The sequence below is a fragment of the Pseudoroseomonas sp. WGS1072 genome, from assembly GCF_049340465.1.
GTDB lineage: Bacteria > Pseudomonadota > Alphaproteobacteria > Acetobacterales > Acetobacteraceae > Pseudoroseomonas.
In genome coordinates this window covers 2,096,397-2,208,693 of record NZ_JBMPSU010000001.1, presented here as the reverse complement: position 1 = coordinate 2,208,693, position 112,297 = coordinate 2,096,397, and the positions used below count along the sequence as shown (strand labels likewise).

Below are 112,297 nucleotides of genomic sequence, written 5' to 3'. Positions count from 1 at the left end.
ACGCCGATGTCGCCGCCGCCGGCATCGACCCGCTGGCGCACTGGCTGGCGCATGGCCAGGCCGAGGGCCGTGCCGCCACGCCGGCCATCGGCGCCGCGGTGCGGGACGGCTTCGATGCCGAGTACTACCTGCTGGCCAATCCGGATGTCGGGCGCGCCGGGGCCGATCCGGGGGCGCATTACGCGGCCCATGGCTGGCACGAGGGCCGCGACCCGGATGGCTGGTTCGACACGGCGGGCTATCTGGCGCGCTACGCCGATGTCGCCGCCGCCGGCATCGAGCCGCTGGCGCACTACATCCAGTTCGGCTGGCGCGAGGGGCGCGACCCGTCCGCCCTCTTCGACACGCGCGGCTACCTGGCGGCGAATCCGGACGTCGCGGCGGCCGGCATCAACCCCCTGCAGCATTTCCTGACGGCCGGCGCGCTGGAGGGCCGCGCCGCGGCGGGGGACGGGGTCTGGGCCTGAGCGGGGTCAGGAGCGCGGCCGGCGGGCGGAAGCCCGGCCGCGCCACCCGGACGGCAGCTTCCCCTTGCCGGCTCGCGGGCCGCTGCCTATTGCTGGGCGCTCAGGCTGGCACGACAGAGGAAACCCCATGGCCGAGGCGACGCAGCAGATCGATTTCGTTCCGGTGAAGGCCGAGGACATCCTGGCCGAGCGCACCCGGGGCTGGGACATGTTCGTCCTGGCCACCAAATGGGGCATCGGCGTCGTGATCGTGATCCTGGTCGGGCTCTGGCTCTTCGCCGGCTGAGGCCGGCGCGCCGGAAGGCGCCGCCCCGGTGGAGACAGGGCGGCGCCCCCCGCACGGGAGGCGCCGCCCTGCGCGTCCGCGCCGCGGCGGCGGGATCGCCCCGCCGCCACGGGGTTCAGCCGACGATCTCGGTACCGGCGAAGAAGAAGGACACCTCGCGCGCGGCGGCCTCGGCGCCGTCCGAGCCATGCACCGAATTCGCCTCGATGCTCTCGGCGAATTCCTTGCGGATGGTGCCCTCGGCCGCGTTGGCGGGGTTGGTCGCGCCCATGATCTCGCGGTTGGCGGCGATCGCGTTCTCGCCCTCCAGCACCTGCACCACCACCGGGCCCGAGGTCATGAAGGAGACCAAGTCCTTGTAGAACGGCCGCGCCTTGTGCTCGGCGTAGAAGGCGCCGGCCTGGGCCTCGGAGAGCTGGATGCGCTTCTGCGCGACGATGCGCAGGCCCTTCTCCTCGAACTTGGCGTTGATCCGGCCGGTCAGGTTGCGGCGGGTGGCATCCGGCTTGATGATGGACAGGGTGCGCTCGACGGCCATGGGGTGACTCCCTTTGATGGCGTGCAGATGCGCCGCCCGATAGGCGGCCCGGCGCCGCAAGGCAAGGGGCGATGGCATGACAGCCCCGCACCCCGCCGGGCAACCCCGGCTCCGCCCCAGCTTTAATCGCCCGCCGGCCCGGGAGGGCTTGAGGAGAAACCATGACGCGCCGAACCACCTCGCTGATCGTCCTGGGCGGGCTGCTGCTGCTGCTTCTCTGGCTGGTGCCGGAGGTGCCGCTGCTGATCTTCGCCGCAGCGCTGATCGCCATCTTCCTCCATGCCGGGGCGCAGCTGCTGCGGCGGGTGGTGCCGGTGCTGCCGCACGGGCCCGGCGTGCTGATCTTCATCCTGCTGCTGCTGCTGGTCGGGGCGGGGCTCGGCATGCTGGCGGCCCAGCCCATCGCCGACCAGCTCAACCAGCTCTGGCAGGAGGTGCCGGCGGCCGCGGACCGCCTGGCCGCGACGCTGCGCCGCTACAGCTGGGGGCAGGAGCTGCTCACCCGCCTGCAGCCGGAGAACATGAGCCTGCCCTCCGGCGGCGGCAGTTCCGCCTTCTCGGCGCTGAACACCACCTTCGGCGCCCTGGCCAATATCGTGCTGGTGCTCTTCCTCGGGCTGTACTTCGCCCTCGACCCGGCGCTCTACCGGCGCGGCATCGAGCTGATGGTCACCCCCTCGCTCCGCCCGAAGGCCCGCAGCGTCGCCGAGGAGGCGGCCGTGACGCTGCGCAACTGGCTGGGCGCGCAGATGATCTCGATGGCGGTGGTGGGCGTGCTGACCGGCCTCGGCCTCTGGTTCATCGGCGTGCCGCTGGCCCCGGTGCTGGGGCTGATCGCGGCAGTGCTCGCCTTCATCCCGACGGTCGGGCCGGTGCTGGCGGCGATCCCGGCGGTGCTGCTCGGCTTCGCCGACGGGTTCAGCGGCGTGCTCAGCGTCATCGCCGTCTATCTCGTCGTGCAGTCGGTCGAGAGCTACCTGGTCACGCCCTATGTCCAGAAGACCCATGTCAACCTGCCGGAGGCGGCGACCATCATCGCCCTCTTCGCCTTCGGCCTGCTCTACGGCTTCCTCGGCATGATGCTGGCGACGCCGATGGCGGCGGTGCTGCTGATGCTGGTCCGTCGCCTCTATGTCGAGGACTATCTGGAGCACGAGCCCCCGGAGGAGGCGCCCATCGCCCAGCCGGTGCTGATCCGCCGCCCCTGAGGCCGCCCTACCCGGCCAGCGCCAGCGGCTCCGCCATCGCCACGGTGCCGCTCGGCCCATCCGGCCCCAGCAGGGCATAGCGCCGCGCCAGCTCGGCCGTGGCGCGCAGCCCCGCCGGCCCCGGCAGCGACACCGGCCGGATGCCGTTGACCTTGATGCCCAGCCCCTTCAGCCGGGCCGCCTCGGCCCGCGTCAGGGCCTCCAGCGCCGCCTTGGAGGCCAGGTAGGCGGGCGCCCCGCCGCCCGGCGCGGCCAGCAAGTTGACGACACAGGGTGCTTCGGAACGGGTCAGCAGGGGCAGCATCGCCTCCGTCACCGCCGCCGCGCCGGTGGCGTTGACGGCGAAGCTCCGCTCGAAGCGCTCGCGCGGCAGCAGGTCGTCACGCGCGTCCAGCGCCACCTCGGCGGCATTCACCAGGATGTCCAGCCGGCCGTATTCCCGCCGCACCAGCTCGCGCAGCGCGGCGATCGACCAGTCGTCCGTGACATCGAGATGCACCGGCTCCATCCAGGCCCCCTCCGGCCGCGCCGCCGCCGCGGCGTGGCCGCGCTCGCGGCTGCGGCAGCCGAGCAGGATCTGCACCCCGGCCTGGGCCAGCGCGCTGGCAATGGCCAGGCCAGGGCCGCGATGGGCCCCGGTGACGAGGGCGAGGCGCCTGTCCTGACACGTCCTGTCCTGGCGCGTCCTGTCCTGTCGCATGCGATTCTCGGGCTCCACTTCCGGCTCCCGCCGCCGGAGCGCGGCGCGGAGGGCCCGCGCCGGCGGGCCGGCTCCCGAGATAGGACCTCAACCCAGGTTGAGGTCAAGGGCACGTCCGGCCGGCTTCAGCCTCCCCGCGTTCCCGGGGCCTTGCCCTCCCGCCGGCTGCCGCGCAGCACCAGGTAGCCGGCGGTGCCCGCCACCAGCGAGCCGGCCAGGATGCCGAACTTCACCCGGTCCTGCAGCGCCGGATCCTCGAAGGCCAGCAGGCCGATGAACAGGCTCATGGTGAAGCCGATGCCGCAAAGCAGCGCGGTGCCGAGCATCTGCCCCCAGCTCGCCGCCGCCGGCAGGTCCGCCAGGCGCAGCCGCACCATCAGCACCACGGCGCCGAACACGCCGACCAGCTTGCCCAGCACCAGCCCGCCGGCCACGCCCAGCGTCAGCGGCTCCCAGAGCACGGACAGTTCCACCCCCGCGAAGGAGACGCCGGCATTGGCGAAGCCGAAGATCGGCACGATGACGAAGGCGACCGGCCGCTGCAGCACATGCTCCAGCCGGTGCAGCGGCGAGGCCGCCGGCGCCGCTTCCGGCGTGCCGGGGGTCAGGCGGATCGGGATGGTCAGCGCCAGCAGCACGCCGGCCACCGTGGCGTGCACGCCGGAGCGCAGCACCAGCAGCCAGAGCAGCGCGCCGAGAAGCAGATAGGGCAGAAGCCGCAGCACGCCGGCGCGGTTCATCAGCACCAGGGCCGCCAGCACCGCCGCCGCCCCCAGCAGGTCGGGCAGCGAGACATCGCCGGTGTAGAACAGCGCGATCACCAGCACGGCGCCGAGATCGTCGATGATGGCGAGTGCCGCCAGGAAGACCTTCAGCGAGATCGGCACGCGCGGGCCGAGCAGCGAGAGCACGCCGAGGGCGAAGGCGATGTCCGTCGCGGTCGGGACGGCCCAGCCGTGCAGCGCCTGCGGATCGGCATGGTTGAAGGCCACGTAGATCAGCGCCGGCACCACCATGCCGCCCAGCGCGGCGACGCCCGGCAGGATGCGGCGGCTCCAGGTCGAGAGCTGGCCGTCCAGCATCTCGCGCTTGATCTCCAGCCCGACCATCAGGAAGAAGACGGCCATCAGCGCGTCGTTGATCCAGTGCAGCAGGCTGAGCGGCCCGAGATAGCTGTGCAGCGCGGTGAAGTAGGCGCCGGCCAGCGGCGAGTTGGCGGTGGCGATGGCGAGCAAGGCCACCACCATCAGCACCAGCCCGCCCGAGGCCTCGCTATCGAGAAAGCTGCGGAAGGCGGTGTTGATGCGTCCCGTGAAACCGGTCGAAGCCATGCGGAAACGTCCTCCTGGCAGGGTGTTTGTCAGGTCTCCGTTCCGTGCTGATCCCAGGCCGCACGCAGCACACGGCAAGGGAAGAGGAGGGTGTGTACATCTCTCGCCGCGAACAGGCCAGGGGGCGTCCTAGCCTGTTGATTCCCGCGCCTCTTCACTCTCCCTCCCGATTTCCCCCGGCCGGGTTCCGCTCTAAGCTGCCCGGCGGATGGCAGCAGGGATGGATGCGCGATGACACTGGCGATGAGCTGGGAGGAATGGGCTGGCCAGGACGGGCTCGGCCTGGCGGCGCTGGTGCGCCAGGGGAAGCTGACCCCCGCCGAGCTGGCGGCCCAGGCCGCGGCCGGCATCGCCCGCGTCGATCCCGCCCTCTCCGGCGTGGTCGAGGTGTTCGAGGACGCGGTGGCCGACCCGCTGCGGGACGGCACCGACCCCGACGGCCCCTTCGCCGGCCTGCCCTGGCTGATGAAGGATCTCGGCCCGACGGTGAAGGGCCGCCTTCAGGAGATGGGCTCGCGGCTGATGCGCGGCCACCGCGCCACGGCCGATGCCTGGCTGACGCAGAAGATCCGCGCCGCCGGGCTCAACATCATCGGCCGCACCACCACGCCCGAATTCGGCTGCTGCTCCTCGGCCGAGAACCCGGCCGTCTACGTCACCCGCAACCCCTGGGACACGGGCTTCACCACCAACGGCTCCTCCGCCGGCACGGCGGCCATGGTGGCCGCCGGGGTGCTGCCGCTGAGCCACGCGACCGATGGCGGCGGCTCGATCCGCATCCCGGCCGGGGCCTGCGGCAACCTCGGGCTGAAGGTCTCGCGCGGGGTCTTCTCCATCGCCCCCGGCGCCTCGGACCTCACGGGCCTGGTCTCCATCCAGGGCTGCCAGAGCCGCACGGTGCGCGACACGGCGGCCTTCGTCGATGCCTGCCGCGGCGGCGCGCCCGGCGAGTTCATGCCGTACTGGACGCCGGACGAGGCCTATACGACCCTCATCCGGCGTGACCCGCGGCAGCTGCGCATCGCCCTCTCGCACGAATGGGGCGACTACCGCGCGGCCCCGCATTTCGTCGCCGAGCTGGAGCGCGCGGGGCGGCTGCTGGAGAGCCTCGGCCACCATGTCGAATGGGCGCTGCCGACGATCGACTTCCGCGCCGCCTTCGCCGCGCAGACCGATTGCTACATCAGCAATTTCGCGCAGACGGTGAACAACCTGATCGCGCCGCTGGGCCATGCCCGCCCACCGGCGGATCTGGTGGAGCCGATGAACATCCGCATCTGGGAGGCCGGGCTCGGCTTCTCCTTCACCGAGCGGGCGCGGATGCAGGCGGTCTTCAACGCCACCTCGCGCGGCTTCGGCGCCTTCTTCGAGGACTGGGACATCCTGCTGACCCCGGTGACCGCCCTGCCGACACCCGTGATCGGCACGACGGAGTACCTGACGCTCAGCGACAATCCGGACGTGCGCGACTGGTTCGCCAACCTCTGGCGCAACTTTGCCTATACGCCGCTTTGCAACCTGGCCGGCATTCCCGCCCTCTCCATGCCGCTCGGCTGGCAGGAGAGCGGCCTGCCGCTTGGCATCCAGGCGATCGGCGGCCAGGCGAAGGACGGGCTGCTGCTGCAACTCGCGGCGCAGATCGAGCGCGCTCTCGGGGGCCGGTGGAACGATGGCCGCCGCCCGGCCGTGCATGTGGCGGCGGGATAGGGCGCCGCCCCGCCAGTTCCACCGCAAGCCGCGGAGTGCGGCGCGCCCCGCTCCGCCCCAGTCTGCCGGCTCCTCTCCATGGAGCCGGCCCGATGCCCGAACCCCTGCCCGCCGCCTTCCGCCGTCTCGCCGCCTCCAACCTCGCCGCCCAGGCGGCCGAGCAGGTCGCCCTCGCCGCCGCGCCGCTGCTGGCCGTGCTGGCGCTGGGCGCCGGGGCGGCCGGGGCGGGCTGGCTGCAGGCGGCGCAGACCCTGCCCTTCCTGCTGCTCTCCCTGCCCGCCGGCCTGCTGGCCGACAGCACCTCCCGCCGCCGGCTGATGCTGGGCGCCGAGCTGCTGCGCGCGGCCAGCCTGCTGGGGATCCTGGCCCTGCTGCTCGGCGGCGGGCTGTCCCTGCCCTGGCTGGCGGCGCTGGGCTTCCTCGGCGCCACCGGCACCGTGGCCTACAGCGTCGCCGCGCCGGCCCTGCTGCCGGCGCTGGTCGCGCGCGGGCGTTTGGCCGAGGCCAACCGCTGGCTGGAACTGGCGCGCAGCACGGCCTTCGCCGCCGGGCCGGCCCTGGGCGGAGCGCTGCTCGGCGGCCTCGGCGGCGCGGCGGCCTTCGCCCTCGCCGCCGGCCTGTCCCTGCTGGCGGCGCGGCTGCTGGCCGGCCTGCCCGATCCCGCCCCTGCTCCTGCCCCGCGCCGCACCGCGCTCGCCGGGCTGCGGGAGGGGGCGGGCTTCGTCCTCGGCCATCCCCTGCTGCGCCCCGTGCTGGTCACGGCGGTGGTCTTCAACACCGCCTGGTTCCTGCTGCTGGCCGTCTATGCCGCCTATGCGGTGGAGCGCCTCGGCCTCTCGGCGGCCGGCACCGGCGTCACCCTGGGCCTCTACGGCGCCGGGATGGTGGCCGGGGCGGCGCTGGCGCCGCCGCTGCTGCGCCGCCTGCCCTTCGGCCGGCTGGTCGCGGCCGGCCCCTGCGCCGGGCTGCTGGCGGCGCTGCTGATGCTGGCGAGCCTCGGCGCGCCGCACAGCGCGCCAGGGGCCGCGCTGGCCGGGGCCAGCCTCTTCCTCTTCGGCGCCGGGCCGATCCTCTGGACCATCGCCACCACCACGCTGCGCCAGGCGGTGACGCCGGACCGCCTGCTCGGCCGCGTCTCGGCGGTGGTGATGACCGCGACCTTCGGGGCCAGGCCGCTGGGCGCGGCGCTCGGGGCCCTGCTCGCCGCGCGCCTCGGCGTCGAGGCCTGCCTGGCCGCCGCCGCCCTGGGCTTCCTGGTCCAGGCCCTGGTCATCGCCGCCTCGCCGGTGCCCCGCCTGACGCGCCTCCCCGCCGCCGTCACGGGCTGAGGGGGCAGCCTGACCGCTGCGGGATCAGGAACGGGTGTATGGTTTCGTATTGCTACTAAAAGTTGAGTCTCCTATCCTTTCAGCAATCATTTTTTCATTCCGGAAGTCCGCCTGGCGGGCGCCCGGGCCTGGCCCCGCCGTGAAGGACACAGCCCATGACATTCAACCCGCTCGAGGCGCTGGACTGGGGCATCAAGGCGCCGGGAAGCTGGATCACCTACAGCTTCACGGCCGGCGGCCAGCCCATCTCCGCGAACGATCCGTCGCAGCTGACCGTCGCTTGGAACGACTACGAGAAGGGTCAGGTGCGGCAGGCCCTCGAGACCTTCTCCCGCATCACCAACCTGCGCTTCGGCGAGGTCGCGTTGGATGAGGACGGCGAACCCGAGGCCGAGCCCATGCTGGTGCTCAACCTTCTGGACATGAACGATCCGGCCCTGCTCGGCTCCTGCGAACCGCTCGGACGGTCGGAGCCGGCCCAGGCGCGGTTCAACGTCGGGGGCGACAGCTGGTCGCGCGGGCCGGGTGGCGACCTCGATGTGGGCGGCGACGGCTTCCAGACGCTGATCCACGAGTTCGGCCACGGGCTGGGCCTGTCGCACCCGCACGACACCGGCCTGAACGGCGATTCCCCGATCTTTCCCGGCGTCGTCGATCCCTTCGGCCGGCGCGGCTATGGCGAGCACGACCTGAACCAGGGCGTCTGGACCATGATGTCCTACGTCGCCGGCTGGCCGACCGGGCCCGACGGCACCTCCGGGACCAGCGCCTGGGGCGAGGCGATGGCGCCGATGGCCTTCGACATCGCGGTGCTGCAGGCGAAGTACGGCGCCAACCTCGCCTGGGCCACGGGCGACGATGTCTACGAACTGGCCGACGCGGATGGCCCCGGCACCGGCTATGCCGCGATCTGGGATGCCGGCGGGGTGGACACGATCCGCTACAGCGGCGCGCGCGACGCGGTGATCGACCTCAACGCGGCCACGCTGCTCTGGGCGCCGGGCGGCGCCGGCCAGGTCTCCTATGCCGCGGGCGTCCATGGCGGCCTGACCATCGCCCATGGCGTCGTCATCGAGAACGCGGCGGGCGGCGCGGGCGACGACATCCTGCGCGGCAACGCGGCGGACAACATCCTCGCCGGCGGTCTGGGCGACGACGTGCTGGAGGGCGGCGCCGGGCGCGACACCGCCGCCTACGGCGTCACCCTCGCCGCGCAGAGCCAGGCCTGGGGAATGGAGGGCGGCGCCTATGTCCTGGCCGGCGCGGAGGGGCGGGACCTGCTGCGCGGCATCGAGGTCTTCGCCTTCGCCGACGGCAGCCTGGCCCTCGACGACGGCACGATCCTGGTCGACGACCTGCTCTACGCCATCGCCAATCCCGATGTCTGGGCGGCGGGGCTGGATGCCGAGGCGCATTACGGCGCCGCCGGCTGGCGCGAGGGGCGCGACCCCAACCTCCTCTTCTCGACGCGCGGCTACCTGGCGGCCAATCCGGATGTCGACGCCGCCGGCGTGAACCCGCTGGAGCACTACGCCGAGCAGGGCTGGCGCGAGGGCCGCGCCACGGGGCCGCAGTTCGACGGCGCCCTCTATCTCGCGCGCAACGCCGATGTGCGGGCGGCCGGGGTGAACCCGCTGGAGCACTACCTCGCCCATGGCGCGGCCGAGGGGCGGGCGATCTTCGCCGCCGTCGGCGCCGACATCGAGGCGGGCTTCGACGCCACCTTCTACCTCCTCGCCAATCCGGACGTGGCGGCCGCCGGCGTGGCGGCGCGGGCGCACTGGCAGGGCTTCGGCGCGCGGGAGGGGCGCGACCCGAACGGCTGGTTCGACACCGGCGCCTATCTCGCGGCGAATGCGGATGTGGCGCTGGCCGGCCTCGACCCCTGGCCCATTACCACGACTGGGGCTGGCGCGAAGGCCGCGCCGCCGGGCCGCGCTTCGACACGGCGGCCTATCTGGCGGCCCACGCCGATGTCGCCGCGGCCGGCATCGACCCGCTGCAGCACTTCCTCGCCTTCGGCATCCATGAGGGGCGCGACGCCCCGCCGGTCGCATGAGGCCGCCGCCCGGCCCCGGTCACGCCCCCGGCCCCGCCCGCTTCATCGCCCGCTCGGGGGGCCGGTCCCGGCCGCTGCGCTGCCTGCACACGGACCCGGACGGGCTCTCGATCGTCATGTTCCACGAGGGCGCCTTCCTGCAGTGGCCCGGCCTGCTGCGCAGCGGCCTGCTCGACAGCCGCACGCATCTTCTCTTCACCTTCTCCTGGAACCAGGGCGCCGGGCAGTTGCGGACCCTGCGCGGGCGGCTGGAGCAGGCGGTGGCCGGGGCGGGGGCCGATCCCGCCCTGGCGCGCGACCAGGTCACGCTGCTGATGAATTCCGAGCGGGAGGTCGCCGATGCGCGCGCCGCCTTCCCGGGCTTCCGCGTCCTGCATTTCAACAACGCCGCCCTGCTGGACGAGGAGAGCATCCGCATCCTGCCCACGCCGCGGCTCTACCGCGCCGTGCTCAACAGCAAGCCACTGGCCTTCAAGCGGCATGACCTGTCGCGCCTGGTCGGCGGCACGCTCTTCATCACCTATGACGTGAACGAGCCAGACCACGGCCGCACCGCCCGCGTCGTCCTGGAGGATTGCGGGCCGGCCGGGATCGTCCGCAACCAGCCGCCGGAGCGGGTGGTGGCGTTGCTGAACAGCAGCGAGGTGGGGCTGATCCTCTCCGCCGCGGAGGGCGCCTGCTACGCCTCGCTGGAGTATCTCCTCTGCGGCCTGCCGGTGGTCAGCACCCCCTCCCTCGGCGGGCGCGACGCCTTCTACGACGCGGCCAACGCGATCATCGTCGAGCCGAAGGCGGAGGCGGTGCGCGACGGGGTGGCGCTGGCGCTGCGCCAGCTGCGCGAGGGGGAGATGGACCGCGAGGCGATCCGCCGGGAGGCGGTGGCGCGGATGGCCGGCTTCCGCCGCGTCCTCGCCGGCGAGGTGGCGCGCATCCTGGAGGGGCATGGCCGGCGGGTGCCGGACGGCATGGCCTGGCTGACCGACCTGCTGCGCCGGGACAGCAAGCTGCGCGAGCACCGCAATTTCTGGGTGCAGGAGGTCGAGGCGGCCTGACGCCCGGCGGGATCCGTCATCCGCCTGTCACATCGCCATGGTAAGGCAGGCGCCCCTGGGGCCGCGCCTGGCGGCCCCATCCCCCGACCCGCTCCGGCGGACAGGAGCATGGCATGGTGGAACAGCGCCCGAAACTCGCCCGCACGGTGATCGACCCCAGCGTCCGGCTGCGCGAGGCCGGGATCGGTCGCTGCTGCGAGATCCTGCGGGACAGCCAGATCGAATACGCCACCCTCGGCGACTACAGCTATCTCGGCGAGGATTGCATGGTGTCGGATGCGGCCATCGGGCGCTTCTGCGCCATCGCCGCCCGGGTGCGGATCGGCGCGCCGAACCACCCGATGGACCGGCCCTCGCTGCACCGCTTCACCTATTGCCCGGAATACTACGACGCCGGCGCGGCGCGGGACCGCGCCTTCTTCGCCGACCGCCGCGCCGCCCGCGTCACCATCGGCCACGATGTCTGGATCGGCCATGGCGTGACGGTGCTGCCCGGCGTCACGGTGGGGGATGGCGCGGTGCTGGCGGCGGGCGCCGTGGTCAGCCGGGACGTGGCGCCCTATTCGGTGGTCGGCGGCGTGCCGGCGCGGCGCATCCGCGACCGCTTCCCCGCCGGGATCGCCGCCCGGCTGCGCCGCATCGCCTGGTGGGACTGGCCTTTCGAGACCATCCTGTCGCGCCTGCCGGAGTTCCAGAGCGGCGACATCGCCGCCTTCTGCGACCGCTGGGACCCCGCTCCCGCCTCCACCCCCGCCGCCGCCCTGGCCGCCGGCGGCTGAACCCGGGCGCGGCGGCGCCTCAGCCGCCGAACTGCCGCTCCATGCCGCGCTCGACCTTCTCCAGATCCACGCTCCACTCGTGGGTGATCGGGTTGATGCGCTCCAGATGCAGGGCATGCGCGTGGCCGCGCAGGCGCGAGATGCGGGCGAAGTTGTAGCGCAACGACATGCTGCCGGCGCTCGCCGGCACCAGCTCCAGCACGGTACAGGTGTCCGGCTTGGCCAGCAGATGCGACAGGCCGGCGCCATGCGGCGCGACGATGCGCCGCGCCCCGGCGAAGAGCGCGACCTGCGCGGCGAGGCTCATGCCGGAGAGCTCGACGGCGGTGAACCCCGCCCGTTCCACCCGTTCGATCAGCGCCGCCTCGTTCAGCAGCCGACGCCGCCCGGCATCGCGGCGGGAGATGTAGAAGTCGGCGGGCGTCTCCCCGGGCATCTCCCGCCGGGCGGCCGCGTTGATGCGCCGGAAGCCCGCCTCGTAGGCCCCCCAGTGGCGATAATTCAGCATCCGCCGGTCGCCGACATGCAGCCGCCCGACCCGCAGGGCGTCCCCCACCCGCAACCGCGGCGCCTCGCTGCCCAGCAGCGCCAGGGAAGCCTCGTGATAGGATGGCGCCAGGTCGCTCAGCAGCAGGGACGGGGCTTCCGCCGCATCCCCGAGCGTCCAGAACAGGGAGGGCAGCCATTCGCAGAGCCAGTGGAACAGCCCGGATTCCTCCATGGCCAGCACGCCGCTCCCGACCTCCGGCGCCTGCCGCGCCGCCGCCAGGCTGGCCTCGGGAAGGGGGCGATTGCCGGAGAGGATCACCTCGCCCCCCTCGCGCCAGACCTGGCCATGCCGGTTCACCAGCACATCCTCGTGCACCGCCACCTGCGGCCGGATGTCGCGCCGCAGGGCGGCCTCGAAGGCGTCCCGCACCGCTTCCAGTTCGGCCACCGCGGCAGGCGGGGCAGCCTCGTGGTGCAGCAGCGGCGGCGGCCCGGGCTCGGGCATGCGCGGTGGCGCGCCTCCCGTGTCCCAGGTCAGCACCCGGTCCGGCCCCACCGAGAGCGCCGCACCGGCCAGGCGCCGCCGCAGGATGCCGGCTGCCAGGCGCAGGCCGCGCTCCCGCGCGCTCGCCTCGATCAGTGCCAGGACCTGCGCCAGCCCGCTCCGGTGCGGCGCGGAGTCCAGGAGCGCCCGGCAGGAGAGCAGCAGCCCCCAGGCCGCTCCCGCCTCGCCCGACATGGCAAGATGCCGGCCGATGGCCAGGGCGATATGCGGCGGCAGCTCCACCCCCACCGAGCGCCGCAGCACCTCGTCCAGCAGCGCCCCGGAGCGGGCTTCGGTCGCGGTGACGGCGGCATAGAGCACCGTCCGCGGCCGCCAGGGCCGATCCGTGGTGGCGAGGAGGGCGATCCGCAATTCCTCCCAGCCGCCGGCCTCGGCCAACACCTTCGCCCGCCGCTCGAAAGCCAGGGGGTCGAAGCTGGAGGCTCCCGTGGCCTTCTCAACCAGTCCTGGCGATTCTGCGTTCAACTTCGCCTCCACCTTGCATGACGCCATGCTACCTCGAATTGTACCGGCAGCCAGCGGGACGAGTTTCTAGCGATAGGTCAGAACGTAGTGGATGGTGAAGTTGAAGGTGGTGCTGTCGCCTTCCATCTCGGGCGTGAAGCGCGGTGCCTGGCCGTCGCGGAAGATCGCCGTGGCACCCATGTCGAGCCAGCGTGAGCCGGAGCGGCTGATCATCCTGAGGCCGGTCACGCGGCCATCCCGCGCCACCGTCACCTGCAGCGTCACCGGGCCGGATTCCCCGGCCATCGCGGCCTGCGGCGGATAGAAGCCGCGGCTGCGGACCCAGGCCAGCAGTTCCTGCTGCCAGTTGCGGCTGGCCCGCGTGCCGGCGACATGGCTCACCGTGGCGTTGTTGGTGGCCAGCGGCCCGGCCGGGCCCAGCGGCCGCTGCGGCACCGGCCCGATCGCCGTGTCGATGGCCCCCGGCCGCCCTGGCGGCTGGGCCCGGCGCGGCGCCAGGGCGGGCGGGCGGCCGAGCATCACCGTGCCCTGGAAGGGCGAGGCCGGGGCCTGCGGCGGGCGTTGCGGCGGCGCCTGGGGCGAGGGGGGCGGCGGCGGCCGCAGGGTGAAGGGCGTCGGCCGTGCCAGCAGCGCCTCCGGGCGCAGTTCCGGCGGCAGGTCGAGCGGCGGCGCGGGCCGCGCCTGCGCCACCGGGGGCGCGGGCTCGGGTGGCGCCTCCTGGGCCGGCGGTTCGGGCGGCGCGGGCTCGGGGGGCACCTCGGCCACCGTGGGGGCGGGCGGCGGCGGCGCGGGCTCGGCCTCGGCTGCCGGGGCGGGCGGCTCGGGAGGCAGCACCTCCACCGCCTGCGGGTCGGGGGGGGCCAGCGGCGTCGGCACGGCCGGGGGAGGCTCGGCGGGGGCGCTCGGCTGCTCCGCCACGGTCTCGCCGGGCGGCGGCTCGCCCGGCACCGGCTCGAAGACCACCGCGACCTCCCGCTCCGGTGCCGGGGGCGGCAGTTCCTCGCGCTCCAGGCCGAACAGCAGGACGGCGACCAGCCCGGCATGCAGCAGCAGCGAGACCAGCAGGCCCGGCCCCAGGCGAGGCAGACCACGCCGGGGCAGACCGCGCCGGCGCGGTCCGGCGGGCGGGCGGGCGGCGGTCAGCTCCATGCGCGGGGATCGGGGAGGAACGGCAGCAGCAAGGGGTCGGGCGATCCTGTCAGCCACGCCGGCACCGGGCGCGCGGGCGGACCCTAGAGCAAATCCGGCCGGGCCGGAACGCCCGGGGCCGGGCCGCGGCCGGACTGAAACACGGCGTCACGCCGGCAGGGGCCGCCGTGGCAGGCCCCGGGTCCAATGCCATGGCGGTTGCGGCCCATCCATGGCTAAGCTGCCCGGGTCAATCAGGGGCGAGCCGATGCAGCCGCCCCGGACCTGGGAGAACCACCGAGAATGACGCGACGTCCGATGCTGGCGGCGCTGCTGGGCCTCTGCGCCCTGGCCGCGCCCCTCCACCCCGCCCTGGCCTTCCCGGACCGGCCGATCAGCCTCGTCACCGGCTATGCCCCCGGCGGCTCCACCGATATCGCGGCCCGCCTGCTGGCCGACCGGCTCGGCCACACCCTGGCCGGCCCCTCGGGCGAGCCGGCGCGCGTGGTGGTGGAGAACCGCCCCGGCGCCGCCGGCGTCGTCGCCAGCGAATGGCTCCGCCGGCAGTCGCCGGACGGCTACACCATCATGCTGGTCGAATCCGGCTCGCACGGCATCGCCCCCTCCGCCCTGGTCGGCGGGACGCGCTACGACCCGGTGAAGGACTTCACCCAGCTCGCCGTGCTCGGCACCGGGCCGCTCGTCGTCATCGCCAACAACGACTTCCCGCCGCGCGACGCGAAAAGCCTGCTCGCCACCCTGCGCGAGGCGAAGCCCGAGAGCATCACCTACGCCTCCTCCGGCGTCGGCACGCCGAACCACCTGACCTCGGAGATGCTGGCGATCACCCTCGGCACGCGCTTCGTCCACGTGCCCTACCGCAGCGGCGGGCAGCAGGTGCAGGCGATCCACCAGGGCCAGGGGCAATGGGGCGTCGCGGTGCTGGCCTCGGCCGCCGGGCAGATCCGCGGCGGGCTGGTGCGGCCGCTGGCGCTGACCTCGCCGGAGCGCTTCCCCACCTTCCCCGAGATCCCGACGCTCGCCGAGAGCGGCCTGCCGGGCTTCGACCTGCAGACCTGGAACGTCATCCTCGGCCCGCCCGACATGCCGGCGGCGGTCGCCGGGCGGCTGAACCAGGCCATCAACGCCGCGCTGGCGGAGGAGGAGTTCCGCAACCGCCTGATCGACAACGGCGTTGCGCCCTGGCGGCAGGCGAACGGCCTGGCCGAGGCCCGCGCCTTCCTGGTGCGGGAGGTGGCGAAGTTCCAGGAGGTGGTGAAGCGGACCGGCGTCCGGCTGGAGCAATAGGGTCCGGCGCTCCCCTGGCGTTGTCCCCTGGCGTCTCCCCTGGCCCCCTCGCCCGGAGGCAGCCATGCGGCGGCCGGGGGAACAGCCCGCTTCCGCCGCCCGGCCCCGATGCTCTAAACCCGCCGCATGACCGTCCTCGCCATCCGTGACCTGACCATCCGCATCGCCGGCCGCCCGCTGCTGGAGGGCGCCGGGCTGATGGTCGATCCCGGCCGCAAGATCGGCCTGGTCGGCCGCAACGGCGCCGGCAAGTCCACGCTGCTGCGCGCCATCACCGGCGAGCTGCAGCCCGATGGCGGCGAGATCCGCCTCGCCGCCCGGGCCCGCATGACGCATGTGGCGCAGGAGGCGCCGGGCGGGTCGCGGAGCCTGCTGGAGACCGTGCTCGCCGCCGACACCGAGCGCGCGGACCTGCTCGCGGCCCTGGAGAACGAGGCGGACGGCGCCCGGCTGGCCGAGATCCATGAGCGGCTGATCGCCATCCGCGCCGACAGCGCGCCCTCGCGCGCCGCCATCGTGCTCTCCGGCCTCGGCTTCGACGCCGCCGCCCAGGCGCGCGCCGTGGGCGAGTTCTCGGGCGGCTGGCGGATGCGCGTGGCGCTGGCCCAGGCGCTGTTCCTGGAGCCCGACCTGCTGCTGCTGGACGAGCCGACCAACCACCTCGACCTCGAGGCCACGATCTGGCTGGAGGGGTGGCTGGCGCGCTTCCCCGGCGCCGCCATCGTCGTCAGCCACGACCGCGGCCTGTTGCAGCGCTGCGTCGATTCCATCGCCCATCTCGACCGGCAGACGATCACCCTCTACCCCGGCGGCTTCGACAACTTCGTCCGCATCCGCACCGAGCGCGCCGCGCAGCTCGCCGCCCAGGCCGAGAAGGTGGCGGCGCAGCGCGCCCACATGCAGTCCTTCGTCGACCGCTTCCGCGCCAAGGCCACCAAGGCCCGCCAGGCGCAGTCGCGCCTCAAGGCGCTGGAGAAGCTGCCCGCGATCGAGACGGTGGTGGAGGACGCGCCCACCCGCTTCGCCTTCCCCGAGCCCTCCGAGCTGTCGCCGCCGATCCTCGGCCTCGAGGGCGTCGCCATCGGCTATGACGGCCGGCCGGTGCTGCGCGGGCTGAACCTGCGGCTCGACCAGGAGGATCGGGTGGCGCTGCTCGGCGCCAATGGCAACGGCAAGTCCACGCTCGCGAAGCTGCTGGCCGGCCGGCTGGCGCCGATCGCGGGCGAGGTGCGGCGCGACCGGCGCCTGAAGGTCGGCTACTTCGCCCAGCACCAGTCGGAGGAGCTGGACCTCGCCGGCACGCCGCTCAGCCACATGCAGGCGGCGCTGGGGATGCAGGCGAGCGAGACCCAGTGCCGCGCCCAGCTCGCCCGCTTCGGCCTCGATGCCGAGCGGGCGACGACCCGGATCGGCGCGCTCTCCGGCGGCGAGAAGGCGCGGCTGCTGCTGGCGCTCTGCACCCGCGAGGCGCCGCACCTGCTGATCCTCGACGAGCCGACCAACCACCTCGACATCGACGCGCGCGACGCGCTGGTGAAGGCGCTGGCCGGCTTCGGCGGCGCCGTGGTGCTGATCACCCACGACCCGGACATGGTGACGCTGGCGGCCGACCGGCTCTGGCTGGTGGCCGATGGCGGCGTCGCGCCCTTCGAGGGCGACCTCGACGACTACCGCGCGCATCTGGCGGAGCAGGCCCGGGCCGCGCGCCAGGGCGGCGCCGCCGAGCCCGCCGCCACGCGGCGCGACGAGCGGCGCGAGCGGGCCGAGAACCGCCAGGCCCTGGCGCCGCTGCGCCAGCGTGTCACCCGGATCGAGGCGGAGATGGCGAAGCTGCAGAAGGAGGCGGCGCTGCTGGAGAAGAAGCTCGGCGACCCCGCCACCTATGCCCGCTTCAGGGCCGAGGACATCGCCTGGGCCACGCAGCGCCAGGGCGCCATCGCCAAGCAGGTCGCGGCGCTGGAGGAGGAGTGGCTGGAGCTGCAGGAGAAGCTGGAGGCGGCGTGACGGCGCGCCTCAGTCCGCCTTCCGCAATTCGCCCAGGCGCACCGGCCCGTCCTCGCCGCTGAACACCGGCTCGCCGCCGGAGGCCTGCTGCACGCCGCTGATGCGCCGCCCGCCCGTGTCGTAGGCCTCGACGCGTCCCGCGCGCTCGATGAGCAGGCGCTTCCGGTCGGGGAAGACCGCATAGCGCAGCCCGTCCTGGCCGCCGCTGCTCGCGGGCTGCCCCAGCGCCTCGGGCCACCAGGCCTCGCTCCGCATGGGCTTCATCGGCTCCATCGGCTTCATGGGTTCCATCGGCTTCATCGGCTTCATCGGTTCCATGACCGGCCTCCTCTCGGGTGTGTTCGGGCTCGCCGGGTCAACGCGCGGGGTGGCGGAAGGTCACGGGCTTGACGCCGGGCGCGCGGCGCGCGACCTCGGGGGCAAGAGCGCAACCGGAACGTCCTGCCATGCAACGCCGCCATCTCCTCGCCCTCGGCCCCGCCGCCCTCGCCCTGACGCCCGGCGCCGCCCGCGCCCAGGGGGCCGCCACCGGCCTGGCCAGCCGGCCCGCCCCGGGCAGTCCGCTGCGCATCATCGTGCCGGCCCCGCCGGGCGGCTCCACCGACATCCTGGCCCGCGCGCTGGTGGACAAGGCGCAGGCCACGCTGAACCGGCCCGTCGTGGTGGAGAACCGCGCCGGGGCCGGCGGCATCATCGGCACCGAGGCCGCCGCCCGCGCGGCGCCGGATGGCGACACGATCGTGCTCGGCCACAACCAGACCCATGCCGGCAACCAGGCGATGATGGCCCGCCTGCCCTATCACGTGGTCGACAGCTTCACGACCGTCTGCAAGCTGGCCACCGTGCACCACGCCCTGGTGGTGCCGGCCGGCGCGCCCGACCGGGACCTGGCCGGGCTCATCGCCCGCGGCCGGCGCGGGCGCCTGACCTACGCCTCCTCCCAGGCGGGCTCGGCCAGCCATGTCATCGCCGAGACGCTGGTGCGGCGCGAGGGCATGGAGGCGACCCACGTCCCCTATCGCGGCGCCGCCCCGGCGGCGACCGACACCGTCGCCGGCATCGTGGATTTCTACGTCGCCACCTTTCCCTCGGTCTCCGGCCTGGTGCGGGACGGGCGGCTGCGGGCGCTGGAGATCGGCGCCCCCGCCCGGCTGGCCGACTTCCCCGATGTGCCGACCGCGGCCGAGGCCGGCGCGCCCTTCCTCGCCGTCGATGCCTGGTTCGGCTTCTTCGCTCCCGCCGGGACGCCGGGCGAGGCGGTCGGCAGCATCGCCCGCGCCATGCTGGCCGCCCTGGCCGAGCCCGAGGTGGAGGCCCGGCTGCAGACGGCGGGCTTCACCGCCGACCCACTGCTGCCCGCCCCCTTCGCCGAGTTCCAGCACGCCGAGGTGAAGCGATGGGCCGAGATGATCCGCCTGACCGGCGTGACCATGGAGGGCTGAGCCGCGGCTCCTTCCCGCCGGGGCGGTGGCGGCGGGCGCCACCCCCTGCTATAGGCGGGCCTTTCACCGCCAGCCCCCCGACCGGCGGATTAGAGGATTCCCGTGACCATGGCGCGACGCCGGCAACTCTATGAAGGTAAGGCCAAGGTCCTGTTCGAGGGCCCGGAGCCCGGCACGCTGGTGCAGTACTTCAAGGACGACGCCACCTCCGGCAACGGCACCAAGAAGGGCGTCATCACCGGCAAGGGCGTGCTGAACAACCGCATCAGCGAATACCTGATGACCCGGCTGGGCGAGATCGGCGTGCCGACCCACTTCATCCGCCGCCTGAACATGCGCGAGCAGCTGATCCGCGAGGTCGAGATGATCCCGCTGGAGGTGGTGGTGCGCAATGTCGCCGCCGGCAGCCTGTCGCAGCGCCTCGGCCTGCAGGAGGGCACCCGCCTGCCGCGCTCGATCATCGAGTACTATTACAAGAGCGAGGGGCTGAACCGCCCCATGGTGTCCGAGGAACACATCACCTGCTTCGGCTGGGCCGCCACCCAGGACCTCGACGACATGGTCGCGCTGACGCTGCGCATCAACGATTTCCTCTCCGGCCTCTTCCTCGGCACCGGCATCGCCCTGATCGACCTCAAGCTGGAATTCGGCCGGCTCTACGAGAATGACGAGCTGCGCATCGTGCTCGCCGACGAGATCAGCCCCGACAACTGCCGCCTGTGGGACGCCCGCACCGGCGAGAAGATGGACAAGGACCGCTTCCGCCGCGATCTCGGCAAGGTCGAGGAAGGCTATCAGGAAGTGGCCCGCCGCCTCGGCATCCTGCCCGAGGCGGGCGTGCGCGACATGAAGGGACCGGAGGTCATGCAGTGAAGGCGATCGTGACAGTCATGCCCAGGGCCGGCGTGCTCGACCCCGAGGGCAAGGCCATCGGCCACGCCCTCGGCACGCTGGGCTTCGGTGGCGTGGGCGAGGTGCGCACCGGCAAGATCATCGAGCTCGACCTGAGCGAGACCGACCCCGCCCGCGCCCGGGCCCAGGCCGAGGACATGGCCCGCCGCCTGCTGGCCAATACCGTCATCGAGAGCTTCCGCGTCGAGCTCGCCTGAGCCGGCGGGAGCGGCGCACCGATGATCAAGGCCTCCCTGCTGCTGATGCTGCTGCTCACCGTGCTGATCGGCATGGGGCTGCGCTGGCGGCAGGCCCGGGCCCCGCAGGTCGCCGCCGGGCAGGCCCGCCACGGCCGCCGCCGCGACCCTGGCCTGCTGGCCCGCTCCAAGGCCCGCATCGACCTCTGGGTGACCGCCGCGGCCATCGCCTCCGGCGTCACCATCCTGATCATGGGCGGGCTGCACTGGATCCGCGTCGCCCTGCAGTAGCCCGCCCCCGCAACCCCGCCCCCTCCCGCTCAAGGCCGCCGCCATGAACGCCGTCATCCTCCTCTTCCCCGGCACCAACCGCGAGCGCGACATGGCCATCGCGCTGGAGAAGGCCACGGGCCGCCGGCCCACCATCCTCTTCCACGCCGAGACCAGCCTGCCCGCCGGCACCGACCTCGTCGTGCTTCCCGGCGGCTTCTCCCACGGCGATTATCTGCGCTGCGGCGCCATGGCCGCCCGCTCCCCCATCATGCCCGCCGTCGCCGCCTTCGCCGCCCAGGGCGGCCATATCCTGGGCGTCTGCAACGGCTTCCAGATCCTGACCGAGGCGCAGCTCCTGCCCGGCGCGCTGCTGCGCAACGCCGCGCTCCGCTTCCTCTCGATGGACTGCATGCTCCGCGTCGAGACCAGCGCCAGCCCCTTCACCGGCCGCTGGCAGAAGGGCGCCACCTTCCGCGCCCCGATGGCGCATGGCGACGGCAACTACTTCGCCGATGACGCCACCCTTGAGGCGCTGGAGAAGGAGGACCGCGTCGCCTTCCGCTACGTGGACGAGGCCGGCGCGCCGACCGAGGCCGCCAACCGCAACGGCGCCCGCAACAACATCGCCGGCATCCTCAGCGAGAACCGGCGCATCCTCGGCATGATGCCGCATCCCGAGGACCTGGTGGACCCGCTGATGGGCGGCATTGATGGCCTGCCGCTCTTCGAGAGCATCGCGGACGCCTTCGCGCGGGCCTGAACTCCGGGGCCCTGGCCGGCGGCACCCCCCTGCCGCCGGCCCGCCCCCCTACTCCTCCTCACCCGCCGCGTCATCCTCCCGCGCCATCACCTCGAAGGCGGCGACCACGTGGCGCAGGTTCACCGTGGCCAGTGGCCGCCCCGGCGGCCCCGTCACATACGGTCCGGGCATCGCGACATCCGGCGCCGGCCCCTCCACCAGCTCCACATCCAGCAACGCCTCCCCGGCCCGCGCCGCCAGATGCACCGCATCGATCCTGCGGATCAGCATGGTTTGCCCGGTCGTCAGCAGCAGCCCGAAGATCCAGGCATCGGCCATCATGCGCCCGGCGAACCAGGCCGGCATGACCTCGCCCAGGCGAAGGTCGTCCGGACTGTCGATGGTTGTCCAGCTATAGGTCATGAACAACCTTAACGGGCAGTTTCCGGCGAAACAATCCTTCCCTTCGTCGAAGACGCGGACAGGGACGCCCAACCTCGGCCGCCGCCCGGCGTTTCCGCCAGAGCCCACTCTCGCGGAGCCGCCCGATGACCGATACGCCCCCCGCCTCCCGCCGCGACCTCGTCCGCGGCCTCGCCGCCACCGGCCTGGCCGCCGGCACCCTGGCCGCCGCGCCGGCCCGCGCCCAGGCGCCGCCGGCGACCACCCCCGCCCCGACCGGCCCCGCCCTTCTGGCCGACCCGCGCGGGCGCTTCCCGAAGCCGCCCTTCAAGGTGCAGTCCCAACCCTGGCCGGCCCTGCAATCGAGGATGGACCCGATCCCCGATTGCGGCGAAACCTCCTACCGCGGCAGCAACCGCCTCGCCGGCCGCCGCGCCCTGATCACCGGCGGCGATTCCGGTATCGGCCGCGCCGCCGCCATCGCCTATGCCCGCGAGGGCGCCGATGTCGCCATCAACTATCTCGACGCCGAGCAGTCGGACGCCGAGGATGTCGCCCGCCACATCCGCGAGGCCGGGCGCAAGGCCGTGCTGATCCCCGGCGACCTGCGCGAGCAGGCCTTCTGCGCCCGCCTGGTGGATCAGGCCCGGGAGCAGCTCGGCGGCCTCGACATCCTGGTCAGCAACGCCGCCTATCAGCACGCGCAGACCAGGCTGGCCGATATCTCCGCCGAGCAGCTCGACCAGACGATGAAGACCAATGTCTATGCCATGTTCTGGCTGACCCAGGCGGCCCTGCCGCATCTGCCGCCCGGCGCCGCCATCATCGTCACCAGCTCGGTGAACGCCGATCGCCCCTCGGAGAACATCATCGACTATGCCTGCACCAAGGCCGCCAACGAGGCCTTCGTCCGGGCCCTGGCGAAGCAGGTCATCGCCCAGGGCATCCGCGTCAACGGCGTCGCCCCCGGCCCCTTCTGGACCCCGCTCCAGGTCGGCGGCGGCCAGACGGAGGAGGGCCTGCGGACCTTCGGCACCACGACGCCCCTGGGCCGCCCCGGTCAGCCGGTGGAACTGGCCTCGGTCTATGTCGAGCTGGCGGCGGCCACATCGAGCTACACGACGGGGCAGATCTATGGGCAGACGGGCGGGGTGGGGTGGCCGTGAGCGGACGGCCCCGGAAGGGTAGTGGCGACGACCCCGGAGGACTGCGGGCGCGCCGGCACCGCGCGGCCTGCAGCGCGGTGCCGGCCTCCTTGATCTGGGCGGCCATGCGCCGGGCCTCCTCGCGGATGAAGGCCGCGAACTCCTGACGCGTCTCCGCCCGGGACCGCGCGCCAAGCCGGGTGAACCGCTCGACGATGGCGGGGTCGGACAGGACGGCGGAGAGGCTCTCGCTCTGCCGGCCCAGGATCGGGCCGGGCATGCCGGCCGGCGCGAAGATGCCCTGCCACTCCTGACTGGAATAGCCTTGCACCGTGCCGCTGATGGGCGGGATGCCGGACAGCATCTCGAGCGGCTCGGTTCCGCCGTGGGCGATGACGCGCAGGTCGTTCTGCCGGTGCAGCGGAATGGCGGTGGTCGCCGTGGCGAATGTCATGACGATGCGGCCTGAGCGCAGATCGTTCCGCGATGCCGGCGCGTCCTTGTACGGAACATGGCCGATGCGGGTTCCGGCCATCCTGTCGAGGATCCCAAGTGCGAGATGCTGGGACGAGCCGACGCCGGTGCTGGAGCAATCGAGGCCGCCCGGATCGGCCAGGATCGGGCCTCTACAGGTCGGTCCCGGGACCATGTGCGAGAATTCGATGACGCGCTCGCCATGGAGCGGCAGGGTCCTGTCCACGCGCGGATCTCCCGCGCGCCGGCGGTGCGTCCCGTGGCCTCCGGCGGCTCGCGCCCGTCGGCGCAGCGGAAGCCCTTCTCGGTGCCGACATCGGGCAAATGGCCGTGGATCGGCTCCCCCTCCCGACTCGGAGCGGCCTACGGCGGCGGCGACGCTCTCGCCGGCGTCCGGGCGGCCGGCCACGCCATCTCGCTCGGCGAGTGTGACCCGGAAGCCGCCGCCGTCATGGAGGCCGCTGCGGCACTGACCAGAACCCTTGGCGGGCGCCAGCCGCCGGCCGGGACCGGACACCATCCAGGGAGAACGAACGTTGAAGCATGACAGCCCGCCCCGGTGCGTCGCGACGCGCGTCTGAGGGCCCATGCCTCGATGCCGCCGGCAATCTGCACCTCGTGGACGTGCCGCATGGAGGATCTTCCGCATGACGCCGCAGAAGAAGTGCTCGGTCATCGCCGAACATGACGGCGGACCCAATGGCCTCGCCCTGCACCCGGATGGCGACCGGCTGATCATCACCGAAGACTAGCAGGGCCTGCTCAGCCTCGATCTGCGCGGGGGCAGGCCTCGAGCATGTCGCGTCCGTGATGGCCGGCACCGTGGTGCTGCAGGCGGTCCGGCTGCTCACCCGCCCGCTCCGTCACCTCCTGCCGGACATGAACCGACCCGCGGGCGTCGTCCAAGGCGTGGCGGGCGGGAAGCCGCCCTCCGTCAGCCAGGGTGGCGAGAGAACCTTACTCCGCCGCTCGCGCATCATGCCGGCCGTTCCGCTCAGGCCATGAAGTCGCGCCGGATGGCTTCGCCTTGCTCGTCAAGCCCCGGCACGCGCCCCGCCTTCTCAAAGCGCAGCATGGGTAAGGTCGGCATGGAGCAGCTTTGCCCATTGCCCAGATCGACCTCCAACCGCGTCAGAGCCTGATGGTTCACGAGATCGGACACCGGGGAAACCTGCGCCCAGGCCAGTTGATGCGCTTCCAGCCGCGACACCATCTCGGCGCGCGTCTGGGCAGCGAAGATCCGGCGATCTCGGCGGTCAGCGCCTCGCGGTTGATCACGCGGGAGGGGTTGTCCGCGAAGCGCGGGTCGGCGATCAGATCCGGCCGTTGGATCACGCCAGCACAGAACCGGCGCCACTCCGCAGGATTCTGCACGACAATGACAAGACCGCCGTCGCTGCATTCCACGACATGGTAGGGAAAGATGGAGGCATGCGAGAGGCCCATGCGTGGCGTGACGCGCGCCCCCTGATCGTAATGCAGAAAGGGCACGGCCATCCACTCGGCCAGCGTGTCGAGCATTGCGATCTCGATGGCTTGGCCGCGCCCGGTGCGCTCGCGCTCATACAGGGCCTGAAGGATGGCGGCGTGGGCGTTCATCCCGCTGCCGATGTCGCCGATCGAAACGCCGACCTTGACCGCCTCCTCAGGCGTTCCGGTCACGCTGCACAATCCGCTCTCGGCCTGCACCGGCATGTCATAAGCGCGTTTCTCCCGCGCCGCCGTGCTCTGCCGATAGCCGACGATGTCGAGGGCAATGAGGCGAGGATACCGGCGCACCAGATCGCGCAAGCCAATGCCGAGCCGGACCGTGGCGCTAGGCGCGAGGTTCTGCACAAAGACATCCGCCTTCGCGATCATGCGCTCCGCCAGCGCAAGATCGTCCTTGCCCTTCAGATCGAGGGCGATGCTCTCCTTGCCGCGGTTCAGCCAGGCGAAGTAGGCACTGACACCTCTGACGGCCTTGTCGTAGGGGCGCGCCGTGTCGCCTTCCTCGCGTTCGATCTTGATGACGCGCGCGCCGGCATCGGCGAGACGCATGGTGCACATGGGAGCCGCGACGGCCTGCTCCAGTGCGACGACCAGAAGCCCTCCCAATGGAGCAGGCATGGATCCGCCCCCATCGCCATCGCCGTGCGCAGCTGCTCCTGCGCCTGCGCCGGTCCCACGGAGACCGCGACGATCTCCGTCACCGCGCCCTTCTCCCTGAGACGCACCGCCTCCTCGACCGCGATCTCGTCGAAGGGGTTCATCGACATCTTCACGTTCGCCGTCTCGACGCCCGTGCCGTCCGCCTTCACGCGGACCTTCACATTGTAATCCACCACCCGCTTGACGGGGACGAGGAGCTTCATCGCCTGACCGTGTCCTCTACCGGCACGACGCTCGGCCGCGTGCCACACGCGACATCGCGCCGGCCTGTCACTGTGCTTCCCGTTCTGGAAAGAACCGACGCCACGACCTGCTGGCTCTCCTTCCGGCGTCAGTAGCTCCTGGGCATGCCGAGGACATGCTCGCCGAGATAGGAGAGGATGAGGTTGGTGCTGATCGGCGCCACCTGATAGAGCCGCGTCTCGCGGAACTTCCGCTCCACATCATACTCCTCGGCGAAGCCGAAGCCGCCATGCGTCTGCACGCAGGCCTCGCCCGCCGCCCAGCTCGCCTCGGCGGCAAGCATCTTGCCCATGTTCGCCTCCTCGCCGGGATTGACCCCGGCCTCGAACTTGGCGAGACCCTTGTGCACGATGGCCTCCGCCGCGCGCATCTGCGCATAGGCCTTGGCGATCGGGAACTGCACGCCCTGGTTCTGCCCGATCGGCCGCCCGAACAGCACCCGCTCCTTCGCGTAGCCCACGGCCTTCTCGATGAACCACTTGGCGTCGCCGATGCATTCGCTGGCGATCAGCAGCCGCTCCGCGTTCATCCCGTCCAGGATGTAGCGGAAGCCGCGGCCCTCGACACCCACCAGGTTCTCCGCCGGAACCTCCATGTTGTCGAAGAACACCTCGCAGGAATTGTGGTTCATCATCGTGCGGATCGGCCGGATGGTCAGACCCTTGCCCAGCACCGTCCGCATGTCGACGATGAAGGTCGACAGCCCCTCCGTCTTCTTCGCCACCTGATCGCGCGGCGTCGTGCGCGCCAGCAGCAGCATCAGGTCCGAATGCTCGGCCCGGCTGGTCCAGATCTTCTGGCCGTTGACGATGTATCTGTCACCCTCGCGCCGCGCGAAGGTGCGCAGCGCGGTGGTGTCGGTCCCGCTGGTCGGCTCGGTCACGCCGAAGGCCTGCAGCCGCAACTCGCCCGACGCGATCTTCGGCAGGTACTCCTGCTTCTGGCGGTCGTTGCCGTGCCGCAGGATGGTGCCCATGATGTACATCTGCGCGTGGCAGGCGGCACCGTTGCAGCCCTGCCGCTGCACCTCCTCGAGGATCGCCGCCGCCGCCGAGAGCGGCAGGCCCGAGCCGCCGAACTCCTCCGGGATCAGCGCGGCCAGCCAGCCCGCCTCCGTCAGCGCCTGCACGAACTCCGTCGGATAACCACGCACCTCGTCCAGCTTGCGCCAGTACTCCCCAGGAAAGCGCGCGCACAGCTTCGCCACCTCCTGCCGGATCTCAGCATGCAGATCATCGGGATTCTGAGCGAAGTCCATTGGAATGCCTCCCCCTGGATCGCGTCGCGACCCCGTCTTCGGGCATAGATTGACCGTGGACCTCGCATAAACAATCCACAATAGTTTTCGACCACCTATGCCGGTTTGCTATCGCTCCTCTGTAGCTCGCCCTGCCAGACGCCCTCGCTGATCATGGCGGCCACCTCATCCCGCAGGATCAGCTCGAAGCGCTGCACGGCGAGGGACGCGGCCCGCCCCGTCGGCCGCGCGACGACCAGCCTGCGGGAGAGCTGCGGGTCGCTCACCGGCACCGCCGCCAGCAGCCCGTCGCTGACCTCCTGGTGCACCGACGGCATGGGCAGCACCGTCGCGCCAAGCCCGCGCGCCACCAGGGCCTTCAGCACCTGCAGCGCATCGGCCTCCACCGGAATGCTGAGGCTGACACCCTTGCGGCGCGCCTCATGCTCGATCAGCAGCCGCAGCCCGTGCTGCGGGCCGGGCAGGATCAGGTTCCGCGACGCCAGTTCCCTGAAGGTGATGGTCGCCTTCTCCGGCCTCTGCCTGGCCAAGGTCACGAAATGCAGCTTCTCGACCAGCAGTGGCGCGTAGCGGATATTGCCGCCCTGTTCCGAGCCGTAGATGACCGCGATGTCGATCTCGCCACTGTGCAGCCATTCCAGAAGATAGCCGCTGAAGGCCGTGGCGACACGCAGGCGGACATCGGGATAGAGCTGCAGGGAACGCTCGACCAGGCGCGTCGCCAGCACATCGCCCACGGTGGGCGGCACGCCCAGCACCACCTGCCCGCGCACCGCCCCCGCCTCCTGGCTGAGATCGGAGCGGGTCTCCTCGATCTGCCGCAGGATGCTGCCGGCCCGGATCTTCAGCAGCTCACCCGCTCGGGTCAGGACCATGCCGCGCCCGTGACGGGTGAAGAGGGTGACACGAAGTTCCTCTTCCAGCATGCGGATCTGCCGGCTCAGCGCCGGCTGCACGATCCGCAGGCGATCCGAGGCCTTGCTGAGGCTGCCGAGTTCCGCGACCTGGATGAAGGTGTTGAGTTGCTTGAGGTCCATTCGCTATCTAATTCTGGCATAGCGCCTTGAGCAACATTCTAATTCCGTCACGCTCCGGCCGGGCCTAAGCCAGTGCCATACCGGACTCGTGGCGGAGAAAGATCCCAAGAGATGGTGGATAGCCCAGCACTGCCGACGCAGGGGTGGCAACGCGACGTCTTCGACGTCCTGAAGGCCGCCAACGTCAGGCATATCGTCTATGTCCCCGATGCCGGGCACTCAACCGCCATCCGCTTGGCCGAGGCCGATGAGGAGATCCGCTCCGTCGTGCTGACGACGGAGGAGGAAGGCATCGGCTATCTGGCGGGCGCCTGGCTCGGCGGCGAGCGCGGCGCGCTGCTGATGCAGTCGAGCGGCGTCGGCAACTGCATCAACACCCTGGCGCTGCAGACCTGCACGCGCTTTCCGCTGTTGATGGTCGTCACCATGCGGGGCGACTGGGCCGAGTTCAACCAGTGGCAGAACCCCATGGGACAGGCCACCGAGGCCTCGTTGAAGCTGATGGGCGTCCTGACCTGGCGCGCCGATGATCCCAAGGATGTCGCGCCGCTGCTGCGTGGCGCCGCGACCATGGCGTTCGATGGTGATTCGGCCTGCGCGGTGCTGCTGGGGCAGCGGCTGATCGGCGAGAAGGAGTGGGTGAAGTGAGCGCGGGTGGCACTCTCGACAGGCGCCTTGTCGTCGCGGATCTGCTGAAGGATCGTGACCGCCTGATGGTCGTCACCGGCCTCGGCTCGCCCTCCTACGATGTGATGGCCGCGGGCGACCATGACCTGAACTTCTATCTCTGGGCCGCGATGGGCAGCGCCGCGATGGTCGGCCTCGGCCTGGCGCAGGCGCAGCCGGATCGCCCCGTCCTGGTCGTGACGGGCGATGGCGAGCAGCTGATGGGTTTCGGCGCCCTGGCGACGATCGCGCTGCGCAAGCCGCGCAACCTCAGCATCGTCATTCTCGACAACGGCCATTTCGGCGAGACCGGCATGCAGCCGAGCCATGCCGGCCAGGGAATCGAGTTCGCCCGCGTGGCCGAGGCCATGGGCTACCCGAAGGTCGATGTGGTCACCGAGTTGCAGGGAGTAGAGCCGCTCCGCCGGCGCGTGCATGCCTGCGAGAGCCTGAACCTCTCCGTGGTGAAGATCTCGGCCGTGAACATGCCTCGCGCCCTGCCACCGCGCGATGGCGTGTATGTCAAGAACCGCTTCCGCCTCGTGCTGGGCCACAAGCCCGCGTGACCTCGGCGGACGGCCAGTCGCTATCCCCCTGAGTGGCCCTGGGCGTCCCACCTTCTGCGGGGGCGCCCGCTGGCGTTGTGGACCCGCGGGTCCGAGCAGAGGCCACCGGGGCATTGCGTCCGGCGGCGGAGACAGGAAAGAGAGAAGGATGCAGGGTGTGACGCGCTTCCGGAACACTGTGAACGGCCAGCCGCGCGGTGGGGACCAGTGGATCGCGTCCCTGAACCCGTTCGACGGCGAGGCCTGGGCCGAGATTCCCCGCGGCACGGCCGCCGATGCCGACGAGGCGGTGACGGCGGCCCACAAGGCCTTCAGCAGCGGCCCCTGGCCCGCGATGACGGCGACGGCGCGCGGCAAGCTGCTGCGGCGCTTCGGCGATCTCATCCTGCGCGATGCGGAGAAGCTCGCCGCCATCGAGGTCCGTGACAACGGCAAGCTCTATGCCGAGATGCTGGGCCAGCTCCGCTACATTCCGGAATGGTTCCACTACTTCGGCGGGCTGGCCGACAAGATCGAGGGCGGCGTGCTGCCCATGGACAAGCCAGAGATGTTCGCCTTCACCAAGCCCGAGCCGCTTGGCGTCGTGGTCGCCATCACGCCCTGGAATTCGCCGCTGCTGCTGCTGGCCTGGAAGCTGGCGCCGGCGCTGGCGGCCGGCTGCACCGTGGTGATCAAGCCCTCCGAATTTACCTCCTGCTCCACGCTGGCGCTGATGGAGCTGGTGGCGGAGGCGGGATTCCCGCCGGGTGTGGTCAACACCGTCACCGGCTATGGCTCGGAGATCGGTACCGCGCTCTCGGAGCACCCGCTGGTCGCCAAGCTCGCCTTCACCGGTGGCGACGCGACCGGCACGGCGGTCTATTCCTCGGCGGCCAAGGGGCTGAAGCACGTCACGCTGGAGTTGGGCGGCAAGTCGCCGAACATCATCTTCGATGACGCCAGGCTGGAGGACGCGGTCAAGGGCGCGATTTCCGGCATCTTCGCGGCCTCCGGCCAGACCTGCATCGCCGGCTCGCGCCTGCTGGTGCAGCGCTCGGTCTATGAGGAGGTGGCGCAGAGGGTCACGGCCTTCGCCGGCACGGCGCAGATGGGCGACCCGATGCTGGACACCACGCAGGTCGGCCCCATCACCACCGTCCCGCAGCGCGACAAGGTCCTGTCCTATATCGACATGGCCCGGCAGGAAGGCGCGCGCTGCCTGCTCGGCGGCGGCAGGCCCTCGCGCCCGGATCTGGCGAGGGGCTGGTTCGTCGAACCCACCATCTTCGCCGATGTGGACAACAGCATGCGCATCGCGCGGGAGGAGGTCTTCGGCCCGGTGCTGTCCATCATCCCCTTCGAGGATGAGGACCACGCCGTCGAGATCGCCAATGACACCATCTACGGCCTGGCCGCGGGTGTCTGGACCGGCAGCACGCGCCGTGCCTTCCTGATGGCCGACAAGCTGCAGGCGGGCACGGTCTGGGTGAACACCTACCGCGCGGTCAGCTTCATGGCGCCGTTCGGCGGCTACAAGAAGAGCGGCATCGGGCGGGAGAGCGGCCAGGCCGCCATCCGGGAATACCTGCAGACCAAGACGGTCTGGATCAACCTCGCCGAGGGTGTCTCCAACCCCTTCGTGCTGCGCTGAGAAAAGGCCGCGCCGGATCACGTCCGGCGCGGTCATGACGTCCGGAATCGCCAAAAAACAAGGGAGGATCGGCCATGCGGCGCCGTACCGCGTTTCAGCTCGCCGTAGCGCTCGCTGCGACACGCCCCAGCCTCGGGCGCGCGGCCACCACGCCCTGGCCAACCCAGCCGGTGCGGCTCGTCTGCCCCTTCGCCGCGGGCGGGCCGACCGATGTGGCCGCCCGTCTGCTGGCCGAGGGCCTCTCCTCGCAACTGTCCCAGCGTGTCCTGATCGAGAACCGCACCGGCTCCGGTGTCCTGGTCGGAACCGAGGCGGTGGCCAAGGGACCGGGTGATAGCCACACCATGCTCTACAGCACCATTGCCCATGCGGTGCTGAGGCCGCTCTTTCCCAATCTCAGCTTCGACCCCGTCGCCGATTTCCAGCCGGTGGCGCTGGTCGGCACGGTGCCCATGCTGCTGATGATCAACAACGCGGTCCCGGCGCAGAACCTGCAGGAGCTGATCAAGCTGTTCCGTGACCGCCCCGGGGACTACAACTACGGCAGCTCCGGCGCGGGCGGCGCCGTGCATCTGGCGACGGAGTTGTTCCTGCAGCAGGCCGGCCAGCTGAAGGTCAACCATATCCCCTATCGTGGCGCCGCGCCGGCCATGCCGGATCTCCTGAACGGCAATCTCACCATGTTCCTGAACGTGGCGTCGGACGGCATCGCCAGCGTGCAGCGCGGGCAGACCCGGGCCCTGGCCGTCAGCTCCGGCCGGCGCCTGCCGCAACTTCCCGACGTGCCGACCTTCGCCGAGGCGGGGCTGCCGGGTTACGAAGCCTACACCTGGCACATGGTCTTCGCGCCCGCCGGCACGCCTTCGGATGTGGTGACGCAGCTCAACGGCGCCGTAAACGCGGCGTTGCGGGTGCCGGCCCTGCAACAGAGGCTGGCCGATCTCTCGGTCGAGCCAAGGCTCGACAGCACCCCGGACACGGCCGCGGCCTGGCTTGCCTCCGAGATGGCGAAATGGGAGCCGCTGGTGCGCGCCGCCGGCATCACCGCGCAGTAGGGCGGCCGTCGCGGCGGCACCATCCTGAACGGGGGCCCTACAATCCGGCCGGTGCTCCACCGGGCAGGGGGCGACGGTTCAGCAACTCGCGCAGGCTTTCCTCGAACCAGCCATCGACGATGCCGCGGGCGGTGGAGCGCAACGCCTGCGTCTCCACCCGCGGCATCCTCTGACGATGATCGGGCGGTCCGCCCATCTGCCATTTCCGGATGCGGATATTCCAGCCCGCATCCTCTCCCTCGCGCAGGATCAGGCGGTAGCCGCGGTAGAACTCGATCGTCAGAAGCTCCGCACTTTCCATGGCACCGATCCTGGCTTGGCATGCCGGCCTGCCGTGGCACGATCCGCGTGGAGTTCCGGGAACCCGCGGCCCGCGCGCCAAGGCGTCCTTCCGGCCCGTTCGTCCCGGCCGAGGCTCCGCTGGAGCCGGAGGCCGGGCGTTGCTGATGACGCCCCGTGTGGCACGCGGTCGCATCATGCTCGACCGCCAGATCGATCATCCACCAGGCGCCGACATCACGAAATTCGAATTTCGTTCGATCAGCCATGCCGGATTTCGCAGGCTTTCCCGCGGCGGTCCATTCCACGCGCATCCCGGCCTTCCGCACCACCTCCTGCCGGCGTTGACTGTCCCGCCGTAGGAACTTTCCGAATTCCTCCGGGGAGGCTCCTGTCTGGATCTCCGTGCCGTCATCCTCAGACAGCGCCGCAAGCCAGGTTGGGCAAGGGCCTTCGTCAGCGCGGCATGCAGGTTCGCGGCCCGGCGGGACGCTGACCGCCGTCATTGCCGGCCCGGAGGGGGGGGAGGATCAGGCGAATGGCGGCGTCATGGCCGGCTTGCTTGGCCGCCCGCCCGGAGGAGGGTTCTCCGAGGCGGGCCTGAGCGGCTCCGCCCCCGGTCCCCCGGGCGGCCCCGCCGGGCAGCGGAGGCGCCCTGGCCGCCGCGCCACGGGCGCCCATGCGCGCAACGGGGGCCGCCCTCCCTCAACAAGCCCTGGACAAGCGCCGCGCGGCTGCCGACAAGGCTCCCATGCCGACGCCCGCACCCCTCGACCCCGCCCGCGCATCGCAACTCGCCGCCGAATTCGGCCTGAAGCCGGATGAGTACGACCGGGCGCTCGCCATCCTCGGCCGCACCCCCTCGCTCACCGAGCTCGGCATCTTCTCGGTGATGTGGTCCGAGCATTGCTCCTACAAGTCGAGCCGCGTCTGGCTCCGCACCCTGCCCACCAAGGCCCCCTGGGTGATCCACGGCCCGGGCGAGAATGCCGGCGTGATCGACATCGGCGACGGGCTGGCCGCCATCTTCAAGATGGAGAGCCACAACCACCCGAGCTTCATCGAGCCCTACCAGGGCGCCGCCACCGGGGTGGGGGGCATCCTGCGCGACGTCTTCACCATGGGCGCGCGCCCCATCGCCAACCTCAACGCGCTGCGCTTCGGCGCGCCCGACCACCCGAAGACCCGGCATGTGCTGGATGGCGTGGTGTGCGGCATCGGCGGCTACGGCAATTGCGTGGGCGTCCCCACCGTCGGGGGGGAGGTGAACTTCCACCCGGCCTACAACGGCAACCCGCTGGTCAACGCCATGACCGTCGGCATCGCGCCCAAGGGGCGCATCTTCCTCTCGGCGGCGGCCGGCATCGGCAATCCGGTGGTCTATGTCGGCTCCAAGACCGGGCGGGACGGCATCCACGGCGCCACCATGTCCTCGGCCGAGTTCAGCGCCGATTCGGAGGAGAAGCGCCCGACCGTCCAGGTCGGCGACCCCTATGCCGAGAAGCTGCTGATCGAGGCCTGCATGGAGCTGATGGCAACAGATGCCATCGTCGCCATCCAGGACATGGGCGCCGCGGGCCTGACCTCCTCCTCGGTCGAGATGGCGGGCAAGGGCGGCGTCGGCATCGAGCTGGTGCTGGACAACGTTCCGCAGCGCGAGACCGGCATGAGCGCCTATGAGATGATGCTCTCCGAGAGCCAGGAGCGCATGCTGATGATCCTGAAGCCCGGCGAGGAGCATGTCGCCGAGGCGATCTTCCGCAAGTGGGAGCTGGATTTCGCCGTCATCGGCCACCTGACCGACACCGGCCGCATCGTCATCCGCCACAAGGGGCAGCTCGAGGCCGATATCCCGCTGGCACCGCTGGAAAGCGAGGCGCCGCTCTACCACCGCCCGACCGCCGAGACACCCAGGCAGCCGGTGCTCGACCCCGCCGGCGTCGCGGATCCGCTGGGCCTCGAGGCCGCGCTGCTGAAGCTGGTGGGCAGCCCCGACCTCTGCTCGCGCCGCTGGATCTGGGACCAGTATGACAGCACGGTGGGCGGCCAGACGGTGAAGCGCCCCGGCGCCGCCGATGCCGCCATCGTCCGGCTGGAAGGCCTCGCCCGCGCGCTCGCCATGACCACCGACTGCACGCCCCGCTACTGCGCGGCGGACCCGGAGGAGGGCGGCCGCCAGGCGGTGGCCGAGGCCTGGCGCAACATCACCGCCACCGGCGCCCTGCCGCTGGCCATCACCGACAACATGAACTTCGGCAACCCCGAGAAGCCCGAGATCATGGGCCAGTTCGCCGCCGCCGTGCGCGGCATGGCGAGCGCCTGCACCGCGCTCGACTTCCCGGTCGTCTCCGGCAATGTCTCGCTCTACAACGAGACCGAGGGCCGGGGCATCCTGCCCACCCCCGCCATCGGCGGCGTGGGCGTGCTGGAGGAGGCGGCGCGGGCCGTGGGCTATGGCCTCGCCCCCGGCCTCGATCTGGTGCTGATCGGCGAGACGGCGGGCTGGCTCGGCCAGTCGCTCTGGCTGCGCGAGGTCGCCGGCCGCGAGGAAGGCGCCCCGCCCCCGGTCGATCTGGCCGCCGAGCGCCGCCACGGCGATTTCGTCCGCGCCCGCATCCTCGCCGGCGAGGTGGCCGCCAGCCATGACTGCGCCGATGGCGGCCTGCTGGTGGCGCTGGCCGAGATGGCCATGGCCGGCACCGCCGGCGCCACGCTCGAGGCCGCGCCGGAGGGCCTGCCCGCCCATGCCTTCTGGTTCGGCGAGGACCAGGGCCGCTACGTGCTGGCGGTGCGCGACGGCGCCGCGCTGCTGGCGGCGGCGGCGGCGGCCGGCGTGCCGGCGCGGCGCCTGGGCCGCTCGGGTGGCGGGCACTTGGTTCTGCCCGGCGGCGCCGCCATATCGGTCGAGGCCCTGCGGGATGCGCATGAGCGCTTCCTGCCGGCCCTGATGGCCCGCTAAGTTCCAGCCGGAGAGGAGAGCGCCATGGCGATGCCCGCCGCGGAGATCGAGGCCCTGATCAAGGCGGCCTTCCCCGATGCCGAGGTCACCATCGAGGACCTCGCCGGGGATGGCGACCACTATGCCGCGACCGTGGTCTCGGAAGCCTTCCGTGGCCGCTCGCGCGTGCAGCAGCACCAGCTCGTCTATGCCGCCCTGCAGGGCCGCATGGGGGGCGAGCTGCATGCCCTCGCCCTGCAGACCTCCGCGCCCCCGCAATAGGATTCCTGCCAATGAGCAACCCGACCTTCGACCGCATCCAGGCCGAGATCACCGAGAATCCGGTGGTGCTCTACATGAAGGGCACGCCGGTCTTCCCGCAATGCGGCTTCAGCGCCCGCGTGGTGCAGGTCCTGAGCCATGTCGGCGTGCCCTTCAAGGGCGTGAACGTTCTGGAGGACGCCGAGATCCGCGAGGGCATCAAGGCCTTCACCAACTGGCCGACCATCCCGCAGCTCTATGTGAAGGGCGAGTTCGTCGGCGGCTGCGACATCGTCATGGAGATGTTCCAGAATGGCGAGCTGACCGCCCTGCTCGACGAGAAGGGCATCCCGCACCAGGCCGCCGCCTGATGCGTCCCTTCCCCTGGCCGCCGGCCGCGGGGAGAATGGAGGCCGGGGGCGATCCGCTCCCGGCCTTTTTCGTGCCCATCCGTACGAATGCCGCCGCGCCGCGCCGGCTCAACCTCGCCGCCGCCGGCGTGTTCCGTGGCCGGGCCTTACCGGGATTGACCACCGCATGACGCAGAACGACCTCCGCACCCTGCTGAACATCGCCCTGCCGCTGCTGCAGCCGCTGGCGGGAATGATGGCGCCGGTCTTCGGCCTCGGCCACACCATGGCGGAGATGTCGGCCCGCAGCGAGACGCCGGTGGTGCCGCAGGGCTATGCCTTCTCGATCTGGCTGGTGATCTTCGCGCTCGCCATCGCCTGGGGCATCTGGCAGCTCCTGCCGGATGGCGGACGGGACAGCCCGGCGGCGCGGCGCCTCGGCTGGCCGCTGGCCGTCGCCTTCGCCGGCTGCATCCTCTGGATGGTGCTGGGCCAGACCACGGAGAATGGCTGGCACCTCGTTCTGGTCATGCTGGTGGTGGTGGCAGCGAGCCTGGCCGCCTTCCTGGCCAATCGCCGCCTGGTGCATGAGGGGCAGGCGGGCGGCTGGCCGGAGCGCTGGATCGTCCGGCCGCTGGTCGGGCTGCTGGCCGGCTGGGTCTCGGTCGCGGCCTTCGCCAATATCGCCGGGGCGGCGCGGCTGTCCGGCGCCATCGCCGCCGACGGCGCGGCGGGAACCCTGGCGGCGGTGATGATCCTGCTGGCGGCGGGCGGCTTCACCCTGGGCGTGCTCTGGCTGGCCAAGGGCTCGCCCTGGTACGCCGCCGCCGTGGCCTGGGCGCTGATCGCCATCCTCTATGCCAACACCGCCGGGCGGGAGCTGAACATCGCCGTGGCGATCGTCTCCGGCGCGCTGGCGGCGCTGGTGGTCGGCATGGCGTGGCAGCTCGGGCGGATGCGGCGACGCTCCCTGGCCTCCTGAGGGAGCGGCCTCAGCTCAATGCCGCCCGCCGGCCCGGCCACACACCGGGCCGCACGGAGCCGGCCGTGATCAGGCCATAGGCGGTGATGCCGAGCGCCACGCCGAGGAAATGCCCCTCCAGCCCCAGCCCGAGCGGCCCCGCCAGGAGGGCGCCGCCGCCCACCGCCACGCCGAGCCGGGTGACGGCCGCCAGCACCGGGCCGCTCATGCGCCCCGCGCCCATCGAGGCGAAGTAGAGCGCCATGCCGAGGCCGAAGCCGCCGAAGGCCGGGCCGGTATAGGCCAGTCCCCGGGCGGCCACGGCCACGACGGCCGGATCGCTGGTGAAGAGGCGGGCGAAGCCGGCCGGGAACAGGCCGACCAGCAGCCCGAGCAGGCCCGCCACGCCGAGCGCCACGAAGCCGCCGGCCCAGGCGGTGCGCCGCGCCATCGGCCAGTCCCCCGCCCCCGCGGCGCGGCCGACCAGCGCCGTCAGCGCCGAGCCCACCCCGAAGGCCAGCGGCACGGTGAGGAACTCCAGTCGCGCCGAGATGCCATAGGCCGCCACCGCCACCGGCCCGTAGACGGCGAGTTGCCGCGTCACCAGGATGGTGGTCAGGTTGGCGAGGGTCGCCAGCGCGCAGGCGACCAGACCGACCGAGAGGATACGGCGGAAAAGCGTCGCCGAGGGGCGCATCCGCAACCGGGGCGTGAAGCCGGCGCCGCCGCGGCCGACGATCAGCGCCATCAGCAGCGCCGCCGCCCAGAAGACCGCCGCGAAGCCGGCACCCACCCCTGCCAGCCCCATGCCGAGCGGCTCGCTGAGCAGCCAGGCCAGCGGCGGAAAGGCGATCCAGGCCAGCGCCAGGACACGCGCCGCGAGGGCGTGCCGCCCGCCGCCCCGCAGCACCGAGGCGAGGGTATTGGCCAGCCAGACCGGCAGCGCCCCGACGCCGAAGAGCCATATGGCATAGGGCGCCGCGGCCGCGGCCGCCTCGGGCCCGGCAATGGCGCCGAGCACCGGTCGCGGGAAGCCGGCGAGAAGGACCGCGAACAACAGCCCGCCGCCCAGCGCGATCAGCAGGGCATGCAGGACCAGGTCCGCCGCTTCCTCCTTGCGCTCGGCGCCGAGGGCGCGGGCGATGGCCGCGGCGACGCCGCCGCCCATGGCGCCCGCCGACATCTGCTGCAGCAGCAGCGAGAAGGGCAGCACCACCGCCCAGCCGGCCAGGGCCGCCAGCCCCTGCCGCGCCGCCAGCCAGGTCTCGGTCAGCTGTGCCGCCGCCTGCAGCAGGGCGATGGCGGTGGTGGGCGCCGCCAGCGCCCCAATCCGGCGCAGCAGCACGGCCACGCGCTCATTCCCGGCCTCGGACATCCCGGCCCTCTCCCTTGTTCCGCCATGCAACACGATCGTTCGCAGTGCAGCAAGTCATGCAGGGCGGAGGGGAACGGCGCGGAGCCCTCTACCGGGAGGCAGGCATGAAAAAAGGGAGGGCGCCTCGCGGCACCCTCCCCTGTCGTTCCGTCTCCAGCTCCGGCCGGAGCGCCCGGTCAGCGCGAGTAGAACTCGATGACCAGGTTCGGCTCCATCTGCACCGGATAGGGCACGTCCGAGAGCTTCGGGGCGCGCACGAAGCGGCCCTTCATCTGGCGGTGGTCGATCTCGAGATACTCGGGGACGTCGCGCTCACCGCTCTGCGCGGCATCCAGCACGGCGACCAGCTGCTTCGACTTCTCCTTGACCTCGATCACGTCATTGTCGCGCACGAGGTAGGAGGGGATGTTCAGCCGGCGGCCATTGACCAGGATATGGCCATGGTTGACGAACTGGCGCGCCGCGAAGGGGGTCACGGCCAGCTTCATGCGGTAGATCACCGCGTCCAGCCGCCGCTCCAGCAGCTCGATCAGGTTCTCGGAGGTGTCGCCCTTGCGGCGCACGGCCTCCTCGTAATACTTGCGGAACTGCTTCTCGCCGATATTGCCGTAGTAGCCCTTCAGCTTCTGCTTGGCCATCAGCTGGACGCCGAAGTCGGTCGGCTTCTGCTTACGGCGCTGGCCGTGCTGGCCGGGGCCATACTCGCGCTTGGCGACCGGGGACTTGGCGCGGCCCCACAGGTTCACGCCGAGGCGGCGATTGATCTTGTACTTGCTTTCCGCGCGCTTCGTCATGCGGCGGGCTCCTTCTTGTTCTGCGGCCTCGGCCTCGGCGGCTGCGGTCTCGCGTTGGTGTCCCGGTAGTCCCGAGGCTGGAAGGCCAGGGGCGGGACGCGTGACGGGGCACGCATCCGCTTTCCCGGAAAGGGTGCGGCGCTTTAGCCGTGGCGCCGGCGGGAGTCAAACACGGCGCCGCCCCCCAGGGCCGCCCCCCCGGCGCCGAGGCGCGGGAGAAGTGTTGCCCTGCATCGCGCGCCCGCTTATCCGTCGGGCATGGTGTCGCGATCCGAGATCCTGATCCTGGGCCTGACAGCGGGGGTGGCGGGCAGCCTGGTGGGCGGGCTGATGCTGGGCATCGGCCTCGGCCTGGTGGTCAACGGCGTCCATGCCGGATGGGTGCTGGTGCTGCCGGCGGCCCCGGTGGCGGGCCTGCTGGGCTATGCGCTGGCCCGCCGCCTGGCGCGGCGTCTGCCGGGCTGAACCGTCGGCCGTTATTCGGCCGCCGCCGGCATGGGAAGCAGCCCCTGGTGCAGGGCCGCGATCTGCCGCGGCGACTTCACCGGATGATAGAATTCCAGGGGCCCCATGGGCCGCGCCCTCTCGTGGTTGAAGCCCTCGGGGCTGTAGATCGGCGCATCGAGCACGCGGCGCGCAACGGTGTTGAGATCCTCCAGCACCATGTCCAGGGACCGCGCGAGGGTCGGGATGACCACCTCGTGGTGGCCGTTCCAGCCGCCGCGATAGGCGGCATCGAGCGCCGCCATCAGGCGGCCGGAATAGCGGGAGAGCGGCAGGAAGCAGGCGCTGGCGGCCGCCCGGATACGCGCCTCCTCCACCGTCTCCGGTCCCGCGTCGCGGAAGGTCAGGGTCGGCCAGTGCACCCAGTCCGGATGCTGCTCGCGGCGGCGCAGATAGCTGCCCAGCAGGTCGGCCCCGCTGCCGGCCTCGACCGCCAGCAGCCGGGGCAGGCCACGCGGCGCGCAGACATCGAACTCCATCACCCAATAGGCTTCGTAATCCGGCGCCTGGCGCCAGATGGCGAGCGGAATCAGGTCGGCGTTGCCCGGCTTGACGAAGGGGCGGACGGTCTTGCGCGGATAGTCGGGAATGAACAGGTCGGACTTGCGGAGAAAGACAGCGCCCGCCAGCGCATACTGCTCCGCCTTCTCCTGCAGCGGCTCCGTCAGGACCAGCACCACATCCAGCGCGTGCCCCAGCTCGGCCTGGCATTGCCAGAACCGGGCCAGCACCACCTCGTCCAGAAGATGGCTGATGAGCAGCAGGCAGGTGCGGTTCCGCGGCGGGGCGAGCGGCAAGGCTTTCGGTCTCCTGCAACCTGGCCGCTAGGCTAGCCCGACCTTTCCATCCGACACAAGAAGATGCGGGCGGCCACCGTATCCAGGGTTGCAACAGCCCGGACAGCGAAAAGGGAGGCCGGAGCCTTCCCTGCCTCCCTTCCCGCGAGAACCTTAGGCCGCGACCTGCAAGGCCTCCGACTGGCGGCGCACCATGTCCTGGTAGGGGCCGGGGCGGCGCATCAGCAGGTCCGGCGCGCCGTCCTGCACCACCTGCCCGTTCTCCATCACCACGATGCGGTCAAAATTGGTCAGGGTGGCGAGGCGGTGGGCCACCGCGATCACGGTGCGGCCCTCCATCAGCCCGTCCAGCGCCTTCTGCACCTCGGCCTCCGACTCGGAGTCGAGGGCGGAGGTCGCCTCGTCCAGCAGCAGGATCGGCGCGTTCTTCAGCAGGGCGCGGGCGATGGCCAGGCGCTGGCGCTGGCCGCCCGAGAGCTTGGCGCCCCGATCGCCGACGATGGTATTGAACCCTTCCGGCAACGCCTCGATGAAGTCGCGGCAGCGGGCCGCCTCGGCCGCCGCCATCACCTCGGCATCGGTCGCCTCCGGGCGGGCGTAGCGGATGTTCTCCAGCACGGTCCGGTGGAACATCGACACATCCTGCGGCACCACGGCGATCATGTCGGCCAGGCTCTCGCGGGTGGAATGGGCGATGTCCTGGCCATCGATCAGCACGGCGCCGCCCTGCGGCTCGGAGTGGCGCTGCAGCAGCGTCAGCAGGGTGGACTTGCCGGCGCCGGAGCGGCCCACCACGCCGACCTTCTGGCCCGGGGCGATATCGAGGTTCAGGCCGCGCAGCACCGCCGTGCTGCCCTCGGGCGCCGAGGGATAGCGGAAGGTGACGTCCTGGAACACCACATGGCCGCCGCGCGCCGCCAGACCATGGGCATCGGCGGCGTCCGGCAGATCGTGCGGGACCAGCAGGGCGGACAGCGCCTCGCGCATGCGGGCCACGTACTGCGTCAGGTCCACCAGGGCCATCGCGAGGTCGCGGCTGGCATGGAGGATGGTGAAGCCCAGGGTGCAGACCAGCACGATGTCGCCGGTGGTGGCGCGGCCGAGCTGCCAGAGATGCACCACCCAGGCCAGCAGGCAGGCGGTCAGCAGTGCGGTCGTGGCGCCATGCACCAGGCGCAGCTTCTCCAGGTAGCGCAGGCTGTTGCGGCGCGCGGCGGTCTCGCCCGCCAGGGCGTTGTCGAGCAGCACGGCCTCGCGCTTGAAGGCCCCGAAGGCGCGCACCAGGGAGAAGTTCTGCACCACGTCCACCAGCTGCCCGTCCACCGCCGCGGCGCGGCTGGCGAAGCTGTCATGCAGCCGCTCGCCGCGCCGGCCGAGCCAGGCGACGCCGGCCGCCAGGGTGAAGGCGACAACCACCAGGCAGCCCGCCATCCAGGGATCGACGCTGGCCAGGAAGCCGATGGAGAGGGTGACGGCGACGGCCGGCGGCACGGTGTGCCAGGTGAAGTTCTGCAGCACGGTGAAGGCGGCGGTGCCGGTGGCGCTGATGCGCGCCGCCAGCGTGCCGGCCGAGCGGTTGGCGAAATAGCCCGGGGAGTGGCCGGAGAGGTGGCGGAACAGCTCGGCCCGCATCGAGGCGGTGGCGCGCGGGAAGCGGTCCGCCGCGATCCAGCCGCCGACGCGCCAGAGCAGGTTGTCCGCCGCGATGACGCCGGCCAGGATGGCGAAGGCGGTCCAGACCGCCGCCTGCGCCGCCTGGGAGGGACCACCCGAGAGCGTGTCGATCAGGTGCTTCACCGCGTAATTGGCGCCCACCGAGCAGCCGACGGCGCCCAGCACGGCCAGCAGGATCGCGACGTGGCTCCCTGCGTACGGCTTCAGGTGGCGAAGCAGGAAGCCCACCGGCCTCCGGCCGAGGCGGAGGAGGGCGGCTTCATCGTCGGACGGACGGGCGGCGGTCATGGGGGCAAAGCCTCCTCGATCTCCGGGACACATGAGCGTGAACGCCCGCTGCATCCGCGTTGTTGCAGAGGAAACGCCCCCTTCCTGACGAAATCATGGCGAGATGTGCCGAATCAGGACCGCATTCGGCTGCGATACGGGGGTCAGAGGCAAAGGAGAACCGGACCCCATGCGTATCGCCCAGATCGCTCCCCTGACGGAAGCCGTTCCCCCGAAGCTCTATGGCGGGACGGAGCGGATCGTCTCCTACATCACCGAGGAGCTGGTGGCGCTCGGCCATGACGTGACGCTGTTCGCCAGTGGCGATTCGATCACCCGGGCGAAGCTGGCGCCGATGTGCCGCAAGGCGCTGCGCCTCGACCCCTCGGTGCGCGACGCCAACGCCCCGCTGAACCTGATGCTGGAGGAGGTCTACCGCCGCCGGCACGACTTCGACCTGCTGCACTTCCATCTGGACTACCTGCCCTTCCCGCTCTTCTCCCGCCAGTCCGTGCCTTTCGTGACCACGCTGCACGGCCGGCTGGACCTGCCGGAGTTGCAGCCCGTCTTCGACGCCTTCAGCCAGGTGCCGGTGGTCTCGATCTCGAACGACCAGCGCAGGCCGCTGCCGCAGGCGAATTTCGCCGCCACCATCCATCACGGCCTGCCCGAGCGGCTGCTGACGCCGCGGCCGGGCGTCACGCCCGGCTACCTTGCCTTCCTCGGCCGCATCGCGCCCGAGAAGCGCTGCGACCGGGCGATCGAGATCGCCATCGCCACCAACACGCCGCTGAAGATCGCGGCCAAGGTGGACCGCGTGGACGTCGACTACTTCGAGAGCAAGATCAAGCCGATGCTGGCGCATCCGCTGATCGAGTTCATCGGCGAGATCGACGAGACGCAGAAGCCCGGCTTCCTCTCCGGCGCCATCGGCCTGCTGACGCCGATCGACTGGCCGGAGCCCTTCGGCCTGGTGATGATCGAGGCGATGGCCTGCGGCACGCCCGTGATCGCCTTCCGCCACGGCTCGGTGCCGGAGGTGATCGACGAGGGGCTGACCGGCTTCGCGGTGAACAGCATGGCCGAGGCGATCGCCGCCGTGGGCCGCCTGCGCGGCCTGCCGCGCGCCGCCGTCCGCGCCCGCTTCGAGGAGCGCTTCACCGCCCGCCGCATGGCGGAGGACTACGTGGCCCTCTACGAGACCCTGGCGCGGCAGGAGCGCCCGGGCCTCGCCGTCGCGGCGGAGTAACAGGGCAGCGCGGGCCCGAACCCGGCCTCGGGGGCGAAAGCTCCCGGGGCTTTTTCATGCGCAGATGGCGCGCCTTGCCAAACCAGCCCTCTCATCTCATAAATGGGACGCAGGAGGTCCGCCATGCGCATCACCCGCCGCGCCATCTGGGTGCTCGCTGCCGCCGTGCTGCTTGGCTTCCCGATCTTCCATTTCCTGTATTGGACCGCGCTCGCCGGGGCAGGAAGGCTGCGCCCGGACGCCGACAGCATCAGCCTGCCGATCGGCCTCAGCATGATTCTGGCTGTCCTCGCCAGCCCCGTCGTCATCGGCGCGACTTGGCTCTGCCTGCGCCGCCTCGGTCCCGATACCACCTGGATGGCCTGGCGTCGTGACCGCTTGGTCAGAAGCTGGGGCGGCGCATTGCTGCTGGGTGGCGCGGCCCTGTTCCTGGTGGCCGTGGCACTCGGGGACGCAATCCGCGGCATCGACCGGCCCTGGTTCGACCATCTGTGGAATGGCTATGCGCTGATCCTGGCGGCATGGCTGCTCGGGCTGCGCGCCGCCTTGGCCGGGCAGCAGAAAGCCCGTGCCGTGGCCCGGGGTTGAACGCCACCTACCCTCTCGCCAGGGAGGCTGCCACCGTGCCGTTCCCCCATCCGTCACCCGTCACGCTTTGATTCCGGCGTCGCTTGCCCTATCTGCTGCGGCAAGACCTCGGCGGGTGCGCTCCGCCTTACCTGCCGCCGGAACAGCATGACCGACACACCTCTCTCCCGCATCCGCAACTTCTCCATCATCGCCCATATCGACCATGGGAAATCCACCCTGGCCGACCGGCTGATCCAGGCCACCGGCGCCATCTCCCAGCGGGAGATGAAGGAGCAGATGCTCGACAGCATGGAGCTGGAGCAGGAGCGCGGCATCACCATCAAGGCCGCCTCCGTCCGCCTCGACTACAAGGCGAAGGACGGCGAGACCTATGTCCTCAACCTGATGGACACGCCGGGCCACGTCGATTTCGCCTATGAGGTCTCCCGCTCGCTGGCCGCCTGCGAGGGCTCGCTGCTGGTGGTCGATGCCTCCCAGGGGGTCGAGGCGCAGACGCTGGCCAATGTCTACCAGGCGATCGACGCCAATCACGAGATCGTCCCGGTCCTGAACAAGATCGACCTGCCGGCGGCCGAGCCGGAGCGGGTGAAGCAGCAGATCGAGGACGTGATCGGCCTCGACGCCTCGGAGGCGGTGGAGATCTCCGCCAAGTCCGGCCTCAACATCGAGGGCGTGCTGGAGGCCATCGTCCACCGCCTGCCGGCGCCGCAGGGCAACCCGGACGCGCCGCTGAAGGCGCTGCTGGTCGACAGCTGGTACGACCCCTATCTCGGCGTCATCATCCTGATCCGGGTGAAGGATGGCACCATCCGCCGCGGCCAGAAGATCCGCTTCATGGCCGAGGGCACGACGCACACGGTGGACAGCGTCGGCGTCTTCCGCCCCAAGATGGTGGCGGTGGACAGCCTGGGGCCGGGCGAGATGGGCTACCTCAACGCCGCCATCAAGACGGTGGCCGAGACCAATGTCGGCGACACCATCACCGATGACCGCAACCCGGCCAGCGAGCCGCTGCCGGGCTTCAAGCCCTCCATCCCGGTGGTCTGGTGCGGCCTCTACCCGGTCGATGCCGATGACTTCGAGAAGCTGCGCGAATCGCTCGGCAAGCTGCGGCTGAACGATGCCTCCTTCCATTTCGAGGCGGAGAGCTCCGCCGCGCTGGGCTTCGGCTTCCGCTGCGGCTTCCTCGGCCTGCTGCACCTCGAGATCATCCAGGAGCGCCTCTCCCGCGAGTTCGACCTCGACCTGATCGCGACGGCGCCCAGCGTCGTCTACAAGCTGACGAACAACAAGGGCGAGACCCTCGACCTGCACAACCCGGCCGACATGCCGGACCCGACCCTGATCGAGAGCATCCAGGAGCCCTGGATCAAGGCCACCATCATGGTCCCGGACGAGCATCTGGGCTCCATCCTGACGCTGTGCTCCGAGCGGCGCGGCCAGCAGGTGGAGCTGACCTATGTCGGCAACCGCGCCATGGCGGTCTACCGCCTGCCGCTGAACGAGGTGGTGTTCGACTTCTACGACCGCCTCAAGAGCGTCAGCCGCGGCTATGCCTCCTTCGACTACCAGATGGACGGCTATGACGAGGGCGACCTGGTCAAGATCTCCATCCTGGTGAACAACGAGCCGGTGGACGCGCTCTCCTTCATGGCGCACCGCTCCCAGGCCGAGCGGCGCGGCCGCTCGATCTGCGAGAAGCTGAAGGAGCTGATCCCCCGCCAGCTGTTCAAGATCCCCATCCAGGCGGCGATCGGCGGCCGCGTCATCGCCCGCGAGACCATCTCCGCCATGTCCAAGGACGTCACCGCCAAGTGCTACGGCGGCGACATCAGCCGCAAGCGCAAGCTCCTGGAGAAGCAGAAGGAGGGCAAGAAGCGCATGCGGCAGTTCGGCAAGGTCGAGATCCCGCAGAGCGCCTTCATCGCCGCCCTCAAGATGGACAGCTGAGGCGCGGCGCCGCTCTTTTTAGTTCACCGCCCGGAGCATCCTCGCTAATCGGGAACAGTGCCGGACCGTCTCATCGGACGGCACAAGACCGGGAGTGAACATCCGATGCATCGACGCAGCCTGCTGGCCGCCCTGCCCCTGCTTTCCGCCGGGCTGGCCGCGCTGGCCTCCGTGACCCTCGCGCTGGCCCCCACGGCGGCGCGCGCGCAGGGGGACTACCCGAGCCGCACCATCACCATCGTCGTGCCCTTCGCCGCCGGTGGCCCGACGGACACCGTGACCCGCCTCGTCGCCGAGGGCATGGGCCGCGATCTCGGCCAGACCGTGGTGGTGGAGAATGTCGGCGGCGCCGGCGGCACGCTGGGCGCGGCCCGCGTCGCCCAGGCCCGGCCGGACGGCTACACGCTGCTGCTGCATCATATCGGCATGGGCACCACCCCCAGCCTCTACCGCCGGCTGAGCTATGATCCGGTGGGCGGATTCGAGCCGATCGGGCTGGTCACCGAGGTGCCGATGACCATCATCGCCAACAAGGACATCGCGGCGAACACGCTGCAGGACCTGGTGGCGCTGGTGAAGCGCGACACCACCGGGATCAACTACGCCAATGCCGGCATCGGCGCCGCCAGCCACCTCTGCGGCCTGCTGCTGCAGAAGGCGATCGACGCGCCGATGACCACCGTCCCCTATCGCGGCACCGGCCCGGCGATGACCGACCTGATCGCCGGCACGGTGGACGTGTTGTGCGACCAGACCACCAACACCACCAGCCATATCCGCGCCGGGGCGGTGAAGGTCTTCGCCGTCACCACGCCGCAGCGCCTCCCCTCCCTGCCCGACGTGCCCACCACCGCCGAGGCGGGGCTGCCGGGGATGGAAGTGACCATCTGGCACGGCCTCTACGCGCCCAAGGGCACGCCGGCGCCGGTCATCGCGCGGCTGTCGAAGGCGCTGCAGGCGGCGCTCGCCAACGAAAGCCTGGCCCGCCGCTTCCAGGATCTCGGCACCGAGCCGGTGGCGGCGGAGCGGGCCACCCCGGCGGCGCACAAGGCCTTCTGGGAGGCCGATATCGCCAAGTGGCGCCCGGTGATCGAGGCCGCCGGCCAGTACGCCGACTGAGGTCTTGCCACCGCCCCCTCCCCCTTTCCCCCGGGGAGCGGGCGGCCGGGCCCGGGAGCCGGGACTCTCGATCGGGGGAAGCACGGTTGGGGGATGCGGGCCGGCGCCGCTTGGTCTATGCAGGGTGCAGTTCTAGCAGGGCCATGCATGTCTCGGTTGCGGCGACAGGCGGCCTTCCCCGCGCGGGCACGGAATATTCGGCATGACGTCTCGCCGCAAGCGGCGGCAGGGACGGAGGCGGACGGCATGAGGGCGTGGCTGCCCGGCTGGAAGCCCACCGTCCGCCTGCATCTGCTGATGATCGCCCTGGCCGCCCTGCTGCCGCTCTGGGCCCTGGCCGGGCATATCGCCGGCCGCATGGCCGATGCCGAGAACGAGCGCCTGGCCGCCGCCGCGCGCGAGATGTCGCAGGGCGTCGCCTTCGTGCTGGAGCGCGAGATCCTTGGCCTGCGCGGCGAGCTGAGCGCGCTCGCCACCTCCCCCGCCCTGCGCGACGGGCGCTACGACGTCTTCTACCAGCAGGCCCGGGCCGTGCTGGAGGGCGAGGAAGGGCGCATCCGCCTGACCGACCGCCAGGGCCGCGTGCTGGTCGACACCGCGATTCCCTTCGAGGACTGGGCGGATGAGGACAGCCTGCCGGTGCTGCCCGAGTCGCCGCAGCGCAGCGGCGTCTCCAACCTGCGGATGGACCCCGAGAACAACGTCTATCGCGTCGATATCGTACAGGCGGTGGCGGTGCCCTCCGGTCCGCCGCGCCTCTTCGTCTCGGCCGAGATCGCGCCTCAGCGGATCTGGAGCCGGCCGCTCGAGCTCGTGGACCTGCCGCCCGGCTGGATCGCGGTGATCGCCGATGCGGAGGGCCGGCTGATCGCGCGCCTGCCGCCGATCGAGGGCATGATCGGCCATCGCGCCTCGTCGCAGAGCGCCACGCAGCAGGCCGTGGCGAGCGGCGAGGCCAGCGGCTGGCTGCGCGGGCGCAGCCGCGACCGCGTGCCGCTCTACACCGCCTGGCACCGGGTCGTCGGCACCGAATGGGTGGTGCTGATCGGCCTGCCGGCGGAACAGCTCGACGGCAACCTGCTGCGCACGCTGAGCCCGGTGCTGGTGATGGGCGGGCTGATGCTGCTGGTCTTCACCCTGGCGCTCGCCTTCTGGGTGGACCGGCGCATTGCCCTGCCGCTCGGCCGCCTCGGCCGCATGGCCAGCGCCTTCGGCCGTGGCGCGGCGCTGCCGCCCTTCCCGCCGAGCGGCCTCTTCGAGATCGACAGCGCGGCGCGGGCGCTCAGCCTCGCGGCGGCCGAGCGCGAGGCGCTGGAGGCGGAGCGGATCACGCTGACCGCCCGGCTGCAGACCGTGCTGGAGACCACGACCGACAGCGTGCTGGTGCTCGACCGTGACGGCATCGTCCTCTACATCAACGGCCGCGCCCGGGCACAGGCCGGGCAGCGCGAACTGATCGGCCGCCCGCTCCGCGAAGGCTTCCCCGGCTGGGACAGCGGACCCTTCGGCGCCGTCTGCCGCCGCGCCGCGCAGGAGGGAACCCCGCAGGGCGCCACCGCCTTCCACCCCGCCCTCGGCCGCTGGATCTCCGCCGATGTCTATCCCTCGACCGAGGGGCTCACCCTGTTCTTCCGCGACGTCACCGACCAGCGCGCGGCCGAGGCGGCGCTGCGCGACAGCGAGGCGCGTCTGAAAGCGGTGATGGACAATGTGCCGGTCGGCGTGCTGCTGGCCGAGGCGCCCTCGGGCCGTATCCTGCTGGGTAACCGTCGGCTGGAGGATATCCTGCGTCACCCGGTGCGGCTCTCCGCCGGCATCGCGCAGTATCGCGAGGATTTCGAGGCCTATCATGCCGATGGCCGGCGCGCGGCGGGCGCCGAGCTGCCAATCGGCCGCACCCTGCTGACCGGCCTGCCGGCCAGCGGCGAGTATCACTACCGCCGCGGGGACGGCAGCATGGTCTGGCTGCGCATCGCCGCCGCGCCGGTGCGCGACGCGCAGGGCACGCTGAAAGGCGCCGTCGTCGCCATCACCGACATCGATGCCGAGCGGCGCGCCGGCGAGGCGCTGCGCGAGAGCGAGCTGCGCTTCCGCACCCTGGCCGAGGCCATCCCGCAGGTGGTCTGGTCCAGCCTGCCGGACGGGCGCATCGACTACGTCAATCCGCGCCTGCAGGACTTCACCGGCATGGCGCCGGCGGTGGCCATGCAGGCGCTGGCGCAGATCATCCACCCGGAGGACCAGCGGCGCGCCGAGCGGGCCTGGCAGCGCGCGCTGCGCAAGGGCGAGGCCTTCAGCACCGAGCTGCGCCTGCGCCGCATGGAGGGCGGCTGGCGCTGGTGCATGGTGCGCGCCCTGCCGGCCCGGGCGCCGGATGGCAGCATCCGCCGCTGGATCGGCGCCGTCACCGATGTCTCCGACCTGGTCGAGGCGCGCGAGGCCCTGGCCCGGCAGGTGTCCGCCCAGGCCGCCTCCCGCGAGGCGGCGGTGCAGGCCGCCATGGCGCTGGCCGCCTCGGAGAGCCGGTTCCGCCGCTTCGCGGAAGCGAGCCCGGATGTGATGTGGATGGTCTCGCCCGACTGGCAGACCATGGAGTTCGTCAGCCCCGCCTTCGAGCGGATCTGGGGCATCGCGCGCGAGCGGATGTTCGAGAACCCGGCGGCCGGCCGCGACGCCATCCACCCGGCCGACCAGGAGCGCTACCGCCAGGCGATGGAGGCGGCCGGCCGCGAGGGCGGCTACGATGTCGAGTACCGCATCCTGCGGCCCGATGGCGGCATGCGCTGGATCCGCGACGTCAGCTTCCCCATCCTCGACACCCAGGGAATCATGACCCGGCGCGGCGGCCTGGCGCGCGACATCACGGCGGCCAAGGCCGCCGAGGCGCGGCAGGCGCTGCTGCTCGGCGAGCTGAACCACCGGGTCAAGAACACCCTGGCCACGGTGCATTCCCTGGCCCTGCAGACGGCGCGCACCGCCGGCACCAGCGCCGAGGCGATCCCGCGCTTCCTGAACGACTTCCAGGCGCGGCTGCTGACCCTGTCGCGCGGGCACGACCTGCTGACCGCGCGCACCTGGCGCGGCGCCACGCTGGAGGACACGGCACGGGCCGCCCTCGCCCCCTGGCAGGGGGATGCCGAACCCGGCGGCGAGCCGCACCTGCTGATCGACGGCCCCTCGGTCTGGCTGGCGCCGCGTCAGGCCCTTGGCCTTGCCCTGGCCCTGCACGAGCTGGCCACCAACGCGATCAAGCACGGCGCCCTGTCGCGGCCCGAGGGTCAGGTCGAGGTGACCTGGCGGGGCGACCCGGATGGCATGGTGCGGCTGACCTGGCAGGAGCGCGGCGGGCCGCCCGTGCGCCCGCCCTCGCGCCGCGGCTTCGGCAGCCGGATGCTGGAGCGTGGCCTGCCGGCCGAACTCGGCCCCGGCTCAGGCGTCGAGATGGACTATGCGGAGGCGGGCTTCATGGCGGAGATCCGCTTCCGGCCCGTGAGTGGACCCCAGGTGGAGGAGGAGAGCGCATGAACCGGCTGCAGGGGCTTCGCGTGCTGGTTGTCGAGGACGAGGCCCTCATCGCCATGCTGGTGGAGGATGCGCTGATCGAGGCCGGCGCGGACGTGCTCGGCCCGGCGGCGACGGTGGAGGAGGCGCTGGAATACTTCTCCGGCGCCGCCCCCGCCGCTGCGGTGCTCGACATCAACCTGGCCGGCCAGGTCTCCACGCCGGTGGCGGACCGGCTGGTCGAGATGGAGATCCCCTTCGTCGTCGCCACCGGCTATGGCGCGGCGGGGCTGCCGGAGCGGCACCGCGGCGCGCCGGTGCTGTCCAAGCCCTATGACCCGCAGGAGCTGGTGCTGATGCTGGAGCGGCTCTGCATGCCGGGCTGAGGCCGCCGCCGGGACGGCCTCAGCCGCGCAGCACGCGGCCGGCGACGGCGTCGAGCCGGGCCATCAGCGCCGGGTCGCGCTTCTCGGGCGGCGTGACGATGGCGTATTCCAGCGCCCGGTCGCAGCCCGCCGGGCAGGGGCCGCGCGGCGCGCCCAGCATCGGCACCACCGCCTTCACCAGCGCCTTGGCGCGGTCGGCGTTCTCGTACATCACCTTCACCACCGCCTCGACCGATACGGCGTCGTGGTCGGGGTGCCAGCAGTCGAAATCGGTGACCATGGCGATGGTCGCGTAGCAAAGCTCGGCCTCGCGGGCGAGCTTGGCCTCCGGCATGTTGGTCATGCCGATCACGTCGCAGCCCCAGGCGCGGTAGAGTTCGCTCTCCGCCTTGGTGGAGAACTGCGGCCCCTCCATGACCAGATAGGTGCCGCCGCGCCGGTGCTTCAGGCCGATGTCGCGCGCCGCCTGCTCGGCCGCGTCGCCGAGGCGCGGGCAGGTCGGATGCGCCACCGAGACATGCGCCACGCAGCCGGTCTCGAAGAAGGACTTCTGCCGCGCGAAGGTGCGGTCGATGAACTGGTCAACGATGACGAAGGTGCCGGGCGGCAGGTCGCCGTTCAGCGAGCCCACGGCCGAGAGGGACAGGATCTCGGTCACGCCCGCCCGCTTCAGCACGTCGATATTGGCGCGATAGTTCAGCGCCGAGGGCGGCATGCGGTGGCCGCGGCCATGGCGGGGCAGGAAGACGCAGCGCACGCCGTCGAGCCGGCCGAAGAGCAGCTCGTCGGAGGGTTCGCCCCAGGGGCTGTCCACCCGGCGCCACGCGCGCTCCTCCAGCCCGTCGATGTCGTAGAGGCCGGAGCCGCCGATCAGGCCGATGACGGGTTCGATGATGTCGGTCATGGAATGCTTCCCTGCGACGAGGGAAGGGCCGCCACCGGAGTCCGGCTCCGGCGGCGGCCCTTCATGCGGAGGGCGGCGGGGTGCCGCCCCGCCTCAGTGGACCCTGGCCCAGATCTTCCGCTTCACCGCATAGGTCAGGCCGCCGAGGATGACCAGGAAGAGGATGATCCGCACGCCCATGGCGCGGCGAGTCTCCAGCTCCGGCTCGGCCGCCCAGGCGAGGAAGGCCGAGACATCGGTCACCATGCGGTCCACCGTGGCGGTGGTCCCATCGGCGTACTGCACCTGGCCGTCGCTGCTGATCGGCGGCGCCATGGCGATCTGATGGCCGGGGAAGTACTTGTTGTAGTGCATCCCCTCCATGACCGTGACGCCCTCCGGCGGGGCCTCGTAGCCCATCAGCAGGGCATGCACGTAGTCGGCGCCGCCCGGGCGGGCCTTGGTCATCAGCGACAGGTCGGGGGGCAGCGCCCCGTTGTTGGCCGCGCGCGCCGCCGCGTCATTGGCGAAGGGGCGGCGGAAGCGGTCCGAGGCGCGGCCGGGGCGCTCGAACATCTCGCCATCGTCGTTCGGCCCGTCGGGGATCTGGTAGCCCGCGGCCACGGCGGCGACCTCGGCCTCGGAGAGGCCGATCTCGCGCAGGTTGCGGTAGGCCACCAGGTGCATGGCATGGCAGGCCGAGCAGACTTCCTTGTAGACCTGGAAGCCGCGCTGCAGCTCGCCGCGGTCGAAGGTGCCGAAGAGGCCGTCGAAGGAGAACTTGGTGTCCGGGACGGCGACCCCCTCGGCGGCCCGCGCCGCCGGGGCGGCGCCGAGGGCGAGCGGGAGGGCCAGGGTGGCCGCCAGGGTGACGGCCTTGGCGGCGGCCTTCAGGGAACGCAGGGCCATCACGCCTTCTCCATCGGCTGGGCGGTCGCGGCGCCGGGCAGCGGCCCACCGCCCCGCAGCACGGGTCGGGCGATGCTCTCGGGCAGCGGCAGGGGCCGCTCGATCTTGGCGAGCAGCGGCAGGATCACCAGGAAGTAGCCGAAGTAGTAGGCGGTCGCGAAGCGGCTGACGGTGACGTAGGGCTCCTCGGCCGGCATGCCGCCGCAGTACATCAGGACGAAGAAGTTCACCGTCCAGAGCAGGAACAGCCACTTGGCGATCGGGCGGAAGCGCATCGAGCGCACCGGCGAGCGGTCCAGCCAGGGCAGCACGAAGAGGATGGCGATCGAGCCGAACATCATCAGCACGCCGCCCAGCTTGTTCGGCACCGCGCGCAGGATGGCGTAGAAGGGCAGGAAGTACCATTCCGGCACGATATGCGCGGGCGTCGAGAGCGGGTTGGCCGGGATGTAGTTGTCCGGATGGCCCAGGTAGTTCGGCGTGAAGAAGACGAGGAAGGCGAAGACGATCAGGTAGACGACGATCCCGACGCTGTCCTTGATCGTGTAGTAGGGGTGGAAGGGCAGCGTGTCCTGCGGGCCCTTGGGCTCGATGCCCAGCGGGTTGTTGGACCCCGTGATGTGCAGCGCCGCGACATGCAGGAAGACCACGCCCGCGATCACGAAGGGCAGCAGGTAGTGCAGGCTGAAGAAGCGGTTCAGCGTGGGGTTGTCCACGGAGAAGCCGCCCCAGAGCAGCGTCACGATGCTGTCGCCGACCAGCGGGATGGCGCTGAACAGGTTGGTGATGACGGTGGCGCCCCAGAAGGACATCTGGCCCCAGGGCAGCACGTAGCCCATGAAGGCGGTGGCCATCATCAGCAGGAAGATGACGACGCCGAGGATCCAGAGCAGCTCGCGCGGCGCCTTGTAGGAGCCGTAGTACATGCCGCGCCAGACGTGCACGAGGACCACGATGAAGAACATCGAGGCGCCGTTCATGTGCACGTAGCGGATCAGCCAGCCGTAGTTCACGTCGCGCATGATGCGCTCGACGCTGTCGAAGGCGAGCGAGGTGTGCGCCGTGTAGTTCATCGCCAGGAAGATGCCTGTGGCGATCATGATCATCAGGTTGATCATGGCCAGCGCGCCGAAATTCCAGAAGTAGTTGAAATTCCGCGGAGTCGGGAAGGTCCCGTACTCCTTCTGCATCATGGTGAAGACCGGCATGCGCTGGTCGATCCAGCGCACCACCGGGTTGGTGAAGCTGCTCTCGTGAAGGCCGGATGCCATGGGGTGCGGTCCTCAGCCGATGCGGATCTGGGTGTCGGACGTGAACTCGTAATCCGGCACGGCCAGGTTCAGGGGCGCCGGGCCGCGGCGGATGCGGCCGGAGGTGTCGTAGTGGCTGCCGTGGCAGGGGCAGAACCAGCCGCCGAATTCACCGCGCGGGTCGGTCGATTTCTGCCCCAGCGGCACGCAGCCGAGGTGGGTGCAGACGCCGACCACCACCAGCCACGGGCGGCGGTGGACGCGGGCATCGTCGGTCTGCGGGTCGCGCAGGTCGGAGAGAGGCACGCCCTCGGCCTCCTGGATCTCCGCCCCCGTGCGGTGGCGCACGAAGACCGGCTTGCCGCGCCACATGACGGTGACCGCCTGGCCCTCGGCGATATGGTCGAGCTGCACATCGGTGCTCGCCAGGGCCAGCACGTCCTTCGCCGGGTTCATCGAGGCGATGAAGGGCCAGACCACGGCGCCGACGCCGACCGCCGCGAAGGAGCCGGCCACCAGTTTCAGGAAATCCCGCTTCGTCCCTTCGGCCGCGTGCGGATCATCCCCAGGGGAGCCGCCCCCATGGGAGCCGCCCATCGCGGGGGAGCTGCTCGGCGCAAGCGTATCGGCCATCCCTCTTTCCGTCCCTCCTGGCGGCACCCCGAAACCTGGCAGGCTGGGCGCCGCTGAACCCCTTTCCGCGCACAAGCGGAGGCGCCGGGGCAAGCGCGTCACCGCGCTGCTGCCATGCGCCATGGCCATATAAAGGCAGGGTATGCGGGGTGGCAATCGCCCCTGGCGCCGCACGCCCCGGCCGAAGCCCGCCTTTCTGCGCGTTGCGGCGCCGACGGCATCGCGGTAGCGCAGCGCGGGCGGGGCGTCCTCGCCGCCGCAGAGGAGGCCGTGACCGCCATGACCCAGTCCCCCGAGACCGACCGCCATCCCCTCGCCGCCCCCGCCGCGGCCTGGTTCGAATCGCTGCGCGACCGCCTCTGCGCCGCCTTCGAGGCGATCGAGGACGAGTTGGCCTCCGGGCCGCAGGCCGGCCTCCCCGCCGGGCGCTTCGTCCGCACGCCCTGGCGGCGCGAGGGCGGCGGCGGGGGCGTGATGGCGGTGATGCGCGGCCGAGTCTTCGAGAAGGTGGGGGTCAATGTCTCCACCGTCTGGGGCGAGTTCAGCCCCGAGTTCCGCCGCCAGATCCCGGGCGCGGAGGAGGATCCGCGCTTCCTGGCCACCGGCGTCTCGCTGGTCGCCCACATGCGCTCGCCGCGCGTGCCGGCGGCGCATATGAACACCCGCTTCATCACCACCACCCGCCCCTGGTTCGGCGGCGGGGGCGACCTGACGCCGATGCGCCTCGACGCGCCCGAATCGCAGGCCGACGCCGCCACCTTCCACGCCGCCTACCGTGCCGCCTGCGACCGGCACGACCCGGCCTACTACCCGCGCTTCAAGCAATGGTGCGACGAGTACTTCTTCCTGCCGCACCGGGGCGAGCCGCGCGGCGCGGGCGGCATCTTCTACGACTGGCTCGGCCGCGACGAGGCCGACGAGGCCCGCCTGCCGGACCACTTCGCCTTCACCCGCGACGTCGGCGAGGCCTTCCTCGCCGCCTATCCCGCCATCGTCCGCCGCCGCATGCACGAGCCCTGGACCGAGGCCGAGCGCGAGCACCAGCTGGTCCGCCGCGGGCGCTATGTCGAGTTCAACCTGCTGCAGGACCGCGGCACCCTGTTCGGGTTGCGGACCGGCGGCAATGTCGAGGCGATCCTGATGTCCATGCCGCCCGAGGTGCGCTGGCCCTGACGGGCCGGCGCCGCGAGGCCTCGCGCGACGCCGGGCCTTGCGCCCGGGCCCTGAAAGAACATATCAAGAACTATCCTTCAGGGCTTTTCCCATGGACCTCCGTGCCAAGCTGGCGGTGCTGGCCGATGCCGCCAAGTACGACGCCTCCTGCGCCTCCTCCGGCACCGAGAAGCGCGATTCGCGCCAGGGCGGCCTCGGCAGCACCGAGGGCATGGGCATCTGCCACGCCTATGCGCCGGACGGGCGCTGCATCTCCCTGCTCAAGGTGCTGCTGACCAATGCCTGCGTCTTCGACTGCGCCTATTGCATCAACCGCGCCTCCGCCCCGGTCCGCCGCGCCCGCTTCACCGTGGAGGAGCTGGTCCGGCTGACCCTGGCCTTCTACCGCCGCAACTACATCGAGGGGCTGTTCCTCTCCTCCGGCATCATCCGCAGCCCCGACTACACCATGGAGCAGATCGTCCGCGTGGCGCGCGCGCTGCGCCAGGAGCATGGCTTCAAGGGCTACATCCATCTCAAGACCATCCCCGAGGCGGCGCCGGAACTGCTGGCCGAGGCCGGGCTGCTGGCCGACCGCCTGTCGATCAATGTCGAGCTGCCGCAGGCCGCCAGTCTGCGCGCCCTGGCGCCCGAGAAGGACATGCCGGTGATCGAGGGCGCCATGGCCGAACTCTCCACCCGGATCGCGACGGCCGGCGCCGAGCGGCGCGAGGCCCGCCGCGCCCTGCCGCCGCGCTTCGCCCCGGCCGGGCAGTCGACGCAGATGATCGTCGGCGCCGATGCCAGCACCGACGGCCAGGTGCTGGACGCCAGCGACGGGCTCTACAGCCGCTTCGGCCTGAAGCGGGTCTATTACTCCGGCTATTCGCCGATTCCCGCCGCCTCGGCCGCCCTGCCCCCGGCGCCGCCGCCGCTGTTGCGCGAGCACCGGCTCTACCAGGCCGACTGGCTGATGCGCTTCTACGGCTTCCGGCCGAGCGAGATCCTGGCCGGCGGCGAGGCCGGCATGCTCGACCTCGAGATCGACCCGAAGCTGGCCTGGGCGCTGAAGCACCGCGCCGGCTTCCCCCTCGACCTCAACCGCGCCTCGCGCGAGGCGCTGCTGCGCGTGCCCGGCCTCGGCGCCCGCACGGTGGAACGGGTGCTCGAGGCACGGCGGCACGGGCGGGTGAAGCTCGCCGACCTCGCCCGGCTGCGCGTGCCGCTGCGCAAGGTGGCGCCCTTCCTGACCGCGCCCGACCACCGGCCGCCGCCGGGACAGATCGATTCCGCCGGGCTCCGGCGGCAGTTGCAGCCGGGAAGCGCCTTCGCCCGGGCGGCACGGCCGGAGCAGCTCGCCCTTGGCCTGTAGCATCCGCCTCGCCGGCCCGGCCGATTTCGACGGCTGGCGCGCCGCCGCGCGCGGCCTGCTGGCCGCCGGCATCGCCCCCGAGGCGGTCTCCTGGCCCGGGCAGGACGGGGCCGCCGGCCTGTTCGACGGCGCCGCGCCCGACCTGCCGCGCGACGCCCCCTCCCCCGCCGTGCCGCGCGACTTCCTGGTCCAGGCCGAGCTGGCCATCCGGCACAGCGACCCGGAACGCTTCGCCCTGCTCTATGGCCTGCTCTGGGATGCCCGCCGCCGCCCCGGCCTGCTGCGCACGCCGACCGAGGCGCGCATGGCCCGCCTCGCCGCCATGGCGCGGGCGGTGCGGCGGGACGCGCACAAGATGCACGCCTTCCTGCGCTTCCGCGAGGTGGAGACGCCGGACGGGGTGCGCTCGGTCGCGTGGTTCGAGCCGGAGCATCATATCGTGGAGGCCGAGGCGGGGTTCTTCGAGCGCCGCTTCGCCGCCCTGCGCTGGTCGATCCTGACGCCGCGCCGCTGCGCCCACTGGGACGGCGCCGTCACCACCTTCACCGCCGGCGCGCACCGCGCCGAGGCCCCCGCCGCCGATGCCGCCGAGGATCTCTGGCGCACCTACTTCGCCAGCATCTTCAATCCGGCCCGGCTGAAGCCCGAGGCGATGCGCGCCGAGATGCCGAAGAAGTACTGGCGCAACCTGCCCGAGGCCACGGTGATCCCCGAGCTGCTGCGTGGCGCCGAGGGGCGCGAGCGGGCCATGCTGGGCCAGGCGATCGCGGCGCCGGGGCGGCGGCAGAGGCGGCGGCCCTCCGGGGCGGGCACCGCCGGCTGAGGGCGCCCTCTCCGGCCGCCATCACCCGGAGGGCAGCCAGACCCTGAAGGTCGCGCCCTCGCCCTCCTGGCTCTCGATCAGCAGCTGGCCGCGATGGCGGTTGACGATGTGCTTGACGATGGCGAGGCCGAGGCCGGTGCCGCCGGCGCTGCGCGAACGCGCCTTGTCCACCCGGTAGAAGCGCTCCGTCAGCCGCGGGATGTGCTCGCGCGCGATGCCGGGCCCGTCATCGGTCACGCTGAGCAGCGCACCGGGCCGCGGCGCCTCGGCGCGGCTGACCGCCAGGGTGATGTGGCAGGCCTGCCCGCCATGCTTCACCGCGTTCTCCAGCAGGTTGCGCAGCACCTGGGCGAGCTGCCCGGCATCGGCCGGCGCCGCCTCCACCGTCTCGTCGAGATCGAGCCGCAACGTGACCGCCCGGCTGTCCAGGATCGGCGCCATGGCCTCGGTCTCGGCCCGCGCCAGGGCGGCGAGCGCGACGCGGCCGGTGGGCGCCTGGTGCTCGGCCAGCTCGATGCGCGAGAGGCCGAGCAGGTCCTCGATCAGCCGCCGCATCCGTTCCGACTGCTCGGCCATGATGCCGAGGAAGCGCGCCTGCGCCTCCGGATCGTCCTTCGCCGGCCCGCGCAGCGTCTCGATGAAGCCCATCAGGCTGGCCAGCGGGGTGCGCAATTCGTGGCTGGCATTGGCCACGAAATCGGCGCGCATCCGTTCCACCGCGCGCTCCCGCGTGCGGTCGGCCAGCAGCACCACCAGCCGCCCGCCATCGATCAGCGGCGGATCGAGCGGGATGACCTGCACGGCCAGCTCGCGCGGCACCGGCACGGGCAGGGTGATGTCCGTGCTCTGCCCTTCCCCCTCGGCCAGGGCACGGTCCACCGCCCCCGCCAGCTTCGGATGGCGCAGCAGCGCGGCGGCATCGCCCGCCAGCGGCCCCGATTCGGCGGCCGGCGCGGCGAAGAGGGCGCGCGCCGCCGCGTTGGCGCGCAGCGGCGCGCGGTCGGCGCCCAGCACCAGCAAGGGGTCCGGCAGGCTTTCCAGAATGGCGGCGTCGCTGCGGCGCAGCCGCTCGACCATCGCCTGCCGCTCGGCGAGGTGGCCGATCAGCCGCGTCACGCCCTCGGACACCTCGGAGAGAATCGGGATGGCGAGGCCCCGGTGGCTGGCCTCGGCCTCGCTCCGCGGCGCCGGCATTCCGCCCTCCGCCGCATGGCGCAGGGAGCGCGTCAGGCGCGACAGGTCACGCAGCCAGAACCAGGACAGCAGCAGCGCCGCGGCGGCGGTCAGCGCGAGGCAGAACAGCACCACGTCCGCCTCGGCCTGCCCGCTCAGCCCGAGCAGGGCGAGGAGCAGCAGCGGCACGCCGCCGATCAGCCCTGCCGAGCCCAGCCAGCGGCCGGGCGACGGCCTCTCCTCCTCCATGCGCATCCCCCTCGGTGGCGGGGCGGCATTGTCCGGCAGGATGGCCGCCCTGTCGATGCGCCGGCGCCGTGCCCCGATCCGGTCAGGCCCGGCTCCGGCGGGGGCTCAGTAACCGGCGCTGCCGGGCAGCTCGGCCGGGGCCACCACGCCGGGCGGGCTGCCCGGGGCGATCGAATACACCGCCAGCGCCCGCTGCACCTGCCCGCCGGGATTAAGCCGCAGCGCGCCGTCGGCGCCGAGCACGACCTCGCCCAGCGGGATCTGCGGCGTCGCACCGGCATCCGTCTGAGCGCCGCGCAGGGCGCGGGCGGCCAGGGCGGCGGCGTCGTAGGCGGCGCCGGCAATGCGCGCCGGGCGCTCTCCGAAGGCCGCCTGATAGCGGTTGTCGAAGGCGCCCCGCGCCGCCGGGTCGGGGCCGGGGAACCAGGCGCCGGCCAGGGCGGGCTCCTGGCCCAGGCTCTCGTCGCTGATCCAGAGGGCATGGCCGGCGAGGCGCAGCGGCGGCATGGCGACACCCGCGGCGGCGAGCCCGGCCGCCATCTCCCGCGCCCGCGCCCCGCTCTCGCCCAGGATCAGCACCTCCGCGCGGCTACCGGCCTCGGCGTCGGCGTCGGCGTCGGGGGTGGCGCCGATGCGCCGCGCCACGTCGGCGGCCAGCGCGCCGGGCGAGGCGCTGGCCGGATAGAGTTCGATCATCGGTGGCGGCAGGCCGAGATCGCCGGTGGCGCCGCGCAGCGCGGCGGCCATCTGGTTGCCGAGCGCGTTGCGCGGCGCCGCGAGGGCGAAGCGTTGCGCGCCCTGCTGGTGCGCCGCGCCCACCACGCGCCGGACCTGCTGCGCCAGGGTGATGCCGAGCGGCCAGACATCGTCGGCCGCCTGGTTGGCATCGTTGGTGAAGGGCAGGACCGGCACGCCGGCGGCGCGCGCCGCGCCGGCGGCGGCGGCGGTCTCGGGGCCGGTCAGCGGCCCGACCAGCAGGCGGGCGCCCTCGTCCATCGCCGTCCGGGCCGCCGCGGCGGCGCCCTGCGGCGTGCCGCCGGTATCGCGCGGCAGGAACTCGACGCCCGGCCCGCCCTGCTCGAAGAGGGCGAGCTGCGTCGCGTTCAGCAGCGACTGGCCGAGCGCCGCGTTCTGTCCGGTCAGCGGCAGCAGCAGCCCGACCTTGGCGCGCTGCGGCTCGGGCGCGGCGGGGAGGCCGGCCTGCGGCGCCGGGGCATAGCCCGGCCCCGAGACTTGCGGCGCGCAGGCCGAGAGGGCCACAAGGGCGCCGAGCAGCAGGCCGCCGGCCAGCCCCCTCCGGCGGGGGCCGGCCGGGGCGGGGCGGGAGCCTGTCCGGAAGGCGGGCCGGCGCGATGACGGGAGGGCCTCAGGCCGTGCGGCAGCAGGACGGGACAGACACCACGGAAACGACAAATGAGACCTCCCCTCGCCCGGATGGCAGGCCCGGGCTGACACTGGTGGCGACGCCGATCGGCAATCTCGGCGACCTCGCGCCCCGCGCCCTGGCCGTGCTGCGCGCGGCCGACGCGGTGCTCTGCGAGGACACCAGGGTAACCGCTCCGCTCCTGGCGCGACATGGCGTTTCGGTGAGCCTGACCCCGCTGCACGAACACAACGAGGACGCGGCCACGCCCCGCCTTCTGGCACGGATGGCGCAGGGTGAACACCTGGCCCTGGTCTCGGATGCCGGCACGCCGCTGATGAGCGACCCCGGCTACCGGCTGGTGCGCGCCGCCATCGCCGCGGGCGTCACCGTCTCGGCCGTGCCGGGACCCAACGCGGCGGTGATGGCGCTGACCCTCTCCGGCCTGCCGCCGCACCCCTACCTGTTCCACGGCTTCCTGCCGCCCCGCGCCGCCGCGCGGAACGCGGAGCTCGCCCGGCTGCGCGCCGCCGAGCGGGCCGGCCTTTCCGCCACCCTGGTCTTCTACGAGGCGCCGCACCGCCTGGCCGAGACGCTGGCGGGGCTGGCCGAGGCGCTCGGGCCACGGCCGGCGGCGGTGACGCGCGAGCTGACCAAGCGCTTCGAGGAGGTGCGGCGCGGCACGCTGGCCGAGCTCGCGGCGCATTACGCGGAGCATCCGGCGCGGGGCGAGATCGCGCTTGTCGTCGGCCCGCCGGGAGAGGCGGAGCCGGAGGCCGAAGCGGGGCTCGACGACCGGCTGCGCGCCGCGCTGGCCGGGGGGGAGAGCCTGCGCGACGCCGCCGCGCTGGTCGCCGCCGCGACCGGCCTGTCGCGCCGGCAGGTCTATGCCCGGGCCCTGGCGCTGCGGGAAGCGGAGGGCTGAGGCGGCGGCCGTGCTTGGCGCCGCCCGCCACCCGGCCTACATGGGTCGGACGCTCCCTGGAGGCATGCCGGCCCGCCCCGGCCGCCTCAGCCCCGCCCGCCCTGGCTTATCCGCCCCGGCCCGCCGCGAAAGGCTTGCCCCCGCCGCATGTCCCGCCTCGACCGCTATCTGTTCCACCAGCTCGGCATCGCGCTGCTCGCCGTGACCACCGGCCTCGCCGCGCTGGTCTGGCTGACGCAGAGCCTGCGCTTCATCGAGCTGGTGCTGGACCGCGGCCTGTCGCTCGCCGTGTTCATCGAGCTGACCGGCCTGCTGCTGCCGAGCTTCTTCGCCGTCATCCTGCCGATCACCACCTTCGTCGTGGTGCTGTTCACCTATGTCCGCCTGAACGCCGACCGCGAGCTGGTGGTGATGCGCGCCGCCGGCCTCTCGGACTGGCGGCTGGCGCGGCCCGCGCTGCTGCTGGCCGGCCTGTCCACCGCGCTCTGCCTGTTCCTGCAGCTCTGGCTGGTGCCGGTCAGCCACGCCGCCTTCCGCGCCTGGCAGTTCGAGATCCGCAACGAGATGGCGGCGATCCTGCTGCAGGAGGGCGTGTTCAGCAGCCTGGGCGACGACCTCACCGTCTATGCCCGGCGGCGCGACAGCGACGGCACGCTGCGCGGCATCCTGGTGCACGACACGCGCGAGCCCGGCACGCCGGTCACCATCATGGCCGAGCAGGGCCGCCTGCTCTCCGGCGCCACCGGGCCGCGGGTCATCCTCATGAACGGCGTGCGGCAGCAGCTGGAGCCGGCCACCGCCGGCCATCCGGCGCGTCTCTCGGTGCTGAGCTTCGCCGAGAACAGCGTCGATCTCGCCACCTCCACCTCCGCCGTCACGGAATCGCGCAACCGCGACTCGCGGGAGCGCTTCGTGGGCGAGCTGCTGCATCCGGACCCGGCCGAGAATCTGCCCGAGCGCGACATCCGCAAGTTCCGCGCCGAGGGGCACCAGCGCATGGCATCGCCCTTCACCGCCCTGTCCTTCGCCATGGTCGGGCTGGCCTGCGCGCTGGCGGTCGGCTTCCGGCGCTACGGCGACTGGCGCCCGGCGGTGGTCGGCGTGGCGCTGGTGGTCGGGCTGCTGGCGCTGGGCCTCGCGGTCGGCAATCTGGCGGCGCGCGACAATGCCTTCATCCCGCTGATCTGGCTGCACGCGCTGGGGCCGGCCCTGGCCGCGGGCTGGGTGCTCTCGGGCAGCCGCGGCCTGCGCCGCCGCCGGCCGCAGGCGCTGGAGGGCTGATCCCATGGCCTTCTCGCTCACCCTCTCGCTCTATGTGGCCCGCCGCTTCGCCATGATGGCGCTGGTGATGATCGTGGCGCTCGCCGCGCTGGTGGCGCTGTTCGACTTCATCGAGCTGCTGCGCCGTGCCGCCACGCGGGAGGATGTCGGCTTCGTGATGGTGGCCTCGATCGCCGCCCTGCGTCTGCCCTTCGTCATCCTCCAGATCCTGCCCTTCGGCATCCTGCTCGGCGGCATCATCGCCTTCTGGCGGCTCAACCGCGCCTCGGAGCTGGTGGTGGCGCGCGCCGCCGGGATCTCGGCCTGGAGCTTCCTCCTCGGCCCCGTGCTGGTGGCCTTCTGCCTCGGCCTGCTGGCGATCGCCGTGGTCTCGCCGCTCTCGGCCGCCATGCTCTCGCGCGCCGAGCGGCTGGACGCCACCTACCTGCGCAACGCCACCGGGCTGAGTTCGCTGGCCGGCGGCCGGCTCTGGCTGCGCCAGGCGGACCCCTCGATCGAGCCCAACGGCGTCGCCATCATGGCCGGGGTGCCGGAGATCGGGCCGCAGGGCTTCCTGCTGCGCCAGGTCTCGCTCTGGCGCCTCTCCGCCGCCGATCGGCCGCTGGCCCGCGTCGAGGCGCCGGAGGCGCGGCTGACGCCGGGGCAATGGCGGCTGAGCCAGGCGGTGACCTTCGGCGCCGATCGCCAGGCCTCGCTGCCGCGCGAGATCGACCTGCCCACCAGCCTGACGCCGGACCGCATCGAGGACAGCTTCGCCAGCCCCGACACGCTCTCCTTCTGGGCCCTGCCGGGCTTCATCGAGGTGCTGGAGAACAGCGGCTTCTCGGCGCTGCGGCACCGGCTGCAGTTCCATTCCCTGCTCTCCACGCCGCTGCTGGCGGTCGGCATGGCGCTGCTCGCCGCCGGCTTCTCGATGCGCCAGTCGCGGCGCGGCGGCGTCGGGCAGATGCTGGGCGCCGGCGTCGCCGCCGGCTTCGCCCTCTTCCTGCTCGACAAGGTGGCGGAGGAATTCGGCCAGGCCGGCACCCTGCCGGTGGCGCTGGCCGCCTGGGCGCCCTCGCTCGCCGGGGTCATGCTGGCGGTTGCCTTGCTCCTCTATGTGGAGGATGGCTGAGACCGGCCCGCCCCGAGGAGGGGATGAGGACGGGATGACGCATCGGCCGGGGCCGGGAAGCCCGGCGCGGGAGGAGAAGCATGACCCAGACCGAGGCCTCCGCCAACCTGCCGGAGGATCTGCTGCGCCTGCGCGACAGCATCGACAATATCGACGCCGCCATCATCCACATGCTGGCCGAGCGCTTCCGCTGCACCCAGCAGGTCGGCGCCCTCAAGGCAGCGCACCGGCTGCCGCCGGCCGATCCGGGGCGCGAGGCGCGCCAGGTGGCGCGGCTGCGCCGCCTCGCCGCCGAGGCCAAGCTCGATCCGGACTTCGCCGAGAAGTTCCTGGCCTTCGTCGTCCGGGAAGTGATCCGCCATCACGAGGCGGTGCCACGCGGCTGAGGCGCGGCCACCCCCGAGGTGTGGCCGGGATACACTCGCCGGCTTGGCGCGAAGCGGCTATGGAAGGCGGCATGGACCGAGCCATGCGCGACGCCGGGGCGATTCCGGCCGGAGAACCCAGCTGCCAGCGGATGCCGCCGCGGAGGCGCCGTCCCGGCCTGACCCATGCCGGCCTGCTCGCCGGTGTCGCCCTGCTGGCGCTGATCCTGCCGCCGCGGCCCGGCGGCGCGCAGATCTCGCCCTATGGCACCGATCCGCTCGGCGGCGGCCCCGGCCAGGCCGTGCTGCCCTCGGGCGCCGAGCAGCAGGGCGCGACCCGCGGGGCGGCGCCGGCCACCGCCGCGCCGGCCGGCGCCCCCCTGCCCGCCGGCGCGACCGACCCCTCGCAGACCGGCAACAACGCGCCCGTCACCTTCACCGCCGAGGAGGTGGAGTACGACCAGCAGCGCAACCTGGTGATCGCGCGCGGCGCCGTGGAGGCCTGGCAGAACGAGCGCATCCTGCGCGCCGACACCTTCACCTTCGACCGCAACACCGGCATCGCCGTGGCCGAGGGCAATGTCCAGCTGCTGGAGCCGGACGGCCAGGTCCTCTTCGCCGAGCGCGCCGAGCTGACCGGCAACATGCGCGACGGCGTGGTCGAGGGGCTGGCGGCGCGGCTGGCGCAGAACGGCCGGCTGGTGGCCAATGGCGCCCGCCGCACCGACGGCACCATCCTCGACATGTCCCGCGTGCTCTACTCGTCCTGCGATCTCTGCGCCGAGAATCCGGAGGCGCCGCCGCTCTGGCAGCTGCGCGCCCGCCTCGCCACGCACGACCAGGCCGAGAAGCGCCTGCGCTACCGCGACGCGACGCTGATGCTCGATGGCTGGCCGGTGCTCTGGACGCCCTACCTCTCGCACCCCGACCCCTCGACGCCGCGCCAGTCCGGCTTCCTGACGCCGACCCTCGGCACCTCCTCCTTCCTCGGCGGCTTCGTCACCCAGCCCTACTACTGGGCGATCGACGGCGCCTCGGACCTGACCCTCTCGCCCACCCTCTCGACCAAGCGCGACCCGGCGCTCGGCCTCGCCTACCGCCGCCGCTTCAACTTCGGCGAGGTGCAGGCGACCGGCTCGATCGGCGAGCGGGCCGGCGCGGCGGACGAGGAGGGCTGGGGCGGCCACATCTACAGCAAGGGCCAGTTCTCGCTCGACGAGAACTGGCGCACCGGCTTCAACTTCAACCGCGCCAGCAGCGAGGCCTATCTGCGCGCATGGCGCTACCCCTCGCCCCGCGTGCTCAGCTCGGACGCCTTCCTGGAAGGCTTCTGGGGCACCGGCACCTATGCCCGCATCGACGGCCGCGGCTACCAGGGCCTCTCGGAGGTCGATGACGTCGGCCAGATCCCGCTGGTCCTGCCCAATGCCTATGTCGACCACTTCCTCGGCCGCGACCGCCTCGGCGGCTACCTGACCTTCGACGCCGGCGGCTTCGCGCTCTGGCGCAGCGAGGGCACCGACACCCGCCGCCTGTCCTCGCGCATCGGCTACGAGCTGCCGCGCATCGACCGCTTCGGCCAGGTCTGGACGCTGCGCGCGCAGGCGGACGGGCTGGCCCACTGGGCCGACGACTTCACGCTGGCGCCGAATTACGGCAGCCGCGACAGCATCACCGAGGCCAACGGCAATATCCGCATCGGCCTCGACTGGCGCCTGCCGCTGATGCGCAGCGCCGGCGCGTATGGCAGCCAGATCATCGAGCCGCGGGTGCAGCTCGTCACCGGCCCCGGCACCGGGCGCCAGACGCTGATCCCGAACGAGGACAGCATCGACTTCGAGTTCACCGACGCCAATCTCTTCGCGCTCAACCGCTTCCCCGGCCGCGACCGCCAGGAAGGCGGCACGCGGGTCGACACGGCCCTGCGCGGCGCCTGGCTCTTCCCCAATGGCGGCCAGATCGAAGGGCTGGTCGGCCGCTCCTTCCGCACCACCGACGCCTCGGTCTTCGAGACCGGCTCGGGGCTGGAGGAGAAGGCCTCGGACTGGGTCGGGCGGGTGCGCGTCTCGCCGGTCTCCTGGCTCGACCTCACCGGCCGCGCCCGGCTCGACAAGGACGACTTCGACAGCCGCCTGCTGGAAGGCCAGGCGCGGGTGAGCTTCAGCCGCCTTTCGGTCGGCGCCGGCTATCTGGAGGCGGCGCCGACCAACGCCTTCATCACCACCCGCGAGCGGCGCGAGGTCTCGGGCAATGTCTCCGCCCAGGTCACCCGCTTCTGGCGCGCCGGCGCCTATGGCCGCTACGACCTGGAGCTGAACCGCGCCGTCTCGGCCGGCCTCAGCCTGACCTACGAGGACGAGTGCCTGATCTTCGACACCCGCTTCGCCAAGACCTATGCCGAGCCCAGCTCCAGCCTGAACTACTACCCCTCCGACACGGTCCTGCTGTTCCGCCTCTCCTTCAAGACGATCGGCGATTTCGGCTTCCGGGCGATCTGACGCCGCCCCGCGCCGGTCCGCCGTGGCGGGCGGGGCGGCCCGGTTTCCCTTGCGCCCCGGAATGCTCTAGGAAGTCCGGCACCATGCGACGCGCCTCCGCACCGCCCCCCGCCCCGTCCCGGCCCAACCGGGCTCTTCCCGTCATCAGGGGGGGCCTGCTGGCGCTGCCGCTGGCCGCGGGCCTCCTGGCCACGCCCGCCCTGACCCCGCCCGCCCTGGCGCAGCGCGCCGGCGCGGCCCACGGCGCGGCCCAGCCGGCGCCGCCGGCGCAGCAGGTCAACCGCATCGTCGCCGTGGTGAACGGCGACATCGTCACGGCCAGCGAGGTGGCCAACCGCGCCCGGCTCTTCGCGCTCAACGCCGGCATGGGCCCGGACGCGGTGGAGCGGCTGCGGCCGCAGGTCACGCGCCTGCTGGTCGACGAGCGGCTGCGCATGCAGGAGGTGCAGCGCCGCCGCATCCCCGTGACCGACGCCGATGTCGCCGCCGCCGTGGCCGAGATCGAGAGCCGCAACGGCCTGCCGGCCGGCGGGCTGGCGGCGCAGCTGCGCTCGGCCGGGGTGCAGCCCCGCGCCCTCTACGACCAGATCCGCACCCAGATCGGCTGGTCCCGCCTGATCCGCCAGCAGCTCGGCCCGCAGGCGCAGGTCGAGCCGGCCCGGGTGCAGGAGGCGCTGGAGGCGCACAAGGCGCGCACCGGCGAGCCGGAGTACCTGGTCTCCGAGATCTTCATCCCGGTGGACGATCCCACCTCCGAGCCCGAGGTGCGGCGCTTCGTCGACGACGTGGTGGGGCAGCTGCGGCGCGGCGTGCCCTTCCCCGCCGCCGCCACCCAGTTCAGCCAGAGCCAGACCGCGTTGCAGGGCGGCGACATGGGCTGGACGCGGCCGGACGAGTTCGACCCGGCCGTCGGCCGCATCGTCAGCCAGATGCCGCCCGGCGCCATCTCCAATCCGGTGCGCGTGCCCGGCGGCTTCCAGATCGTCGCCCTGCGGCAGAAGCGTGAGACGGGGCGCGAGCTGGTGACGCTGATCACCATGCGCCAGGCCTTCTTCGCCTTCCAGGGCACGCTCGACCCGCAGGCGCCGACGGCGCAGCAGGTGCAGGTGGTGGAGCGCGCCCGGGCGCTGGAGGGCAAGGCCTGCTCGGCGGTCGAGGCGGCGGGGCGCGGCGGCGACCGGCCGGTCGATCCCGGCACCGTGCCGCTCGATTCGGTGCAGCCGCCGGTGCTGCGCAACATCCTCTCCGGCCTGCCGCTGAACCGCGCCAGCCAGCCGCTGATCGCCCCCGATGGCGTGCTGGTCCTGGCGGTCTGCAGCAAGGAGACGCGCAACATCGCCGAGCTGACGCCGGACCAGGCCCGGATGCAGATCCTGCGCGACCGGATCGAGCTGACCTCGCGCCAGCTGCAGCGCGACCTGCGCCGCCGGGCGCAGATCGACATGCGGAGCTGAGGCGACCATTCCGGCGCCCCCGCTCCCCTCCCTTGCCGAGCATATCGCCCGCCACGGCCTGGCGCCGCGCAAGGCGCTCGGCCAGCACTTCCTGCTCGACGCCGCGCTCTGCGCCCGCATCGCCAGCCTCGCCGCGCCGCTGGAGGGGCGGCATGTGCTGGAGGTCGGGCCCGGCCCGGGCGGGCTGACCCGGGCGCTGCTGGAAAGCCCCGCGGCCGAGGTGGTGGCGGTGGAACTGGACCGCCGCGCCATCGCCGGCCTGGCGGAGCTGGGGGAGCATTTCTCCGGCCGGCTGCGGGTGATCGAGGGCGACGCGCTCCGGATCGACGCCGGGGCGCTGCTGCCGGCACCGCGCCGGATCGTCGCCAACCTGCCCTACAATGTCGGCACGCCCCTGCTGATCGGCTGGCTGCGGCAGGCGCATCTCTTCGAGAGCCTGACGCTGATGTTCCAGCAGGAGGTGGCCGAGCGCATCATCGCCGCCCCCGATACGGAGCATTACGGGCGGCTCGCCGTGCTCTCGCAGTTCCGCTGCGCGGCGCGCATGGCGCTGCGCCTGCCGCCCGGCGCCTTCAGCCCGCCGCCCAAGGTGTGGTCGGCCATCGTGCATCTGGTGCCGCATGCCGAGGCGCCCGACCCCGCCCTGCTGGCGGCGCTGGAGAAGGTGACGGCCGCGGCCTTCGGGCAGCGGCGCAAGATGCTGCGCTCCAGCCTGAAGTCGCTGGGCGGCGCCGAGGCGCTGCTGGAGGCGGCGGCGATCGAGGGCACGCGGCGGGCGGAGACGCTGAGCGTGGCGGAGTTCACCCGGCTGGCCGAGCTGGTCCTGGCCCGCGCCGGCTGAGGGCCGGCGCCGCGGCGCGGCTCAGTGATACGCCCCCCGCAGCCCCAGGATCTCCTCGTAATCGTGCAGCGGCAGCAGCGGCGGGGCCTCCGGCGCCAGCGTCGTGCCCTGCCGCCGCAGACTCTCCGCGAAGCCGCGCATCATCGCCGCATAGGCCAGTGTCGAGGAGACCGGGTAGTTCAGCAGCCGGAATCCGAGTTCGCCGATCTCGCGGGCGGTCAGTGGCGGCACCTTGTGCTCGACGACGTTGAAGGCCATCGGCGCCGGGATGCGCGCCACCGCCTCGCGCATCTCCTCGGGCGATTGCAGCATCTCCAGCAGGACGAGATCGGCCCCCGCCTCCGCATAGGCGATGCCGCGCTGCACCGCGTCCTCGAAGCCGTTCGCCAGCCGTGCGTCGGAGCGGCCGATGACGAGGAAGTCCGGGCTGCGCCGCGCGGCGAGGGCGGCGCGGAGCTTGGCCGCGTGCTCGGCCGGCGGGACCAGGGACAGGCCGCTCATGGCGCCGCACCGCTTCGGCGTCGCCTGATCCTCCAGATGGATGGCGGCGACCCCGGCGGCCTCGTATTCGCGCACGGTGCGGACGACGTTGTTGAGGTTGCCGTACCCCGTATCGGCATCGGCGATCAGCGGCACGTCGATGCTGGCGGCGATGGCCCGCCCGCGCGCCACCATCTCGGTCATGGTCAGCAGTCCGAGGTCCGGCGCCCCGATCAGGCTGGCCGAGAGGCCATTGCCGGTCATGTAGATCGCCTCAAAGCCCGCCTGGCGCAGGATGCGGGCGCCGAGCGCGTCATGGCAGCCGGGCGCCACCACGATCCCCGGGCGGCGCAGCAGGTCGGGCAGGCTTGGGGTCATGGGGCGTTCCTCGCTTCCAGGCGATGCAGGGCAGGCGGACGATGCGGGGCAGGGGCGCGGCGGCGGGCCGGTCAGTCCGCCCGCGCGCCCGACTTCTCAATCGCCTCGCGCCACATCGGCCGCTCCCGGTGACCGCGCTCGGTGATCGCCTCCGGCGTCGTCCAGAGCGGCGTGCCGCCGGCCTTCAGGAAACGCTCCCTCACCGCCGGATCGGCCGCGAAGTCGCGCATGGCGGTGCTGAAGCGGTCGATCACCGGGCGCGGCGTGCCGGCGGGGGTTACGAAGGCGCTCCAGGAGGTGATGACGAAGTCCTCCACCCCCGCCTCGGCCATGGTCGGCACATCGGGCAGCGAGGGCCAGCGCGAGGCGCCGGTCACCGCGAGCGCCCGCATCCGCCCCTCCTGGATCACCGGCACATAGGAGGCCAGGTTGTCGATGGCGAAGGTGACATCGCCCGAGAGCATGGCGGGGATGGTCTGCGCCGCGCCGCGGAACGGCACATGCGTGGCGTCCAGCCCCAGCCGGTTGCGGAAGATCTCGCCCGAGAGATGCGGCGTGGTGCCGACGCCGGGCGAGCCGAAGGAGACGCCGCGCGGCTGCTCGCGCACCCAGCCGACGAACTCCTGCAGCGTCCGGGCCTTCACATGGTCGCTCGCCACCACGACGACATTGGGCATCTCCCAGACCATCGCGACCGGCGCGAAGTCGCGGTCGATGTCCCAGGGCATCCTGCTGTAGAGATACTGGTTGATGCAGAAATGGCCGATGGTCGCGGCGCCGAAGGTATAGCCGTCGGGGGCCGATTTCGCGACCGCGTCCATGCCGATATTGCCGCCCGCGCCGGGCCGGTTGTCGATGACGAAGTTCTGCCCCAGCGCGTTCTGCATCCGCTCGCAGGTCAGGCGCGTCAGCACGTCGGTCGAACCGCCCGGCGGGTAGGGCACGATCATCCGCACGGGCCGCTCGGGCCAGGCGGATTGCGCCCGCGCCCCCGGGATGATGCCGGAGGTCAGGGCCGGCAGCGCCAGGCTGGCGCCGAGCAGGGTGCGGCGGGTGGTCATCGGGGGAGTTCCTCCGGTCGTTTCTTTCTGGACCGGAGGAGCATGCCCGAGCGACCGGCGGCTTGACTACCCCGCCCCGGCCCCCATCCCGGCCCCCATCCCGGCTTGGATCGCCGGCCCGTGCCGGTCCACCAGCAGCGCGCTGGCGGCGTTCAGCCCGACCACCTCGACCCGCTTCCCGCGCCGCCGCAGCTTGCCCACCGCCGCCTCCAGCGCCGCCACCGCCGTGACGTCCCAGAGATGCGCGGCGGTGAGGTCGATGCGGATGTTCGGCGCCTCGTCGCGCAGGTCGAAGGCATCGGCCAGGATCTCGGCGCTGGCGAAGAAAACCTGGCCGGAGACGCGGTAGGTGCGGGTGCCGGTGGCGGCGTCGTATTCGTCGCGGACATCCATCAGGCGCATCACCTTGAAGGCGAAGAACACGCCGCTCAGCATCACGCCCACCGCCACGCCGGCGGCCAGGTTGTGGGTCAGGACGGTCACCGCCACGGTGGCCAGCATCACCACGCTGGAGACCTTCGGGTGCCGCGCCAGGTCCCGCAGCGAGGCCCAGGAGAAGGTCTCGACGGAGACCATGATCATGATGGCGACCAGCGCCGCCACCGGCACCTGGCTGACCCAGGGCCGCAGCAGCACCATCAGCACCAGCAGGAAGACGCCCGCCGTCAGCGTCGAGACGCGGCCCCAGCCGCCGAAGCGGAGATTGCCCACCGTCTGGCCGATCATGCCGCAGCCGGCGATGCCGCCGGTGAAGCCCGCCGTCAGGTTGGCGAGGCCGAGCCCGGCGCATTCCCGCGCCTTGGAGCTGTTGGTCTCGGTCAGGTCGTCCACCACGCTCGCCGTCATCATCGATTCCAGCAGCCCGACCATGGCCATGGCCAGCGCGTAGGGCGCCACGATCGCCAGCGTCTCCAGGCTGAAGGGCACCTCCGGGATCAGGAAGGCGGGCAGGCTGTCCGGAAGGCGGCCGAGATCGGCGACCGTCGCCACCGGCATCGGGACCGCCATGGTCAGCGCCGTCAGCGCCAGGATGCAGATCAGCGGCGAGGGGATGGCGGTGGTGAGCCGCGGCACGAGGTAGATGATGGCGAGGCCCGCGGCGATCAGCGCCCAGGTCTGCCACGCCACGCCCAGCATGTGCGGCAGCTGCGCCGAGAAGATCAGCACCGCCAGCGCGTTGACGAAGCCGGTGCGGACGGATTTCGAGACGAAGCGCATCAGCACGTCGAGCCGCAGCAGGCCGAAGACGATCTGGATCAGCCCGGCCAGGACGGTGGCCGCCAGCAGGTACTGCAGCCCATGGCTCGCCACCAGCGCGGCGGCGACCAGCGCGACCGAGCCGGCGGCGCCCGAGATCATCGCCGGCCGGCCACCGGCGAAGGCGATGACGACGCTGATGACGAAGGTCGCGAAGAGCCCGACCTCGGGATCGACCCCGGCGACGAAGGAGAAGGCGATGACTTCGGGGATCAGCGCGAAGGTGCCGACCATGCCGGCCAGGACATCGCGGCGCAGGTTGCCGAGGCCGCTGTACCACTCGGCGCGGTCGTGCAGGAAAAGGCGTTCTTTCATCAGGCGAGGGATTCCGCAACAGGCTCAGGGAGAGGACGCCGGGCGTCGTCTCACTGCCGCATGCGTTGTCCGGCGGATCGGCGGCCGGAAGAGCCACCCGGAGTCTCACCGGGTCCAGAGCGAATGGCGCGAAGGGTAATGAAGCTTTTGCTGCGGTGCAATGCGCGGCGGTCAGCCAAGCATCGAGGCCAGGTTCGATCCCGCGCTCGGATAGGCGGTCATCATGTGCCGCAGCTCGGTCACGGGTGTCCCGGCCCGCATGGCCAGGGCCGCGAGGTTGATCACCTCCGGCGCCTCCGGCCCCAGCAGGTGCGCGCCCAGCAGGCGCCCCTGCCCGCCCGGTTCGACCAGGAGCTTGAAGGCAGCCGCCGCCTCGCCGGTGCGGCGCACGGATTGATACGCCGCCATGTCGCCGCGCCGCACCTCATACGCCAGGCCCTGCTGCCGCGCCGCCGCCTCGGTCAGCCCCACCATGGCGAGCGGCGGCAAGGTGAAGACCGCGCTCGGCACCAGGCTGTGGTCGGGGCGGTGGCCCTCGCCCTCCAGCAGGGTGGCGGCGACGGCGCGCGCGTCCTCGCTGGCCACCGGCGTCAGCGCCGGGCCGCGCTGCGCGGCATCGCCGGCAGCGAAGACCCGGGGGTTCCCGACGCTCCTCAGGACCTCGTCGAGTTGCAGGCGGCCCTTCTCCACCGGCACGCCGCCGGCCTCCAGATCCAGCCCCGCCAGGGCGGGAACCCGGCCGAGCCCATGCACCACCGCATCCGCCTCGAAGGTCTCGCCGCCGGCGGCGCGCACCGCGTAGCCCGCGCCGCGCCGCAGGATGGCCTCGGCGCGGCAGTTCAGCCGCACGTCGATCCCGAGTGTGCGGGTCCACGCCACCAGCCGGTCGACCAGTTCGGCGTCGAAGGCGGAGAGCGGTCGGTCATCCTCCTGCAGGATGGTGACCTCGGCGCCGGCGCGGCGCGTCAGATGGGCGATCTCGAAGGAGATATAGCCGCCGCCCAGCAGGATCAGGCGCCGCGGCACCGCCGGCCAGTCCAGCACGTCGTCGCTGGTGGCCAGGAGCCCGGCGCCCTCGATCGGCAGCGGGGCGGGCACCGCCCCGGTGGCGATGACGACATGGCGGGTCCGCAGCCGCGCCGTGCCGACACCGATAAGATCGGGAGCCAGGAAGCGGCCCGCCCCCTCCAGCAGCGTGACGCCGGCCTCGCGCAGGGCCGCCGCGCGATTCCCCGGTACGGGATCGGTGAAGCTGCGCTTGAAGGCCTGAGCGGCGCCCCAGTCGAGCCGCAGCGCCTCGCCCCCGGCCACGCCATGCGGCGCGAGGCGGCGCGCCCGCTCCATCGCATCGGCCAGGGTCCAGAAGACCTTCTTGGGCTCGCAGCCGCGGAGCGCACAGGTGCCGCCGGGCTCGCGGGCCTCGGCCAGGGCGACACGCCAGCCCTGCCGGGCGCACCGCGTGGCGATGCCGGTGCCGGCCGTTCCGGAGCCCAGCACGATCAGATCGAAATCGGAGGGAAGGGCCATGCGGGCCTCCGGCGCCGGAAAGGGGCGGCCGGTCGGGGCGGCCGGACGGGGGGTCCGGGGCGCGCTAGGCGCCCCGGAAGGCGCCTCAGAGGATGCGCAGCCGGCCCAGGATGTAGCCGATGCCGGCGGCGATCGCCAGCGAGGTCAGCGGCTGCTCGCGCACGTTCTGGCAGATCTGGCCCAGCGCGTTCTCGGCCTGGCCCTGCGCCTGGTTGGCGTAGCCGCGCGCGCGGTACTCGTTGCTGCCGGTCAGGCCGCCCACGGCCTCCTGCACCCGGCCCACGGTCTCACGGGCGGCGCCGGTCACGCGGTTCTCGTCCACCATCTGTCGCTTCTCCTCGATGCTGCGCGCCACCCATGCCGGGTGGCCCTGCCCCCGAAACGCGGAAATTCCGGTTTGGATGCACCCTTCCGGCCGGCGGCGGGGGCATGGCTTGCACGGGGCGCCGCCGCATGCTGGCCTGCCGCCGCCATGACCGACCCCGCCGACCCCCCCGCCACGCGGCTTGTGCCGCCCGGGCCGCTCCGCCAGGGCACCGCCGCCATGGTGCTTACCGCCCTGCCCGGCGCACGCGCCGTGGGCGGCGTGGTGCGGGACCTGCTGGCCGGCCGGGCGGTGCACGACGTGGACATCGCCGCCCCCCTGCCACCCGAGGCGGTGGCCGCGCGGCTGCGGCGGGCCGGGCTGAAGGTCTTCGAGACCGGGCTGAAGCACGGCACCGTCACCGCTGTGCTCGACCATCAGCCGGTGGAGGTGACCAGCCTGCGGCGCGACCTCGACACCGACGGCCGCCATGCCAGCGTGGCCTGGACCACCGACTGGCGCGAGGATGCGGCGCGGCGCGATTTCACCATCAACGCCATGTCGATGGATGCCGAAGGGCGGCTCTGGGACTATTTCGGCGGCCGTGACGATCTCGCGGCGGGCCGGGTGCGCTTCGTGGGCGAGCCCCGGGTGCGGCTGGCCGAGGATTATCTCCGCCTGCTGCGCTTCTTCCGCTTCCACGCGCGCTACGGCAGGGGCGAGCCCGATCCGGCGGCGCTGGCGGCGATCCGCGCCGCCCTGCCCGGGCTCGCCCGCCTCTCGGCCGAGCGCGTCTGGATGGAGCTGAAGCGCCTGCTGGCCGCGGAGGACCCGCCCGGGGCGGCGCTGGCGGCGCTGGCGCCGATGCGCGACCAGGGCGTGCTGGCCACGCTGCTGCCCGAGGCGGGCGCGCGGGCCGATCTGGCGCCGCTCGCGCGGCTGCTGGCGATCGCCCCCTCCGGACCCGCCGCCGATTCCGGCTCCGGCCCGATGCTGCGCCTCGCCGCCCTGCTGCCGCCCGAGGGCGGGACGGCGGCCGCCCTGGCCACGCGCCTGCGCTTCTCGGGCGAGGAGGCGAAGCGCCTGCGCGCGCTGCTCGAGACCCCTCCGCCGGCACCGGATCTGCGGGAGGCGGCGCTGCGCCGCTGGCTGGCGGAGCTGCCGCCCGGCCTCGCCACAGACCGTGCCCTGCTGGCGGAAGCGCGGGACGGCGCCGACCGCGCCGCCCTGCGCGCCCGCATCGCCGCCACGCCGCGCCCGGTCTTTCCCCTGCAGGGGCGGGATGTCCTGGCGCTCGGCGTCGCTCCGGGCCCGGCGCTCGGCCAGGCGCTGGCGGCGGCGCGGCGCTGGTGGGTCGAGGATGGCTGCCGCGCCTCCGCCGAGGAAAGCCGCGCGGCGCTGGCCGGACTGCTGCGCAGCACGCCCGGCGGAGGTGTCACGCAATCATGACGTAACCGGGAGGCGGCGGCGGACCTAAGCTCCCCGTATGAACGCCGGAGGAGCAGCCTGATATGTCTGAACTGATCGTCGTGGGCTTCGACAGCCCGACCGAGGCCGACCGCGTGCTGGGCGAGCTGGTCCGCATGAAGAAGGAGTATCTGGTCGACCTGGAGGATGCCGTGGTCGCGGTGCGCGACGGCGACGGCAAGGTGAACCTCAAGCAGAGCATCAACCTGGCGGCGGTGGGTGCCGCCTCGGGCGGGCTGTCCGGCGCCCTCTGGGGCTCGCTGGTCGGGCTGCTCTTCCTCAATCCCCTGGCGGGGCTGGCCATCGGCGGCTTGGTCGGCGCCGGAACCGGCGCCATCTCCGGCTCGATGACGGATTACGGCATCGATGACGGCCTCATCAAATCCCTGGCCGACACCATCCCGCCCAACAGCTCGGCGCTCTTCGTGCTGGTCCGCAAGGTGCAGCCCGAGAAGGTGCTGGCCGAGCTGAAGGGCGTGCGGGGGCGGGTGCTGCGCTCCTCGCTCTCGCCCGAGCAGGAGGCGAGGCTGAGCCAGGCCATCTCCAGCGGGTCCATCTCCAGCGGGGCCACCTCCGGCAGCACGCCCCCCGCCGCCTGAGGACGGGCCATGGGGGGCGGGCAAGCCCCGCCCCCGATGCAGGGCTGCATCAAGCAGCCGCTGCTGGAATCGCGAGCCCGGCGACTTAAAATTACCGCCTGGGCCGCCTGCTTGAAACGAACCGCATCGGTCCGCCTTCCCGCGCGATTGGCAGAGAGCGATGACCGAGCCCAGCAGATCCTCCAGCACCCGTAGCCTGTCGCGTCAGGATCTACGCACCCTCATCCTCGCCTCGCTTGGCGGCGCGCTCGAGTTCTACGACTTTATCATCTTCGTCTTCTTCGCCGCCGCCATCAGCCACCTGTTCTTCCCGCCCGGCATGCCGGACTGGCTGCAGCAGTTGCAGACCTTCGGCATCTTCGCCGCCGGCTACCTGGCGCGGCCGCTCGGCGGCCTGGTCATGGCGCATTTCGGCGACAAGCTCGGCCGCAAGCGCATGTTCACCTTCTCCATCTTCCTGATGGCGGTGCCGACGCTGCTGATCGGCCTGACGCCGACCTATGCGACGCTGGGCTATGCCGCGCCGATCCTGCTGCTGATCTTCCGCATGATGCAGGGGGCCGCGATCGGCGGCGAGGGGCCGGGCGCCTGGGTCTTCGTCTCCGAACATGTGCCGCCGCGCCATGTCGGCCTCGCCGTCGGCATGCTGACCGGCGGCCTCACCGGCGGCATCATGCTGGGCTCGCTGATGGCCACCGCCATCAACACCGCCATGACCCCCGCCGAGGTCGCCGCCTGGGGCTGGCGCATCGCCTTCCTGATCGGCGGCGTCTTCGGGCTGCTGGCCATGTACCTGCGCCGCTTCCTGCGCGAGACGCCGGTCTTCGAGGAGATGCGCCGCCGCGCCGAGCTGACGCGCGACCTGCCGATCAAGCGGGTGCTGGCCGGGCACGGCCGCGGCGTGGCGATCTCCATGCTGATGACCTGGATGCTGACCGCCGCCATCGTCGTCGTCATCCTGATGACGCCCACGCTGCTACAGAAGCTGCACGGCCTCACCCCGGCCGAGACGCTGCGCGGCAATCTGGCGGCGACCTTCACGCTGAGCGTCTCGGCCATCCTCTGCGGCTGGCTGCTGGACCGCTTCGGCAGCATCCGGGTGGGCATCGCCGGCGGGCTGGCGCTGCTGGCCACCACCTACGCGCTCTACATCGGCGCCGGCCTGCGGCCCGATCTGCTGGTGCCGCTCTACGCCCTGGCCGGCGTGGCGATCGGCGGCATCACCGTGGTGCCCTTCGTGATGATCCACGCCTTCCCGCCGCCGATCCGCTTCACCGGCGTCTCCTTCGCCTACAACGTGGCCTATGCGATCTTCGGCGGGCTGACGCCGCTGCTGGTCTCCGGCCTGGTGGCGATCGACCCTCTGGGCCCGGCGCATTACGTCGCCGCCGTGGCGCTGGTCGGCATCGTCACCCTGCTGGTGAACGGCCGCCCCGCGGCCTCCGCCCTGCCGGCCGTCACGCCAGCCCCCCTGCCGGGCGAGGCCCGGACCGCCGCCCGCTGATCCCTTCCGGGACGGGGCCATGGCGGCCCCGCCCCCTCTCCGGCGCGCGCCCGCTCAGGCTGTGCCGGTCCCGCTTCCCCCCGCCTCGGCGCGGAGCGTGCGCGCGGCGGCGACCATGTGCTCCAGCGCGGGGCGCACCTCCTCCCAGCGGCGGGTCTTCAGCCCGCAATCCGGGTTGACCCAGATCTGCCAGTCGGCCAGCCGCCTCCGCGCCAGCCGAAGCAGTTCCGCCATCTCCGCCGCCTCTGGCACGCGCGGGCTGTGGATGTCCCAGATGCCGGGGCCGATCTCGGCCGGCCAGGCCGCCTCCTCGCCCCCGCCCGGACGGGGCGCGAAGGCATCGAGCAGCTCCATCCGGCTGCGTGTCGTCTCGATCGAGATGGCATCGGCATCCATCGCCGCGATGGCGGGCAGGATGTCGTTGAACTCGGAGTAGCACATGTGGGTGTGGATGGCGGTGTCGTCCCGCACCCCGGCCGTGGCCAGGCGGAAGCTCTCCACCGCCCAGTCCAGATAGGCCTGCCAGGCCGCGCGGCGCAGCGGCAGCCCCTCCCGGAAGGCCGGCTCGTCGACCTGGATCACGGCGATGCCAGCCGCCTCCAGCTCCGTCACCTCGTCCCGCAGCGCCAGGGCGATCTGGCGGCAGACCTCGGCGCGCGGGATGTCGTCGCGCACGAAGGACCATTGCAGCATGGTCACCGGCCCGGTCAGCATGCCCTTGACCGGCCGCGCGCTGCGCGACTGCGCGTAGGCCGCCCAGCGCACCGTCATGGACCCCGGCCGCGCCACGTCGCCCCAGATGATCGGCGGCGCGACGCAGCGGCTGCCGTAGGACTGCACCCAGCCATGCCGGGTGAAGGCGTAGCCGTCGAGCTGCTCGCCGAAGTACTTCACCATGTCGTTGCGCTCGAACTCGCCATGCACCAGCACGTCGAGCCCGACCTCCTCCTGCCAGCGCAGGGCCTCGTCGATCCAGGCCTCGACCCGCCGCTCGTAGCCCTCCGCGTCCAGCGTGCCGCGCGCCAGGGCGGCGCGGGCCTGCCGCACCTCGGGCGTCTGCGGGAAGGAGCCGATGGTGGTGGTGGGAAAGTCGGGCAGGCCGAGCCGTGCCCGCTGTGCCGCGCGGCGGGCCGGGAAGGCGCCGGCGCGCCGGGCCATCTCCGGCGTCACGGCGGCGAGGCGCGCCCGCACCTCGGGCCGGTGCGCGGCGGCGCTCTCCGCCCGCCCCTGCCGCGCCCGGTCGCTGGCGGCCAGGGCCTGGGCGATGGCGGCCTCGCCCTCGTCCAGGCCGCGTGCCAGGGCGGCCACCTCCTCCAGCTTCTGGGTGGCGAAGGCGAGCCAGGACCGTACCGCCGGGTCGAGCCCCCGCTGGCCCTCCCCGCCCTCCTGGGCCAGATCGACCGGGACGTGCAGCAGGCTGCAGGAGGGGGCGACGATCAGCCGCCGCGTCCCCCGCCGCTCCGCCACCCGCCGCAGGGTGCCCAGCGCCGCGCGCAGGTCGCAACGCCAGACATTGCGGCCGTCCACCAGGCCGAGCGACAGCCAGCGCTCCGGGGGGAGCAGATCGAGCGCCGGCTCCAGGTCGGCCGCGCCGCGAACCAGGTCGAGATGCAGCCCGGCCACCGGCAGGCTGGCGGCGGTGGCCAGATTGTCGGCCATCGGGCCGAAATAGCTGGTCAGCAGCAGGTCGGGCGTGGCGCCCTCCGCCAGGGCGGCATAGGCGCGGCGGAAGGCCTCGCGCGCCGCCTCGGAGAGATCGAGCGCCAGGGCGGGCTCGTCCATCTGCACCCAGGCGCAGTTCGCTGCGGCCAGTTCGCCCAGGAGCCTGGCATAGAGCGGCAGCAGGCGGTCCAGCAGGCCGAGCGGGTCCGAGCCGTCCTCCGTCTTGCTGAGCAGCAGGAAGCTGACCGGGCCGAGCAGCACCGGGCGGGTGCGCAGCGGCAGGGCCTCGCGGAAGGCCGCCAGGGGGCGGTTCTCCGTCAGCTCGAAGCGCTGCCCGGCGGAGAGGCGCGGCACCAGGTAGTGGTAGTTGGTGTCGAACCACTTGGTCATCTCGAGCGCCGGCAGGCCGGCCGCGATGCCGGCGGACCGCTCGGCCGCGGTGCCACGCGCGCCGCGCGCCAGGGCGAAGGCGGTCGCGAGCGACACCGGCCCACCTCGCCAGCCATAGCCCTCGGGGATGGCGCCCAGCATGCCGGCAGTGTCGAGCACCTGGTCGTAGAGCGCGAAATCGTTGCTCGGGATGTGGCTGATGCCCTGGCCGGCCTGGAGCTGCCAGTGCCGCTGGCGCAGGCCCCGCGCGGCCTCCAGCAGACCGGCCTCGTCCAGTTCGCCCGCCCAGTGCGCCTCCAGCGCGGATTTCAGCTCGCGCCGGGCGCCGATGCGGGGGAAGCCCAGATTGGCGGCGACGGTCATGCGCCGCCCTCCGGCCGGGCGGTGGCGGTGGCCGGGCCGGAGGGGCCCCGTTGGAAGGTCGTCATGCTCTCGGTCCTGCCTCCGGTTCACCCCGCCCGGCGGCCTGGTCTGGTGCGACGCCGGCAGGTCTCCTGGCTCGCGGCGTTCCGGGGCATGGCGCCCAGGACACCGCCGGCCCGGCCTTCCCGCGCGCCCCGGAGGGTGGCGCAGTGGCCCGCCGCGGAGGCTTCCACGGCGAATGGGCCAGCGGCACGCCGCTGACAGTTGCGGGGGCAGCCGCCGACTGGCTCCCGGGCGCGATGGCCCGGCCGGAGCGCACGGCGTTCCCTTTTCACCCGCTCGCGCGGGACCGGCGACACATAAAGATATACTTATGTTAAATAGATCTGGCAAGCCGGCTCCAGTGGCCACCGGTCCGGACAGAAGCCCCTTTGCCGCCGCCCCCGAAGGCTCTAAGCGCGGCGGCATGGCCGCTGCCCTTCCGCCCCCCGAGACCACCCGCGCCCTGACCGCCCGCCTCTGGCGGCATTATGTCCGGCATCACAAGGGCGGCATCCTGCTCGCCCTGGTCTGCACCGGGGCGCTGGCGGGGCTGACCGCGCTCTATCCGCTGGTCATCCAGCAGGCCTTCGACCTGTTCACCGCCGGCGACGGGCGCATCGTCTGGCTGATCCCGCCGGCCATCATCCTGCTCACCGCCGCGAAGTCGCTGGCGCAGTACGGCCAGGCCATCTCGGTGCAGGCGGTGGTGCTGCGCGTCATCGAGCGCATCCAGAACGACCTGTTCCGCGCCCTGACCCGCACCGACCTCGCGCTGGTCGCGCATGACGCCCCGGCCCGCCATGCCGCCCGCTTCACCGCCGATGCCCAGGCGATCCGCGAGGCGCTGACCAAGGCGATCAACGCCCTGGCCGACGGGCTCACCGTCATCGGCCTCGCCGCCGCGATGGTCTGGCTGGACTGGCACATGAGCCTGATCCTGGCGGTCATCTATCCGGTGGCGGTGGTGCCGGTGATGAAGCTCGGCAAGCGCATCCGCCGGGCGTCGAGCGGCATGCAGGCGCGCGTCGGCGACACCGCCGCCCTGCTGACCGAGAGCTTCGCCGCCGCCCGCGTGGTGCGTACCTACGGGCTGGAGGCGCAGGAGGAGCATCGCGCCGGCCGCGCCTTCGCCGATCTGCGCGAGGCGCTGCTCTCCATCGCCCGCACCCGCGCCAAGCTCGACCCGATCCTGGAGGCGCTCGGCGGCGTCGCGGTCGCCGGGGTGCTGGCCTTCGTCGGCTGGAAGGTCTCGACCGGGCGCGGCACGGTGGGCGAGTTCACCGGCTTCATCTCCGCGCTGCTGCTGGCGACGCGGCCGATGCGCTCGCTGGGCGCGCTGAACGCGGCCCTGCAGGAAGGCTTCGGCGGGCTGATCCGGGTGTTCTCGGTGATGGACCGGCGCCCCGCCATCACCACGCCGGACGGCGCGCCACCGCTGCCCGAGGGGCCGGGGCGGCTGGTGCTGGAGCATGTCGGCTTCCACTATCCGGGCGGCGACGCGGCCGCCCCGCAGGCGGCGCTGGAGGATCTCTCGCTCACCGCCGAGCCGGGGCAGACGGTGGCGCTGGTCGGCCCCTCCGGCGCCGGCAAGTCCACCGCCCTCGCCCTGCTGCCGCGCCTCTACGACCCGACGGCCGGGCGCATCACGCTGGACGGCGCCGAGATCCGTTCCGTGACGCTGGAAAGCCTGCGCGGCGCCATGGCCTATGTCGGGCAGGACGCGGTGATCTTCGACGACACGGCGCTGGCCAACATCGCCTGCGGCCATCCCGGCGCCGGGCGGGCGGAGGTGGAGGCGGCGGCCCGCGCCGCCGCCGCGCACGACTTCATCGCCGCGCTCCCGCAGGGCTACGACACGGTGCTCGGGCCCGGGGGCTCGCGCCTCTCGGGCGGGCAGAAGCAGCGCATCGCCCTGGCCCGCGCCCTGCTGCGCAATCCGCGCGTGCTGCTGCTGGACGAGGCGACCAGCGCGCTGGACGCCGAGAACGAGGCCGCCATCGGCCGGGCGCTGGAGAGGCTGCGGGCCGGGCGCACCACCCTCGTCGTCGCGCACCGCCTGGCGACGGTGCAGGAGGCGGACCGCATCATCGTCATGCAGGAGGGGCGCGCCACCGAGAGCGGCACCCATGCCGAGCTGATGGCGCGGGACGGGCTCTATGCGCGGATGGTGCGGACGCAGGCCTTCGCGGCCGGCTGACGCCGGCGCCGCCTATTCCCGCCGCAGGATGCCGTCGACCAGCCGGTCGGCCCAGGGGCGGCTGCGGAAGGCGGCGCGCAGCGCGTCCTCGTCATAATCCTCCCGCACCCAGTCGAGGAAAGGCTTGGGGCCGTGCTGCCGCAGGAAGCGGGCATAGTCCCGGAAGAAGGCATCCAGGATGCCGGTCTTGCTCGCCGGGACGTGGCCGTGGCGCCAGGAGAGCTGGCGCATCGCCTCCTCCACCGGCCGGCCCTGCAGCATCAGCCAGAGACCGGCCGCCAGACCGGTGCGGTCGGCGCCGGACTTGCAATGGATCAGCACCGGCTCCGGCAGCTCGCCAAAGATCCGCGCCAGGCGCAGGATGCGGTCGCGGTGCGGCGCGCCGCGCGATTCCAGCGGCGCGTCGACATGGGCGAGGCCCAGCTCCGCGGCCATGGCGCGCCCCAGCGCGTCGGAGCCGCAGGCCTCGCGATGGCCGCGCAGGTTCACGAGGCTGCGGATGCCGAAGCGCCGCACGGCGCGGCGCAGCTGCCAGGGGCTCGGATGGTTGGAGCGGTAGAGCCGCCCGGCCTCGACCACGCCCCAGTTGCGCCAGCCGAGGCGCAGCAGGGCATGATCGACGAAGAGGCTGTTGATCCAGGCGGCGCGGCGCCCGGCGGCGGAGGTCAGGTCATGGGCCACGCCGCAGGGTATGGCGAGGCCGGCCCGCCGGGGCAAGATGGAAGGCGGATCGGGACCGCGCCCCTCAGCCGCGCCGGGCCACCCGCGACAGCGCCTCGCGCCCCGCCGCCGCGAAACGCTCGCGCAGCCAGGCGGCGGCGGGGCCGCGCGGTCGCTGCTTGTGCCACACCAGCTCCAGCGCCACCGGCCAGTCGCCCTCGTCGAACTCGAGGTCGGGCGTCACCAGGCCCGGCGCGGCGGGCGAGGCGGCGATGACGTGGTCGGAGACGAAGGCCCAGCCGATGCCGTGCTTGACCATCTCCAGGATCACCCAGTGGCTCTCCACCCACCAGACCTCGGCCGCCACCCGCAGGCGCCGCTTCTCCGGCCCGTCGCCGCGCGCGGCGACCAGGATCTGCCGGTGCCGCTTCAGCTCCTCCCATTCGACGCGGGCCTTGGCCAGGGGGTGCTCGCGGCCGCAGACCAGCTTGAGCGGCACCCAGCCGATCGTCTGGAAGCCCAGCTCCGGCGGCAGGACCTCCTGGCGCCACATGACGCCGAGATCCGCCGCCCCGTCGCGCACCAGCCGGCTGACATCCTCCATCAGCGGGAAGAGCAGCTCCAGCTCGACATGCGGGAAGCGCCGGGCGAACGCGGCGAAGAGCGCGCCCAGGGCATGCTCGGGGTAAAGCTCGTCGATGGCGACGACCAGCCGGTTCTCCACCCCGCGCTCCAGGCTGCGCGCCACGCCGATCAGGTGTTCCCGCCGGTCGAGCACCACGCGCGCCTCCAGCAGCAGCCGCTCCCCCGCCGGGGTCAGCGACGGCACGCGGCCCGCGCGATGGAACAGCGCCACCCCGAGGTCGATCTCGAGATTGGCGATCTGGGTGCTGACGGCCGACTGCGCCTTGCGCAGCCTGCGGGCGGCGGCCGAGAAGGACCCCGCCTCCGCGGCCGCCACGAAGGCCTGGAGTTGCTCCAAGGACAGGGTCATCCATCTGATATCCGGATAGGTGCCAACTTGAGCCCCGGCATATCACAGATAAAAGGCGGCGCCCGACCCTGGAATTCCGAGACGACCATGCGCAGCACCCGCGACCGTATCCGCCACGCCATCCTCTTCGAACTCATCGGCCTCGCCCTGATCATTCCCCTGGGCAGCCTCGTCCTCGGCCTGCACGGCACCGACATGGGCGTCATCGGCCTCGGCAGCGCCATGGCGGCGACGGCCTGGAACTACGTCTACAATCTCGGCTTCGATCATGCGATGCAGCGTTTCGCCGGTCATACCCGCAAGGGCATCGGGCTGCGCGTCGCCCATGCCCTGCTCTTCGAGGCCGGCCTCATGCTGGTGCTGCTGCCGCCGATCGCCTGGTATCTCGGCATCAGCCTGGCCGAGGCCTTCGTGATGGACCTGGCGATCGTCGCCTTCTACCTGGTCTACACCTTCGCCTTCAACCTGGCCTATGACCGGGTCTTCCCGCTGCCGGCCTGGACGCCCGCCGCAACCTGAGCCGGATCGAGCGCACGGCCGAGGAAACCCGGCGTGGCCGGCGCGGCGCGGCGCGCGTTTCCGCCAGGGCCGGACCCGCGCCGTCCTTCCTCAGCGGATCACCGGTGTCCTGCGCGAGCGTCCGGGCATCGCGGCCTCCATTCACAACGCCACCACGCCGGCGATAAAGCCTCGGACGCCGCGACCTTCAGCGACGACGCGCCATGCGGCCACGCCTAGCTTCTCGCGATGCAGGCCCGGGAGATGGATTGCGCCGCCTCCATCACCATGGGTGCATAGCGCTGCTCAACCTCGGCCGGCGTCATGCGCGATCGCAGGGCCGCGATGTTGATGGCGCCCAACGGCTTCCCATGCACATCGCGAATGACCGCGGCGACGGCGAGGTCGCCATGGTAGATCTCCTCGAAAGCCGCGGCGAAGCCACGCCGGGCCGCCAGGGCAACCTTCTGCATCAGGGGTTCCATCCGCCAGACCGTCATCTCTGTCAGCGGCTTGCGGTCGCAGGCCTGCAGGATCCGACGCGCCTCCTCCTCCGGAAGAGCCGAGAGGATGGCGATACCGGGCGAGGTGCAATAGACCGGATGCCGGGAGCCCACGCTCACATCGATGTTCAGCACCTGTCGCCCGACCATGCGGGCGATGAACAACACCTCCGTTCCATCCCGTAGGCTGAGATTGACGGTCTCGCATGTCTCGGCGCTCAGGTGCTGCAGATAGGGTCGCGCAGCAGCAAGAAGGGGATCGGTGCCCATGAAGCGGCTGGCGAGATCGAGCACCGGCGCAGCAAGGGAGAAGCGCCGGCTGCGCAGGTCCTTGCGCAGGTAGCCCAGGCCGACGAGCGTGTGCGCATAGCGTTGCGCCGCGCTGCGATCCAGCCCGGTGGCGGCGGCGAGCTGCGTCAGACTCAGGGTCGGATTGCGCCTGTCGAAGGCCAGCAGCATCGCGAAAGCCTTGCCCACCGATCGCACCAGCAAAGGATCGCGATCGATCGTCCCGACGACGGCGTGGCCCGGCATTCCTGCTTCCCCTCTTACTCCCGCCGCATGCTGCACAGCTTCATATCGCATTGCAATAACCTGCGTTGCGATGCAATTTTCCGCTTCCCAGCCTCGGGCATTTTCGCTGATCTTGCCGGGCGGGAAGGCAAGCACAGCACTGGCATGGCGGTGGCATCCTCGGTCAAGGCCGCAAGGACAGCCTCGCTCCTCACACGCCGCGGCCCCGCGCCGCGCGCCAGAAGGGAATGTCACGACCGTGCGGACGCGGCAGATGCGGCTGGGCCTTTCGATCGCCAATCTCGGCTATCATTACGCGGCCTGGCGCCACCCCGGCGTTCCGGCCGACGGCAACATGCGCCTCGAGCACTTCCGGCGTTGCGCCGAGATCGCCGAGCGAGGCCGCTTCGATCTGATCTTCCTGGCGGACTCCTCCGCTGTGCGCGATCTGGACAACCCCGCCATCGCCCGCGACCTGGAGCACCAGCTCGTCAAGCACGAGCCGATGGCGCTGCTCGCCGCCATGGCGACCTGTACCCGGCATGTCGGCTTGGTCGCAACGGCCTCAACGACCTACAACCATCCCTACAATCTGGCCCGGATGTTCGCCACGCTCGATCTGCTGAGCAGCGGGCGCGCCGGGTGGAACATGGTGACGGGGTTTTCCCTCGACGAGGCAAGGAACTTCGGCCTGGACCGCGTCCTGCCCTCCGACCACCGGCATGAGCGCGCCGCCGAGTTCCTCGAGGTCTTTCAGGGTCTGCATGACAGCTTCGACGACGGTGCGATCCTCATCGACAAAGCGCGCGGCATTTTCTTCGACCGCGAGCGGATGCACCTGCTGCGGCACAAGGGCAAGCACTTCTCCGTCGCCGGTCCACTCGACGTGCCGACATCGCCGCAGCGCCAGATCCCGGTCTTCACCGCCGGCGACAGCGACAACGCGCAGGAGCTGGCCGCGCGCTGCGCCGATGTGGTCTATGGCGGCCAGCCGGACCTGGAATCCGCGCGTGGCTACTACGCCTCGCTGAAGCGTCGCCTCCCGAAGTACGGCCGCAGCGAGTCCGACCTGCTGGTGCTGCCCGGCATCATGCCCTTTGTCGGCCGCACCATGGCCGAGGCGCGCGACAAGTTCGACCGCATGCAGGAGCTGATCCTGCCGCGCCTCGGCCTCGGCCTGCTCGTGGTCAACGGATTCCCTGATTACACCGGTCACGACATCGATGGTCAGATCCCGGACATTCCGCTGCCGGACAACCGCAAGGGACATTTCTCCTCTCCCTTGCTGGAGAAGGTGAAGCAGGACGGGCTGACCATCCGCCAGCTCTACGAGAAGGTCTCGGCGGGGTTCTGGCACATGGGTGTGGTGGGCACTCCGGAAAGCATCGCCGACCTGATGGAAGAGTGGTTCACCACCGGCGCGGCCGACGGCTTCAACATTCAGTCGCCCTGCATTCCCGTGGATTCGGAGGACTTCGTCGCGCTGGTGATCCCGGAGTTGCAGCGCCGCGGCCTGTTCCGCACCGAATACGAGGCGAAGACGCTGCGCGGCAATCTCGGCCTGCGGCCCGCCGTCAGCCGCCACGCCCATGCCCTGGCCGCCGCGGGAGCTTGAGTCATGAGCAAGCGCATGATGCGACTGGGCCTCTCGGTCGCCAACCAAGGCTACCACTATGCCGCCTGGCGCCTGCCGGAGAGCCCGGCGGACAATGGCCTGTCGTTAGCGCATTATCGTGAATGCGCCGAGCTTGCCGAACAGGGACGGATGGACTTCCTGTTCTTCGCTGATCAGGCGGCAATGCGGAACCAGGACGATCCGCGGATCCGCCGCGACATGGAGCAGGGGCACCTGAAGCTGGAGCCGACGCTGCTCTGCGCCGCACTGGCTGCCGTGACGCAGCATGTCGGCTTCGTCATCACCGCCTCGACCAGCTACATGGAGCCCTACGCGCTGGCGCGGCGACTGGCTTCGATCGACCATCTCAGCAAAGGCCGCGCCGCCTGGAACCTGGTGACCAGCACCAGTCCCGACGAGGCGCGCAACTTCGGCCAGCAGGACCCGCAATCCTCCGAGGCTCGGCATGAGCGCGCGGCCGAGTTCCTGTCGGTCATGCGCGGGCTTTGGGACAGCTGGGACGATGACGCGTTCCTGCGCGACAAGGCGAGTGGTCAGTACTTCGATCGCGCGAAGGTCCACTTCCTCGATCATGAGGGCGCCCACTTCAAGGTCCGCGGTCCGTTGGACACAGCCCGGCCGATCCAAGGCTCGCTGCCGGTCTGCACCGCCGGCACTTCCGCCAACTCGCGCGACTTCGCGGCGGCGCGGGCCGATCTGCTCTACAGCGCACAGCCGACGCTGCCGCTGGCGCAGGACTACTACGCCGCGGTCAAGCGGCGCCTCGCCGCCCATGGCCGCCCCGATCACGCCCTGAGGGTGATGACCGGCATCATGCCGATTGTCGGCTACACTGAGGAGGAGGCGCGCCAGAAGTTCCAGCGCGCGCAGGACCTGCTCGATCCGCGCGTGGCGCATGGCATGCTGCTGATCAACCATTTCCCGGATCTCAGTCACCTGCCGTTGGATGCGCCGGTGCCGGAGATGACAATGGCCAGTCATCACAACACGCCCGGCCGCGATGCGAGCTTCACCCAGACCATGATGGAGCGCGCGCGGCGCGAGCGGATGACGGTGCGCGACCTTTTCGCCGCCATCTCGGCCGGCTTCTGGCACCTCGGCGTGATCGGTACGCCGGACACCGTCGCGGACACCATGGAGCAATGGTTCACCGAAGGCGCCGCCGATGGTTTCATCATCCAGCCACCCTGGCTGCCCACCTCCGCACGTGACTTCGTCGAACTCGTGATCCCGGAGTTGCGGCGCCGTGGCCTGTTCCGCACCGAATACGAGGGCGACACCCTGCGCGAGAACCTCGGCCTGCCGCCCGTGCCGAGCCGCCACACGCAGAGCGCCGCCTGACGCCTGACGCCTGACGACGACAGCCCCCCCTTAGGAGAGATCGTGCCGCCATGATGCCGCCGCGAATGCCGAACCTCATCCTCTCCCGCCGCGTGATCCTGGGCGGCGCCGCCGCGCTGACCGGCGCCGCCCTGCTGCCGGGCCGCCGCGCCTATGCGCAGTCCGGCGTGGTCCCGCGCAAGGGCGGCGTGCTGCGCTTCTGCCGCCCCGACCCGCCCGACATGCTCGACCCGATGGCGACGAACTCCTTCTCCGGCATGGAGTTCTCGCAGATGGTCTACGACAACCTCGTGATGCTTGATGCCGACGCGCAGCCACTACCCTGGCTGGCCACGGCCTGGGAAGGGCTGAAGGACGGACAGGAGTGGCTGCTGACCCTTCGCGAAGGCGTGCGCTTCCATGACGGGCAGACGCTGACCTCGGCCGACGTGGCCGCGACCATCGAGCGCTCGATTGACAAGTCCCGCGCCGGCGCCGGCTTCGGCGCCTTCGGCCCGGTGCAGTCGGTGGCGGCCGAGGGGCCGACGAAGCTCCGCGTCACCATGACCATGCCCTTCGGCGAGTTCCCCGTCGTTCTTGCCTATCGCGCCTGCCGCATCCTGCCCGCCCGCGGCATCGACAGCCTGCGCGAGACACCCAATGGCACCGGCCCCTTCCGCTTCAAGGAGTTCCAGCCGGGCAGCTCCATCACTGTCGAGAAGTTCGATGGCTACTGGAACCCGGATGTGCAGCATCTGGACGGCGTGCGCATGGTCTTCATCCGCGAGGCAGTAGCCATGCAGGCCGCCATGCGCGGTGGGCAGGTGGACCTCATCACCCAGATCCCGCTGGAAACATACCTCGTCATGCGCCGCCTGCCGGGCTTCAAGGCCCATTCGGCGCCGACCGGCGACTACCACACCATCCAGATCATGGGGAACAAGGAGCCCTTCACAAACCCGAAGGTGCGGCAGGCCTTCCAGTATATTCCCGATCGCAAGGCCATCGTTGCCGCCGCGCTCTTCGGCCAGGGCGTGCCGGGCAACGACGTGACCCTGCCTCCCGGCAACGTCTACCTGCCGCAGCTTCCCGTGATCGAGCAGGACCTGCCGCGCGCAAGGAAGCTGCTCGATGAGTCCGGCGTCAAGGAGTTGAGCATTGACGCCTATACGACCAGCGACCGCCAACCGGCACCCAAGATGGTCCTCGCCTTCTCCGAGGCCGCGTCCAAGATCGGCATCACCGTCCGGGTGCGCGACATCCCCTATACAGAGTACGCGGCGAACGTTGCGCGCAAGATGCCGATGTACTCCTCCTACTTCTCCGGCTCCGCCACGCTGTACGACGGGGTCTACAAGATCCATCACAGCAAGGCGATCTACAACTACGGCAACACGGAGGTGGCGCCAGGTCTGGACGCCAAGCTCGACGCAATGATCGCCGAGGTGGACCTGGCGAAGCGCAAGCAGGTCGCCGGCGAGGCATTGAAGTTGATCCAGGCGCACAGCGATCGCATGGTGCCTTACTTCCGCAACTACGTCGGCGTCACCTCGGAGAAGGTGCAAGGCTTCGAGCCGCCGAAGTACGGCACGATCGAGACCCGCGGCATCTGGCTGAGCGCCTGAGCCGATGCAGGCACTGGGCTTCATCCTCCGCCGGACGTTGCTGCTGGCGGTGGTGCTGCTGGTCGTGTCGCTGCTGACCTTCGGCATCGTCAACGTGCTGCCGGGCGACGTCGCGACCGCCGTACTCGGCGACATGGCGACACCGGAGCAGGCTGCGGCACTGCGCGAGCGCCTTGGCCTCGACGAGCCGCTGGCCCAGCGCTACCTCACTTGGCTCACTGCCCTGCTGCAAGGTGACTTCGGCACTTCGCTGCAGCACGGCCAGCCCATCGCGCCCCTGCTGATGGGACGGCTCGGCAACTCCGCCATTCTGGGCCTGCTGACGCTGACCATCGCGGCGCCGCTGGCTGTCGCCCTCGGCATCGTCGCGGCACTCCGGCCGGGCGGGCTGCTCGATCGCCTCATCGGAGCCATCGCCGTCGGCGCCTATGCCCTGCCGGAGTATGTCATCGGCCTGCTCGCCATCCTCGCCTTCAGCATCTGGCTTCCGGTTCTTCCTGGCACCAGCCTGATGGATCCCAACGAGAACCCACTGGCGAGGCCGGAGGCGCTGGTGCTGCCCGTCTGCGTCCTGATCACCGGTATGCTGGCCTTCATCAGTCAGATCACCCGTGCCAGCATGATCCAGGTGATGGCCAGCCCCTATGTGCGCACCGCCATCCTGAAGGGGGTGCCCTTCCAGCGCGTGGTGCTGAAGCACGCCTTGCCCAACCTGCTGCCGCCTACCATCACGGAGATCGGCATGTATCTAGGCTACGTCATCGGCGGCCTCGTAGTCGTCGAGACGCTGTTCTCCTATGCGGGGCTCGGACAGCTGGTCACCAACGCCGTCAGCTACCGCGACGTGCCGGTCATCCAGGCCACGGTCCTGCTGGTGGCCGCCGCCTACGGCATCGGAAATCTCCTGGCCGATGTCGTGGCACTGCTGCTGACACCGAGGTTGCGGGCGTGAGCGGGGCTGCGCCGAGCGCCCGCCGCCTCGTCCCTGGCATCCGGCCGGGCGATCTGCCTGGCGCCTTCATCGTGCTGGGCATGGCTGTTCTGGTGGTCCTCGGGCCCTCGCTCTCGCCGCTCTCGGCGACCGAGTTCGACCCGCTGCACGCGCTGGAGCCGCCCAGCCTGGCCTTTCCCTTCGGCACCGACGAGTTCGGCCGTGACGTCTTCTCCCGCGTGCTGACCGGCGCCCGCCCCACCCTGCTGCTTGCCATGGCCGCCGCAGCGCTCGGCGTCATGCTCGGCACCGTCACCGGCCTGGCTGCCGGCTACCTCCGCGGCGCGGCCGACGAGACCATCATGCGCATCATGGACGCGCTGATGTCCTTCCCCGGCCTGATTCTCGCCATGCTGGTGGTGGTCATGCTGGGCCCCGCGCCGATCAATGTCATCGCTGCCATCGCCCTTGTCTTCTGGCCACGATCGGCCCGGCTGGTTCGCAGCATCACTGTGGATCTCGCCACCCGCGAGTTCATCGAGGCCGCCCGCTCGCGCGGCGAGAGCCGGCGCTTCATTCTCTTCCGCGAGTTGCTGCCCAACGTCCTGCCCATCATCGTCGTCGACTTCTCGCTGCGGGTGACATCCGGCATTCTGCTGGCTGCCTCGCTGGCCTATCTCGGCATCGGCGTGACGCCGCCGACCCCGGCCTGGGGGCTGATGGTGAAGGACGGACAGCAGTTCATCGAGATCGCGCCCTGGCTGGTCATCTATCCCTGCCTGGCCATCGCGCTCGCCTCAATCGGTACCGTGCTCCTCGGCGAGCGGCTGCGCCACAGGCTTGCCCTGCCGGGCGGAGGAAGGATGCGGTGAACGCCATAGGCCAGCTCGCTCCGCCCCTCCTAGATGTGCGCAACCTCTCCATCAGTTATGGCCCGCTGCGCGCCGTGCGCGGCGTCTCCTTCAGTATTGCCCCGGGCGAGGCGCTGGGGCTGATCGGGGAGAGCGGCTCCGGCAAGAGCAGCGTTGCCTATGCGGTGATGCGCTACATCAAGGGCCAGGCCACCGGCACGGTGCGGGTGGATGGCCAGGACATCATGACCCTTTCCGAGCCGGCCCTGGCGCGTATGCGCGGCCGCACCGCCGCCATGGTCTACCAGGACCCGATGAGCGCGCTCAATCCGGCCATCAAGGTCGGCGAGCAGATCGCCGAGGCGATCCGCCTGCACAGGGCCGCGGACAGGTCCACCGCCTGGACGCGTGCCGTCGCGCTGCTGGAGCGAGTGCATCTGCCGCACCCCTCCGAGATCGCGCACCGCTACCCACACCAGCTCTCCGGCGGACAGCAGCAGCGCGTCGTCATCGCCATGGCGCTCGCCTGCCAGCCGCGCCTCCTGATCATGGATGAGCCGACCACCGGCCTCGATGTCACGACCGAGGCGGTGATCCTGGAGCTTGTGAACGAGTTGCGCCGCGAGACCGGCGTGGCGGTGCTGTTCATCAGCCACAACATGGGCGTCGTCGCGCAGGTCTGCGACCGGGTCGGCGTGCTCTATGCCGGACAGCTCATCGAGGAGGGCACGACGCATCAGGTGCTGCGCGCGCCGCGCCACCCGTATACGGTCGCGCTGATGCGGGCCATGCCCGCGATCGGGGGGCCACGCCGGCGGCTTGCCGCCATTCCCGGCCGGCTGCCGGACCTGCGCGCACCGCCAGTCGGCTGCGTCTTCTCCCCCCGCTGCGCCATCGCCGAAGCCACCTGCCACGATGTCATGCCGGAACTGGATGCCGCTGGGCACGCCGGAAGCACGCATCACAGCCGCTGCCACTTCCAGGACGAGATCCATCAGCGCCTGCCGCCGGAACCGCTGATGGAGGAGGAGGCCGTAACCACGGCGGTGAAAGGCCGGCCCCGCTTGCAGATGGTGGATCTCTGCCGCAGCTTCCGCGGCCGCTCGGCGCTCCCGTTCCTGCGCGGTCCGGCGCCGGTGCGCGCGGTGGATCACGTGACGCTCGACATCCCCGCCGGGCGGACCCTCGCGGTGGTCGGCGAGAGCGGCTCGGGCAAGTCCACCCTGGCACGTTGTGTCGCCGGGCTGATCGTGCCGGAGGCAGGCGATATCCGCCTTGAGGAGGCAGTGCTGGAGCGGCTGGTGCAGCGCCGGCCGCGACCGGCGCAGCAGGCGGTGCAGTTCGTCTTCCAGAACCCCGATGCGGCGTTGAACCCGCACCGCACGGTGGCCGAGATCGTCGGCAGGCCGATGCAGCTCTATGGCGGCCTCGCCGGCAGGGCGCTGCGCCGACGCGTCATCGAGCAGCTCGAATCGGTGAAGCTCGGCGAGCGCTACCTCGATCTCTATCCACGTGAGATGTCGGGCGGCGAGAAGCAGCGCGTCTCCATCGCCCGCGCCTTCGCAGGCCATCCGCGCCTGGTGATCTGTGACGAGCCTACATCCGCGCTCGACATCTCCGTGCAGGCCGCCATCCTCAACGAACTCCTGGCGCTGCAGCGGCGGCATGGCACCTCCTACCTCTTCATCTCGCATGACCTTGGCGTGGTGCGGCATGTCGCGCACCACGTCGCCATCATGCGGCAGGGGCGGATTGTCGAGAGCGGCTCCCCCGCCGCCGTCTTCGGTGCCCCGCGCGAGGCCTATACCCGCGCGCTGATCGCCGCCATTCCCACGCTGGAACCCCGGCCGCAGCCGGTTTCGCTGCCGACCTGACAGGCAGAAAGGATAGATCTCGTATGCAGAAACGAAAGATGCGGCTCGGCATGTCCATGCGCGGCCTCGGCTATCACCCCGCCGCATGGCGCCACCCGGACGTGCCGGCCGATGGCACGCTGCGCATCGAGCACTATGTCCGCACGGCCCAGGCGGCGGAGCGCGGCCTGTTCGACATGGTCTTCTTCGCCGATGGCATCGCCATCCGCGAGAAGGACTTGCCGCCCGGCTCGCTCGCCCGCTCCGGCTTCGAGCTTGCGGAGATGGAGCCGATGTCGCTGCTTCCCGCGCTTGCGATGGTGACGAAGCATGTAGGTCTCGTCTCCACCGCCTCAACCACCTACAACGAGCCATTCCACATCGCGCGAAAGTTCGGCACGCTGGACCTGATCAGCAAGGGTCGCGCGGGCTGGAACATCGTCACCTCCTGGTCCGATGCGGAGGGTCGCAACTTCAACCGCGACCGGCATCTCGACTATGACACGCGGTACGAGCGCGCCGCCGAGTTCGTGGAGGTCGTCAAGGGTCTCTGGGACTGCTGGGAGCCCGGGGCGCTGATCTATGATCGCGAATCCGGCCTCTTCTACGACGAGGACCGGATGCACGAGCTCAACCATGTCGGCAAGCACTTCAAGGTCAAGGGACCGTTGAACCTTGCGGACATGCCGCAGGGCCGCCCGGTGCTGTTCCAGGCCGGCGCCGCTGGGCAGGGCCGCGACATTGCCGCCGCCCATGCCGAGGTGATCTATGCCGCACAGGACACCATCGACGATGCCAAGGCCTATTATGACGACGTGAAGGGCCGGCTGGCGCGGCATGGCCGCGACTGGGACGAGCTGAAGATCATGCCGGCGCTGCGCCCGATCGTGGGTCGCACGCGCGAGGAGGCACAGGCCAAGTTCGACCGGCTGCAGGAGTTGCTCGATCCCCTGGTCGGGCTGGCGCGGGTCTACAACGAGTTCGGCGACCTGACCGGACACGATCTGGATGGGCCGGTCCCGGAGCCGCGGGGCGAGCCGCAGGTGCGCAGCGCCGCCGAGCGCATCCTGGCCCGCGCCCGCCGCCACAACCTCACGATCCGCCAGCTCTGCCGGCAGATGGCGGGCGAGGGGAATTCCTGCGTCATCGGCACCGCCAGCGACGTGACCGACGTGATGGAGGACTGGTTCACCCGCGGTGCCTGCGACGGCTTCAACATCACGCCCAATCAGCTTCCCGGCGGCTGCGAGGACTTCGTCGAGCTCGTCACGCCCGAGTTGCAGCGGCGCGGGCTGTTCCGCACAGCCTATGAGGGCCGTACGCTACGGGAGAATCTCGGACTGAAATGGCCGGTGAATCGCCACGTGGCCGCGCGGCAGGCCGCGGCCTCGGCCGCCAAGTAACCAGGGGCGAGACTGGTGGCGAGGAAAGCCATGGCGCCTCATGCGGGCTCTCCCTCGGGGGCGAGCGCGGCGCGGGAGATCAGCCAGCCGCCATCCACCACCAGCACCTGGCCGGTGACGAAGGAGGCATCGTCGGACGTCGGAAAGGCGAACACCGAGGCGATCTCCTCCGGCTTGCCACTGCGGCGCAACGGCGTCGGCGTGAGCATGTTGGCCAGGTAGCGGGGATCCCTCAGATGATCCGCCGTCATTGACGTCTCGATCATGCCCGGCGCGACGGCGTTCACCTGAATGCCGTCCGGCCCCAGGTCGCAGGCCAATTGCCGGGTGAGCTGCGCGACGCCCGCCTTGGCCACCGCATAGGCCGCCGAGCCGGGGTAGCCTGCCAGGCCGAAGATGGAGGAGACATTGATGATCCGCCCGCCCGGGCGGGCAAGGTGCGGCAGGCAATCCTGTGTCATGCGCAGCACCGCCTTGAGATTGGTGTCGATGGAGCAGTCGATGCGGTCGTCATCGGATTCCGCGAGCGGCCGGCTGCCGCCGATGCCGGCATTGTTCGCCAGCGCATCCCGGCGTCCGAAGGCCTCCGGCGCGGCGGCGGCGAGCTTCGCCCCCGCCCCTTTTTCGTTGACGTCGAGCAGCAGCGCCGTGCCGCCGATCTCGCGCGCGACGGCTTCCACCTCCGCCGAGCGGTCCGTCACCAGGACCCTGGCGCCCTCGGCCACCAGCCGGCGCGCCGTCGCGGCTCCGATGCCCCCGCCGCGCCCGTTACAATGGCCGCGCGGCCGGAGAAGCGCGATGCCTGCGCCATTCTCAGCCCACCTGGCGATTGCGGAACTCCTGTTCCACCTGCTGCAGTGTCAGGAACTCGGCCCCCATGCCCGCTAGGCCGTCGATCAGCTTCTCCATCATCATCATGCGGTGGCCGCGGCCGCTGACATACGGGTGGAAAGTATAGACCATGACGCCCCACTCGCTGGTGCGGCACATGTACTCGAAATCAGCCAGCCAGTTCTCCAGCACCGCGCTCGCATTGGCGAGGCCGGGCATGACGCCTGCCTTGGTGCGGAAGAACTCGAAATGCGGGTGATCATCGAGCGACCAGCTGATGGGCACCTCCACGAGGTCCGTCGTCTCGCCGAAGATCAGTGGCTCGTCGACGGCCACCCGGTCGCCGCGCCGGGCGAAGTAGGGCTCGCAGTCATGCCCCATCATGCTGCTGTCGTAGCGCAGGCCGTGCCGAAGAAGCAGGTCGATGGTGCGTTCGCTGAGGTCCCAGGCGGGGGAGCGGTAGCCGGCCGGCTTGCTGCCGGTCAGGCGCCGGATGGACTCGATGGCGCGGGCGAATTCCTCCGCCTCCACCTCGACGGGAAGCTCGGCGGGCGGCACGTGGCTCCAGCCATGGTGGCCGATCTCGTGCCCCTCCTGCACCACCCTCGCGCAGGCCTTGGGGTAGGTCTCGATCACCACGCCGGGGATGTACCAGCTTCCCTTGATGCCGCGGCTGCGGAGCAGGTCGAGGATGCGGCGCGCACCGACGACGCCGAACTCGCCGCGCGAGATGGGCGTCGGCGTCGTCATGCCGCGCGCGGCGAAGCCGGACCAGGTGTCGAAATCATAGGACAGGCAGGCGATATGACGAGGCATGGGAAAGTCCTTGTTCTGGTCTGCCGGATGGCCTGGCACTCAGGCCCGGCGGATGTTCCACAGCACGGGAAAGCCGAAGTCGATGACGCCCTGAAGCTCGCTGCGCCAGACGGCGGGACTGGAGAACTGCCCGGTCAGCGGCATGTTGACATTGATCAGCGCGCGGCGGTTCATCTCGGCCGCCAGGGCGCGCCGCCGCTCCATGTTGTCCTCCGGCTCGGCCTCGAACTCGCGCAGCAACGGTGTCAGCGCCGCGTCGTCATACAGCCAGGGCGCGGCGCGGGTGCCATTGTAGCTGATGCCCACATTCACCAGCGGGTCCGCCATGTCGAAGCCGGTATAGACCACCGGCACGGCGCTCCAGCCGCCACGCTCCACCGGTTCGCTGCTCAGCCAGCGCTGCGCGGCGGTCGCCCAGTCCATCACCTGGTGATCGACATTCAGTCCGAGCCTGCGCATCTGGTCCGACACCACCATGGCCATGGGATGGATCAGCGAGGATGTCTGAGCATCCAGGAGCACCACCCGTTCGTTGTCGTAGCCGGACTCGCGCAACACGGCGCGGGCCCGCTCCATGTCGGGCCGGAGCGCCTCGCCGCCTGCCTCGGAGGAGAGCGGCGTGCCGCAGAGCGTCATGGACTGGCAGCGCGGCAGGAACATCCCGTCCGGCAGGCCGTGCGCGGCGACGATCCCGCCCTGGTCCAGCGCCAGTTGCAGCGCCTGCCGTACCTTGAGGTTGTTGAAGGGCGGCTGCGCGTGATTGAGCACGAGCCCGCCCATGATCTGCGCGATGCCGCCCGGCTTTGCCAGCGTCGTGCCTCTGTCGCGTTGCAGGATGGGCAGATAGTCGAAGGGAGCGTATTCGAGGTAGTCCACCTCGTTCGCTTGCAGTGCCGCCACGCGCATGGAAGGGTCGTCCATGCTGAGCAGCTCGGCACGTTCGATGAAGACGCGCTTGCCACCCGCCAGACCGTCCGCCGGCTCCTCGCGCGGGCGGTAGCGCGGGTTGCGGCGGAAGCTGGCCTTCTCACCCGGCACCCATTCGTTCCTGAGGAAGACGAAGGGGCCGGACCCCATGATCTCCTTCACCGGCTCGGTCGGTTGAGTGTTGGCGGCAATACGCGCGGGCATCATGAAGGGCACGTGCACGCTGGGCTTGCCGAGGGCGCTGATGACACCGCCGAAAGGTCGCGCCAGCTCCAGCACGAAGCTGTCCGTGGCTGTTGCGCGGAGGGATCGGGCCGCGCCCATCAGCCGGCGCCCGGTAGAGTCCCGCGCCCCCCAACGTTTGAGGGAGGCAACGCAATCCTCCGCCGTCACCGGCTGGCCGTCATGCCATTCCAGGCCCGGGCGCAGGGTGAAGTTGTAGGTCAGCCGGTCATCGCTGGCCTTCCAGCCCTGCAGCATCTGCGGCCGCATGATACCCTGGCTGTCCATGGCCACCAGCGTGTCGAACACCATGTAGGCGAAGTTGCGCGTGACGAAGGAGGTGCCGGCGATGGGGTCCAGAACCTGCAGCCCGGCATTCACCACCAGCCGCAGCGGCCGCTCCGCCGCCTGTGCCCGCGCCATGCCGCTTCCCGCTGTCGTCACGGCCGTTGCCAGCATCGCCCGGCGCGTCCAAGTGTCGTGTCTCATCGCTTGCATCCTCACCCATGGAAAGGCCGTGTTGCGCCTGGCGAGACCTGTTTCCCGGTTCTTGTTCTGGGATGGGGATCGTCCACGTCCCGCGCCTGCGGAGCAAGCGGGAGAGCTTCCCGGCGACGTTGGTCGGACGTCGCGTCGCGACCTTCTGCGGCCCGGCCATTCGGAAATGGCCATGGATGGCATCCTCGCCTGAAGCAGGGGCACCCATGCCGATATGGGTCACGGCGCTTCGGAGATATCGCAGCAATGTTCCTGATCGCGAACCAGGGCGGTGTCCGCGGGTCATCCGGCCGAAGGTTTTCTTCACCACCCACCGCGGAGCCAGCCGGGAGGGGGTGGCAGGAGCTCGAAGCCCTGTTGACCCGGCAGCGGCACCCGTAACCCTGTCGCGGTCAAAGGCGCCATCGGCGATGGCGGCGCTTCAGCCGGGGCCGGCGCCTGGCCACTCCGGCGACACGCTTGTCGCGCCACCACGCAGCGCTCACATCCGGCGGCGTCCGATTGCAATGGCAGATCTTTGCCGCCTTCCGAGCTCGCGGGCGGCCAAGCGGCGCGACATCCTCTCGGCATGGCCCGGATGTCACGGCGCCCGGCAACTGCGCCGGATCACCAGTTGCGTCGGCAGCAGTAGCGACCGGCCGACCTCCACCTCGGCCGAGCCCATCCGTTCCAGCAGCATGGTGGCCGCATGCCGCCCCATGGCCGCCAGGTCCCACGAGATCGCGGTAACCGGCGGCTCGTGCAGTTCCGCCAGCTCCGAATCCGACCCCGCCACCAGCGAGATATCCCGCCCCACCTGGCTGCCTAGCTGGCGCAGCGCGCGCAGGCATCCGCCCAGCATGTCCATCGCCGCGACGAAGATGGCGGTCGGCGGCTCCGGCAGGTTCATCAGCGCCATGGTCTCGCGGAAGGCATCCTCGGCCGTGAGGACACGGTCGCGCAGCAGGCGCGGCTGCGGCGCGACCCCGGCGGCGGCCAGGGCCTGGCGGAAGCCTTCCACCCGGCTGCGCGAGGGGAAGGCCCGGGTATCGCCCACCAGCATGGCGATGCGCCGATGCCCCAGCTCCAGCAAATGCGCCATCGCCGCCACGGCGCCGCTGCGATGGTCCGCCGCCACACGGTCGATGCCGGGTAGCCGGTCGCGATCGATCGCCAGCACTGGCATGGGCGCCCGCGCCAGCGCCGCCAGCACCTCGGCGTTGCGCTCGTCGCTGACGGTCATCATCACGCCTTCCACCTTGCGGCTCTCGAAGGCGCGCAGCAGGGCGACCTCCACGGCGGGGCTGTTGGTGGTGCTGGACAGCAGCAGCGTGTAGCCGGCGACGCGCAGCACCTGCTCCGCCTCGCGGATGAATGTACCGAAGCGGGGGATGTCGAAGTCACGGATGGCGCAGGCCACCAGCCGGCTGCGGTTGCCACGCATGCTCTGCGCCACCGGATCCAGCTGGTAGCCCAGGCGGGCGACGGCCTCGTGCACCTTGCAGCGGATCGGCTCGGCGACCGTGGGGTTGTCGTTCAGCACGCGGGAGACGGTGCCGACCGCCACCCCGGCCATGCGGGCGACATCCTTCAGCTTCACCCGTGGCGTCGGCACCGGCGCCCCCTGCTTGACCGCCCTATAATGAACCGGTTCATATCATGTCACTCTCACGGACGGAAACACCGCCATGCGCCCCCCGAGCGGCCTTCGCGGCCTCGTGCCCCTGGTGTTGCTGGGCGCCGTGGCCTTCGTCAATGCGCTGGCCTCGGTCATCACCTTTCCACTGGCCCCCTTCCTGGCCGAGGATCTGGCAATCCCGGCGGCGCGGGCCGCGCTGGCGAGCCTGGTCTTCGCGCTGGCGGCCGGCCTTGGCGGGCTGCTGGCGGCGCTGCTGCTGGGTGGCTGCGAGCGGCGGCGGGTGGCGGCCTGGGCGCTGGCCGGGCTGGGGCTGGGCTCGGCGGCGGCGGCGCTCGCGCCCAGCTTCCCGGCCCTTCTGGTGGCGCGACTGTTTTCCGGGCTTTGCGCGGGGCCGTTGCTGGCGGCGGTCCTCGCCCTGATTCCGGAGATGGTGGCTCCGGCACGGCGCAATCAGGCGGTCAGCTTGGTGGTGTCCGCCTATGGGCTGGCGCTGGTGCTCGGCCTGCCGATGGTCCTGGCGCTGGTCGCCGACGGGGGCTGGCGCCCCTCCTTCCTGGCGCTGGCCGCGCTCTGCCTGCTGTCGCTGGCGGGGATGGCGGCGCTGCCGGGGCCGAAGGCCGGGGCATCGGCGCCGCGCCCCTCGCCCGGCGGGATGATGGCGCTGCTGCGGCAGCCCATCGGGCTGACCGGCCTCGCCCTGATCGCCAGTGCCTCCTTCGGCACGCTGCTGATCTCGCCGCACCTCGGCACCTATGCGCTGCGCAACCTGGGCGTGGAGGAGACGCGGCTCTGGCTGATCTACCTGCTGGGCGGCGGGCTGGCGCTGGGCACCACCCAGGCCACCGGCTGGGCCATGGACCGGCTGGGGGCGCTCCCGGCGGCGCTGACGGTGGGAGGGGGACTGACCTTGTTGCTGGGCTGGACCTTCCTGCTGTCGCCCGGGGCGGCGCTGGCGGTTCCGCTGCTGGGGCTGGTCCTGGCGGGGCAGCTGGCGCGCAGCACCGTGGCCCAGGCCAGCGCGGCCCAGCTCAGCCGGCCCGAGGACCGGCTGACCTACCAGTGTCTGGCGGCGGCGGTGACCAGCCTGGCCCAGGCGGCAGGGGCCGGGGTCTCGGCCCTGCTCCTGGTTGAGGATGCACAGGGACGGCTTCTCGGCATGGGGCTTCTGGCGGGGCTGAGCATGCTGGCGGCCTGGGCGGCGCCGCTCCTGCTGCTGCTGCTGGACCGGCAGCGGCGCGCGGCTGCAAAAAAATTAGCCATTTCATGAACCGGTTCATTGAAAGCTGGCGCCCGGCTCGATAGGCTCGCCGCATCTCTCCAGGAGACCAGCCATGCGGTTCCGCCTCCCGACCCTCCTTCTGCTGCTCGGCCTGCTGCACGCTTCCCCCACCCAGGCTCAGACCCTGCCGCGACTGGACTTCGCCGGCTCCGTCACCTGGACCGGCCAGGTCCCCATCCTGGTCGCCATCGAGAAGGGCTTCTTCCGCGAGCAGGGGCTGGAGGTGCGGCTGCAGGTGATCGTCAACTCCGCCGATCGCATCCGCGCCATCGCCGCCGGCAGCGCCGCCTTCAGCAATCTGGGCCGCACCGCCGTGCTGGCGGAGATGGCCCGCGGCAACGAGAGCTTCTCCTTCTTCGGCAATGTCGATGACGCACCCGGGCAGGAAGGCTGCTGGGCGCGGCCCGGCATCGCCAGCATTACTGATCTGCGCGGCAAGCCCGTCGCCGCCAATGCCTCGGCCGAGGTGACGCTGATGGGTCTGCTGGCGGAATCCGGCATGGCGCTGAAGGACCTGCAATACCGCAGCCTGCAGGGCACCGAGATGGCGCCGGCCCTGGCGCATGGCGACATCCAGGCCGCCTGTGTCTGGCAGCCGCTGCTGGACCGGTTGAAGCAGGCGGCTCCGGACGGAAAGCTGCTCGGCACCGACCGTGACACGGCGATCTTCCACCGCTTCGGCACCATGGCCTCGCCCGATGTGCTGATCATCTCGCGCGAACTGGTGCGGACGCAGCCGGCCCAGGCGCGGGGACTGGCGCTGGCCATCCTGAAAGGCGCGGACTTCACCATCGCGAAGCCGGAAGAGGCCGCCGCCGCCGTCGCGCACCACTTCCGCCAGACGCCGGAGCAGCTGACCGCGGCGCTGCGCGACTTCCGCTTCTACGGCAGCGAGGGCCGCAAGGCCCACATGCAACTCCATACCGAGCAGATGCAGTATCTGGCCGATCTGCTGCACGAGGCCGGGCGCCTGCCGACGCGGCCCGAGACTGCGCGCTGGGCCGATGACAGCTTCATCGATGCGGGGCAGTGAGCCGATGGCCGCGCCGCTGAGCCTGCGGGCTCCCGCTGCCACGCCGCGCCTGCCCAGGCTGGCCGGCACCATCCGCCAGCCGCTGCTGGGTGCCGTCGCCGTCGCGCTCTTCCTGCTGAGCTGGTGGGGCGCCACCGCCTCCGGGATGGTCGCCCGCCTCTTCCTGCCCTCGCCGGTGGAGGTGGCGCAGGCCACCTGGCGGCTGCTGGGCTCCGGCCAGCTGGTGGCGGCCATCCTGGCCTCCTCGGCCCGCGTCTTCGCCGGCTTCGCCATCGCCGCCCTGATCGCGGTGCCGCTGGGCATCGCCATGGCGGTCTGCGGCCCGGTGCGCGCGGTTCTGACGCCCTTCATCTCCCTGCTCCGGCCGCTGCCCTCGATCACCTGGATCCCGTTGACCATCCTCTGGCTGGGCATCGGCGAGACGCAGAAGGTCGCCATCGTCATCCTGGGCTGCTGGATCTACATCCTGCTGGCGACGCATGAGGCGACGCGCCGCGTCGATCCGCTGCTGGTGCGCGCCGCGCGCAACCTGGGTGCCGGCGACCTGACGGTGATGCGGGAGGTGATCCTGCCGGCGGCCCTGCCCGGCATCCTGGCCGGGCTGAAGGTGACGCTGGCCATCGCCTGGTCCTGCGTGCTCTCGGCCGAGATGGTCGCCGCCCATAACGGGCTCGGCGCCATGATCTGGGAAGGCAAGGACTGGGGCGACATGACCCAGGTCCTCGTGGGGATGGTGGCGATCTCGCTGACCGTGCTGCTGGCCGATCTGGTGGCGACGCGGCTGGAACGCGCGCTGCTGCCCTGGGAACGCCACCGGCGGCATTGAGGAACGACAGGATGCAACCGATTCTCGTCGCGGAGAACGTCTCCAAATCCTATGCCATCGGCGGCAACGAGCTGGTCGCGGTGCGCAACCTCTCGATGGAGGTGGCGGAAGGCGAGCTGCTCTGCCTGCTCGGCGCCTCAGGCTGCGGCAAGTCGACCATGCTGGGCATCTTCGCCGGCTTCACCCCGCCCAGCAGCGGCCGCGTTCTGCTGCGCGGCGCGCCGATCACCGGCATCGAGCCGCGCTGCGGCATGGTCTTCCAGTCCTATGCGCTGTTCCCCTGGAAGACGGTGCGGCAGAACGTCGAATTCCCGCTGCGCATGCGCGGCGTGCCGCGCGCCGAGCGCCGCGCGCTGGCCGAGCGCTTCATCGGCATGGTGCAGCTGGCCGGCTTCGCCGAGCACTACCCGGCGGAACTTTCCGGCGGCATGCAGCAGCGCGTCACCATCGCGCGCTGCCTGGCGGCCGACCCGGAAGTGCTGCTGATGGACGAGCCCTTCGCCGCGCTGGATGCCATGACGCGGCAGGTGATGCAGGAGGAGCTGCTGCGGATCCAGGCGGAAAGCGGCAAGACCATCGTCTTCATCACGCACAATATCGACGAGGCCCTGATCCTGGGCAGCCGCATCGTGGTGATGTCGGCACGTCCGGGTCGCATCAAGGCCATCCTGGACAATCCGCTGCCGCGCCCACGCGGCGTCGCCGTGCAGACCTCGCCCGAATACGCCGCGCTGAAGGGCGCGGTGTGGAACCATGTGGAGGAGGAGGTGACCCGTCACATCGCCGCCTCCCGCCTCGCCTAAGGATCGCGTCATGCCGAAACGTCACATGCGCCTCGTTGCCTTCCTGAAGGCGGGGCCGACCTGCCATCATCATGGCGGCTGGCGCCATCCGGAGGCCGAGCTGGGCTTCCTCGACCCCGGCTGGTACGAGCGCACCGCGGCCACGCTGGAACAGGGCTGCTTCGACGCGCTGTTCTTCGCCGATGTGCTGGGGCTCTACGACTACTACAATGGCAGCTACGCCACGCAGCTCGGCAAAGGCGGCGCGCTGAGCCTGCTGGACCCGCTGCCGATCCTGGCGATGATGGCGCGCGCCACGCGGCATATCGGCCTGGGCGCCACGCTCTCCACCACCTTCCACCACCCCTATCAGATCGCCCGCACCCTGGGCACGCTGGACATTCTCTCCGGTGGGCGCATGGCGTGGAACATCGTCACCTCGGCCAGCCATCTGGAGGCGAGGAATTTCGGCATGGAGGCCATCCCCGGCCGGGAGGAGCGCTATGCCCGCGCCCATGAGGCCGTGGAAGCCTGTCTCAAGCTGTGGAGCAGCTGGGAGGCGGACGCGCTGATCCTGGACCGGGAATCCGGCCGCTTCGCCGATCCCGCCCGGGTGCATTACGCGCATTACGAGGGCCAACATATCCGCAGCCGCGGGCCGCTGACCGTGCCGCGCACGCCGCAGGGCCATCCCGTGCTGATGCAGGCCGGCTCCTCCGGACCCGGCCTGGATTTCGCCGCGCGCTGGGCGGAGCTGGTCTTCACCCTGCAGCACAGCGCGGAGGACATGCGCCGCTTCCGCGCCGCCACGCGCGAACGCGTGGCCCGGCACGGCCGCGACCCGGACAATTGCGCCGTGCTGCCCTCGGTCGATCCGATCATCGGCGAGACGGAATCCATCGCCCGCGAGAAGGCCGACTATGTCAACAGCCTGGTCGATGCGGAGCTGGGCATGGCGCTGACCTCCTCGCATATCGGCACCGACCTGTCGCGCTTCCCGCCCGACCGGCCGGTGGAGGATCTGGACCTGCCGGAAGGCTCGCGCGGGTCCTTCGACGTGATCCTCCAGGGCACCCGCGCCGAAGGGCTGAGCCTGGGCGAGGCGGCGCGCCGCTACGCCACCAGCGAGCTGGCGCCGCAGCTGGTCGGCACGCCGGAGAGCGTGGCCGACCAGATGGAGGCGATCTTCACCGGCGGCGCCTGCGATGGCTTCGTCCTGACCCCCACCGTTTCGCCCGGCACCTGGGAGCAGTTCACCCGCGCGGTGGTGCCGATCCTGCAGCGCCGTGGCCTGCTGCGCCGCCACTACGCCGCCACGACCCTGCGCGGCCATCTGCGCGAGGCGGCATGAGCGCGCCCGTGATCGGCTTCGTCGGCTTCGGCGAGGCCGCCCGCTGCTTCGCCCGCCATCTCGGCGCGCAGGGCCTGCGGGTCCAGGCCTTCTGCGCGGGCAGCACCAATCGTCCGCCCTACCCCGATGATTTCCGCAACGAGGCCGCCGCCCTCGGCGTCACGCTGCGGGACAGTCTGGAAGAGCTGCTGGCGGCGGTCGATGTCGTCATCTCCGCCGTGGTGGTGGCCGCGGCGCCGGCGGTTGGCCAGGCCATCGCCACGGCGCTGCGGCCCGGCATGCTGGTGGTCGATATCAACGCCGCCACGCCACGCGCCAAGCAGGACGTCGCCGTCACCGTCAACCTCCGCGGCGGCGCCTATGTCGATGCCAATCTCATGGGGGCCGTCGGGCTCTATGGTGCCGGCGTGCCGCTCTACTGCTCGGGCGACGGGGCGGCGCGGTTCGCCGCGCTCTTCTCGCCGCTGGGGCTGACCATCGAGGTCGCCGGCGACAGTCCGGGCACGGCCGCCGCCGTGAAGATGCTGCGCAGCGTGGTGACCAAGGGTATCGAGGCCTTGGTGGTCGAGGCCATGACCGCGGCCAGCCTGGCCGGCGTACGGCAGGAGGCACTGGCTGGCATCTGCGGCCCCATGGATGCCACGCGCTTCTCGGACTTTGTGGAAATGTGCCTGCGCACCGATGTGCTGCATGCCGGCCGCCGCGCGGTGGAGATGGACGGTGTCGCCGACTGCCTGCGCGAGCTCGGCCTCGAGCCCTTGATGACCGAGGCGACCGCCGCCCGCCTGCGCGCCTCCGCCGCGCTGGACCTGCGGGCGGCATTCCTCGCCCGGCCCGGCTATGATGCCGATGCCGTGCTGGATGCCTATGCCGCGAGGCTGGCGGCGACGCCCGGCTGATGGCGCCGCGCCGGGCCCCGGCCCATCACCGCGGGTCGCCGCCCCTCGACGACGGGCCGACCGGCGGCTCCACCGCGCGATGGCTTCCTGCTCCCCTTCAGTTCAGGAGGACGACCGCCTAAACCGGAGGCGCACCTGCCGCGCGGGGCGGAGCCACTCAAGGGGACGGGATCGCCGGTTTGAAGCCCACGGAACTGGCATGGAGGGAGTTGCTCGCGGCGCCGGAGCGCCGCGGCCTGCCGGCCGGGGCGGAAATCCGCCGCCAGCTTGTTCATGCCATCGAGGATGGGCGGCTGCAGCCGCATTCCCGCCTGCCCTCCAGCCGCCGGCTGGCGGCGCTGCTGGGTGTCGCTCGTGTGACGGTTCTGGAGGTTTACCAGCGGCTGGTGGAGGAGGGCTATCTGACGGCGCGGGAACGCAGCGGCGTGTTCGTCGCACCGCTGAACCGGCCGGAGGCCGGGCCGGAGGGCCTCGCGGCGGCGGCCGATCCCGCAAGGCCGTTCTGGTCCGGCCGCTTCGCGGTCCGGCCGGCGGAATTCCTGAATATCGCCAAGCCGCGCGACTGGCAGCGCTACCCCTATCCCTTCCTATTCGGCCAGCTCGACCCCGCGCTGTTCCCGACCGGACCCTGGCGTGAAGCCGTGAAGGCCACCTCCAGCGTCGCCGCCATCCAGTCCTGGAGCGCCGACATGATCGACGAGGACGATCCGGCCCTGGTCGAGCAGCTCTGCCGCCAGGTGTTGCCGCGCCGCGCGGTCTGGGCGCGGCCGGCGGATGTCATGATCACGCTGGGGGCGCAGCAGGCGTTGTACCTCGTGACGCGCCTGCTGCTGGGGCCCGGCATCGTCGCGGGAGTGGAGGATCCGGGCTATCCGGACCTGCGGCACATGGCGCGGATGCAGGCCGGCGCGCTGCGGCTGCTCAGCGTCGATGCCGAGGGCGCCGTGCCGGACGCCGCCATGGCCGCCTGCCAGGTGGCCTTGCTGACGCCTGGACACCAATGCCCGACCTCCACCGTCATGCCCTCGACACGGCGGCGGGATATCCTGCGCCTGGCCCGGCAGCGCGACATGCTGCTGGTGGAGGATGACTACGACGCCGATCTCTTCGCCGAGGGCGAGGCGGTGCCACCCCTCAAGAGCCTCGATACCGAGGGGCGGGTGATCTATGTCGGCAGCCTGTCGAAGGTGCTGGCGCCGGGGCTGCGCCTCGGTTTCGTCGTGGCGCCACCGCCGGTCATCGCGCAGTTGCGGGCGCTGCGCCGCCTGATCCACCGTCATCCGCCCAGCAACAACCAGCGCGCAATGGCGGGCTTCATCGCGCTCGGCCATTATCGTGGGCATCTGCGCCGCCTGGGAGAGGCGCTGGCCGAGCGTGCCGCGCTGATGGACAGCTTGCTGCCGCGACACCTGCCCGGCTGCCGGTGGCGGTGCGGCGCCGGGGCCAGCAGCGCCTGGGTGGAAGGGCCACCCGGGCTGGACAGCCGCGCCCTGGCCGGCGCGCTGGCGGCGCAGGGCGTGCTGATCGAACCAGGCGACGTCTTCTTCGACGATCCAGCCATGGGCCGTTCCTGCTTCCGCCTGGGCTGGACCGCCATCCGCACCGACAAGATTCATGGCGGACTGGCCATTCTGGCGGATGCCATCACGCTGCATTCAAATTCATCATGATGGTGAAATTCTAGCCGATTCTCTAGCGTGCGAATCTGGTAGGCTATTTTATAGGCATTTGGTTCTTCCGCCGGGTCGTGCGCCATCCGTAATCTGCGTCGGCCCCTCAGGCTGACCGGACCTGCTGCCCCATGACCGACCTCACCGACGCGCGCCACGCCCTGCTGGAACGGCTGTTCGCCGCCTTCAATCGCCACGACGCCGAGGCCGTGATGGCCTGCTTCACGCCGGATGTGATCTTCCACGCCGCAGCTGGCCCCGAGGCGCAGGGCCGACGGATCGAGGGCCAGGCCGCCGTCCGCGCCGCCTTCGAGGGTGTCTGGACCGCCATGCCCGATGTCCAATGGACCGTCCGTCGCCACGCGGTCTTTGGCGATCGCGCCGTCAGCGAATGGCTCTTCACCGGTACCAATGCCGAAGGCGCCCGGGTGGAGGCCGAGGGCCTCGACCTGTTCACCTTCGCCGGCGAGGCCATCGCGGCCAAGAGCGCCTTCCGCAAGGACCGTCCGCCGCTGCTCCGCGCCGCCTGAGGCCCGCGCCATGGATTCGCTGCCACCTCCCGCCGCCTTCCTGCCCACCGCGCCCTATGACCCGCATCATGACCCGCTGCGCGACCCGCATCCGGGCCAGGGCCGCGCCTATGCACCAAGCTACTGGGTGGCCACAGCCGGGCCACCGCCGGCCGATGACGGGCCGCTGGCCGGCGAGACGGACACGGATGTGGCGGTGATCGGGTCGGGCTTCACCGGCCTCGCCTGCGCCCTGTTCCTGGCGCGCGATCACGGCATCACGGCCACGGTGCTGGAAGCGAACACAGTCGCCTGGGGGTGCAGCACGCGCAATGGCGGCCAGGGCCAGAACGCCTCCGGCCGGCTGAGCCGGGCACAGTGGATCGCCCGCTGGGGCCAGGAGACGGCGCTGGCCCTGCATGCCGAGATCCTGGAAGGCTTCGAGCTGTTCACGGACCTGACGCGGGAACTGGACTGCGAGCCGCAGCCCGGCGGGCATCTCTACATCGCGCACCGGCGGCGCAACCTGGAGAAGCTGCGGGCGGATTCCGACCTTGCCAACCGTATCTTCGGCTACGGCACCCGCATCCTGCCGCGCGAGGAGGTGTGGCGCGACTTCGTGCACGACGCCGAGGCGGTGGGCGCGCTGCACGAGCCGCTGGGCATGGGTGTGCAGCCGGCGAAGCTGGCCTTCGGCTATCTGCGCGCCGCCCGCGGGGCGGGCGCCCGCATCCATCCCGGCAGCCCGGTGCTGGAGATCCGCGAAGAGGCGGAGTGCTTCCTGCTGCGCACACCGGGCGGATTGCTGCGGGCCCGGGCCGTCGCCATCGCCACCGGCGGATACACCGGCCAGAAGCTGCATCCGCGCCTGCGCAGCCGCATCATGCCGATCCTGTCGAACAACATGGTGACCCGCCCGCTGACCGACAGCGAGATCGCCGCGACCGGCTTTCGCACGCGCCAGGTCATCACCGACACGCGCACGCTGCGCTACTACTACCGCCTGCTGCCGGACAACCGCCTGCAGATCGGCAGCCGCGCCGCCATCACCGGCGCCGACGCCGCCAACCCCGCGCATCGCGCCGTGCTGGATGACGGGCTGGCGCGGAAGTTTCCCGCCCTGGCGGGCATCGCGGCGGATCATTCCTGGTGGGGCTGGGTGGATGTCAGCCACGACATGATGCCGCGCATCGTCCAGCCCGAGGCCGGGCGCAACCTGTTCTACGCCATGGGCTATGGCGGCAATGGCGTCAGCTACTCGGCCCAGGCCGGGCGGCGGCTGGCCGCGCTGGCGGCCGGCAGGCCCCTTCCCCAGCGCCTGCCCATCTTTCAGGGCGAGTTGCCACGCCACCCCTTCGCGCCGTTCCGCCGGCTGGGCCAGCGCGCGCTGTACCGCCTGTACCACCGCCGTGACGAAGCGCCCGATGCATGATCATGGCACTGCTCGGCCTGCTGATGGTGTTCCTGGCGGGGCTGATCCGCGGCTTCACCGGCTTCGGCTTCTCGATCGCCGCCGTGCCGCTGCTCAGCCTGCTCTACCCGCCGGCCGAGGTGGTGCCGGTGGTGATGCTGCTGCAACTGGCCATCAGCCTGGACGGGCTGCGCGGCGCCTGGGCGCTGGCCGACCGCGCCTCGCTGGGCCTGCTGTCGCTGGGCGCGCTGCTGGCGACGCCGCTCGGCCTTTGGGGGCTCGCGCAGCTGCCGCCGGCGCCGGTGCGGCTGGTGATCGCCGGGGTGGTGGCGCTGGCGGTAGTGATCCTGGCGGGTGGGCGGCGGATGACGCGGCCGCCCTCCGGCGGGGCGACACTGGCCTTCGGGCTGGCATCGGGACTGTTCAACGGGCTGGCCGGCATCCCCGGGCCGCCGGTCATCGCCTACTACCTGGCCTCGCCGCTGGCCACTGCCACCGCCCGCGCCTCCATGATCGTGCTGTTCCTGCTGACCTCTCTGGGCGCGCTGCTGCCGCTAGCCGCCATGGGCATGGTGGGGCAGGCCAGTCTGCTCTCCGCGCTGCTCGGCTTGCCCGCCGTCTGGGCCGGCTCCTGGCTCGGCACCCGCATGTTCCTGCGCAGCCCCGATGCCCGCTACCGCCGCGTCGCCCTGGCGATCCTGGGCGGCACCGCCCTGCTAGCCGTGGCGCGCGTCGCCTTCGACAGCCTGACCTGACCCTCCCGGAGACGAAGTCCTGATGCCCGCCCCCGTCACCATCTTCACCGCCCGCCGCATCCTGACCATGGACCCCGCCCGCCCCGAGGCCACCCATGTGGCGGTGCGCGAAAGCCGCATCCTGGCGGTGGGCGGCGAGGCGGAGATGGCCGATCTGGGTCCCGCCACACTGGACAGGCGCTTCGCGGACAAGGTCATCCTGCCCGGCTTCGTCGAGGGCCACAGCCATCTGCATGAAGGGGCTGCCTGGCGCGATCCCTATCTCGGCTTCTTCGAGCGCCGCGACCCGGAGGGCAAGGTCTGGCCGGGGCTGAAGGACATCGCCGCCGTCGTCGCGCGCCTGCGCGAGGTGGCGGCGGAGAAGCCGGAGGGCTCCATCACCGCCTGGGGCTTCGACCCGATCTATTTCGGCGGCCGCCGCATGAAGCGCGCCGATCTCGACGAGGTTTCGCAGACCCGCCCGGTGGTGGTCACCCACGCCTCCGGCCACATCATGAACCTGAACAGCGTCGCCATGGCCCTGGCCGGGTTCGACCGCGCCAACGACCTGGACGGGCTGGTGCGCGACGAGGCGGGCGCGCCCACGGGCGAGATCCTGGGGCCGGAGCTGATGGGCCGCGTGCGCCGCGTGGTGGTGCCCGACATGTTCTCCCGCACGCTGGATGCCGGCGCGCTGGACCGCTTCGCCAAGCTGGCGCGGCAGGCCGGTGTCACCACCGCGACCGATCTGGTCAGCGACATGAGCGAGGCGACCGTCGCCAGCTACCGCGCCGCGACGGAGGATGCGGATTTCCCGCTGCGCCTGGTGCCCGCTCTGGCGGCGCGGATGTTCGGCCAGGATGAAGGCATCGCCCGGCTGGAGGAATTGCGCCCGACCAGCACGGAAAAGCTGCATTTCAAGCTGGTGAAGCTGGTGGTGGACGGCTCCATCCAGGGCTTCACCGCGCGGCTGCGCTGGCCTGGCTACCACAACGGCGCGCCCAACGGGCTGTGGTATGTGGCGCCCTCCGAACTCGGCGCCATCGTCGGGGCCTGGCACCGGGCGGGCGCGCTGCTGCACATCCACACCAATGGCGACGAGGCCAGCGAGGTGGCGGTGGAGATGCTGGAGCGCGCGCTGACCGCGCATCCGCGCCCTGACCATCGGCACACGCTGCAGCATTGCCAGATGCCCGACCCGGCGCTGTTCCGCCGCATCAAGGCGCTGGGCCTCTGCGTCAATCTCTTCGCCAACCACATCTTCTACTGGGGCGAGGAGCATGTCGCGCAGACCATGGGGCTGGCGCGCGCGCAGCGGATGGATGCCTGCGGCACGGCGCTGCGCGTCGGCATTCCTTTCGGCATCCATTCCGACGCGCCGGTGACGCCGCTGGCGCCACTGTTCACGGCCTGGTGCGCGGTGATGCGCCTGACCGCCAAGGGTCGCGTCCTGGGCGAGGGCGAGCGCATCGAGGTAGCGGAGGCGCTGCGCGCCATCACGCTGGGCGCGGCCTACACGCTGAAGCTCGACCATCTGGTGGGCAGCATCGAGGCCGGCAAGCTCGCCGATTTCGCCGTGCTGGACGAGGACCCGCTGGCCATCGAGCCCATGCGGCTGAAGGATGTCACGATCAGCGCCACGGTGCTGGGCGGCCGCGTCTTCCCAGTGCCGCCCACGGCATGAGCATTCCCGT

General features: G+C 71.7%; 102 protein-coding genes, 2 pseudogenes, 1 riboswitch and 1 other annotated feature (2 of these 106 only partly in view). Of the genes and pseudogenes, 67 read left to right on the top strand and 37 right to left on the bottom strand.

Annotated features, from left to right (window positions below; translation table 11 throughout):
• Both ACF3NH_RS10545 and ACF3NH_RS10540 read left to right on the top strand, forming a co-directional pair.
• A protein-coding gene (locus tag ACF3NH_RS10545) for a M10 family metallopeptidase (RefSeq protein ID WP_422922777.1) crosses the window boundary here: on the top strand, positions 1-467 show its 3' portion. Its footprint begins 1,693 nt before the window's first position; 467 of the gene's 2,160 nt are visible here — the last part of the coding sequence; the start codon falls outside the window, past its left edge; its stop codon occupies positions 465-467.
• Positions 468-594: 127 nt separating this feature from the next.
• Positions 595-753 (top strand): aa3-type cytochrome c oxidase subunit IV, encoded by a 159-nt coding sequence (locus ACF3NH_RS10540; RefSeq protein WP_198366228.1) that lies wholly within the window; start codon positions 595-597, stop codon positions 751-753.
• A 115-nt stretch (positions 754-868) separates the two neighbouring features.
• On the opposite strand, the gene ndk is transcribed toward ACF3NH_RS10540, so the two are convergent.
• Positions 869-1,291, bottom strand: coding sequence for a nucleoside-diphosphate kinase (gene ndk / locus ACF3NH_RS10535; RefSeq protein WP_422922776.1), 423 nt, complete (start codon positions 1,289-1,291; stop codon positions 869-871).
• A 161-nt stretch (positions 1,292-1,452) separates the two neighbouring features.
• Here ndk and ACF3NH_RS10530 point away from each other — a divergent pair, with 161 nt between their 5' ends.
• The gene (locus tag ACF3NH_RS10530) at positions 1,453-2,499 is read left to right on the top strand and encodes an AI-2E family transporter (RefSeq protein ID WP_198366226.1); all 1,047 of its coding nucleotides are present in this window, start codon (positions 1,453-1,455) and stop codon (positions 2,497-2,499) included.
• A gap of 7 nt (positions 2,500-2,506) precedes the next feature.
• On the opposite strand, the gene ACF3NH_RS10525 is transcribed toward ACF3NH_RS10530, so the two are convergent.
• Positions 2,507-3,199 (bottom strand): SDR family NAD(P)-dependent oxidoreductase, encoded by a 693-nt coding sequence (locus tag ACF3NH_RS10525; protein ID WP_422922775.1) that lies wholly within the window; start codon positions 3,197-3,199, stop codon positions 2,507-2,509.
• Between the two features lie 125 nt (positions 3,200-3,324).
• Positions 3,325-4,530: a Na+/H+ antiporter NhaA gene (gene nhaA / locus ACF3NH_RS10520; protein ID WP_198366224.1), complete on the bottom strand. Its 1,206-nt coding sequence runs from the start codon at positions 4,528-4,530 to the stop codon at positions 3,325-3,327.
• Between the two features lie 231 nt (positions 4,531-4,761).
• On the opposite strand from nhaA, the gene ACF3NH_RS10515 reads away from it, so the two are divergent.
• The 5 genes from ACF3NH_RS10515 (at position 4,762) to ACF3NH_RS10495 (ending at position 11,455) form a co-directional block, all read left to right on the top strand.
• Entirely contained in the window at positions 4,762-6,237 is a 1,476-nt protein-coding gene (locus tag ACF3NH_RS10515) for an amidase (protein ID WP_422922774.1), read from the top strand.
• A 92-nt stretch (positions 6,238-6,329) separates the two neighbouring features.
• The gene (locus ACF3NH_RS10510) at positions 6,330-7,565 is read left to right on the top strand and encodes an MFS transporter (protein WP_422922773.1); all 1,236 of its coding nucleotides are present in this window, start codon (positions 6,330-6,332) and stop codon (positions 7,563-7,565) included.
• A 155-nt stretch (positions 7,566-7,720) separates the two neighbouring features.
• Positions 7,721-10,108 carry a M10 family metallopeptidase C-terminal domain-containing protein gene (locus ACF3NH_RS10505; protein WP_422922772.1) on the top strand — a complete coding sequence of 796 codons (2,388 nt, stop codon included), beginning with the start codon at positions 7,721-7,723 and terminating at the stop codon, positions 10,106-10,108.
• Complete coding sequence (locus ACF3NH_RS10500) at positions 10,071-10,676, top strand: glycosyltransferase (RefSeq protein WP_422924768.1); 606 nt, start codon at positions 10,071-10,073, stop codon at positions 10,674-10,676. Before ACF3NH_RS10505 ends, ACF3NH_RS10500 begins: the two co-directional genes overlap by 38 nt.
• A 113-nt stretch (positions 10,677-10,789) precedes the next feature.
• On the top strand, positions 10,790-11,455 hold the full coding sequence (locus ACF3NH_RS10495; RefSeq protein ID WP_422922771.1) for a DapH/DapD/GlmU-related protein: 666 nt from the start codon (positions 10,790-10,792) through the stop codon (positions 11,453-11,455).
• Positions 11,456-11,474: 19 nt separating this feature from the next.
• Here ACF3NH_RS10495 and ACF3NH_RS10490 read toward each other — a convergent pair whose 3' ends face one another.
• A complete protein-coding gene (locus ACF3NH_RS10490) occupies positions 11,475-12,974 on the bottom strand; it encodes a glycosyltransferase family 61 protein (protein WP_422922770.1) in 1,500 nt (499 codons plus the stop codon).
• Positions 12,975-13,040: 66 nt separating this feature from the next.
• Positions 13,041-14,123, bottom strand: coding sequence for an energy transducer TonB (locus ACF3NH_RS10485; protein WP_422922769.1), 1,083 nt, complete (start codon positions 14,121-14,123; stop codon positions 13,041-13,043).
• Positions 14,124-14,405: 282 nt separating this feature from the next.
• Here ACF3NH_RS10485 and ACF3NH_RS10480 point away from each other — a divergent pair, with 282 nt between their 5' ends.
• Both ACF3NH_RS10480 and ACF3NH_RS10475 read left to right on the top strand, forming a co-directional pair.
• Positions 14,406-15,410, top strand: coding sequence for a Bug family tripartite tricarboxylate transporter substrate binding protein (locus ACF3NH_RS10480; protein WP_198366216.1), 1,005 nt, complete (start codon positions 14,406-14,408; stop codon positions 15,408-15,410).
• Between the two features lie 126 nt (positions 15,411-15,536).
• Positions 15,537-17,414, top strand: a complete 1,878-nt coding sequence (locus ACF3NH_RS10475; protein ID WP_422922768.1) for an ABC-F family ATP-binding cassette domain-containing protein — start codon at positions 15,537-15,539, stop codon at positions 17,412-17,414.
• Positions 17,415-17,423: 9 nt separating this feature from the next.
• Here ACF3NH_RS10475 and ACF3NH_RS10470 read toward each other — a convergent pair whose 3' ends face one another.
• The gene (locus ACF3NH_RS10470) at positions 17,424-17,732 is read right to left on the bottom strand and encodes a hypothetical protein (RefSeq protein WP_198366214.1); all 309 of its coding nucleotides are present in this window, start codon (positions 17,730-17,732) and stop codon (positions 17,424-17,426) included.
• 128 nt (positions 17,733-17,860) lie between these two features.
• On the opposite strand from ACF3NH_RS10470, the gene ACF3NH_RS10465 reads away from it, so the two are divergent.
• From ACF3NH_RS10465 to purQ, 5 genes are all read left to right on the top strand, one after another.
• On the top strand, positions 17,861-18,856 hold the full coding sequence (locus ACF3NH_RS10465) for a Bug family tripartite tricarboxylate transporter substrate binding protein (protein ID WP_422922767.1): 996 nt from the start codon (positions 17,861-17,863) through the stop codon (positions 18,854-18,856).
• A gap of 108 nt (positions 18,857-18,964) precedes the next feature.
• Positions 18,965-19,729 carry a phosphoribosylaminoimidazolesuccinocarboxamide synthase gene (gene purC, locus ACF3NH_RS10460; protein ID WP_198366212.1) on the top strand — a complete coding sequence of 255 codons (765 nt, stop codon included), beginning with the start codon at positions 18,965-18,967 and terminating at the stop codon, positions 19,727-19,729.
• Positions 19,726-19,965 (top strand): phosphoribosylformylglycinamidine synthase subunit PurS, encoded by a 240-nt coding sequence (gene purS, locus ACF3NH_RS10455; RefSeq protein ID WP_198366211.1) that lies wholly within the window; start codon positions 19,726-19,728, stop codon positions 19,963-19,965. Before purC ends, purS begins: the two co-directional genes overlap by 4 nt.
• Positions 19,966-19,986: 21 nt before the next feature.
• Positions 19,987-20,235 (top strand): hypothetical protein, encoded by a 249-nt coding sequence (locus ACF3NH_RS10450; protein ID WP_198366210.1) that lies wholly within the window; start codon positions 19,987-19,989, stop codon positions 20,233-20,235.
• A 43-nt stretch (positions 20,236-20,278) separates the two neighbouring features.
• Complete coding sequence (gene purQ / locus ACF3NH_RS10445; RefSeq protein ID WP_422922766.1) at positions 20,279-20,977, top strand: phosphoribosylformylglycinamidine synthase subunit PurQ; 699 nt, start codon at positions 20,279-20,281, stop codon at positions 20,975-20,977.
• A gap of 48 nt (positions 20,978-21,025) precedes the next feature.
• Here purQ and ACF3NH_RS10440 read toward each other — a convergent pair whose 3' ends face one another.
• Positions 21,026-21,379 (bottom strand): hypothetical protein, encoded by a 354-nt coding sequence (locus ACF3NH_RS10440; RefSeq protein WP_422922765.1) that lies wholly within the window; start codon positions 21,377-21,379, stop codon positions 21,026-21,028.
• A gap of 125 nt (positions 21,380-21,504) precedes the next feature.
• On the opposite strand from ACF3NH_RS10440, the gene ACF3NH_RS10435 reads away from it, so the two are divergent.
• The gene (locus ACF3NH_RS10435; protein ID WP_198366207.1) at positions 21,505-22,524 is read left to right on the top strand and encodes an SDR family oxidoreductase; all 1,020 of its coding nucleotides are present in this window, start codon (positions 21,505-21,507) and stop codon (positions 22,522-22,524) included.
• Positions 22,525-22,663: 139 nt separating this feature from the next.
• Here ACF3NH_RS10435 and ACF3NH_RS10430 read toward each other — a convergent pair.
• A pseudogene (locus ACF3NH_RS10430) lies at positions 22,664-23,152 on the bottom strand (Bug family tripartite tricarboxylate transporter substrate binding protein); the annotation flags it as partial.
• Between ACF3NH_RS10430 and ACF3NH_RS10425 the strand changes: the two are divergent.
• Positions 23,063-23,524, top strand: coding sequence for a hypothetical protein (locus ACF3NH_RS10425; RefSeq protein ID WP_422924845.1), 462 nt, complete (start codon positions 23,063-23,065; stop codon positions 23,522-23,524). The pseudogene ACF3NH_RS10430 and the gene ACF3NH_RS10425 sit on opposite strands and share 90 nt — an antisense overlap.
• A 447-nt stretch (positions 23,525-23,971) precedes the next feature.
• Here the strand turns inward: ACF3NH_RS10425 and ACF3NH_RS10420 are convergent, their stop codons facing one another.
• The 5 genes and pseudogenes from ACF3NH_RS10420 to ACF3NH_RS10400 form a co-directional block, all read right to left on the bottom strand.
• Positions 23,972-24,139, bottom strand: a complete 168-nt coding sequence (locus ACF3NH_RS10420; protein ID WP_422922764.1) for a hypothetical protein — start codon at positions 24,137-24,139, stop codon at positions 23,972-23,974.
• Positions 24,124-25,017, bottom strand: coding sequence for a CaiB/BaiF CoA transferase family protein (locus tag ACF3NH_RS10415; protein WP_422922763.1), 894 nt, complete (start codon positions 25,015-25,017; stop codon positions 24,124-24,126). The genes ACF3NH_RS10420 and ACF3NH_RS10415 overlap by 16 nt, the downstream gene beginning before the upstream one ends.
• A 59-nt stretch (positions 25,018-25,076) precedes the next feature.
• Positions 25,077-25,331, bottom strand: a pseudogene (locus tag ACF3NH_RS10410) (electron transfer flavoprotein subunit beta/FixA family protein); the annotation flags it as partial.
• A gap of 128 nt (positions 25,332-25,459) precedes the next feature.
• On the bottom strand, positions 25,460-26,629 hold the full coding sequence (locus ACF3NH_RS10405; RefSeq protein WP_422922762.1) for an acyl-CoA dehydrogenase family protein: 1,170 nt from the start codon (positions 26,627-26,629) through the stop codon (positions 25,460-25,462).
• 95 nt (positions 26,630-26,724) lie between these two features.
• Entirely contained in the window at positions 26,725-27,666 is a 942-nt protein-coding gene (locus ACF3NH_RS10400) for a LysR family transcriptional regulator (protein ID WP_422922761.1), read from the bottom strand.
• A gap of 111 nt (positions 27,667-27,777) precedes the next feature.
• Here ACF3NH_RS10400 and ACF3NH_RS10395 point away from each other — a divergent pair, with 111 nt between their 5' ends.
• From ACF3NH_RS10395 to ACF3NH_RS10380, 4 genes are all read left to right on the top strand, one after another.
• Positions 27,778-28,314 (top strand): thiamine pyrophosphate-binding protein, encoded by a 537-nt coding sequence (locus ACF3NH_RS10395; RefSeq protein ID WP_198365547.1) that lies wholly within the window; start codon positions 27,778-27,780, stop codon positions 28,312-28,314.
• Complete coding sequence (locus tag ACF3NH_RS10390) at positions 28,311-28,898, top strand: thiamine pyrophosphate-dependent enzyme (RefSeq protein WP_198365546.1); 588 nt, start codon at positions 28,311-28,313, stop codon at positions 28,896-28,898. Before ACF3NH_RS10395 ends, ACF3NH_RS10390 begins: the two co-directional genes overlap by 4 nt.
• 157 nt (positions 28,899-29,055) lie before the next feature.
• On the top strand, positions 29,056-30,528 hold the full coding sequence (locus ACF3NH_RS10385) for an aldehyde dehydrogenase (RefSeq protein ID WP_422922760.1): 1,473 nt from the start codon (positions 29,056-29,058) through the stop codon (positions 30,526-30,528).
• Positions 30,529-30,602: 74 nt separating this feature from the next.
• The gene (locus tag ACF3NH_RS10380) at positions 30,603-31,583 is read left to right on the top strand and encodes a Bug family tripartite tricarboxylate transporter substrate binding protein (RefSeq protein ID WP_422922759.1); all 981 of its coding nucleotides are present in this window, start codon (positions 30,603-30,605) and stop codon (positions 31,581-31,583) included.
• 37 nt (positions 31,584-31,620) lie between these two features.
• Here ACF3NH_RS10380 and ACF3NH_RS10375 read toward each other — a convergent pair whose 3' ends face one another.
• The gene (locus ACF3NH_RS10375) at positions 31,621-31,884 is read right to left on the bottom strand and encodes a hypothetical protein (RefSeq protein ID WP_422922758.1); all 264 of its coding nucleotides are present in this window, start codon (positions 31,882-31,884) and stop codon (positions 31,621-31,623) included.
• A gap of 139 nt (positions 31,885-32,023) precedes the next feature.
• Between ACF3NH_RS10375 and ACF3NH_RS10370 the strand changes: the two genes are divergently transcribed.
• From ACF3NH_RS10370 to ACF3NH_RS10350, 5 genes are all read left to right on the top strand, one after another.
• A complete protein-coding gene (locus tag ACF3NH_RS10370) occupies positions 32,024-32,224 on the top strand; it encodes a hypothetical protein (RefSeq protein WP_422922757.1) in 201 nt (66 codons plus the stop codon).
• 389 nt (positions 32,225-32,613) lie between these two features.
• On the top strand, positions 32,614-34,821 hold the full coding sequence (gene purL, locus ACF3NH_RS10365; RefSeq protein ID WP_422922756.1) for a phosphoribosylformylglycinamidine synthase subunit PurL: 2,208 nt from the start codon (positions 32,614-32,616) through the stop codon (positions 34,819-34,821).
• Positions 34,822-34,845: 24 nt separating this feature from the next.
• Entirely contained in the window at positions 34,846-35,082 is a 237-nt protein-coding gene (locus ACF3NH_RS10360) for a BolA family protein (protein ID WP_198365542.1), read from the top strand.
• Between the two features lie 11 nt (positions 35,083-35,093).
• A complete protein-coding gene (grxD, locus tag ACF3NH_RS10355; protein ID WP_198365541.1) occupies positions 35,094-35,432 on the top strand; it encodes a Grx4 family monothiol glutaredoxin in 339 nt (112 codons plus the stop codon).
• Between the two features lie 166 nt (positions 35,433-35,598).
• Positions 35,599-36,393, top strand: a complete 795-nt coding sequence (locus ACF3NH_RS10350; RefSeq protein ID WP_198365540.1) for a hypothetical protein — start codon at positions 35,599-35,601, stop codon at positions 36,391-36,393.
• 10 nt (positions 36,394-36,403) lie between these two features.
• Here ACF3NH_RS10350 and ACF3NH_RS10345 read toward each other — a convergent pair whose 3' ends face one another.
• Positions 36,404-37,747, bottom strand: coding sequence for an MATE family efflux transporter (locus tag ACF3NH_RS10345; protein ID WP_422922755.1), 1,344 nt, complete (start codon positions 37,745-37,747; stop codon positions 36,404-36,406).
• Positions 37,748-37,923: 176 nt separating this feature from the next.
• Positions 37,924-38,541 carry a 30S ribosomal protein S4 gene (gene rpsD / locus ACF3NH_RS10340; RefSeq protein ID WP_198365538.1) on the bottom strand — a complete coding sequence of 206 codons (618 nt, stop codon included), beginning with the start codon at positions 38,539-38,541 and terminating at the stop codon, positions 37,924-37,926.
• Between the two features lie 258 nt (positions 38,542-38,799).
• Here rpsD and ACF3NH_RS10335 point away from each other — a divergent pair, with 258 nt between their 5' ends.
• Positions 38,800-39,006, top strand: coding sequence for a hypothetical protein (locus ACF3NH_RS10335; protein ID WP_198365537.1), 207 nt, complete (start codon positions 38,800-38,802; stop codon positions 39,004-39,006).
• An 11-nt stretch (positions 39,007-39,017) separates the two neighbouring features.
• Here the strand turns inward: ACF3NH_RS10335 and ACF3NH_RS10330 are convergent, their stop codons facing one another.
• On the bottom strand, positions 39,018-39,842 hold the full coding sequence (locus tag ACF3NH_RS10330) for a hypothetical protein (protein ID WP_422922754.1): 825 nt from the start codon (positions 39,840-39,842) through the stop codon (positions 39,018-39,020).
• Between the two features lie 153 nt (positions 39,843-39,995).
• On the bottom strand, positions 39,996-41,804 hold the full coding sequence (locus ACF3NH_RS10325) for an ABC transporter ATP-binding protein (RefSeq protein ID WP_422922753.1): 1,809 nt from the start codon (positions 41,802-41,804) through the stop codon (positions 39,996-39,998).
• 169 nt (positions 41,805-41,973) lie between these two features.
• On the opposite strand from ACF3NH_RS10325, the gene ACF3NH_RS10320 reads away from it, so the two are divergent.
• The 6 genes from ACF3NH_RS10320 (at position 41,974) to ACF3NH_RS10295 (ending at position 50,579) form a co-directional block, all read left to right on the top strand.
• A complete protein-coding gene (locus ACF3NH_RS10320) occupies positions 41,974-43,032 on the top strand; it encodes a glycosyltransferase family 4 protein (protein ID WP_422922752.1) in 1,059 nt (352 codons plus the stop codon).
• A 123-nt stretch (positions 43,033-43,155) separates the two neighbouring features.
• On the top strand, positions 43,156-43,620 hold the full coding sequence (locus ACF3NH_RS10315; RefSeq protein ID WP_422922751.1) for a hypothetical protein: 465 nt from the start codon (positions 43,156-43,158) through the stop codon (positions 43,618-43,620).
• A 147-nt stretch (positions 43,621-43,767) separates the two neighbouring features.
• Complete coding sequence (gene lepA, locus ACF3NH_RS10310; protein ID WP_422922750.1) at positions 43,768-45,573, top strand: translation elongation factor 4; 1,806 nt, start codon at positions 43,768-43,770, stop codon at positions 45,571-45,573.
• A 105-nt stretch (positions 45,574-45,678) separates the two neighbouring features.
• A complete protein-coding gene (locus tag ACF3NH_RS10305; protein ID WP_198365531.1) occupies positions 45,679-46,692 on the top strand; it encodes a tripartite tricarboxylate transporter substrate-binding protein in 1,014 nt (337 codons plus the stop codon).
• Between the two features lie 246 nt (positions 46,693-46,938).
• The gene (locus ACF3NH_RS10300; protein WP_422922749.1) at positions 46,939-50,217 is read left to right on the top strand and encodes a PAS domain S-box protein; all 3,279 of its coding nucleotides are present in this window, start codon (positions 46,939-46,941) and stop codon (positions 50,215-50,217) included.
• Complete coding sequence (locus ACF3NH_RS10295) at positions 50,214-50,579, top strand: response regulator (RefSeq protein WP_198365529.1); 366 nt, start codon at positions 50,214-50,216, stop codon at positions 50,577-50,579. Before ACF3NH_RS10300 ends, ACF3NH_RS10295 begins: the two co-directional genes overlap by 4 nt.
• Positions 50,580-50,598: 19 nt before the next feature.
• Here ACF3NH_RS10295 and ACF3NH_RS10290 read toward each other — a convergent pair whose 3' ends face one another.
• The 4 genes from ACF3NH_RS10290 to petA form a co-directional block, all read right to left on the bottom strand.
• The gene (locus ACF3NH_RS10290) at positions 50,599-51,483 is read right to left on the bottom strand and encodes an S-methyl-5'-thioadenosine phosphorylase (protein ID WP_422922748.1); all 885 of its coding nucleotides are present in this window, start codon (positions 51,481-51,483) and stop codon (positions 50,599-50,601) included.
• Positions 51,484-51,576: 93 nt separating this feature from the next.
• Positions 51,577-52,371, bottom strand: a complete 795-nt coding sequence (locus ACF3NH_RS10285; RefSeq protein ID WP_422922747.1) for a cytochrome c1 — start codon at positions 52,369-52,371, stop codon at positions 51,577-51,579.
• Positions 52,371-53,642, bottom strand: a complete 1,272-nt coding sequence (locus ACF3NH_RS10280; RefSeq protein WP_422922746.1) for a cytochrome b — start codon at positions 53,640-53,642, stop codon at positions 52,371-52,373. Before ACF3NH_RS10280 ends, ACF3NH_RS10285 begins: the two co-directional genes overlap by 1 nt.
• A 12-nt stretch (positions 53,643-53,654) precedes the next feature.
• Entirely contained in the window at positions 53,655-54,254 is a 600-nt protein-coding gene (gene petA / locus ACF3NH_RS10275) for a ubiquinol-cytochrome c reductase iron-sulfur subunit (protein ID WP_198365525.1), read from the bottom strand.
• Positions 54,255-54,533: 279 nt separating this feature from the next.
• Between petA and hemF the strand changes: the two genes are divergently transcribed.
• From hemF to ACF3NH_RS10260, 3 genes are all read left to right on the top strand, one after another.
• On the top strand, positions 54,534-55,427 hold the full coding sequence (hemF, locus tag ACF3NH_RS10270) for an oxygen-dependent coproporphyrinogen oxidase (RefSeq protein WP_422922745.1): 894 nt from the start codon (positions 54,534-54,536) through the stop codon (positions 55,425-55,427).
• A gap of 91 nt (positions 55,428-55,518) precedes the next feature.
• Positions 55,519-56,778 (top strand): putative DNA modification/repair radical SAM protein, encoded by a 1,260-nt coding sequence (locus ACF3NH_RS10265; protein WP_422922744.1) that lies wholly within the window; start codon positions 55,519-55,521, stop codon positions 56,776-56,778.
• On the top strand, positions 56,768-57,601 hold the full coding sequence (locus ACF3NH_RS10260) for a TIGR03915 family putative DNA repair protein (RefSeq protein ID WP_422922743.1): 834 nt from the start codon (positions 56,768-56,770) through the stop codon (positions 57,599-57,601). Before ACF3NH_RS10265 ends, ACF3NH_RS10260 begins: the two co-directional genes overlap by 11 nt.
• A gap of 21 nt (positions 57,602-57,622) precedes the next feature.
• Here ACF3NH_RS10260 and ACF3NH_RS10255 read toward each other — a convergent pair whose 3' ends face one another.
• Both ACF3NH_RS10255 and ACF3NH_RS10250 read right to left on the bottom strand, forming a co-directional pair.
• Positions 57,623-59,023, bottom strand: a complete 1,401-nt coding sequence (locus tag ACF3NH_RS10255; protein WP_422922742.1) for an ATP-binding protein — start codon at positions 59,021-59,023, stop codon at positions 57,623-57,625.
• A 105-nt stretch (positions 59,024-59,128) separates the two neighbouring features.
• Complete coding sequence (locus tag ACF3NH_RS10250; protein WP_422922741.1) at positions 59,129-60,283, bottom strand: penicillin-binding protein activator; 1,155 nt, start codon at positions 60,281-60,283, stop codon at positions 59,129-59,131.
• 92 nt (positions 60,284-60,375) lie between these two features.
• On the opposite strand from ACF3NH_RS10250, the gene rsmI reads away from it, so the two are divergent.
• The 7 genes from rsmI (at position 60,376) to rsmA (ending at position 68,864) form a co-directional block, all read left to right on the top strand.
• On the top strand, positions 60,376-61,311 hold the full coding sequence (gene rsmI, locus ACF3NH_RS10245; RefSeq protein ID WP_422922740.1) for a 16S rRNA (cytidine(1402)-2'-O)-methyltransferase: 936 nt from the start codon (positions 60,376-60,378) through the stop codon (positions 61,309-61,311).
• Between the two features lie 147 nt (positions 61,312-61,458).
• Positions 61,459-62,592, top strand: a complete 1,134-nt coding sequence (gene lptF / locus ACF3NH_RS10240; RefSeq protein WP_198365518.1) for an LPS export ABC transporter permease LptF — start codon at positions 61,459-61,461, stop codon at positions 62,590-62,592.
• A 4-nt stretch (positions 62,593-62,596) separates the two neighbouring features.
• Positions 62,597-63,706 (top strand): LPS export ABC transporter permease LptG, encoded by a 1,110-nt coding sequence (gene lptG / locus ACF3NH_RS10235; protein WP_198365517.1) that lies wholly within the window; start codon positions 62,597-62,599, stop codon positions 63,704-63,706.
• An 80-nt stretch (positions 63,707-63,786) separates the two neighbouring features.
• Entirely contained in the window at positions 63,787-64,092 is a 306-nt protein-coding gene (locus tag ACF3NH_RS10230; protein ID WP_422922739.1) for a chorismate mutase, read from the top strand.
• A 71-nt stretch (positions 64,093-64,163) separates the two neighbouring features.
• Positions 64,164-66,569: an LPS-assembly protein LptD gene (locus ACF3NH_RS10225; RefSeq protein WP_422922738.1), complete on the top strand. Its 2,406-nt coding sequence runs from the start codon at positions 64,164-64,166 to the stop codon at positions 66,567-66,569.
• 83 nt (positions 66,570-66,652) lie between these two features.
• Positions 66,653-68,023: a peptidylprolyl isomerase gene (locus ACF3NH_RS10220; protein WP_422922737.1), complete on the top strand. Its 1,371-nt coding sequence runs from the start codon at positions 66,653-66,655 to the stop codon at positions 68,021-68,023.
• A 7-nt stretch (positions 68,024-68,030) separates the two neighbouring features.
• Positions 68,031-68,864 carry a 16S rRNA (adenine(1518)-N(6)/adenine(1519)-N(6))-dimethyltransferase RsmA gene (rsmA, locus tag ACF3NH_RS10215; protein WP_422924766.1) on the top strand — a complete coding sequence of 278 codons (834 nt, stop codon included), beginning with the start codon at positions 68,031-68,033 and terminating at the stop codon, positions 68,862-68,864.
• Positions 68,865-68,885: 21 nt separating this feature from the next.
• Here the strand turns inward: rsmA and ACF3NH_RS10210 are convergent, their stop codons facing one another.
• The 5 genes from ACF3NH_RS10210 to ACF3NH_RS10190 all read right to left on the bottom strand — a co-directional run bounded on the left by ACF3NH_RS10210 (position 68,886) and on the right by ACF3NH_RS10190 (position 74,237).
• Entirely contained in the window at positions 68,886-69,722 is an 837-nt protein-coding gene (locus ACF3NH_RS10210) for an isocitrate lyase/PEP mutase family protein (protein WP_422922736.1), read from the bottom strand.
• 71 nt (positions 69,723-69,793) lie between these two features.
• Positions 69,794-70,783, bottom strand: coding sequence for a Bug family tripartite tricarboxylate transporter substrate binding protein (locus ACF3NH_RS10205; protein ID WP_422922735.1), 990 nt, complete (start codon positions 70,781-70,783; stop codon positions 69,794-69,796).
• Positions 70,784-70,849: 66 nt separating this feature from the next.
• Positions 70,850-72,355: a SulP family inorganic anion transporter gene (locus ACF3NH_RS10200; protein ID WP_422922734.1), complete on the bottom strand. Its 1,506-nt coding sequence runs from the start codon at positions 72,353-72,355 to the stop codon at positions 70,850-70,852.
• A 63-nt stretch (positions 72,356-72,418) separates the two neighbouring features.
• Positions 72,419-72,474: a sequence feature (sul1 is cis-regulatory element that is thought to sense ions involved in sulfur or methionine metabolism; They are found in Alphaproteobacteria), on the bottom strand.
• 52 nt (positions 72,475-72,526) lie between these two features.
• Positions 72,527-73,882 (bottom strand): dihydrolipoyl dehydrogenase family protein, encoded by a 1,356-nt coding sequence (locus tag ACF3NH_RS10195; RefSeq protein ID WP_422922733.1) that lies wholly within the window; start codon positions 73,880-73,882, stop codon positions 72,527-72,529.
• Positions 73,883-73,967: 85 nt separating this feature from the next.
• Positions 73,968-74,237 carry a CsbD family protein gene (locus ACF3NH_RS10190; protein ID WP_370591946.1) on the bottom strand — a complete coding sequence of 90 codons (270 nt, stop codon included), beginning with the start codon at positions 74,235-74,237 and terminating at the stop codon, positions 73,968-73,970.
• 117 nt (positions 74,238-74,354) lie between these two features.
• On the opposite strand from ACF3NH_RS10190, the gene ACF3NH_RS10185 reads away from it, so the two are divergent.
• The 3 genes from ACF3NH_RS10185 to ACF3NH_RS10175 all read left to right on the top strand — a co-directional run bounded on the left by ACF3NH_RS10185 (position 74,355) and on the right by ACF3NH_RS10175 (position 77,756).
• On the top strand, positions 74,355-75,635 hold the full coding sequence (locus ACF3NH_RS10185) for a CCA tRNA nucleotidyltransferase (RefSeq protein WP_422922732.1): 1,281 nt from the start codon (positions 74,355-74,357) through the stop codon (positions 75,633-75,635).
• A 62-nt stretch (positions 75,636-75,697) separates the two neighbouring features.
• Entirely contained in the window at positions 75,698-76,252 is a 555-nt protein-coding gene (locus tag ACF3NH_RS10180) for a DUF1269 domain-containing protein (RefSeq protein ID WP_198365507.1), read from the top strand.
• A gap of 160 nt (positions 76,253-76,412) precedes the next feature.
• On the top strand, positions 76,413-77,756 hold the full coding sequence (locus tag ACF3NH_RS10175; RefSeq protein ID WP_198365506.1) for an MFS transporter: 1,344 nt from the start codon (positions 76,413-76,415) through the stop codon (positions 77,754-77,756).
• 54 nt (positions 77,757-77,810) lie between these two features.
• Here the strand turns inward: ACF3NH_RS10175 and metE are convergent, their stop codons facing one another.
• Positions 77,811-80,171 carry a 5-methyltetrahydropteroyltriglutamate--homocysteine S-methyltransferase gene (metE, locus tag ACF3NH_RS10170; protein ID WP_422922731.1) on the bottom strand — a complete coding sequence of 787 codons (2,361 nt, stop codon included), beginning with the start codon at positions 80,169-80,171 and terminating at the stop codon, positions 77,811-77,813.
• A 104-nt stretch (positions 80,172-80,275) separates the two neighbouring features.
• A riboswitch (cobalamin riboswitch) is annotated at positions 80,276-80,540 on the bottom strand.
• A 97-nt stretch (positions 80,541-80,637) separates the two neighbouring features.
• Here metE and ACF3NH_RS10165 point away from each other — a divergent pair.
• Positions 80,638-82,410 (top strand): ABC transporter ATP-binding protein, encoded by a 1,773-nt coding sequence (locus ACF3NH_RS10165; protein ID WP_198365504.1) that lies wholly within the window; start codon positions 80,638-80,640, stop codon positions 82,408-82,410.
• A 12-nt stretch (positions 82,411-82,422) separates the two neighbouring features.
• Here the strand turns inward: ACF3NH_RS10165 and ACF3NH_RS10160 are convergent, their stop codons facing one another.
• Both ACF3NH_RS10160 and ACF3NH_RS10155 read right to left on the bottom strand, forming a co-directional pair.
• The gene (locus ACF3NH_RS10160; protein ID WP_422922730.1) at positions 82,423-83,091 is read right to left on the bottom strand and encodes a tyrosine-protein phosphatase; all 669 of its coding nucleotides are present in this window, start codon (positions 83,089-83,091) and stop codon (positions 82,423-82,425) included.
• Between the two features lie 64 nt (positions 83,092-83,155).
• Positions 83,156-84,064 (bottom strand): LysR family transcriptional regulator, encoded by a 909-nt coding sequence (locus ACF3NH_RS10155; RefSeq protein ID WP_422922729.1) that lies wholly within the window; start codon positions 84,062-84,064, stop codon positions 83,156-83,158.
• Between the two features lie 87 nt (positions 84,065-84,151).
• On the opposite strand from ACF3NH_RS10155, the gene ACF3NH_RS10150 reads away from it, so the two are divergent.
• A complete protein-coding gene (locus tag ACF3NH_RS10150; protein ID WP_422922728.1) occupies positions 84,152-84,583 on the top strand; it encodes a PACE efflux transporter in 432 nt (143 codons plus the stop codon).
• Between the two features lie 215 nt (positions 84,584-84,798).
• Here ACF3NH_RS10150 and ACF3NH_RS10145 read toward each other — a convergent pair whose 3' ends face one another.
• The gene (locus ACF3NH_RS10145; protein ID WP_422922727.1) at positions 84,799-85,599 is read right to left on the bottom strand and encodes an IclR family transcriptional regulator; all 801 of its coding nucleotides are present in this window, start codon (positions 85,597-85,599) and stop codon (positions 84,799-84,801) included.
• Between the two features lie 238 nt (positions 85,600-85,837).
• Between ACF3NH_RS10145 and ACF3NH_RS10140 the strand changes: the two genes are divergently transcribed.
• The 7 genes from ACF3NH_RS10140 to ACF3NH_RS10110 all read left to right on the top strand — a co-directional run bounded on the left by ACF3NH_RS10140 (position 85,838) and on the right by ACF3NH_RS10110 (position 95,197).
• A complete protein-coding gene (locus ACF3NH_RS10140) occupies positions 85,838-87,193 on the top strand; it encodes an LLM class flavin-dependent oxidoreductase (RefSeq protein WP_370591945.1) in 1,356 nt (451 codons plus the stop codon).
• A gap of 3 nt (positions 87,194-87,196) precedes the next feature.
• A complete protein-coding gene (locus tag ACF3NH_RS10135) occupies positions 87,197-88,555 on the top strand; it encodes an LLM class flavin-dependent oxidoreductase (RefSeq protein ID WP_422922726.1) in 1,359 nt (452 codons plus the stop codon).
• A 65-nt stretch (positions 88,556-88,620) separates the two neighbouring features.
• Positions 88,621-90,159 (top strand): ABC transporter substrate-binding protein, encoded by a 1,539-nt coding sequence (locus tag ACF3NH_RS10130; protein WP_198365497.1) that lies wholly within the window; start codon positions 88,621-88,623, stop codon positions 90,157-90,159.
• 4 nt (positions 90,160-90,163) lie between these two features.
• Complete coding sequence (locus ACF3NH_RS10125; protein ID WP_422922725.1) at positions 90,164-91,111, top strand: ABC transporter permease; 948 nt, start codon at positions 90,164-90,166, stop codon at positions 91,109-91,111.
• The gene (locus ACF3NH_RS10120) at positions 91,108-91,962 is read left to right on the top strand and encodes an ABC transporter permease (RefSeq protein WP_198365495.1); all 855 of its coding nucleotides are present in this window, start codon (positions 91,108-91,110) and stop codon (positions 91,960-91,962) included. Before ACF3NH_RS10125 ends, ACF3NH_RS10120 begins: the two co-directional genes overlap by 4 nt.
• Positions 91,959-93,815, top strand: a complete 1,857-nt coding sequence (locus ACF3NH_RS10115) for a dipeptide ABC transporter ATP-binding protein (protein ID WP_422922724.1) — start codon at positions 91,959-91,961, stop codon at positions 93,813-93,815. The genes ACF3NH_RS10120 and ACF3NH_RS10115 overlap by 4 nt, the downstream gene beginning before the upstream one ends.
• Before the next feature lie 23 nt (positions 93,816-93,838).
• Positions 93,839-95,197 carry an LLM class flavin-dependent oxidoreductase gene (locus ACF3NH_RS10110; protein WP_422922723.1) on the top strand — a complete coding sequence of 453 codons (1,359 nt, stop codon included), beginning with the start codon at positions 93,839-93,841 and terminating at the stop codon, positions 95,195-95,197.
• Between the two features lie 38 nt (positions 95,198-95,235).
• Here the strand turns inward: ACF3NH_RS10110 and ACF3NH_RS10105 are convergent, their stop codons facing one another.
• The 4 genes from ACF3NH_RS10105 to ACF3NH_RS10090 form a co-directional block, all read right to left on the bottom strand.
• Positions 95,236-95,922 carry an SDR family NAD(P)-dependent oxidoreductase gene (locus ACF3NH_RS10105; RefSeq protein ID WP_422922722.1) on the bottom strand — a complete coding sequence of 229 codons (687 nt, stop codon included), beginning with the start codon at positions 95,920-95,922 and terminating at the stop codon, positions 95,236-95,238.
• A gap of 88 nt (positions 95,923-96,010) precedes the next feature.
• A complete protein-coding gene (locus ACF3NH_RS10100; RefSeq protein WP_422922721.1) occupies positions 96,011-96,844 on the bottom strand; it encodes a polysaccharide deacetylase family protein in 834 nt (277 codons plus the stop codon).
• 39 nt (positions 96,845-96,883) lie between these two features.
• Positions 96,884-98,482, bottom strand: a complete 1,599-nt coding sequence (locus ACF3NH_RS10095) for an ABC transporter substrate-binding protein (protein WP_422922720.1) — start codon at positions 98,480-98,482, stop codon at positions 96,884-96,886.
• Positions 98,483-99,071: 589 nt separating this feature from the next.
• Complete coding sequence (locus tag ACF3NH_RS10090) at positions 99,072-100,085, bottom strand: substrate-binding domain-containing protein (protein ID WP_198365490.1); 1,014 nt, start codon at positions 100,083-100,085, stop codon at positions 99,072-99,074.
• 73 nt (positions 100,086-100,158) lie between these two features.
• Between ACF3NH_RS10090 and ACF3NH_RS10085 the strand changes: the two genes are divergently transcribed.
• From ACF3NH_RS10085 to ACF3NH_RS10030, 12 genes are all read left to right on the top strand, one after another.
• Positions 100,159-101,376, top strand: a complete 1,218-nt coding sequence (locus ACF3NH_RS10085) for an MFS transporter (RefSeq protein ID WP_422922719.1) — start codon at positions 100,159-100,161, stop codon at positions 101,374-101,376.
• Between the two features lie 64 nt (positions 101,377-101,440).
• Positions 101,441-102,421, top strand: a complete 981-nt coding sequence (locus ACF3NH_RS10080) for an ABC transporter substrate-binding protein (protein ID WP_422922718.1) — start codon at positions 101,441-101,443, stop codon at positions 102,419-102,421.
• A gap of 4 nt (positions 102,422-102,425) precedes the next feature.
• Positions 102,426-103,247, top strand: a complete 822-nt coding sequence (locus tag ACF3NH_RS10075; RefSeq protein WP_422922717.1) for an ABC transporter permease — start codon at positions 102,426-102,428, stop codon at positions 103,245-103,247.
• An 11-nt stretch (positions 103,248-103,258) separates the two neighbouring features.
• The gene (locus ACF3NH_RS10070) at positions 103,259-104,050 is read left to right on the top strand and encodes an ABC transporter ATP-binding protein (RefSeq protein WP_198365486.1); all 792 of its coding nucleotides are present in this window, start codon (positions 103,259-103,261) and stop codon (positions 104,048-104,050) included.
• Between the two features lie 10 nt (positions 104,051-104,060).
• Positions 104,061-105,380: an LLM class flavin-dependent oxidoreductase gene (locus tag ACF3NH_RS10065; RefSeq protein WP_422922716.1), complete on the top strand. Its 1,320-nt coding sequence runs from the start codon at positions 104,061-104,063 to the stop codon at positions 105,378-105,380.
• Positions 105,377-106,279: an NAD(P)-dependent oxidoreductase gene (locus tag ACF3NH_RS10060; RefSeq protein WP_198365484.1), complete on the top strand. Its 903-nt coding sequence runs from the start codon at positions 105,377-105,379 to the stop codon at positions 106,277-106,279. Before ACF3NH_RS10065 ends, ACF3NH_RS10060 begins: the two co-directional genes overlap by 4 nt.
• 179 nt (positions 106,280-106,458) lie before the next feature.
• Positions 106,459-107,949 carry an aminotransferase-like domain-containing protein gene (locus ACF3NH_RS10055; RefSeq protein WP_422922715.1) on the top strand — a complete coding sequence of 497 codons (1,491 nt, stop codon included), beginning with the start codon at positions 106,459-106,461 and terminating at the stop codon, positions 107,947-107,949.
• A 131-nt stretch (positions 107,950-108,080) separates the two neighbouring features.
• Positions 108,081-108,479 (top strand): nuclear transport factor 2 family protein, encoded by a 399-nt coding sequence (locus ACF3NH_RS10050; protein WP_422922714.1) that lies wholly within the window; start codon positions 108,081-108,083, stop codon positions 108,477-108,479.
• A gap of 10 nt (positions 108,480-108,489) precedes the next feature.
• Positions 108,490-109,890, top strand: coding sequence for an NAD(P)/FAD-dependent oxidoreductase (locus ACF3NH_RS10045; protein ID WP_422922713.1), 1,401 nt, complete (start codon positions 108,490-108,492; stop codon positions 109,888-109,890).
• Positions 109,887-110,624, top strand: a complete 738-nt coding sequence (locus ACF3NH_RS10040; protein WP_422922712.1) for a sulfite exporter TauE/SafE family protein — start codon at positions 109,887-109,889, stop codon at positions 110,622-110,624. Before ACF3NH_RS10045 ends, ACF3NH_RS10040 begins: the two co-directional genes overlap by 4 nt.
• A 22-nt stretch (positions 110,625-110,646) precedes the next feature.
• Entirely contained in the window at positions 110,647-112,287 is a 1,641-nt protein-coding gene (locus ACF3NH_RS10035; RefSeq protein WP_422922711.1) for an amidohydrolase, read from the top strand.
• Positions 112,284-112,297, top strand: partial view of a CobW family GTP-binding protein gene (locus tag ACF3NH_RS10030; protein WP_422922710.1) — the beginning only. 934 nt of this gene lie beyond the right edge of the window; only the first 14 of its 948 coding nucleotides appear in the window; its start codon is at positions 112,284-112,286; the stop codon falls past the right edge of the window. Before ACF3NH_RS10035 ends, ACF3NH_RS10030 begins: the two co-directional genes overlap by 4 nt.

Coding starts and splice junctions, on each gene's coding strand:
- ACF3NH_RS10540 (WP_198366228.1), top strand. CDS start 595: ATGGCCGAGGCGACGCAGCAGATCGATTTCGTTCCGGTGAAGGCCGAG.
- ndk (WP_422922776.1), bottom strand. CDS start 1,291: ATGGCCGTCGAGCGCACCCTGTCCATCATCAAGCCGGATGCCACCCGC.
- ACF3NH_RS10530 (WP_198366226.1), top strand. CDS start 1,453: ATGACGCGCCGAACCACCTCGCTGATCGTCCTGGGCGGGCTGCTGCTG.
- ACF3NH_RS10525 (WP_422922775.1), bottom strand. CDS start 3,199: ATGCGACAGGACAGGACGCGCCAGGACAGGACGTGTCAGGACAGGCGC.
- nhaA (WP_198366224.1), bottom strand. CDS start 4,530: ATGGCTTCGACCGGTTTCACGGGACGCATCAACACCGCCTTCCGCAGC.
- ACF3NH_RS10515 (WP_422922774.1), top strand. CDS start 4,762: ATGACACTGGCGATGAGCTGGGAGGAATGGGCTGGCCAGGACGGGCTC.
- ACF3NH_RS10510 (WP_422922773.1), top strand. CDS start 6,330: ATGCCCGAACCCCTGCCCGCCGCCTTCCGCCGTCTCGCCGCCTCCAAC.
- ACF3NH_RS10505 (WP_422922772.1), top strand. CDS start 7,721: ATGACATTCAACCCGCTCGAGGCGCTGGACTGGGGCATCAAGGCGCCG.
- ACF3NH_RS10495 (WP_422922771.1), top strand. CDS start 10,790: ATGGTGGAACAGCGCCCGAAACTCGCCCGCACGGTGATCGACCCCAGC.
- ACF3NH_RS10485 (WP_422922769.1), bottom strand. CDS start 14,123: ATGGAGCTGACCGCCGCCCGCCCGCCCGCCGGACCGCGCCGGCGCGGT.
- ACF3NH_RS10480 (WP_198366216.1), top strand. CDS start 14,406: ATGACGCGACGTCCGATGCTGGCGGCGCTGCTGGGCCTCTGCGCCCTG.
- ACF3NH_RS10475 (WP_422922768.1), top strand. CDS start 15,537: ATGACCGTCCTCGCCATCCGTGACCTGACCATCCGCATCGCCGGCCGC.
- ACF3NH_RS10470 (WP_198366214.1), bottom strand. CDS start 17,732: ATGGAACCGATGAAGCCGATGAAGCCGATGGAACCCATGAAGCCGATG.
- ACF3NH_RS10465 (WP_422922767.1), top strand. CDS start 17,861: ATGCAACGCCGCCATCTCCTCGCCCTCGGCCCCGCCGCCCTCGCCCTG.
- purC (WP_198366212.1), top strand. CDS start 18,965: ATGGCGCGACGCCGGCAACTCTATGAAGGTAAGGCCAAGGTCCTGTTC.
- ACF3NH_RS10450 (WP_198366210.1), top strand. CDS start 19,987: ATGATCAAGGCCTCCCTGCTGCTGATGCTGCTGCTCACCGTGCTGATC.
- purQ (WP_422922766.1), top strand. CDS start 20,279: ATGAACGCCGTCATCCTCCTCTTCCCCGGCACCAACCGCGAGCGCGAC.
- ACF3NH_RS10440 (WP_422922765.1), bottom strand. CDS start 21,379: ATGACCTATAGCTGGACAACCATCGACAGTCCGGACGACCTTCGCCTG.
- ACF3NH_RS10435 (WP_198366207.1), top strand. CDS start 21,505: ATGACCGATACGCCCCCCGCCTCCCGCCGCGACCTCGTCCGCGGCCTC.
- ACF3NH_RS10425 (WP_422924845.1), top strand. CDS start 23,063: ATGCTGGGACGAGCCGACGCCGGTGCTGGAGCAATCGAGGCCGCCCGG.
- ACF3NH_RS10415 (WP_422922763.1), bottom strand. CDS start 25,017: ATGCGTCTCGCCGATGCCGGCGCGCGCGTCATCAAGATCGAACGCGAG.
- ACF3NH_RS10405 (WP_422922762.1), bottom strand. CDS start 26,629: ATGGACTTCGCTCAGAATCCCGATGATCTGCATGCTGAGATCCGGCAG.
- ACF3NH_RS10400 (WP_422922761.1), bottom strand. CDS start 27,666: ATGGACCTCAAGCAACTCAACACCTTCATCCAGGTCGCGGAACTCGGC.
- ACF3NH_RS10395 (WP_198365547.1), top strand. CDS start 27,778: ATGGTGGATAGCCCAGCACTGCCGACGCAGGGGTGGCAACGCGACGTC.
- ACF3NH_RS10380 (WP_422922759.1), top strand. CDS start 30,603: ATGCGGCGCCGTACCGCGTTTCAGCTCGCCGTAGCGCTCGCTGCGACA.
- ACF3NH_RS10375 (WP_422922758.1), bottom strand. CDS start 31,884: ATGGAAAGTGCGGAGCTTCTGACGATCGAGTTCTACCGCGGCTACCGC.
- purL (WP_422922756.1), top strand. CDS start 32,614: ATGCCGACGCCCGCACCCCTCGACCCCGCCCGCGCATCGCAACTCGCC.
- ACF3NH_RS10360 (WP_198365542.1), top strand. CDS start 34,846: ATGGCGATGCCCGCCGCGGAGATCGAGGCCCTGATCAAGGCGGCCTTC.
- grxD (WP_198365541.1), top strand. CDS start 35,094: ATGAGCAACCCGACCTTCGACCGCATCCAGGCCGAGATCACCGAGAAT.
- ACF3NH_RS10350 (WP_198365540.1), top strand. CDS start 35,599: ATGACGCAGAACGACCTCCGCACCCTGCTGAACATCGCCCTGCCGCTG.
- ACF3NH_RS10345 (WP_422922755.1), bottom strand. CDS start 37,747: ATGTCCGAGGCCGGGAATGAGCGCGTGGCCGTGCTGCTGCGCCGGATT.
- rpsD (WP_198365538.1), bottom strand. CDS start 38,541: ATGACGAAGCGCGCGGAAAGCAAGTACAAGATCAATCGCCGCCTCGGC.
- ACF3NH_RS10335 (WP_198365537.1), top strand. CDS start 38,800: ATGGTGTCGCGATCCGAGATCCTGATCCTGGGCCTGACAGCGGGGGTG.
- ACF3NH_RS10325 (WP_422922753.1), bottom strand. CDS start 41,804: ATGACCGCCGCCCGTCCGTCCGACGATGAAGCCGCCCTCCTCCGCCTC.
- ACF3NH_RS10320 (WP_422922752.1), top strand. CDS start 41,974: ATGCGTATCGCCCAGATCGCTCCCCTGACGGAAGCCGTTCCCCCGAAG.
- ACF3NH_RS10315 (WP_422922751.1), top strand. CDS start 43,156: ATGCGCATCACCCGCCGCGCCATCTGGGTGCTCGCTGCCGCCGTGCTG.
- lepA (WP_422922750.1), top strand. CDS start 43,768: ATGACCGACACACCTCTCTCCCGCATCCGCAACTTCTCCATCATCGCC.
- ACF3NH_RS10305 (WP_198365531.1), top strand. CDS start 45,679: ATGCATCGACGCAGCCTGCTGGCCGCCCTGCCCCTGCTTTCCGCCGGG.
- ACF3NH_RS10300 (WP_422922749.1), top strand. CDS start 46,939: ATGAGGGCGTGGCTGCCCGGCTGGAAGCCCACCGTCCGCCTGCATCTG.
- ACF3NH_RS10295 (WP_198365529.1), top strand. CDS start 50,214: ATGAACCGGCTGCAGGGGCTTCGCGTGCTGGTTGTCGAGGACGAGGCC.
- ACF3NH_RS10290 (WP_422922748.1), bottom strand. CDS start 51,483: ATGACCGACATCATCGAACCCGTCATCGGCCTGATCGGCGGCTCCGGC.
- ACF3NH_RS10285 (WP_422922747.1), bottom strand. CDS start 52,371: ATGGCCCTGCGTTCCCTGAAGGCCGCCGCCAAGGCCGTCACCCTGGCG.
- ACF3NH_RS10280 (WP_422922746.1), bottom strand. CDS start 53,642: ATGGCATCCGGCCTTCACGAGAGCAGCTTCACCAACCCGGTGGTGCGC.
- petA (WP_198365525.1), bottom strand. CDS start 54,254: ATGGCCGATACGCTTGCGCCGAGCAGCTCCCCCGCGATGGGCGGCTCC.
- hemF (WP_422922745.1), top strand. CDS start 54,534: ATGACCCAGTCCCCCGAGACCGACCGCCATCCCCTCGCCGCCCCCGCC.
- ACF3NH_RS10265 (WP_422922744.1), top strand. CDS start 55,519: ATGGACCTCCGTGCCAAGCTGGCGGTGCTGGCCGATGCCGCCAAGTAC.
- ACF3NH_RS10255 (WP_422922742.1), bottom strand. CDS start 59,023: ATGGAGGAGGAGAGGCCGTCGCCCGGCCGCTGGCTGGGCTCGGCAGGG.
- rsmI (WP_422922740.1), top strand. CDS start 60,376: ATGACGGGAGGGCCTCAGGCCGTGCGGCAGCAGGACGGGACAGACACC.
- lptF (WP_198365518.1), top strand. CDS start 61,459: ATGTCCCGCCTCGACCGCTATCTGTTCCACCAGCTCGGCATCGCGCTG.
- lptG (WP_198365517.1), top strand. CDS start 62,597: ATGGCCTTCTCGCTCACCCTCTCGCTCTATGTGGCCCGCCGCTTCGCC.
- ACF3NH_RS10230 (WP_422922739.1), top strand. CDS start 63,787: ATGACCCAGACCGAGGCCTCCGCCAACCTGCCGGAGGATCTGCTGCGC.
- ACF3NH_RS10225 (WP_422922738.1), top strand. CDS start 64,164: ATGGACCGAGCCATGCGCGACGCCGGGGCGATTCCGGCCGGAGAACCC.
- ACF3NH_RS10220 (WP_422922737.1), top strand. CDS start 66,653: ATGCGACGCGCCTCCGCACCGCCCCCCGCCCCGTCCCGGCCCAACCGG.
- ACF3NH_RS10210 (WP_422922736.1), bottom strand. CDS start 69,722: ATGACCCCAAGCCTGCCCGACCTGCTGCGCCGCCCGGGGATCGTGGTG.
- ACF3NH_RS10205 (WP_422922735.1), bottom strand. CDS start 70,783: ATGACCACCCGCCGCACCCTGCTCGGCGCCAGCCTGGCGCTGCCGGCC.
- ACF3NH_RS10200 (WP_422922734.1), bottom strand. CDS start 72,355: ATGAAAGAACGCCTTTTCCTGCACGACCGCGCCGAGTGGTACAGCGGC.
- ACF3NH_RS10195 (WP_422922733.1), bottom strand. CDS start 73,882: ATGGCCCTTCCCTCCGATTTCGATCTGATCGTGCTGGGCTCCGGAACG.
- ACF3NH_RS10185 (WP_422922732.1), top strand. CDS start 74,355: ATGACCGACCCCGCCGACCCCCCCGCCACGCGGCTTGTGCCGCCCGGG.
- ACF3NH_RS10180 (WP_198365507.1), top strand. CDS start 75,698: ATGTCTGAACTGATCGTCGTGGGCTTCGACAGCCCGACCGAGGCCGAC.
- ACF3NH_RS10175 (WP_198365506.1), top strand. CDS start 76,413: ATGACCGAGCCCAGCAGATCCTCCAGCACCCGTAGCCTGTCGCGTCAG.
- metE (WP_422922731.1), bottom strand. CDS start 80,171: ATGACCGTCGCCGCCAATCTGGGCTTCCCCCGCATCGGCGCCCGGCGC.
- ACF3NH_RS10165 (WP_198365504.1), top strand. CDS start 80,638: ATGGCCGCTGCCCTTCCGCCCCCCGAGACCACCCGCGCCCTGACCGCC.
- ACF3NH_RS10155 (WP_422922729.1), bottom strand. CDS start 84,064: ATGACCCTGTCCTTGGAGCAACTCCAGGCCTTCGTGGCGGCCGCGGAG.
- ACF3NH_RS10150 (WP_422922728.1), top strand. CDS start 84,152: ATGCGCAGCACCCGCGACCGTATCCGCCACGCCATCCTCTTCGAACTC.
- ACF3NH_RS10145 (WP_422922727.1), bottom strand. CDS start 85,599: ATGCCGGGCCACGCCGTCGTCGGGACGATCGATCGCGATCCTTTGCTG.
- ACF3NH_RS10135 (WP_422922726.1), top strand. CDS start 87,197: ATGAGCAAGCGCATGATGCGACTGGGCCTCTCGGTCGCCAACCAAGGC.
- ACF3NH_RS10130 (WP_198365497.1), top strand. CDS start 88,621: ATGCCGAACCTCATCCTCTCCCGCCGCGTGATCCTGGGCGGCGCCGCC.
- ACF3NH_RS10125 (WP_422922725.1), top strand. CDS start 90,164: ATGCAGGCACTGGGCTTCATCCTCCGCCGGACGTTGCTGCTGGCGGTG.
- ACF3NH_RS10110 (WP_422922723.1), top strand. CDS start 93,839: ATGCAGAAACGAAAGATGCGGCTCGGCATGTCCATGCGCGGCCTCGGC.
- ACF3NH_RS10100 (WP_422922721.1), bottom strand. CDS start 96,844: ATGCCTCGTCATATCGCCTGCCTGTCCTATGATTTCGACACCTGGTCC.
- ACF3NH_RS10095 (WP_422922720.1), bottom strand. CDS start 98,482: ATGAGACACGACACTTGGACGCGCCGGGCGATGCTGGCAACGGCCGTG.
- ACF3NH_RS10085 (WP_422922719.1), top strand. CDS start 100,159: ATGCGCCCCCCGAGCGGCCTTCGCGGCCTCGTGCCCCTGGTGTTGCTG.
- ACF3NH_RS10080 (WP_422922718.1), top strand. CDS start 101,441: ATGCGGTTCCGCCTCCCGACCCTCCTTCTGCTGCTCGGCCTGCTGCAC.
- ACF3NH_RS10075 (WP_422922717.1), top strand. CDS start 102,426: ATGGCCGCGCCGCTGAGCCTGCGGGCTCCCGCTGCCACGCCGCGCCTG.
- ACF3NH_RS10070 (WP_198365486.1), top strand. CDS start 103,259: ATGCAACCGATTCTCGTCGCGGAGAACGTCTCCAAATCCTATGCCATC.
- ACF3NH_RS10065 (WP_422922716.1), top strand. CDS start 104,061: ATGCCGAAACGTCACATGCGCCTCGTTGCCTTCCTGAAGGCGGGGCCG.
- ACF3NH_RS10060 (WP_198365484.1), top strand. CDS start 105,377: ATGAGCGCGCCCGTGATCGGCTTCGTCGGCTTCGGCGAGGCCGCCCGC.
- ACF3NH_RS10050 (WP_422922714.1), top strand. CDS start 108,081: ATGACCGACCTCACCGACGCGCGCCACGCCCTGCTGGAACGGCTGTTC.
- ACF3NH_RS10045 (WP_422922713.1), top strand. CDS start 108,490: ATGGATTCGCTGCCACCTCCCGCCGCCTTCCTGCCCACCGCGCCCTAT.
- ACF3NH_RS10040 (WP_422922712.1), top strand. CDS start 109,887: ATGATCATGGCACTGCTCGGCCTGCTGATGGTGTTCCTGGCGGGGCTG.
- ACF3NH_RS10035 (WP_422922711.1), top strand. CDS start 110,647: ATGCCCGCCCCCGTCACCATCTTCACCGCCCGCCGCATCCTGACCATG.